Raw genomic sequence first — 110,268 nt, 5'->3', positions numbered from 1 at the left:
GCTTCCTGCCGGTCGCGGGCGGATTCCTCGGCGGGGCGCTCGTCTATACCGGCGCCAACTGGCTCCTAGCCCACCGCGGCGCGCGCCACCGCAAGCGGAGCGTGCCCGAGAAACGCGAGAAGCAGGCCGCGAACAATCCCGAAAACGGCGCGGCCCTCGCGCTCGGTGCGCTCCTCGACGGCATCCCCGAAAGCATCGTCATCGGGGTGAGCCTGCTCGCCGGGAAAGGCATCGGCCTCGTCGCGGTGATCGCGGTCTTCCTGTCGAACATCCCCGAAGGCCTGTCGAGCGCGGCGGGGATGAAGCATGAAGGCAAGAAAGCCGGCCATGTCTTTGGAATGTGGGCACTGATCGCGCTCGCCTCGGGCATCGCCGCGACCATCGGCTACCTCGCCTTCGACGGCGTTCCGCCCGCGGGCGTCGCCTCCGTCATGGCGGTGGCGGCGGGCGCGATCCTGGCGATGATCGTCGATACCATGGTCCCCGAAGCCTTCGAGGGGACGCATGATTTCGCCGGCCTGATCGCGGTCAGCGGCTTCCTTGCCGCCTTCGCGCTAAGCCGGCTGGCCTGATCCTCAGAACACCGCCCCGATCATCAGCACCGGGCTGTCGGCGGGCGAGAGCTGGAGCTTGCCGCCGGTCTGCTGGATGAGCGCATGCGCGAGCCAGGCGCCGGCCGCGCGCGGTTCGACCGTCCCGCCCGCCCCGCGCTCGAGCGTGGCGCGCAGATTGGGATCGAGCAGCAGCCGCGGCCCCTCGGCCCGGATCACGATCTCGGTGCCGTTCGCGCCCCGCTCGGCGCCGATGTCGAGCTGCCCGCCGCGCACCAGCGCGTCACCCGCGACCAGCGCGAGGTTCAGCAGCACCTTGATCGCGTCCTTGGGAAGCTTCTCGGCGCTCACCATCCAGCCGAGCGTGATCTTCTTCTCGCCGCCGAACAGCCCCTCGAGCGCGGCCTTGGCCTCGCGCGTGTCGATCTCGGCCCCGAACCCGCCGCCGGCGCCGAACGCCAGCCGGAAGAACTTCAGCTTGTTGGCGCTCGCCCGCGCGCTCTCGGCGAGGAGCTCGAGACAGCGTTCGCGCATCTCGGGATCCTGCTCGTCGGCCATCAGCTCGATGCCGTTGTTGAGCGCGCCGACGGGCGACAGGAGGTCGTGGCAGAGCCGCGAGCAAAGCAGACTGGCGAGATCGATCGCGTTCATGGCCGGTGAAGTGGCGGATAGGGCCGCCGGTTGCAAGGGACGCGGGTCGCCGCCGGGACTTGCCTAGTAGGATTTGGCATGATCCAAGCTGGTCGATGCAGCGGTCGATGGCCCCCATTCGCGATGTGCGAGCCTCGCGGCGAGGCAAGTTCACACTATGGGACCTTCGTCGTCGGGCAAGGATTGGCAGTCCTGCGCCACTGGCGGGCTTTTTCCGACGTCGTGATGACCCCCCGGACCCTTGGACCTTCGTGAACCTGCAGGTCTTGAAAAGCACCGGCGGCACCCCATCTGTTTCGGCCATGACCGGGGGGTCCGATATCATCGACATCGCGCTTGGCGCGGATCACGCGGGCTGGCGGCTCGACCGCGCGCTCGCGGACGCCGTCCCGACCATGTCGCGCGAACGACTGAAGACTCTGGTCAAGTCGGGGGCGCTCGAGCGCTCCGGCACCCTCGTCCGCGATCCCGCCATCAAGGTCGCGGGCAACGAGACCTTCCAGCTCACCGTCCCGCGCGCGGCGCCCGCCGAAGCCCAGGCGCAGGACATTCCGCTCGGCATCGTCTTCGAGGACGAGCATCTGCTGGTGGTCGACAAGCCTGCGGGCCTCGTCGTCCATCCGGCGGCGGGCAATCTCGACGGGACGATGGTGAACGCCCTCCTCCACCATTGCGCCGGGCGGCTGAGTGGCATCGGCGGGGTGGCGCGGCCGGGCATCGTCCACCGCATCGACAAGGACACGAGCGGTCTTCTCGTGGTCGCCAAGACCGACGTCGCCCACGAGGGGCTGGCAAGGCAGTTCGCCGCGCACAGCATCGACCGCCGCTACCAGGCGATGGTCAACGGCGTGCCGATGGCGCCCAAGGGGACGGTCGACGCCCCGCTCGCCCGTTCGAGCCACGACCGCAAGAAGATCGCGATCGTCGGCGAAGGCCGGGGAAAACGTGCCGTCACCCACTGGACCCGGCAGTCCGTCGGTCGCGACTCGGCGCTGGTCGAATGCCGGCTGGAGACGGGCCGCACGCATCAGGTACGCGTGCACATGGCGAGCCTTGGCCATAGTTTGGTCGGAGATCCCGTGTACGGGCGTAACAACAAGACGGTGGCAACCGCCTGCAAGGAACTGGGTTTCAAGCGTCAGGCGCTTCACGCGGCGACGCTTGGCTTCATTCATCCGGTTACGAAGCACCATCTGTCGTTTGACAGCCCTGTCCCAAAGGACATGCAGGAACTGTTCAAGGCACTTGGTGTATAAGATACTCATGGCAGCGCGCTCCTCGTTGGAGCAAGGCTGCCGGAAAAGGACGCGACACTTTCATGGCACAGGCGAAGGCAGTTTCCATTCCAGCGGGCGCCGGCGAAGTCGGACTCAACCGCTATCTGAGCGAGATCAAGAAATTTCCGATCCTCGCCCCGGAAGAGGAATATATGCTCGCCAAGGCATGGCGGGAGCATAACGACACGGACGCCGCCGCGCGCCTCGTGAACAGCCACCTGCGCCTCGTCGCCAAGATCGCCATGGGCTATCGCGGCTACGGCCTGCCCGTCTCCGAGCTCATCTCCGAGGGCAACATCGGGCTGATGCAGGGCGTCAAGAAGTTCGAGCCCGACCGGGGCTTCCGCCTGGCGACCTACGCCATGTGGTGGATCCGCGCCTCGATCCAGGAATTCATCCTGCGCTCGTGGAGCCTGGTGAAGATGGGCACCACCGCCGCGCAGAAGAAGCTGTTCTTCAACCTGCGCCGGATGAAGAACCAGATCGATGCCTTCGAGGAGGGCGATCTCAAGCCCGCCGACGTGACCAAGATCGCGACCGATCTCGGCGTCACCGAGGAGGAAGTCATCTCGATGAACCGCCGCATGGGCATGGGTGGCGACACCTCGCTCAACGCGCCGCTGAAGGGCGACGAGGGCGGCGAAAGCCAGTGGCAGGACTTTCTCGTCGACAACGGTCCGCTGCAGGACGAACTGGTCGCCGACGAGGAGGAGAAGCAGGTCCGCCATGCGCTCCTCAACGACGCGATGACGGCGCTCAACGACCGCGAGAAGCACATCCTCGTCGAGCGCCGCCTCGTCGACGAGCCCAAGACGCTCGAGGAGCTTTCGCAGGTCTATGGCGTCAGCCGCGAGCGGATCCGCCAGATCGAGGTGCGGGCGTTCGAAAAGCTCCAGGCCTCGCTGATGAAGAAGGCGACCGAGCAGCGCCTGCTGCCCGCCGCCTGATCGCCTAGCGCAGGGCGCGCTTCACGAGCGCGCCCGCCAGCACCAGCCCTGCACCCGCCCGAAGCAGGACCGTCAGCGATTTCGGCTTTGCTTGTGGTTCGGGAGTGATTTTCGCCGGGCGCACCGGCGCGGGGTCGGGCACCGCCCTCGGCTCGACCGGCGCCGCTCCGTTCGCCGCTTGCCGTTCGACCTCGCTGTTCACCTCGGCCCCGAAGATCAGGACATAGCTCGACAGGTAGAGCCAGGTCAGAAGCACGATCGGCGCCGACAGCGACCCGTAGGTCGCGCCGTAATTGCCGAAATTCCGGACATAGAAGCCGAAGCCCACGGTCAGCACCAGCCACACGCCCGCGAAGAACACCGACCCCGGAGTCAGCCACCGCCACCGCGCCTTCTTGCGGCTCGGCCCATAGCGATAGAGCGTCGCCGCCGCCGCCGCCGCAATGGCGGCGAGCAGGGCGTAGGTCAGCAGCCCGAAGCCCAGGCGCCCCACCCCGCCGAGGTTCGGGAGCAATTTCTCGATGCTCGACAGGAGGCCGGTCGCGCCGGCCACGAAGCCGGCCATCACCACCGCGCCGACCGTCATGGCGAGGCTCAGCAGCGTCGTCCTGAGAAAGCCGCGCGTCTCCCGCTCCTCATAAGCGATGTTGAGCGCCGTCACGATCGCGCCCGCAGCGTTGCGCGCGCCCCAGAAGGCCAGTAGGATCGCGAGGAGGAGGCCGAGGCCCTTCTTGCTTGCGCTCGTCTCGACCACCTGCGTCAGCTGGTCGCCGATCAGCTTGGCCGCCTCGCCCGGAAGCACGCTCGTCAGCCCCGCCGCCTGCCGCGCCACGGCCTCGGGCGAGACGAACAGCCCGTAGGTGAGCACCGTCGCACCCAGGAGCGGCACCAGCGCGAGGAAGAAATAGAAGGCGACGCCGGCGGCGACGATGCCGACATTGTCCTTCTGGCTCTCCTTCCAGGTGCGCTGAGCGATGTCCTTCCAGCCGGGCGCCGGAATGTCGCCGGGCCGCTGGGCGTATTGGCCGTGGTCGGTGGTGCTATTCGGGGACGCCTGACTGGTCATGGTGCGCCCAACCGATGCCGCCGCGCGGCCGTTCCCCTTGCCAACAGGCACCAGGAAGCAGAGCCTCCAAGTCCCAGGCGCAGGAGGCGCTCGGCAGCGACTCGAACGCGCCACTCGGCACGAAGGAGAGCTGCACCATGCACGACCTTGTCACCGGCACCAGAGCCATCGCGCTGGTCGGTCCCGCGGGCGCCGGCAAGACCTGCCTCGCGGAAGCCATGCTGTTCGCGAGCGGCGCGATCGACCGGCAGGGCGACACCGGCCACGGCACCAGCGTCGGCGACTCCAGTCCCGAAGCGCGCGCCCGCGGCGGCTCGACCGAACTCAACCTCCTGCACTTCGACTGGCTCGGCGAGCATTTCGCACTCCTCGATCTGCCCGGTGGGACCGGCTTCCAGGCCGACGGTGCCCGCGCGCTCGCGCTGGCCGACCTCGCCATCGTGGTGGTCGACCCCGATCCCGCCCGCGCGCCGCTTGCCGCGCCCATGCTCCGCCAGCTCGACGAGCTTGGCGTGCCCCACCTCATCTTCGTCAACCGGATCGATAATGCGCGAGGCTCGATCGGCGAGCTGCTCGGCGCCTTGCAGCCCTTGAGCGTCTCGCCGCTGATCGCCCGCCAGGTCCCGATCCTTGACGGCGAGCGGATCGACGGCTTCGTCGACGTCGCGCTCGAACGCGCCTTTCACTACCGCGCCGGCCAGCCGTCCGAGCGCATCGCCATGCCCGCCGAGCTCGACGCGATCGAGACGCAGGCCCGCACCCGCCTGCTCGAACAGCTCGCCGACCATGACGACGCGCTGCTCGAGCAACTCCTGATGGACGAAATCCCGCCTTCCGAGACCGTCCTTCATGACCTTGCACGCGAGACCGCCGAGGGACTTGGCGTGTCGGTGCTGTTCGGCTCGGCTGCCAATGGCTGGGGGGTACGGCGGTTGATGAAGGCGATCCGCCACGAGACGCCGGGGCCGAACTCGACCGCGCGACGGCTCGGCGTATCCGACCCGGTGCTGCATGCCTTCAAGGTCAGCCACGGCCACGCGCTCGGTCGGCTGGTGCTCGCCCGCGTGCTTGGCGGCGAGCTTCGCGAAGGCCAGGAGCTTCGCGGGACCGACCAGCGCAGCGTCAAGCCGGGCGCGATCTTCGCGCTGCAGGGCGACAAGAGCCAGCGGCTCGGCACCGCGCGCGATGGCGAGGTGGTGGCGCTCGCCAAGGCCGACCAGGTGAAGGCCGGCGACTGGTTCGGACGCGGCGCCCTGCCCCCGCCGCCCGACGTCTCCCTTCCCTCGCGTAACGTGCGGATCGCGATCCTGCCCTCCGACCGCAAGGATGACGTCAAGCTGTCGGGGGCGCTTCACAAGCTGGTCGAGGAAGACCCGAGCCTCGGCCTCGCCCACGACGAGGAGGACCATGCGCTGGTGCTCTCCGGCGTCAACGAGGAGCAGCTGTCGCTGGTGCTCGCCAAGCTGAAGCGGCGCCACAGCGTCTCCGTCGTCCAGCGCGCACCGCGGGTCGCTTACCGCGAGAGCATCCGCCGCCCCGTCACCCAGCGCGGGCGCCACAAGAAGCAGTCGGGCGGGCACGGCCAGTTCGGTGACGTGGTGATCGAGGTCAGCCCGCAGGAACGCGGGAGCGGCATCGCCTTTATCGAGCGGATCCATGGCGGCGCCATCCCGAGGCAGTATATTCCCGCGATAGAGCAGGGCGTGCGCGATGCCTGCCAGAAAGGCGCCTTGGGCTTCCCGGTGGTCGACGTCGCGGTGACGCTGATCGACGGCAGCTATCACAGTGTCGATTCGAGCGAGCTCGCCTTCCGCACGGCGGGACGGATCGCGATGCAGGAGGCGCTCGCCGCCGCGCAGCCGCACCTTCTCGAACCCGTCCACAAGGTGGTTGTCACCAGCCCTTCGATCGCCACCAGCAAGATTAGCTCCGCCCTTGCCGTCCGCCGCGGCCAAGTGCTCGGCCTCGCCCCGCGCGACGGCTGGGCCGGCTGGGACCGGGTGGAGGCGATGGTGCCCGAGGCCGAGCTTGCCGGGCTCGAGGGCGAACTGCGCTCGCTCAGCCAGGGACTGGCGACCTACGAAGCAAGCTTCGACCACCTCGCCGAACTCAACGGCCCGCTGGCGGACAAGGTAAGGGCGAACGAACCCGAGCACGCGTGAAGCAGGCGTCGTCCCGGCATGGGCCGCCGGGACGACGCTTGACATCCCGCCCCCGCCCCGCGACCCCGCTCCGCGAACATTGCGTGGAGTGAAATGTGGGCAAGCGCCTGACCTGGTACATTCTCCTGGCCCTGGTGCTCGGGCTGCTCGTCGGTTGGCTGGTCAATGCCAATGCCGCCACCCTCGCCCAGGGGGGCGACCCCGAGGCGTTCCTTAAGAACGTCGCTTACTATCTCGGCATCGTCACCACGCTCTTCCTGCGGCTGATCAAGATGATCATCGCGCCGCTCGTCTTCGCGACGCTGGTCGCGGGCGTGGCGCACATGGGCGACACCGCCGCGCTCGGCCGGGTGGGCTTGCGCACCATGGCCTGGTTCGTCACCGCGAGCCTCGTTAGCCTCACCCTCGGGCTGATCCTCGTCAATCTCCTCCAGCCGGGCGTCGGTCTCAACCTGCCCCTCCCCCCGACCACCGCCGCGAGCGGCGTCGACCGCGCCGCCTTCGACCTTGCCAAGTTCGTGACGCACGTCGTGCCCGCCTCGGGCATCCAGGCGATGGCCGACAACGAAATCCTCCAGATCGTCGTCTTCGCCCTCTTCATCGGTGTCGCGATTACGGCGGTGGGCGAAAAGGCCAAGCCGCTGGTGCGCGGGATCGAAGGGCTGGTCGAGGTGATGCTGGTCGTCACCGGTTACGTGATGCGCTTCGCCCCCTTCGCGGTGTTTGCGGCGGTGGCGGCGAGCATCGCCGAGAACGGCCCGGGCGTGATCCTGACCTTCGGGCGCTTCATCGGCACCTTCTACGTCGGCCTCGCCTTGCTCTGGATCTTCCTCCTCGGAATCGCCTTCCTCGCCGTCGGCAAGCGGGTGTCGCATCTCGCCCGCTACATCCGCGATCCGCTGGTGCTGGCCTTCTCGACCGCCTCGTCCGAGGCCGCCTATCCCCGCACGCTGGAAGCGCTCGACAAGTTCGGCGTGCCGCCGCGCATCGCGAGCTTCGTCCTTCCGCTGGGCTATTCGTTCAATCTCGACGGCTCGATGATGTACATGACCTTCGCGACGATCTTCATCGCGCAGGCTTATGGCATCGACCTCTCGATTGGGCAGGAGATCCTCCTCCTCCTGACGCTGATGATCACCAGCAAGGGCATCGCCGGCGTCCCGCGCGCGAGCCTGGTGGTGATCGCGGGCAGCCTCGCGATGTTCAACATCCCCGAGGCGGGCCTGCTGCTGATCCTCGCGGTCGACCATTTCCTCGACATGGGCCGCTCGGCGACCAACGTCGTCGGCAATGCGGTGGCGAGCGTGCTGGTCGCCAAGTGGGAGGGCCCGCTCGACGTCGAGGAAAGCCCAGTGATCGAGCATCCGCACGCGCCGAGCCACGTGCCCCCGCCCGGCCCCAACGTCTGACGTGGATCTCACGCGCCTGCCGGACCGCTACCGGCTGATCCTGTGCGACCTGTGGGGCTGCGTCCATGACGGGTGGCGGATCCTGCCGGGCGTCGCGGGCACGCTCGCAGCCTGGAAGGCGCAGCAGCGGGTGGTCCTGTTCCTGACCAACGCGCCGCGCACCACCGACGCCATCCTCCAGCAGCTCGAAAAGCTCGGTCTCGACGACGATCTCTACGACGGGATTGTCACCGCGGGCGAAGCGGGCGTGGCGGCGCTGGCTGGACGGCCGGTCGGCTTTTGCGGGACCGAGGAAGATCGGGCCGACCTGGAACGGCGCGGACTCGTCATCGTCGAGACGGACTTCGCCGAACTCGCCTGCGCGGGGCTGGCGCCGGGTGAGACGCTCGAGGACTATGCCGACCGCCTTGCCGCATGGCGCGACGCCGGCGTCGTCCTCCACTGTCTCAACCCCGACCGGATCGTCCATCACCAGGGCGAGGTCATGGTCTGCGCGGGTGCGCTTGCCGACGCCTACGAGGCGCTCGGCGGAACCGCGGTCTGGTACGGCAAGCCCTATCGGTCGGTCTACGATTATGCGCTCGAACTTGCCGGGGTCACCGACAAGGGCGCGGTGCTGGCGATCGGCGACGGGATGCAGACCGACATGGCGGGCGCGGCGGCCTATGGCATCGATGCCGTGTTCGTCAGCGGCGGCATCCACGCCGGCGAGATCCCGCGTTTCCCCGAGGGCTGGACGCCGGTCGGGATCGTTGCCGGCTTCGACGAGGCTCAGCCGAACGGCTGATCGATGCTTGGCGGCGGGGTGGTGAACCACCTGGGCCCGCCCGCCGTCATGTGGAAGCAATCCTCGAGCCGGATTCCGAACTTGCCCGGGAGATAGATGCCGGGCTCGTTCGAGAAGCACATGCCGGGCGCGAGCTTCGTCGTCTCGCCATGGACGAGATTGACCGGCTCATGGCCTTCCATCCCGATACCGTGACCGGTCCGGTGCGACAGGCCGGGGAGCGCATAGCCCGGGCCATAACCCCAGCTTTCGTAGGCCCGCCGCACCGCATCGTCGACGCTGCCCGCGGCCGCGCCGACCCTGGCGGCGGCAAGCGCGATCTGCTGGCCACGGTGCACCTGGTCCCAGACCTTGCGCTGCTCGGCGGTCGGGTCGGCGCCGAACACGAAGGTCCGGCTGATGTCCGACTGGTAGCCATGGACGCTGCACCCGCCGTCGAGCAGCACGACGTCGCCGCGCGCGAGAACATGCGGCTTTCGCGAACCATGCGGAAGCGCCGAGGCCTCGCCGATGAGCACCAGCGCGCCGTCACCGTTGCCGCCGAGCCTGGCGGTCGCGGCCGTGATCGCGGCCTCGATCTCGCGCCCGCTCATCCCAGCCTTCAGATTGGCATGGACCTGGCGGAAGGCCGCGATGGTGATGTCATTGGCCGCCTGCATGAGCGCGAGCTCGGTCGCCGACTTCACCATCCGCTGAGCGCGCACGACATTGTTGCCGCTGACGATCCGCGTGCCGGGAAGCTGGCGCGACAGCCGGTCGGACAGGAAGAAGCGGTTGGTTTCCTCGAACGCGGCCGGCAGTTTCGCCACCCCGCGCTCGCGCAGGAAGTCGGCGACGAGCTTCAAGGGCTCCTCATCTTCCTGCCAGGTGCGGATTTCGGCGGGCACCTCGAGCATCTCGGCGATGCTGGGCTTTTCGAAGAAGGGCGTGACGATGATCGGGTCGCCCTGCGCCGGGACCACGACCGCGGTCGGCCGTTCGCTCCGCCACCACTGGATGCCGGTATAATAATCGAGGCTGGCCCCGCTCTCGACCAGCAGCGCGCCGAGGCCCTGCTGCTGGAGCAACTGCTGCGCGCGGCGCAGGCGCGCGACCCGTTCGGCGCTGGTGATGGGCGGCGGCAGCGGGCGCGGGGTGAGTTGCTCGGCGGTCTGCGCGGCGAGCCCCGACAGCGGAAAAGCACTCGCCGCGGCGGTCATTCCGGCACCGCGAAGGAACCCGCGGCGGCCAAATGTCATTAGACCCATCGATCCCTCGTCCAGTCCTTTATCCTGCCCCTCTGTTGCACGGCGATGCGCGATGGGCCAGCAGGCGCAACTTCCATGTTCGAACATAGTCAATCCGGCAGGGCCGGCAGCCCGCGCCCCGGCACCCGTGAGACCATTGCCCTCCTCGCGGGGCTGATGGCGCTCAACGCCATCGCCATCGACGCGATGATCCCGGCGCTGCCCGACATCGGCGCGCACCTTGGCGTCACCGAGGAGAACCGCCGTCAGCTCGTGATTGTCGCCTACACCTTCGGCTTCGGGCTCGGGCAATTGCTGTGGGGCGCGCTCGCCGACCGGTTCGGCCGCAAGCCGATCCTGACCATCGGCATCGCGGCCTACGTGGTGTTCGCCTTCGCCTGCTCGCTCGCCCCGACTTTTGCGATCCTGGTCGGCGCGCGGATGCTGCAGGGCGCGTCGGCGGCGGTGACCCGCGTGCTGGTCGTCGCCATGGTCCGCGACTTGTTCGACGGCGAGGCGATGGCCCGCGTGATGAGCCTCGTCTTCATGACCTTCATGCTGATTCCCGTTCTGGCGCCCAGCATCGGTCAGCTGATTCTCCAGCTCGGGCCATGGCAGGCGATCTTCTGGTTCCTGTCGGGCTATGGCGTGCTGATGGGCATCTGGAGCTTCCTGCGCCTGCCCGAGACGCTGCACCCCGAATATCGCCGGACGCTGCACCTCGGCGAGCTCTTCGCCGCGGCCAAGAGCGTGCTCACCGAACGCCAGTCGCTCGGCTACACGCTGGCGCAGACCGCGATCTTTGCGGGACTGATCGCCTACATCAGCTCGGTCCAGCAGATCATCTTCGACTATTTCGAGCGGCCGCAATCGATCGGCCTCGTGTTCGGCGCGATCGCGGCGCCGATGGCGCTGGCGAGCTGGCTCAACAGCCGCTTCGTCGGGCGCTTCGGGCTTCGCCGGGTCGGGCATAGCGGCGCCGCGGCCTTCGCGATCCTGACGCTCGGCCACGCGCTCGTCGGGACCTTCGTCGGCGAGGACTTGCTGCTCTTCTCGATCCTGCAGGGCGCGGTGATGGCGAGCTTCGCCTTCTGCTCGGCGAACCTGAACACGCTGGCGATGGAGAAGATGGCGCCGATCGCGGGCATGGCCTCGTCGATCCAGGGCGTCATCGGCACCGTGCTCGCGGCGATCGGCGGCTTTGCCATCGGCCAGGCGTTCGACGGGACCCAGCGGCCGTTCGAATGGGGCCTGTCGCTGTGCGGCGCCCTCGGGCTCGCGCTGATCGTCGCGACCGATCCTAGGCGGATGTTCGAGCGGCTCCGGCGTGCGCCAGAAGGGCTTCCCCGAGCGCAGCCAGCCGAGTGAGGTCGCGTGGGCGGGTCAGGCGGTAGACCGGGACCAGTCCGGCGAGCGTCACCGCCGTCACCCAATGCGCCTGCGCGCTTCCTACGTCGGCGACATATTCGCCGCGGTAGGTGTGCTCGACAAAGGCCTGCACGGCGGCCGCGCCGCCAATCGGGTCGATCGCGATTTCCGGCCCGGTCTCGAGGACGTAGAGGCCGTGCAGCGGCAGGCCCTCGGTCGCCAGCGCGGCGTGCGGCACGGGCAGGTCGAACTTGTCATAGCCCTCTTCCATGTAGGACCGCTCGAGCCCGTTATTTCCGAGACCGAGCGCGCCGAGCGCCTCGTCCCACAGGCGAAGCCGCGGCACGCCGGGATAGGCAAGCGCCTGGCCAGCCTCGAGCCGCATCACGATGACGTCGTCGCCGACCAGCGGGCGCCCGCTCCGCTGAAGCCAGGCGGCGAGCGTCGACTTGCCCGCGCCCGATGGCCCGGCGACCGCGATCGCCCCCTCGCCTACCGCCACCGCATTGGCGTGGAGCGGCAGGAGCTGACGCTGGTGGAGGATCAGGCCGAAAGCGCTGCCGAGAAGAAAGAGCCGGATGTTGCGCTCGGGTGCACCGGGATAGGCGTCGATGACGATCTCGCGGCCGTCGCAAACCCGGAAACGGGCGGCATCGGGGATGTCGAGGTCGGGCTCGCCTTCGATCGGCCCGAGCCGGACCGTGACGTCAACCGGCGCCCTCTCCGATGCGGGGACAAGGCCGGGCAAGGGAAAGTCGCTCGCGATCGTCAGGCCGAACAGCCGGGCCCGGGTCACGGCCATCTCGCCACCTCGGTGTAGCGCGGCGCGGTCTGGCCGCCGTGGACGGTTCGTCCGTCGAGGCTGATCCAAACATGGGCGCTAAGTTCGCCCCTGGCGTCGACGCCATAATGAAGCACCGCCGGCACCCCGCGCCGCCGCAGCATTCGCTGGACGGTCAGCCCCTGCTCGAAGCAAAGCGCGCGAAACGGCATCCGCCGCGCGACCGAGGCAACGGTCTTCGAGACGAGTTCGACGTCGGTGTCGCTGTTGGGCCCAAGCGGCACCGCGCCGAAGCCGATTGCTTGCGGAAACGGCCGCCGCCCGATGGCGAGATGGGCGCGCGGCAGGAGCATCGCCGCCTCGGCCGCGAGGCGCCGGAAGCCGGGCTCGCGCAGGAAGCGCCCAAGGCCCCTCAGCACGGGCAATTCCCTTCGCCGCCGGCGCCGCTATGGACGGGAGCATGGAGCCAGCCCTCGCCCTCATCGTCGAATGCTGCCGGGCCGACCTCGGCGAGGCGGAACTGGACAGCCTTGCCGCCAAGCTGACGAAGGCGGACGGCAAGCGCATCGCGCAACTCGCCAAGCGCCACCGGGTCGAGGGCCTTGTCTGGCGGGTGATGCAGCGCTCGGGGCTGATCCCGCTGGGCGCCGGCACGCTCGCCGAACAGGCCCGCCGGATCGCGATGGACGGCCTGCTGATGGCGCGCGAAAGCGGGCGCGTGCACCGCAATTTCGCGGGCAATTCGCTGCCCCACCTGTTCCTCAAGGGTCAGACGCTGGGCGCGCTCGCCTGGGGCAATCCGATGCTCAAGCGCCAGCTCGACATCGACCTGCTCGTCCCCGCCGGCGCGATCGGCCGCGCCGCTGCGATCCTGTCGCACATGGGCTACGTCCAGGAAACGCCCGAGCCGTCGGTCGATCCCGCCGACTGGCACCGCCGCCACAAGGAGAGCCTGTGGCGGAGCGACGACGGCATCCTCCTCGACCTCCACAGCCGGCTGGCGGACAATCCGGCGGTTCTCTCCACCGTCACCGCGGCCAGTCCCGCGCGGCTGGTCGAGATCGCGGGCGGCGTTGCGCTGCCGACGCTCGGCGACCGGCTGCTGCTTCCCTATCTCGCGGTCCACGGCTGCTCGAGCGGCTGGTTCCGGCTGAAATGGATTGCCGACTTCGCTGCGCTTGCCCGACGCGTCGACGGCGCCGCAATCGCCGCCGCGATCGACATCGCTCCGCGGCTCCAGGCAGGGCGCGCGCTGGCGGCCGCCTTCGTGCTCGCCAATCGGCTGCTCGGCACGCCCATCCCCGAGGAGCTCGAATATGACGGCGGCGCCGCGCGGCTGGTGAAGATCGGCCTCAAGGCGATCGCCGACGAACGCGAGCCCACCGACCGTGCCCTCGGCACGCTGTCCATCCATCATTCGCAGATGCTGATGGCGCCCGGATCGCATTTCTTCGTCGGCGAGGCGATGCGCCAGCTGGGCGCGCTCCTTACGCGCTGACCAGGCCATCGTCGGTCATGACGAGGTGACGCGCGGCACGCGCCTCGCCCTTGCGACTGGCGGCCCGGGCCGACAGGCGGCGCGGCTCGGCCATGAACACGAGGCAGAGCGCGAACAGGGCCTGGATCGCGGGATCGCGCAGCGGATAGTCGACGAGGCTGTGCCCGAGGATCGCGGCCGAGCCGATCGTCCCGGCGAGCGCGAACAGGTTGCGCGGCTCCGCCCGCCACAGGCGAAGGCTCGTCATCGCCCACCAGCCAAGCAGCACCAACATGAGGAGGATGCCCGGAAGCCCGGTTTCGAGCGCCCATTCGAGCGGGTCGCTGTGCGCATGGTTGACGAAGAAGGCGTCGACCGCCGCCGGATCCTCGCGCAGCTGGTAGACCCGCTGGAAGGTGCCGAGGCCGGTGCCGACCGGGAGGTAGTCGACGATTGCCGGCACCGTCTGGTGATAGATGTCGCTCCGGCTGGTATAGGAGACGTTCCCGCCGCCGACCTGGGACATGGCCGCCATCGCCGCGACCGCGCCCAGGAGGAGCAGCATCGCGAACCCGCCGAGCCAGCGCGCGCTCCGGCGGGCCTGCGGCAGGGCGAGCCCGACGCTCGCCAGCGCGACCGGACCGGCGAGCCCCAGCGCGGCGAGCGAGCCGTTGAGCGCAAGGCCGAGCAGCACCACCGCGAGCGCGCCGAGCGCGATGACGATCCGGCTCAATCGCGCCGAGCCCTTGCTGCTGCGCGACGGCGATTGCGCGCGGCCGATCAGCGCGGCGAGGAAGGGAATGGCGATCAGCAGCAGGGTCGCCTGGTGGTTGGAGTTGGCGAACAGCCCCGCCGCCTGCCCGCCGTTGCTGATCGGGAAGAGATAGGGCCCGCCCTGCACCAGCTGCAGCGCGCCGAGCAGGACCGAGATGGCAGTGCCCGCGACGAGGGCGGCGACGCACCAGCGCCGGCGATAGGCGCCGAGCACGAGGATTCCGGCCATGACCCCGAGCGGCACGAGGATAAGCGGGAGGATGGCAGCGGTCGCGGCGGGGCTGAGCGACAACGGCAGCCACGGGAGCGGCGCACCGCGCAGCGTGAAACCCTCGGCGACCACGGCGCGGCCGGGCAGCGCGCTCCAGACCGCGGGCGGCAGCGGCACGAGCTGGATTAGCACCAGCGCCACCCACGCGCCGGCGAGCCAGAACAGGAAGCGGCCGTTCCGATCGACCCCCTCCCCGCTCGGACGGACAAGCGCCCAGATGACGAGCGCCGCGCCGAGGAGTTCGAGGATCAGCAGCCGCCACGACCCCTGCGTGCTTCCGCCGAGGAGGAGGCACAGGAAAAGATAGGCCGGGACGACGGCCTGCTGGACTTTGCGAAGGGTCACGAGGCGGCCTGCAAGGGGGAAAGGCGGATCCGGAGAAGGTCGATCGACACGGTTCGCTGGAAGTCGCCCATGACACCCCAGAGACTCAGCTTCTGCGCGTCGCAGCCCGGCGCGACGTTGAAGTCGGCGGCGCCATCCTTGGCCTCGATCGGATAGGAGGCGAGCGGCGCGGTGACGCCGGCGCAGGTCAGGCGCCACTGGAAGGTGCCCGCGGGCGGCGGGGCCGAGAAGGAATAAGCGAGGCGATAGCGGCCCGGCGGCAGGAGCAGGCGATGCTCGGCGACCGCGACTTCGGCCCGGCCATAATAGACGATCCGCATCGGCCCGTCGGCGGCGGGCTCGACCGCGGCCTCGGTTCCGGCGGGGAAGCGCCAGGTCAGCGGGCCGGTCGCGGCGTCACCCCAGGAGGCGAGCGCGCTGCCGCTGTCATCCGCCTGGGTGTGGGCGAGGAGGGCGCGGGCGGCGGGGATCTCGCCGGCATCGATCCGGACGTCGAGCGCCTGCGCCAGCCACGGTGCCGAGCGGTCGCTCGGCCGGGCGAGCGCGAGCAGTTGCGGGGTCGCCGATCGGTCGAAGGCGAGTGCCTTCAGCACCGCGGCGCGAAGTTTGGGATCACGGCCAAGCACCGGGGCGACCCTGGTGAGCGCGTCGGGCTGGCGGATATAGGTGGCGAGCGCGGTGGCGAAGCTCTCGGTCGCGCCGCCCATGCGCCGTCCGAGCGCGCCGACATGGACCAGCGCCTCGGCCAGTCGCTGCTGCCGGATCATGAGGTCGGCGAGCATGAAATGCGCCGCGGAGGAGCGCGGGTCGCGGTGAAGCGCGGCAGCGAGAAGCGTCTCGGCTTGGCGCGTGTCCCCTGCGGCGATGCGGTCCGTGGCCTCGACCAGCAGCGGCTCGGGCGCGAGCGGCTCGCGCGCCCCGGCTTCGGTCACCAGGGCGCGGGCGGCGGCGGACGGCCCCTGCCCCTTGCGAGCCGCCTCGCCGATGTCGGTGAAGGCAAGCGCGAAGCCCGGCCCCGGATGCGCCGGCCAGACGGCGTGCGCGAGCGCGGGGCGCGTCGCCGTCTCGGCATCGACCACCGCGGTCCGCACCGCCTGCCCTGCGACCAGCACGACGCCGGCCACCCCGAGCCAGCGAACCGCCGACCGTCCCGCTCCGCCCCCCGGCATCGTCCTCAGCTCTCCTGGTGGTACGGGATCAGCGCGATGCGCTCGCGCTTGTCGTCGAGATCGCCGTAACGGTAATTGTAATAGCTGTAGTGGCCGCTGGTCTCGGTCGCCTTGGTGAGGAGACCGCCCAGCAGGTGCGCGCCCGACGCCTCGAGCCCGTTGAGCGCCTCGGAGGCCTGGCGGGTCCGGGTGCGGCCGCTTTCGACGACGAACAGCACATTATGCGTGGCATGCGCGATTAGCGATGCGTCGGCGAGACCCATGACCGGGGGCGAATCAACGATCACCATCTGGAAGTGCATCAGCGCTTCCTCGAGCAGCGCGCCGAGGCGACCGGTCGAGAGCAGGTCCGCCGGGTTGGGCGGAATGGTCCCGCACGGTAGCAGCGAGAGGTTCTCGAACTGCGTCGGACTGATGTGGCCGAGGATCGTCTCGTCGTTGGTGAGGAGCTTGGTCAGGCCGACGTCCTCCGAGGGACCGCGGAAGGCGGGCTTGCGAAGGTCGGCGTCGATCAGCAGCACCGCGAGCCCGCGCCGCGCGAAATTCTGCGCGAGCGACAGGGCCGAGGAGCTCTTGCCCTCCGATGGCGAGGTCGAGGTCACCATCAACGTGCGCGGCGCGCCATGCTCGGTGGTGAAGCGCAACGCGGCCGCGGTCGAGCTGTAGGCCTCGGAGATGGGCGACCCCGGATCCTTCAATTCCTCCACGAACTCGCTCTTGCCAACGCGCTTCGGAATCTGGCCGAGGCAGGCGATGCCGAGCTTGTTGCGCATGTCGTCGCGGGTGCGGATCGTGTCGCGCAGGAGGTCGAGCCCGACCGCGCCGGCGAGGCCGAGGATGAGCCCGATGCCGAGCCCGGCGAGGAGGTTGATCGGAAGGTTGGGCTTGAACGGCCCGCCCGGAACGACCGCGCGGTCGACCACCGACACCGGTGAGGTGCCGACGCCGCCGGCGACGCCGATCTCCTTGTAGCGCCCGAGGAGCGCATCATAGAGGCTGCGGTTGGTGTCGACCTCGCGCTGGAGGATGGCGTAGCGGACGCTTCGGCCGCGCAGGTTGAGGACCTCGCCCTTCAGCCCCGAGACGCGGCTCTGGAGCGCACGCTCGGCGGCGGCGGCGGCGCGATATTCCTGCGCCAGCGTATTGCTGCGACCGCTGGTCACCTGCGCGCTTTCGCGGCTGATCTGCTGGCCCAGGGCGTCGATCCGCGAGCGCAGGCTGACCATCTCGGGATGGTCGGGCTGAAGCTCGGTGCGCTTCTCGCTATATTCGGCCTCGAGCGCGGCGCGCGCCTGGCGGAGCCCTTGCGTCGAGGTGTTGACGTCGCTGGTCGGACCCGAGGCGGCGGCGGCGCGATAGGCGCCTTCCGCGGCGACCCGGCGGGCGGTCGCGGTGGCCAGCGCCTCGTTCAGGGCCTGGAGGCTTTCCCCCTGGAGCGAGTTGCCCGCTTCGGGCGAACCGCCCCCGTTCGAGCTCCCGCTCTGCAGCGTGATGATGCCCTCGGCCTGGGCGTAGGCGGCGAGCTGCTTCTCGCTTTGTTCGAGGTCGGCGCGGGTCTTGCTGATCTGCCGCTGGAGGAACTGGCGGGCATAGGCCGAGCTCTCGTAGCGACGCTGGAGGCCCGAATTGATGAAGCTGTCGGCGATGCCGTTGGCAATGACGGCGGCGAGATTCGGGTCCGGACTCGTCACGCTGTAGTTGACGAGCGTGCCTTCCTTGGGCGTCGCGACGTCGAGGCTTCCCGCGACCACGCCGGTGGCGCGCTGGAGCCGCTCGTCGAGCGTGCCGGTGGTGCCGGCGACCGCCGGATTGGCGGCGAGATTGAGGTCCTGCGCGGCGCGCTCGGCGACCGCGCGGCTCTTGAGCAGGCCGATCTGGGTCGCAACGAAGTCCCAGCTCTGCTGGCCGCTGTCCTGCATGTCCTTGTTCTCGCCGACGACCTCGAAGCGCGGCGGATTGATCTCGAGCGTCGCGCTGGCGCGGTAGAGCGGGGTCGTCAGCATCGTCGCGATGATCCCCCCGGCAATGCCGAGCACCATCGCCGCGAGGATCAGCCAGCGCCATTCCTTGACGATCCGGAGCACGGTCGAGACGTCGAGCTGGCTGGTCTGCGGCGCCATCCGGCCCTGCCCGCGCGGCTGGGCGGCCCCGGCGCGAAGGTCGCCGGGCGCGGCCGGAAGTCGGCCGTCAGCCGGAAAAGCGAGATCACGGTTCACGGTAAGTCAGGTCCTTGGAAGGGTCGCGCAGGCCATGGCCTAGAAGGGGCGGAAGATCGAGAAGACAGGCAGGCTGTTGAGGATCTGCTTCTGCAGCTGCTTGGTCCGCGAGCCGTCGACCACCACGATGTCGCCCGGGTAGATCGCCGGATCGGCCGCCTGGCCGCGGCGGATGGCGACGAGGTCGAAGGCGGCGGCCTGGCGCTTGCCGTCGATGGTGCGGAAGATGGCGACGCGGCGCGGGTTGGCGTCCTCGGCGGTCCCGCCCGACAGCGCCACTGCCTGGAGCAGGCTGAGCGAGCCGTTGACCGGGAAGGAGCCGCTGTTCTTGACCGAGCCGTCGATGGTGACGCTGCGCTTGGTCGAGGATTTGACGCCGACCGCGATGTCGGGCCGGACGAGATATTTGGCTCCGTAGGCCGCGGTCAGCCGCTGGTCGAGTTCGGCGGTGGTGAGGTCGGCGGCCTCGACGCTGCCGATCAGCGGCATGGCGATGCGGCCCGTCAGGTCGACCTCGTAGTCGCCCGACAAATCCTTCTGGCGGAAGACGTTGACGGACAGCGTGTCGAGCGGGGCGATTCTATAATTCTGCTCGAGGCTCAGCGGCTTGGGCTGGTCGGGCGGCGCGAGCGAGACGTCATAGGGGATCGGTCCGCCGCGACTGTCGGAACAGCCGGCGAGCAGCGCGACGAACAGGGATCCGGCGACGATGGCGATAGGTGCGGTACGATGCATAACTGACCCACTAACATGCTCGCCCCCCAATGCATGATAGGGGAAGCGCCAAAAAAGTAACAGCTTGTTGCGTTCAGACCCTGGCCCGGTGCGCAAGGTACCAGGGCATGGCCGCTTCGAGCCCCGCGGCGATGTCGTGCGTCGGCGCATAACCGAGCAGCCGCCGCGCCTTGTCGATGTCGGCCTCGCTGTGGCGCACGTCGCCGGCGCGGAATTCCCCGTAGGCGGGTTCGGCCTCGACCGGCGCACCGCTCGCGGCGAGATTGTCGAGGAGGAGCTGGAACAGGCGGTTGAGGCTGGTCCGGTCGCCGACCGCGACGTTGAAGACCTCGCCCTGCGCCTCGTCGGGGGCGAGCGCGGCGAGGAGGTTCGCCTGCACCGCGTTCATGACGAAGCAGAAGTCGCGGCTGGTCTCGCCGTCGCCGTTGATGGTCACTTCCTTGCCCGTGATCAGTGCGTCGAGCCACTTGGGAATGACGGCGGCATAGGCGCCATGCGGGTCCTGGCGCGGGCCGAAGACATTGAAATAGCGCAGCCCCGTCGCCTTGAAGCCATAGCTGCGGGCATAGACCGCGGCGTAGAGCTCGTTGACGAGCTTGGTCACCGCATAGGGTGAGAGCGGGTTGCCGATCCGCTCCTCGCGCTTGGGAAGCGCAGGCTCGTCGCCGTAGGTGCTCGACGAGGCGGCATAGACGAACCGCCCCACCCCCGCCTGCCGCGCGGCGTCGAGCATTCGGACGAAGCCGGTGACATTGACGTCATGGCTGGTCAGCGGGTCGGCGAGCGAGCGCGGGACCGAGCCCAGCGCGGCCTGGTGGAGGACGACGTCGACGCCGTCGCAGGCCGCCGCGCAGGTCGCCGAATCGCGGATGTCGCCGGTGATCATGTGGAAGCGCGCGGCGCGCTCCGGCCCGACCGCGGCGAGCAGTTCATCGAGGTTGCGCTGATGGCCGGTCGCGAAATTGTCGAGCCCGACGACCTGCTGGTCGAGGCGCAACAGCGCTTCGACGAGGTTCGACCCAATGAACCCCGCGGCGCCCGTCACCAGCCACTTGCGCGGGGCGGCGCGAAGACCCTCCACATGCGGGGCGAGGCCCGGCGCTTCGAACAATTTCTCAAACACGGCTGGACTCCCGCTCGCGCATTCCATCGATCGTGTCGATGAGCCAGCGCCCCTTACCCTCGATCGCGAACGCCGTCAGGCGGCCGGTGGAATATGCCCCCGTATCGATCCCGATGCGCGAGCCCACCACCTCGACCGCCTCGCTGATCGTGTGGCCGTGGACCACCGCAACGCCATGGTCGCGCGTGTCCGAGAGGAAGGGTTCGCGGATCCAGCGCAGGTCGTGCAGCTTTTGCTGGTCGAGATCGACCCCCGGTCGGATCCCGGCATGGACGAGAAGATAGTCGCCGAAGCGCAGGCTGTCGGCCATGGTCGCATAGAAGTGGCGATGCGCCTCGGGAATGGCGGCGAGGATGCGCTCCTGCTGCTCGGCCTGCCCGAGGACACGGAGCTGGTCGGGGTCGAGACCGTAGCTCTGCAGCGTTTCGGCGCCACCGTAGCGCAGCCAACCGGCGATCTCGCCTGCCTCGCCGTCGAGGATCCGGCGCAGCACTTCCTCGTGATTGCCGGTGATGGCGACGGTCGAAAAGCCCGGCAACTTTAGGGTCCGAATCCGCTCGACCACGCCCGCCGAGGCCGGGCCGCGGTCGATGAGGTCGCCGAGGAAGACGATCAGCCCGCGCTTGACGGACCGGTTCGCGTGGTCGGCTTCGATCCGCGCGAGCAGGTCGTCGAGCAGGTCGAGACGGCCGTGGACGTCGCCCACGACATAGGCACGCCAGCCATCCTGGCCGCGCCGCTTGGCCGGCTTGGAAGTGAAGAATCGTCGCATTTATCGGCCGCTTAGAGCGATTTCCCTGTCAACGCGATGACTGCCTCGCGATAGGCGTCGACCACGATCCGTTCGTCATATTCGCGCTCGGCGATGGCCCGCGACGCCCTGCCCCAGCGCTGGCGCTCGATCGGCGGCGCGGCGACGAAGCGCTCGATCGCCTCGGCCAGTGCAGCGGCCGAGCGGACTTCGAACAGCAGGCCGTTCTCGCCCTTGCGGACGATCTCGCGGCAGCCGGGCACGTCGGCGGCTAGGAGCGGCCGGCCCATGGCGGCGGCCTCGAGCAGCGCCTTGGGCATGCCCTCGCGATAGGAGGGCAGGATCACGGCATCGGCGGCGGCGATGAACGGGCGGACGTCGTCGGTTCGTCCGGCATGGGTGACGAGCCCCTCGGCGACCCAGCCATCGAGTTCTCCGGCGGTGATCGCCGTGCGGTTGATCGCGCCGAGTTCGCCGAGCAGCGTCACCTTGAGCCCCGGGTGGCGCGGGCGCAGCAGGCGCATCGCCTCGGCCAGCTCGCGCACCCCCTTGTCGCCGAGCAGGCGGCCGATGAACAGAAGCTCGGTCTCGCCCTCCTTGCGCTTCGGCATCGGGGTCGCCTTGAACGCGCTGCAATCGACCCCCGAGCCGGGGATCAGCCGGACCTGCTGGCGGTGGACCAGCCCCATGCGCTCGAACAGGGCGGCATCGTCGCGATTCTGGAAGAAGATGGCCGACACGCCGCGAAACGCCTCGCGATACATGGCGGCCTGGATCTTGAGCAGCATGCCGCCCTTGATGAAGGCCGTGCCGAGCCCCGAGACATTGGGAATGAACGGGATCTTCGCGGCGCGCGCGGCGAGCCCGGCGTAGATATTGGCCTTGGGCGTGAAGCTCAGCACCGCGTCGGGCTTCACCCGCCGAAAGAGCTGAATCAGCGCGAGCAGGCTCTTCAACTCACGCAGCGGCGCGGTGCCGTCGGCGACGAGCGGAATTTCGTAGGTGGTGAGCCCAGGAACCGCGCCGTCGCCATCGGGCACCACGGCCTCGATCGTCGCGCCGCGCGCGCGCAGGCCGCGCACCAGCCCGGCGCGCTGATGCGCGATGTTCCAGCGGCTGTTGGCGACGAGGAGGAGCTTGGGGGACGACACGGGCGAGCGGCGCCTAACCGAGCGGCTTGCCCGTGGCCAGCCCTCAGCCGTGATCGGCGATGAACCGCTCGACCACGGGCGCGATCTTCTCGCGCCACTTGCGGCCGTTGAAGATGCCGTAATGGCCGACACCCTTGGCGAGGTGATATTTCTTCATCTCGGGGCTGAGCGCGGTGGCGACCTTGAGCGCCGCCCTGGTCTGGCCGACGCCCGAAATGTCATCGCGCTCGCCCTCGATGGCGAGCAGCGCGGTCTTGGTGATCGTCGCCGGATCGACCCGGCGCCCGCGGTGCATCAGCTCGCCCTTGGGAAGCAGATGGCGCTGGAACACCACATCGACCGTCTGAAGGTAGAATTCCGCCGTCATGTCGGCGACCGAGCGATATTCGTCGTAGAAAGCGCGGGTCGCGTCGGCACTCTCCTCGTCGCCGACCACCAGATGCTTGAACATCTCCCAGTGGCTGACGAGGTGGCTGCCAAGGTTCATGGTCATGAAGCCGGCGAGCTGGAGGAAACCCGGATAGACCTTGCGCCCGCCGCCCGGATAAAGGTTGGGCACGGTGCAGACGACATTCTGCTGGAACCAGGCATGCGGCCGCTCGGTCGCCAGCGTATTGACCGCGGTCGGCGCCTCGCGCGTGTCGATCGGCCCGCCCATCATGGTCAGGCTCTTCGGTGTCGCGGGATGGTCGTCGGCGTTCATCAGCGCGACGGCGGCATAGGCCGGCACGCTCGGCTGGCAGACCGCGAGCATGTGCGCGCCCGGCCCGATCATTCCAGTCCAGCGGATCAGATAGTCGATATAGTCGTCGAGGTCGAAATGCCCGTCCTTGAGCGAGACGTATTTGGCGTCGCGCCAGTCGGTGATGAACACCTCGTGCCCCGGCAGCAGCCGCTCGACCGTGCCGCGCAGCAGGGTCGCGAAATGGCCCGACATGGGCGCGACGATCAGGAGCTTGGGCTGACCCTCCAGACCGCCCTCCTTCACGAAACGCTTGAGTTGCCCGAACGGCAGCCGGTCGACGATCTCCTCGCGCACCTTGTAGGTGCGGCCCTCGAGCACGGTCTCGCCGATCCCGAACGCCGGCTTGCCACGCGGGGCGGCGGCATGGGCGAAGACGTCGAGGCTCGCCGCCACGATCCCGCTCATCCCGTTGTAGCTCAGCGGATTGGCCGTGCTGGTCAGCCAGTCGGAGGAGAGGTTGGCCCACTGGCTTGCCCCCGCAAGCCAGCTGCGCTGCACCTCGTAAGCGTCGTAAAGCATGCGCGAATAACTTCCTTTTGCCGTCAACCGGCATGGGACGGAAAGGGTCCGCTGGCAAGTGACGGGAGCGTCACGAAACGGGGCACCCCTCCCCTTTGTTCTCGTGCCCGCGCCTGCTAGTCCGCGTCCCGATGGCATCGACACCCGCACCCGAAGACAAGCCGCAAGGCCGCAGCATCGGCAACCTCACGCTCGTCTACAAGGCGGCCGCCCGCTATCCGGGCCGGATCGCCGCGGCGCTGTTCTTCCTCGCCTGCAGTTCGGCGGCGACGCTGGCGATCCCGCGCGGTTTCAAGGAAATCATCGACCGTGGCTTCTCGCGCGGGGCGGTCGACGCCCCGGCGGTCAGCGAGGCGTTCCACTACCTGCTGATGATCGTCATCGTGCTCGCCTTCGCGACGGGCCTGCGCTTCTATTTCGTGTCGTGGATCGGCGAGCGCACCGTGGCCGACCTGCGCCGCCAGGTGCAGCGCAACCTCCTCACGTTGCCGCCGCGTTTCTTCGAGGAGAACCGCCCGAGCGAGATCGCCTCGCGCCTCACCGCCGACACCGCCGTCCTCGAGCAGGTGGTCGGAAGCTCGGTCTCGATGGCGCTCCGCAACTTCGTCACCGGCGTCGGCGGGATCATCTATCTCTTCGTGCTCAGCCCCAAGCTCGCCGGGCTCCTGCTGATCGCCATCCCCCTGCTGTTCGGCCCGATCATCCTGTTCGGCCGCAAGGTCCGCACCCTCTCGCGCGCCAGCCAGGACCGGATCGCCGACGTCGGCTCCAACGTCAGCGAAGTGCTCGGCGCGATGAAGATCGTGCAAGCCTTCGGACAGGAGCGCCGCGAGGAGCAGCGCTTCGCCGACACGGTCGAGCGGGCCTTCGCCACCGCCAAGACCCGGATGCGGCTGCGCGCGGTGATGACCGTGCTCCTGATCGGCATGTTCACCTCGGCCATCGTGCTGGTGATCTGGGAAGGCGCGATCGACGTCGCGGCGGGCCGCATGACCGGCGGCGACATCGCGGCCTTCGTCTTCACCGGTCTCCTCGTCGGCGGGGCCTTCGGCGCCCTGTCCGAGATCTACGGCGACCTTCTGCGCGCCTCGGGCGCCGCAGGCCGCCTTTCAGAACTGATCGCCGCCCGGGCCGAGATTCGCGCGCCCGACGCGCCGGTCGCCCTTCCGCAGCCGCCCCGCGGTGCGATCGCCTTCGAGGGAGTCGAATTTCGCTATCCGACCCGTCCCGACCAGAAAGCGCTTCACGATCTCAGCCTCGCGGTCGCGCCGGGCGAGACCGTGGCGGTGGTCGGCCCGTCGGGCGCGGGCAAGTCGACGCTTTTCCAGCTCGCGCTGCGCTTTTACGATCCGCAGGCCGGGCGCGTGACCTTCGACGGGATCGACGTCCGCGACCTCGATCCGGGCGACCTGCGCAACCGCATCGCGCTGGTCCCGCAGGAGACGGTTATCTTCGCCGCCAGCGCACGCGACAACCTCCGCTACGGCCGCTGGGACGCGAGCGAGGCCGAGATCGAGGCGGCCGCCAGGGCTGCCAACGCGCACGACTTCATCGTCTCGCTCCCCGAAGGCTATGACACGTTCCTCGGCGAAAGCGGCGCGCGCCTGTCCGGCGGCCAGCGGCAGCGCATCGCCATCGCCCGCGCCCTGCTGCGCGACGCGCCATTGCTCCTGCTCGACGAAGCCACCAGCGCGCTCGACGCCGAGAGCGAGGCCTCGGTCCAGCAGGCGCTCGAACGCCTCATGGAAAGCCGGACCACCGTCGTCATCGCCCACCGTCTCGCGACCGTCCGCGCCGCCGACCGGATCATCGTCATGGAGGACGGCCGGATCGTCGAGGAAGGCAATCACGCGACGCTCACCGCGCGCGGCGGCCTCTACGCGCGTCTCGCCCGCCTCCAGTTCGACGTCGCCGCATGACCCTCTTCCAGCGCTCCCCGCAGGCCATGTCGGCCGAGGTCGGCGCGGACGTCGTCGCCCTTCATGCCGAGCGCGGCTTCGCCTTCGGGATGGAGGGGGTGACTGCCTCGGTCTGGCAATTGCTCGACCGCCCGCGTTCCCTCGCCGAGATCGTCGCCGGCCTCCGCCTAGAATATGACGTCGAGGAAGATCAGTGCCGCGACGAGGTCGGTGCGCTGCTCGCCGATCTGCGGGATGAGGGACTGATCGACGAGGTGACCGAATGAGCGAGCCCACCATCCTTCTCGCCGAAGAGGGCGGGATCGCGCGAATCACGCTCAACCGCCCGGACCGGTTGAACAGCTTCACCGCCGCGATGCACGGCGAGCTTCGCGCCGCGCTCGACCGCGTCGCCGACAGCGCGCGCGTGATCGTCCTGACCGGCGCCGGACGCGGATTCTGTGCGGGTCAGGACCTCAACGACCGCGCGGTGACCCCGGGCCAGGCGGTCGACCTCGGCGAGACGGTCGAGGCGAGCTGGAATCCGGTCATCCGCCGCCTGGCGAGCCTGCCGCAGCCGGTCATCGCCCGCGTCAACGGCGTCGCGGCAGGCGCCGGCGCCAACATCGCGCTCGCCTGCGACCTTGTCGTCGCGGGCCGCTCCGCCAAGTTCATCCAGAGCTTCGCCAATCTCGGGCTGATCCCCGACAGCGGCGGAAGCTGGCACCTGCCCCGCCTCGTCGGCCAGGCGCGTGCGCTTGGCCTCGCCATTACCGCCGAGCCGCTGCCGGCGGAGAAAGCCGCCGATTGGGGGCTCATCTGGAAATGCGTCGAAGACGAGGCGCTCGACACCGAGGTCGACGCGCTGGCGACCAAGCTCGCTTCATTGCCTCCGCTCGGGCTGGCGGCGATCAAGCAGATCATCCGCACCAGCGGCGAGCGCACGCTCGACCAGGAACTCGACCTTCAGCGCGATGAAATGCGCCGTCTCGGCTTCACCGAAGACTATCGCGAAGGTGTTGCTGCCTTCCTCGAGAAGCGCCCCGCGACCTACAAGGGCCGCTAGGGGACCGGCTTCCCGTCCTTGTTGCCGGGCGGCGAATAGCGGCAGATGAGATAGGTCCAGCCGCCGCCGTCATAGGTCGCGCAGCCGACGTGCGTCGTGCCCTTCCAGATCATCTGCGTGTAATGCGCGACGTCTTCCCAATTGGCGGTCCGGGTCACCGCCGGGAACAGGCCGGGGACGAACAGTTTCTTTTCCTCGACCCACATGCCCGTCATGCTCTCGGGTGTGCCGCGCCAGGTGAGGTCCATGGCGAGATTCTCGCGCTGGCCGGGACGCTCCTCTCGCGGGGAGTGGACCAGGCGACCGAGCGCGGCGAGGCGCGGTCCATAGGTCGCCGCGCTGCGCGCAAGGCTGTCGTCCCAGGCGAGCGGCGGTGCCCCGACCTCGGCCCGCGCGGCATTGTGCACCGCGAGCACCCGCTCGGCGAAGCGATCGACCTGTCGCGGCGGCAAGGTCGGCGTGACCGCGCTGGTCGCGGCGGCAAGGGCGAGCCCGAGGAACATGGCCGCGATGATGCGCCCTGCTCCTTACGACGGTCTTGCGAGCGATGGTTAACGCCACCGCCCCCGCTTCCCGCCGGCCAAGGCCTGTCCTAGAGCAGCCCCATGAAAACCACGCAGCTCCTCAACTACGCCCGCGGTGAGTGGACGCCCGGCGATGCCGCCAGCCTCGTCGAACTGCCGAGCGCGATCGACGGAAGCCCCGTCGCGACCACCGGCTCGGGCGGGCTCGACTTCGGCGCCATGGCCCGCTTCGCCCGCGACACCGGCGGTCCGGCCCTGCGCGCCATGACCTTCCACGAGCGCGCGCGGATGCTGAAGGCGCTCGGCCTCGCCATCATGGCGCGCAAGGAAGAGCTGTACGAACTCAACTATCTCACCGGCGCGACCCGCAAGGACGGCTGGATCGACATCGAGGGCGGTGCGGGCACCCTCCTCTCCTTCTCGTCCAAGGGCCGCCGCGAACTCCCCGACGCGCGCGTCCTCCTTGACGGACCGCTTGAGCCGCTCTCGAAGTCCGGCCTGTTCGTCGGCCAGCACATCTACACCCCGCTGCAGGGCGTCGCGGTCCACATCAACGCCTTCAACTTCCCCATCTGGGGCATGCTCGAGAAACTCGCCCCGACCCTGCTCGCCGGCGTGCCCGCAATCGTGAAACCCGCCAGCGCCACCGCCTGGCTGTGCGAGGCCGCCTTCCGGGTGATGATCGAGGCGAACATCCTGCCGCCCGGCGCGGTGCAACTGATCGTCGGCGGCATCGGCGACCTGTTCGACCACCTCGGCGGGCAGGATGTGGTGAGCTTCACCGGCTCGGCCGCGACCGCGCTGAAGCTCCGCTCGCACCCCAATATCGCGCGCGAAAGCGTCAAGTTCATCGCCGAGCAGGACAGCCTGAACGCCTCGCTCCTCGGCCCCGATGCCGCGCCCGGCACGCCAGAGTTCGACCTGTTCGTCGCCGAGGTCGTCAACGAGATGACCGTCAAGGCCGGGCAGAAGTGCACCGCCATCCGCCGTGCGATGGTTCCCGCGCCCTTCCTCGACGCCGTCGAACGGGCGATCGCGGACAAGCTCGCCGCTCTCACCGTCGGCGATCCCCGCGACAAGGGCACCGGCATGGGCGCGCTCGTCAGCCAGGCGCAGCGCACCAGCGTCCGCGAGGCCGTGGCCGCGATCACGGCGGGCGGCGCGCGCGTCGCGGCGGGCGATCCCGACGGCCGGACCGGCCCCGACGGCGGTGCCTTCATGGCCCCCGTGCTGCTCCGCGCCGACGATCCCTGGGCCTGCGCCGCCGCGCATGACGTCGAGCCGTTCGGCCCCATCGCTACCCTCATGCCCTATGCCGATCTCGCCGACGCGGTGAAGCTCGCCAACCGCGGCATGGGCAGCCTCGCCCTCTCGCTCTTCACCCATAAGGGCGAGGCGGCGCGCGACTTCATCGCGGGCGCGGGTGCCTATCACGGGCGGATGCTCGTCATCGACCGGACCAGCGGCAAGGATTCGACCGGCCACGGCTCCCCCCTTCCCGTCCTCGTCCACGGCGGCCCGGGCCGCGCCGGTGGCGGCGAAGAGATGGGCGGCGTCCGCGGCGTCGCCCATTACATGCAGCGCACCGCACTCCAGGGCTCGCCCGCAATGATCGCGGCGGTGACCGAGCAATATATCCCGGGCGCGCCCAAGCGCTTCGTCGAGGGCCATCCCTTCCGCAAGCGGATGAGCGAGCTCACCATCGGCGACACCCTCTGCACCGCCAGCCGCACGGTGACGATCGAGGACATCGAACATTTCGCCCACTTCACCGGCGACACCTTCTACGCCCACATGGACGAGGAAGCCGCCAAGGCCTCGCCGATCTTCGAGGGCCGGGTCGCCCACGGCTATCTCATCCTGAGCTTTGCCGCGGGGCTGTTCGTCGACCCCGCCCCCGGTCCCGTCCTCGCCAATACCGGCCTCGAGAATTTGCGCTTCCTCACCCCGCTCTATCCGGGCGATTCGATGCGGGTCGAGCTCACCGTCCGCTCGAAGAGCCTCAAGAGCGAGGACACGGGCGTCGTCCGCTGGGCGGTCGAGATCTTCAACCAGAAGGACGAACTGGTCGCGACCTACGACCTGCTGACTGAGAACGTTCCTTAAGCGGACCGCGGCGGTCAGCTGACCGTGATCACGCCCTTCATGCCAAAGGCTCCGTGCAGCGTGTGCGAGCATCGCAGCGGATAGCGGCCCGCGGTCGGCGTGAGCGCGATGCTCACCGTCGAATGGCCGGGAATCTCGACTTTCCCTTCGTGGACCAACGGCGCCGAAGAGGGATCAAGACGCGCCGCCGCGAAGAATGCGGGGGCCGCAAAGCTGTGTCCGCCGCCGCCGCTGTTCGTCAGCCGGAGCACGGTCGGAACACCCGCATGGAGTGCGATCTCCGACGGCGCGAAATTAAAGTTGCTGAGCGTGACGACCGTCTCGGCTGCGGGTGCCGCTGTGACGGCGACCGGCAAGAGAACGAGGCTCGCAAGCAAGAGGATATGGCGCATCGCACTCTCCCGAACTGCGACGTCGAAGCTGCGCCGACCCGGCTGAACGGCGGCTGACAGCGGGCTAGATCACGCCCGTATGCTCCAGCAGGATGATCGTCCCGATGGTCATCAGCACGAGACCACCGAACATCTCCACCCACCCGCCAAAGCGTCGTCCAAGCACGCCTCCGAGCAGCAGGCCGGCGGTGGTGAGCAGGAAAGTCGTCGCTCCGATCGCAAGCGCCACGAGGAGGATGTTGACCTCGAGGAAGGCAAGCGTGACGCCGACGGCGGCAGCATCGATGCTCGTTCCGATCGCGGTGAGGACGAGGGTTCGCGTACCTTGTCGACCGGGTGTCGCGACAGCCTCGTCATCGACCGCCGCTTCCCTTCGGCCGAGGCTCTTCAGGGCGCCTTCCCAGAGCATCTTGCCGCCGACGCCGCCGAGCAGGCCGAAGGCGATCCAGTGGTCGATCCCCGTGATGAACCCTGCCGCGACCGTACCGAGCACCCAACCGATCAACGGCGTGATGGCTTCGATCGCGCCAAATACCGCACCCGAGCGAATGGCCTGCTCGAACGTCGGCTTGCGCACGGCGCCCTGGCCGATGGCGGCGGCGCAGGCATCCGCGGACATGCTGAAGGAAAGTCCGGCAATGGCGAGAGGGGTCATTTCACTGAACTCCACCGAGCAAGGCACAGCCGGTCCTCGCCGCGCCTCGGTGAGCGACTGGACGGGCTGGTCTCGCAAGGCGGCATGGCCGCTCCTCCGCGCCACGCGCGAAAATGCGCGAGTGTGTTGACGCGGGGCCGGCCATTGGCGGCCGTTAGCTACTCCCCAACGCCGCCTCCCCTAGCGTCCGCCAGATGCACAGACAATGACCGACCGGCTCGATCGCCGAGGCGTTCACCGCGGAACGTTCGTGGCCAGGGCGAAACCCACGAAAAAGGCCGCCGGATCGCTCCAGCGGCCTGTTTCATGTCCCGAGAAAAGCGCTTAGCGGATGCCGGCGATCGCCTGGTCGATGAGCGCCTTGTCGGCACCGGCGTCATGCCTGTCCGCGATGATCCGGGCAGCGGCCTTGGCGGCAGCGTCGGCGGCGGTGGCGCGGAGGGCTTCGAGGGCGCTCCGCTCTTCGGCCGCGATCTTGTCCTCGGCCATGCGGGTGCGGCGCTCGACCAGCGCGGCGGCGTCGGTCTCGGCCTTGGCGCGGATCGCTTCGGCCTCGTGCGCGGCGCGGTCGAGCATGGCCTTCGCCTCACTCTCGGACGCCGCGATCTTGGCTTCATAGTCGGCCTTGATCTGCTCGGCCTCGGCGCGCAGCGCTGCGGCCTCGTCGAGCTGCGACTTGATCGCGGCGATCTTGCCGTCGAGCGCGCGGCCGATGGCGCCGGGCACCTTCTTCCACAGCATCAGCGCGACGACGATCGCCATCGCGAGACCGACCAGCATGGTCGCATCGAACCCGAGCGCGCTCGGGTCGACGTGATGTTCGGCGCCGGCCTCGACCTCGGTGTGGGTGGTTTCCTGGATGTTGTCAGCCACGGACGAGCTCCTGCTGGACGGCAGCGCGGGCAGTGCCCTCGTCGACATTGAGGCCAGCAACACGGCCGACCATCGCGATCGCCGCGTCGGCCGCGACGCTCTCGATTTCGGCCTGCGCCGAGGAACGAGCCTCGCCGATTCGGCGCATGGCTTCCTCGACCCTGGCCTGGGCCGCGGTGTCGGCGGCCTTGACCCGGACCTCGGTCGCTTGCGCGGCCGCAGCCTTGGCATCGACCGCGACCTTGGCGGCCTCGGCCCGGCTCTTCTCGAGCGCGGCCTTGTGATCCGCCTCCAGCTTGTCCGCGGTCTCGCGGGCGCTGGCGGCAGTTGCGAGGTCGGCCGCGATCCGCGCGTCGCGCGCATCGACCGTGCCCTGGATCTTCGGCACCATGCCGAGGCCCACGACGAGGAAGATGAACCCGAAGGTGATCGTCAGCCAGAACAGCTGCGATGCGAAGATCTCCGAGATTTGCGCGATTTGCGGCACTGGCCGACCTCAGTCTTTCAGGTGGTTAGGCGACGAACAGCAGGATCATCGCCACGACGAACGCCAGCAGGCCGAGAAGCTCGGCGGCGGCGAAGCCGATGAACAGGCGGCCCTGCTGGCTGTCGGCGGCAGCCGGGTTGCGAAGCGCGCTCTCGAGGAACGAGCCGAAGACGTTACCCACGCCGAGGGCGGCCATGCCGACGCCAATGGCGGCGAGACCGGCACCGAGCAGCTTTGCGGCTTCTGCGTCCATGTTCTTTACTCCCGTTTGTATCTTGTTGGTGAGGTTAGTGAAGGTTGATCGCGTCGTTGAGATAGAGGCTCGTCAACAGGGCGAAGACATAGGCCTGGATCGCGGCGACCAGCAGCTCGAGCGCGCTGATCCCGATCATCAGGACGAGGCTCGGCAGGCTGACCACCGGGGCGACCCACAGGGCCTCCGCGTTGAGGCCGTTGATCACGAAGCCGGCCAGCACCTTCAGGAGGATGTGGCCCGCGGTCATCGCCACGAACAGTCGCAGCGCGAGGCTGAACGGACGGACCATGAAGGAAACGAACTCGACCGGGATCAGGATCGGCATCATCCACCACGGCGCGCCGTGCGGCACGAACAGGCTGAAGAAGTGGAAGCCGTGCTTGGCAAAGCCGACGATCAGCACGATCGCGAACGAGACGATCGCCAGCACCGCCGTGACGGTCAGGTGGCTGGTGACGGTGAAGGGGTGAACGCCCGGGATCAGCCCGAGCGGCGCCATGCCGAGGAGGTTGGCGACGAGGATGAACATGAAGATCGAGAAGACGTAGGGCACGAACTTGCGGCCCTGCGGACCGATGTTCGTTTCCATCATGCTCGTGATGAAGTTGGTGACGCCCTCGACCGCGACCTGCCAGCGGCCCGGAACGAGCTCGCGGCGCATGCCGCCCAGCATGAAGAGCCAGATGACGGCGAGCGTGAACAGCATCCACAGGGAACTGTTGGTGAAGGCGATCGAATGGCCCGCGATTTGCCAGTCATGGCCGAACAGGGGTTCGACCTGGAACTGGTGCATCGGATCGATCTTGCCCGATTCGGCGGCCACTTAGCGGTCCTTCTTCGCGTTTGCGTTCGACATCTTGATGATGCTCCAGAAGCCACTGGCGGTGCCGAGCACCATCAGCGCAATGAAGAACATCGGCCACGTGCCCAGCAGGCGGTCGAGCGCCCAGCCGATCAGCGTGCCACCGAGCAGTCCGCCGATCAGGGTGGCGAGAACCCGGTTCCCGAGCTGCTCATTGGCATCCGCGGGCGGCTTCTGTCCTAACCTGATCGCCTCCTTCCGCTGCGCTTCCGCCACCCTCTTCTCGAGACTGTCGAACCGCGCGTCGGACGAAGGCTTTCCGTCCTGCCCCGGGCTGTCTTCGACCATGACCAACTCTCCATGTGCGTGGCCGGGCGGCGTGGACGTCGCTCGATCATCGCGTAAGGCAAGGGACATGGCGGCCGACTGCCCGCCAAGGCGCGGCCCCTTTAGCAGGGCGGGGCGCGAGGTCAACCGGGCGAGGCCGCATCTGTCGCGTTCAGGTGGCTTGGGTTACATTCCTGTCCATGATCATCGCTGCCCTACTCCTCGCCGCCGCGCCGCCTGCGGGCGCCGTCGCCATCACCTCCGACCGTGACGGCCTGTCCTTCGCTTATGGCTGGCCGCGCGAGGCCGAAGCGGTCCCCGCCCTTTCGCGCCGCTTCCGCGCCGACGCCGCTGCGCAGAAAAAGCGGATGATGGACCTGGTCGCGGGCGAAAAGGCGTTCCGTGCCGAGCAGAAGCTCGATTTCAACGGCCTCGATTTCTCGCGGCAGTATGAACTCTACGGCCAGAGCCGGCAGCTATTGTCGCTGGTCAACGCGACCGCCGCTTATACCGGCGGAGCGCATCCTAACAGCGGCACCAAGGCCCTGCTGTGGGAACGCCGCCTCGGCCGCGACATCACTTATGCGAACTTGCTGTCACCGAGGCAGAGCTGGGACGGCGCGATCCGCCAGCCGTTCTGCGTGCTGCTCGACCGCGAGCGCGCCAAGCGGCGGCAGGAACCGGTGAAACGCGCCGATTGGCCGGCGCAATGCCCGCAGCTCAAGGAACTGACCGTGGCGCTCGCCGACAAGGACAAGGACGGGCGCTTCGACCATGTCGACGTGCTCGCCGACCCTTACGTCGCCGGCCCCTATGCCGAGGGCGGTTATGAGATCAGCCTTCCGATCACCGCGACCATGATCGGTCGCCTGAAGCCGGGCTATCGCGCCGACTTCAAGGCTCAGCCGCCGGTGCAATAATCGGGCACGGGCGCCGGCTGGCCCGCCGCGCGGCGCCGCCACTGTCCGTCGCTCAGCAGATAGCTTTCGCCGACTGCCACGCGCGCAAGGAGCGTACAGCCCGCCGTGATGCCGACTTCCTGCGGGCTGACGCCGCGGCGCTGGGCAAGGTCCGAGTAAAGCGAGCGGCGGCGGATGTTGATCGCTTCGGTCTGGGCCCGCGCCTGCGGGCTCGGCTGCACCAGCGAATAGCCGAGATAACCGTCGAAGCGCTCGCCCACCTGCCCTGCACCCCGCGCACCGAAATAGGCGGTCTGCGCCGCGGCTGCCCCTGCCACCACAAGCGCCGCCGCGCCGATCCAGCGAAGCATCACTGGCCCGACGGCTTGGCCGGGGTCGCCGGCTGCTGCGGAAACGCCTGCGGATTGCTGTTGATCAGCGTGTCGACGTCGCGCTGCATCCGGACCAGCACCTCCTGGCGGATGACGACGTTGAGGTTGATCTCGATCGGCTTCTCCGGCGTCTTCAGATTGACGCAGCCGGCGAGCCCGGCGGCCAGCGGCGCGGCGATCAAGAGGGAGCGCTTGGGCATGGGTCTTACCTCGCTGGGGTGATCTGTTCGACGACGGGCGTCTGGGTTTGCGTGCTGTCTTCCTCGCGGCGCCGGACCTCGGTGACGATGCCGGGGCGGCCCTCGAGCGGACGGTCGAGCGTGCTGTCGATCAGCGTGCGCGGATCGCGCATCGACTTGGCGGTGGCGATCAAGGCGCGGAATGGGCCCTTGATCGAGACGTTGAACTTCAGCGGGATCTTGCCGACGAAGCGGCTGATCAGCTTCTGCGTCCCGTTGGTCCCGGCGAGCCCGACCCCGTCAATCACCAGGGTCGTGCCGAATTCGCCCGCGAGGTCGCCGTCGAGGCGGATGATCATCGAACGGAAGCGCAGGTCCCTCAGCGCATGGAAGGCGAGGTTGCCCGCGGTGCCGAGGTTCGCCTTGTTGACCACGCCGGTATAGGCGAGCCGCCCGCCCGGCGCCCGGCTGTCGAGCCGCCCGCCGACGATCCGCCCGCCATTCTCGTCGAAGATCATCGGCAGCACGCCGTCGAAGCGGCCCTCGGCGCTGATCTCGTTGAAGCCGAAGCTCTTCACGAACATGTTGGCGTCGAGGTCGTGGACCTCGAAGGTCAGCCGCTTGGCGCTCGGGCGGCCGAGATTGAGGACGGTCTCGCGAAGCACCAGCTCGCCGCCCATGAAGGGCCAGCGCCCGGCCTGGATCCGGACCAGCTGGCCCGGGAGCAATTGATAGGTGATGACCCCGTTCTCGACCAGGATGCCGGGGTTGATCGTGGCGACGTTGAGCGTCTGGCCGGGCGCGGTGGTGAGGCCGAGGAGATCGGTGAAGCGGATCGTGCCGTTGAGCCCCGTCACCGGGCCGAAGGCGGCCGCGAGGTCCATGCCGCTGGTCGAGAATTCGCCGGTCGAGGTGACCTCGCCGGTGCCGTTCCACGCGATCCGCCCCTGCCCCGTGACCGTGCCGTTGACGAGGGCGACGACACCTTCGGTCAGGCGCGTGATCATCTCGGGCTGAAGGCCGTTCTGGGTGAAGACGAGGCCCGGCACGTCGAGGTTGGCGGAGCCGTTGCCGCTGCCGAGATCGTGGCGGATGTCGACCTTGGTGACGAGCGCGCCGGTGCCGGGATGGCGCAGCGCCCCGCTCGCGCGGATGTCGTTGCCGGCGAGGCTGAACTGCATGTCGGTCGAGCGCAGCGGATAGAAGCGCGGCGGCTCGGCCCCGATGTCGTTGGCGGTGGCCGCGCCGTTCACGCTGAGCCGGTTCCGGTAATAGAGCCAACGGCCGTCGATGTCGGTCAGCTTGATCGGCACGCGGCCGATGGTGGCGTCGGCATTCTGGAAGCGACCGCTGATCCCGCTGCCCTGGAAGGTGCCCTGGAGCGCCCGCGCGTTGAGCAGGATCGGCGCCTCGGGATTGCCGAGGCGGGCGCGCACGCCAAGGAGGTCGAACCCGCGCGAGCCGGTCATCGCCGCGCGGTCGACCAGCAGGCCGAACGGCGATTTGCCGAGCCGCCCGTTGAGCGCGACGTTGCGGCTGTAGGCGCGGACCGCGACATCCCCGTCGGGCTGGCGGAAGACGATCGCCTGCCCCGTCGCGCAGACCGGGATCTGCGTCCGGCCGAGCTGCAGCGCGCCAAGCGTCAGCGATGTCGCCGACAGCGGTACGCAGCCGCGGCCGAAGGCAAGCGCGCCGCCCGGCCCCACAGTGCCGTTGACCGGGATCCGGAGCCCCGTCACCCGCCCGCCCGAAATGGGGCCGTCGAGCAGCGCCACCGTGTCGATCCGGGTCGCGCCATTGGCCAGCGCATTGAACTGGACCGGGGCGAGCGCCAGGCGGGCGCCGCCGGCGGCATAAGGCTGCATCACCAGGCGCCCGCTCATCGGCCCGCCGCCGCGCGGCATCCGGAGCGCGAGGTCGGCGTTCGGAAGGCCGCCGCCCGCAGTCCGGATCCGACCGTCGATCCGAAGCTTGTTGGTCGGCCAGTAATACGTAATCCCATCGCCGCCACCGACCGCGATCCGCGCGCCCGATGCGCTGCGGACGTTGGCCGATTCGACCCGCACCGCGCCGCCGCCGGCGAAATTGACCAGCCGGAGCGAGCCTTGCGCGTTCATGGCCCGGGTCGCGCGCTGTGCGGCCTGGCGGATCGCTTCGGTGATGGGTTCGAGCGGCGTGTCGTTGGCGCCGGCGAGCGCGCCGGTGATTCCGCTCGTCAGATTGTCAGCGAGGTCGACCCCCTCGGCCGCGTAATCGGCAACGAGGGTGAGATGGCCCTTGTTGGCGTTGAGCAGATAGCTGCCGTCGAGCCTGGTCCGGTCGGCGGTGAGCTGCGCCATGCTCGCCCCCGCCGCAGCGAGACGAATCTTGCCCAGCGCCCGCGTCGGGGTGCCGCCGAAGGTCAGCTCGGCATTGAAACGGTCGAGCCGGTTGACCCCGGCCCGGAGCGCCGCCGCGCTCATCCTTCCCTTGCCGACGAAGCGGTCGAAGCCTTCGGAGAACTGGCTGTCGATGTCGAAGCGCGGGCTTGCGATGGCGATGTTGCTGGTCGGACAGACGAAGCTCGCGGCGCTGAGCGGCCCGCTCACCTGGGGTCGCCTCGCCGCGACCGACACGCCGAGCGCCGCGCGCATCCCCGTCAGCGTGCAGCGACCGGCGTCGAGGCCCGGAGAGGCAGCCGCGAGCCGACCCCTGAACCCGCCGGTGAGGTTGCCCGCGCCCTCGATCGCCACCCCGATCGGCCCCATCGGGGTCGCGACCGCGATCGAGGTGTCGGCAAGGTCGACGCTGATGTCGGGGAGCGAGAACGGCTTCCCCGAGGGCGGCGGAAGTAGCTTGTCGACTTGCCCCCAGCTCACCCGGCGGCCGATCACCTTGCCCTTCAGCCGGACCCCGCGCGCGACGACCCGGTAGAATTCGACCTGCCCGTTCCACTTGATCCGCATCTGGATCTGCGCGAGCCGGGCGGTGAGGTCGGGATCCTTGGGATCGCCGATGACGAGGTTCGACACCTGCTGGGTGCGAAGCCCGATCCGGTCGAGCTTGAAGCTGGCCTGGACCCCGCGCCGGCTGAGCTCGCGCTCGAGGATGTTCGAGGCGATCGGGCGGCGCTGGCTCCACAGGACAATGGCCGCGACGACCAGCACGACGAGCAGCGTGATGATCGCAAGGCCGAGCAGGCGCGCGACCGAACGGCGCCGTCGAACCACAATGGCCTCGGAGTCGCTGGAACCTGCACTGGCGATCGTTTCGTCGGCCACTAACCCGTTCTAACCATTCGTCCCGCGCACCGTTCCGCAACCGACATGTTGCGCTTCGCGTGGGCACGGCATAGCCTCTCATTCATGGGCGACAAGCCGAATGGCGCCGATGGGCATCGCGCGCGCCTTCGGCATCGGCTGCTGGAGGGCGGCGGCGACGCATTGCTCGACCACGAACTGGTCGAATATCTGCTCGCCCTCGCCATCCCCCGCCGCGACACCAAGCCGCTCGCCAAGCAGTTGATCGCGCAGTTCGGCGGGCTCGGGCCTCTCCTAGAAGCGCCCGCCGAAGTGCTTCGCCGCGAGGGTCTCAGCGATGGAGTCATCGGCGCGCTCGCCATCGCCCGTGCGACCGCCCTGCGCCTCCTCGAAACGCGGATGGAAGGCCGACCCCTGCTCTCGAGCTGGGACGCGCTCGGCGACTATCTGCAAGCCGCGATGAGCCACTCGACCATCGAGGAAGTGCGGGTGCTCTTCCTCAACGCGAAAAACGTGCTGATCGCCAACGAGGCGATGTGGCGCGGCTCGGTCGACGAGGCTTCAGTCCATGTCCGCGAGGTCATCGCCCGTGCGATCGCGCTTGGCGCCACCGCGATCATCCTCGTCCACAATCACCCCAGCGGCGACCCCACCCCTTCCAAGCAGGACATCCGCCTGACCCGCGACATCGTCGAGGCCGGGCGCCACATGAAGATCACCGTCCACGACCATGTCATCGTCGGCGCCCAGGGGCGTTCGAGCCTTCGGGCGATGGGGCTGATGTAGCCTGCCTCGCTTTCGCCGCGCTTCGCGTGTAAGCGCGCGGCCATGCTGACCATCAACGGAATCACGGTGCGCCTTGGCGGGCGGACGATCCTCGACCGCGCCACCGCGACGATTCGCCCGAAGAGCCGCGTCGGGCTGATCGGCCGCAACGGCGCGGGCAAGTCGACGCTGATGAAGGTGATGATCGGCCAGCTCGAAGCCGACGAGGGCGAGATCGAGATGCCCAAGCGCACCCGCCTCGGCTATATCGCGCAGGAAGCCCCGAGCGGCGACGCGACCCCGTTCGAGACCGTGCTCGCCGCGGACACCGAGCGCGCCGAGCTGATGATCGCGGCCGAGGATTATAGCGACATGGACCGCCTCGGCGACGTCCACGAGCGGCTCCTCGCGATCGACGCCTATGGCGCGCCCTCGCGGGCCTCGAAGATTCTGCTCGGCCTCGGCTTCGACGAGGAGATGCAGGCCCGCCCGCTCGACAGCTATTCGGGCGGCTGGAAGATGCGCGTCGCGCTCGCCGCGTTGCTCTTCTCCGAGCCCGACATCCTGCTCCTCGACGAGCCGTCGAACCACCTCGACCTCGAAGCGACGCTGTGGCTCGAGAATTTCCTCAAGGATTATGCCGGCACGCTGGTCGTCATCAGCCACGAGCGCGACCTCCTCAACAACGTGGTCGATACCATCCTCCACGTCGAGGGCGGGCGGCTGGCGCAATATGCCGGCGGCTATGACGATTTCGAGCGCCAGCGGGCCGAGCGCGCGGCGCAGCTGGCCGCGGCCAAGGCCAGCCAGGACGCGCAGCGCGCCCGCCTGCAGGACTATATCGCCCGCAACTCGGCCCGCGCCTCGACCGCCAAGCAGGCCCAGAGCCGCGCCAAGATGCTGGCCAAGATGCAGCCGATCGCGGCGATGGCCGACGATCCTTCGCTCAGCTTCGCCTTCCCGTCGCCGACCGAACTCAAGCCCCCGCTGATCACGCTCGAGATGGCGGCGGTCGGCTACGGCGACACGCCCATCCTGCGGAAGCTCAACCTGCGCATCGATCCCGACGACCGGATCGCGCTGCTCGGTCGCAACGGCAACGGCAAGACCACGCTCGCCCGCCTGATCGCCGCGCAGCTGGCGCCGATGGAAGGGTCGATGGCCGCCACCGGCAAGATGCGGGTCGGCTATTTCACCCAGTATCAGGTGGAGGAACTGCACGGCGACGACACGCCGCTCCAGCACATGAGCCGCGCGATGGAAGGCCACAGCCCCGCCGCGGTCCGTGCGCAGCTCGGGCGATTCGGCTTCTCGGGCGACAAGGCGACCACCGTCACCTCCAAGCTTTCGGGCGGCGAGCGCGCGCGGCTGGCGCTGGCGCTCATCACCCGCGAGGCGCCGCATCTCCTCATCCTCGACGAGCCGACCAACCACCTCGACGTCGATGCCCGCGAGGCGCTGGTCCAGGCGCTGAACGACTATGACGGCGCGGTGATCCTGATCAGCCACGACCGCCACATGGTCGAGCTGACCGCCGACCGGCTGGTGCTGGTCGATGACGGCCGCGCGGTCGATTATGCCGGCAGCATCGAGGATTACATCGACTTCGTCCTTGGCCGGAACCAGCCCAAGGCCGAAGCCAAGCCCAAGGCCGCGAAGGGCGCCAAGGCCCGCGAGGACGCCAAGGCGCTGCGCAAGGCGGCGAGCGAGGCCGAGCAGGAGAGCCTGAGGCTCGCCGAGCAGCGCTCCGCCCTCGACCGCGCGATGTTCGACCCCAAGGCCGCCGAGCCTGCGCTCGCCAGGCTGTCGATGGGCGAATTGTCGCAGCGCCGGGCCAAGGTCGCGGCCGCGCTCGAAGCCGCCGAAGCGCGCTGGCTCGAGCTCAGCGAGCAGCTCGAACAGCAGCAGGCGGCCTAGGCCGATTCGCTTTGTCGCGGCGGCGGTGACATGACTGCCACGATGGATGGGGTCGCGACGTTCGAAACGGTGCTGTTGCTGCTCGCGGCGGTGGTCGCGTTGCACGCGCTCGCGCTGAAGCTTCGGCTTCCGCCCTCCGCCGCATTGCTGGTCGGCGGCGGCGGCCTCGCCTTCATTCCGGGGATCCCGCAGGTCAGCTTCGACCCCGAACTGGCCCTCGTCCTGTTCCTGCCCCCGCTCCTCTTCGAGGGCGCCTATTACACCGCCTTCGGGCGCTTTCGCCGGCACCTTCCCGGGATCATCGGCCTCGCGGTCGGTGCGGTGGTCTTCACCACGGTGATCGTCGCCGAAGTCGCACACATGCTGCTGCCCGAGCTTCCCTGGGCGGCCTGTTTCGCCCTAGGCGCGATCGTCTCGCCGCCCGACGCCGTCTCGGCCCGCGCCGTCCTCCAGCACGTCACCCTGCCCCGCAGATTGCAGGCCCTGCTCGAAGGCGAGAGCCTGCTCAACGACGCGACTGGCCTCACCCTGTTCCGCTTCGCCGTCGCGGCGGCGGTGAGCGGAACCTTCTCGGGGGGCGCCGCGGTCGGCAGCTTCGCCATGCTCGCGTTCGGCGGCGCGGCGGTCGGCTGGGTCGTCGGCCGCCTCGGTGTGTTCGCGGTCAAGCTGCTGCGCGACCAGACGCTGATCGTCACCACCACCCTGCTGCTCGCCTGGACCGCCTATCTCGCCGGCGAGGCGCTGCACGTCTCGGGCGTCATCGCGACCGTTGCGGCGGGCCTCGTCTTCGGCTGGCACCAGCATGTGGTCATGCCCGCCCGGGTGCGGATCCAGGGCTCGGCGGTGTGGCGAACCGCCGTCTTTGCCCTCGAAGCCCTCGTCTTCATCCTGATCGGCTTCCAGCTCCGCGCGATCGTCGACCGGGCCGGCGGGCTGCAGGAAGTGGTCTCGACGATGAGCGGACCGGTGCTGTGCGTCCTCGCCGCCATCCTTGTCGCCCGCTTCCTGTGGGTGTTCGGGAGCGAGGGCGTGCTGACGGCGCTGCGCAAGCTCGGTCTCAAGGTGGCCCGCCCGCTCGGGCCCGCCCAGGCGACCGTCATGGCCTGGACCGGCATGCGGGGGGTCGTCACCCTCGCCGCCGCGCTGACCCTCCCGGCGGCTTTCCCGGGCCGAGACTTCCTGCAGATCACTGCCTTTGCCGCGATCCTCGTCACCGTGATTCTCCAGGGCGGGACGCTGGGGCTGCTGATCCGGCTGGTGAAGCCGCGTGACACCGACCCCCCGCCCCAGGTCAGCCTGCCCGAAGCCGAGGCCGCCGTCGCCCACGCCAAGCTCGCCGCCGCCGAGGCCCGCGCCTATGACGCCGACGGCCAGCTCATCCATCCCCAGCTCCTCGATCAGCTCCGCGGCCGGGCCCGCGCCACCGACCGCTATGCCGCCGAGCCCGACGGCTTCATGGACGGCATCCAGTCGCACTTCGAGGTGCTGCTCGCCGCCATCGCAGCGGGCCGCGCCGAGCTCATCCGCCTGCACCGCGAGGGCCGGATCGAGGACGAGGTGCTCCACGACCTCGAGCGCGACCTCGACCTCGAGGAAGTCGGGATCCTGTTCCAGCGCGGAGCGCAGGTCGACCTCCGCTAGAATTGCGCTCGGGCGGCGCCCCTGCTAGCCGCCCGCGCCATGGTCCCCCGCTATTCCCGCCCCGCCATGACCGCCATCTGGGCGGCCGAAAACCGCTTCAAGATCTGGTGGGACATCGAAGTCTTTGCCGCCGAGGCGATGGGCGAGATCGGCATGATCCCCGCCGACGACGCCCAAAAGATCCTCGCCGCGCGCGAGGCGATCGAGCCGGTCGACGTGCCCGCGATCGACGCGATCGAGGCGGTCACCAAGCATGACGTCATCGCCTTCCTGACCTGGGCCGGCGAAAAGCTCGGGCCCGAGCGGCGCTGGCTCCATCAGGGCATGACCAGCAGCGACGTCCTCGACACCGCGCTGAACGTCCAGCTCGCCCAGGCCGCCGACATCCTGCTCGCCGACCTCGACGAACTGCTCGCCGTGCTCGAGCGCCGCGCCTTCGAGCACAAGCTCACCCCGACGATCGGCCGGAGCCACGGCATCCACGCCGAGCCGGTCACCTTCGGCCTCAAGCTCGCGCAGGCGCATGCCGAGTTCGCGCGCAACCGGAAGCGGCTCGCGGCGGCCCGCGAAGAGATCGCGACCTGCGCCATCTCGGGGGCGGTCGGGACCTTCGCCAACATCGACCCCCGGGTCGAGGAGCATGTGGCCAAGCGCCTCGGCCTCACCCCCGAACCGACCTCGACCCAGGTCATCCCGCGCGACCGCCACGCGATGTTCTTCGCGACGCTGGGCGTCATCGCGAGCAGCATCGAGCGGCTGGCGACCGAAGTGCGCCACCTCCAGCGGACCGAGGTCCTGGAGGCGGAGGAATATTTCTCGCCCGGCCAGAAGGGTTCGAGCGCGATGCCGCACAAGCGCAATCCCGTGCTGACCGAGAACCTCACCGGCCTCGCCCGGCTGGTCCGCTCGGCGGTCGTGCCCGCGCTGGAGAATGTCGCGCTGTGGCACGAGCGGGACATCAGCCATTCGAGCGTCGAGCGCTTCATCGGCCCCGACGCGACCATCACCCTCGACTTCGCGCTGGCGCGGCTGACGGGCGTCATGGACAAGCTGCTCGTCTATCCGGAGCGGATGCAGAAGAACCTCGACCGGATGGGCGGGCTGGTCCACTCGCAGCGGGTGCTGCTGGCGCTGACGCAGGCCGGGCTTTCCCGCGAGGACGCCTATGCCAAGGTCCAGCGCAACGCGATGAAGGTATGGGAGAGCGATGGCGCGCTGTCGCTCCTCGACCTCCTCAAGGCCGATCCCGAGGTGACCGCGGTGCTGAGCCCGGTAAAGCTCGAGGAGAGCTTCGACCTCGGCTATCACTTCCGGCAGGTCGACACGATCTTCCAGCGGGTGTTCGGCCGCTCGGCCTGAGCGCGAAAGCCGTTTTGCTTCAACGGAACGGCATTCGCAGAACCTGTTCCTGGCTGTTCACGAGGATCTGCGTCCGGTCCTGGCGCCATCGCTCCACCACGACCCGGTCCTCGCTCGACTGACACCGCGCCGTCGAAATCACAAAGCCTGACGACCGCATGGCACTAGAGAAGCGCTGCTCGATTGCTACCCGGTTCTCTCGGCTGACGACGACATCGGAAATTAGCCATCCCCGCCCGTCTGTCCGAACGAAGCAGAACCAGTTGCGATTGGTGTCGGTCATCTGCGGCACTTGGCTGACCACCTTCTCGCGCGGGCAATAAGCCGGGAGAGCCGCGCCCATCATGACGTTGGTCGATCGGCATGCGCGGAACTGCTCGTCCGTGAGCGGCTGCGCGGCCTGCGCCAGGAACATCAGGACCAGCATATTTCCGCCCTCTTCGCCCGTCGAAGCTGTGCATCTTGCTAGGCACGGGTCTGCGACGCAAGGGTCAGGCGAAGGCCGCCGCCAGCCCGATCGCTAGGCCCGCTTGCACCAGCGCGATCAGCCGTAGCCGCGTGGAAAACGGCTCTTTCCGCGTCTTGTGGCGGAAGAGGTGGCGGGCGAGGAAGGCGGCGGGGGTGCCGCCGAGGAGGGCGAGGCCGAGGAGGTCGCGCTCGGGGATCCGGCGCTCGCCCGAACGCGCGCGCTGCTTGTCGCTCCAGAACCGCCACAGCGTCCATAGGTTGACGCCCGCGAGCCATGCCGCGGCGAGGGGAAGCGCGTTCGTCATCGCCGCCGTGCCTAGCGGCCGAGCACCCGGTGGAGGAAGGCCGCGCTGTCGGCCAGCGCCGGGGTGGTGCCGCGGAACGGGCGCGAGAGCGACTTGGCGAGATCGACGTGGCTCTTGCCCGGATAGACCTTGAGTTCGACCGGCACGCCCGCGGCGGCAAGCCTGGCGGCGAGCGCGCGGCTGTTGCGCGGGTTGACGATGTCGTCGGCGCTGCCGGTCGCCAGCAGCATCGGCGGGGCGGCGCGGGTGACGAAATTGATCGGCTGGGTCTCGGCCGGGCGCGGCCAGGCGCCGAGCGCATCGCGGCCGCGCGCTTCCGTGAAGGGATAGAAGTCGTAGGGGCCCGAAAGCAGAGCGGCGGCCTTGATCGTGCCCGAAGGCACGCCGGCGTCGCGCAAGTAGTGGGGATCGAGCGCCAGCATCGCGCCATTGTAGGCGCCCGCGCTATGGCCCGCGATCGCGATCCGGTCCGGGTCGCCGCCGTAGCGCGCGATGTTCTCGCGGGTCCATTTCACCGCCTGCGCGCCGTCCTCGAGGAAGGCGGGAAAGCGGACGGAGGGGACGAGGCGATAGTCGGGGACGACGGTGACGAACCCCTGCCCCGCATAGCCCGAACCGGCGAAGGCATAGCCGCCGCGCGATCCCGCGACCCAGCCGCCGCCGTAGAGGAAGATGACGACGGGCTTCTTCGCCGCCGAGGCGCGCGGGGCCCAGACGTCGAGCTTGAGACCTTGAGCGGGCGCGAAGGTGATGCCCTCGGCCACGCGGCGCGCCCCATTGTCGCCCGGGACGAGCCGGTTGACCGAACTCAGGAGGTTGGGCGGGGCGCAGGCGGCGAGCGCGAGGGTGGCGAGCGCGAGGACGGTCTTCTTCATGGGCATAGTAACGTGGGCAGGGCGCCCGCGGATGCATGTGCGCTTGTCAGGCGAGCGGAAGAAGCTGCTCGACCAAGGCGGTGAGCGTGTCCTGGTTCATGTCGCTGTTGTTGAGGACGAGGACGGCGCGGTCCTCGCCGACGACATGCGCCAGATGCGTGCGATAGGCCTGCACCTTGCCCGTTTCCCACGCGACGCGGTGGCCGGCGATGGTGCGGACCCGCCCGCCGAGCGCGTAGTTCTCGGACGGGACGCGGACCCGGAGGAGGTCGGCGCGCGTCGCCGGGCGGAGCAGGCGGCCGGTCTCGAACACGCCGTGCGCGGCGCGGACGAGGTCGGCAGCGCTCGCGTGGATGTTGCCGCTCGCCCCGCCGAACGGGGGCACGCGGACGATCTTGGGATGGCCGTCGCTGCCATAAGCCGAGGCAAGGCCGGGGATCTCGCCGTCGCGGGTGTCGACGAAACCGGCGCGGGCAAGACCGAGCGGGCGGAACACCTCGTCCCGCAGCACCTGCTCGAAGGGCTTGCCCGTGACCCGCTCGAGCGCGGCGTGGACCAGCACCCAGTTGAAGAAGGCATAGTCGAACTTCGCGCCGGGCTGGAAGGCGAGTGGGCCGTCGCCGAAGCGCGCGACCATCGCCGCCGATCCTTCGCGCGAGGTGCGGAGCGCGGGTTCCTTGCCGATCGCCTGCGTGACCCGGTCGGGAATGCCGCTGTCGTTGGCGAGGATGTGCTCGAGCGGCACCGCGGCATAAGCGGCCCCGAGCGTCGGGAGATAGCTGCCGATCGGCGCGGCGAGGCGCATCTGCCCGCGCTCGACGAGGCGCAGGACCGCGAGTGCGGTGAACCACTTCGACACCGAGCCGATGCGGAAGGTGGTCGCGGGCGTGACGGCGAGGCGACGCTCGCGGTCCGCGAGGCCGAACAGGCGCTGGTGCGTGATCCGGCCCCGGCGGGCGAGGCTGACCGAACCGCTGAACCCATGCTCGCGCGCGAAGGCGTCGATCAGCGGGTCGGCGGGCGACGGGCGCGCGGCGCGGGCGGTGCCGGCAAGCAACGTTGCGGCAGTGACGCCGCCAAGGAAAAGACGGCGATCGATCGACATGAACTGGCCCCGCTACGCTACTTGAAGGCGAGGCCTAGCCCAGCGCGTCCTTGATGCGCGAGAAGAAACTCTTGGTGGCGGGGCATTCCTCGCCGGTTTCGGTCTCGCGGAACTGGGCGAGGAGTTCCTTCTGCTTGGCCGAAAGCCTGGTCGGGGTCTCGACCAGCACGCGAGTGACCATGTCGCCGCGTCCGCGGCCGTTCAGGACCGCCATGCCGCGCCCACGCAGGCGCAGCGTCTCGCCGGACTGGATGCCGGCGGGGATCTTCACCTCGATCGCCTCGCCGTCGATGCCGGGGACGGTGATCGTGCCGCCTAGGGCAGCGGTGGTGAAGCTGACCGGACATTCGGCGACGAGGGTGGTGCCCTCGCGCTCGTAGATGGCGTGGCGCTTGAGGTGCACGAACAGGTAGAGGTCGCCCGCCGGGGCGCCGCGGACACCCGCCTCGCCCTCGCCGGTGACGCGGATGCGGGTGCCCTCGTCGACGCCCGCCGGGACCTGGATCGTCAGCTTCCGGCGCTTGAGGCTGCGGCCCTCGCCCTGGCAGACCGGGCACGGGTCGGCGATGGTGACGCCGTGGCCGTAGCAGGTCGGGCAGGCGCGCTCGACGACGAAGAAGCCCTGCTGCGCGCGGACCTTGCCGGCGCCGCCACAGGTCGGGCAGCGTTCGGGGACCGAGGTGCCGCGCGCGCCGTCGCCCTCGCAAGGCTCGCACGGCGCCATCGTCTCGATGTCGATGGTGGCGGACTTGCCGAGGAAGCTTTCCTCGAGCGTCAGTTCGAGGTCGTAGCGCAGGTCCGCGCCGCGCGCCGCGCTCTGCCGAGCGCCGCCGCGGTCCATGAATTCGCCGAAGATCGACGAGAAGATGTCGGAGAAGTCGGCCCCCGCCGCGCCGCCACCGGCATTGCCGAAGCCGCCGTTCTGGAAGGCGGCATGGCCGAAGCGGTCATAGGCGGCGCGCTTCTGCGGGTCCTTGAGGCAGTCATAGGCCTCGTTCAACTGCTTGAACTTGGCTTCCTGCTCGGCGCAGCCGCCGTGGCGGTCGGGATGGCATTCCATCGCGAGGCGGCGGAACGCGGCCTTGATGGTGCGCTCATCGGCCCCGCGCTGGACGCCGAGGAGCTCGTAATAATCGGTGTGAACGGTCATGGACGCTTCCCAACAACCGTCGTCCCGGCGCTGGCCGGGACCTCAGCGAACGAGCGCTTGGCCCACTCCCTCAAGGTCCCGACCATCGCCGGGACGACGCCGGTCATCTAGTTACGCCTTCTTTTCGTCGTCGACTTCGGAGAATTCCGCGTCGACCACTTCCTCGTCATTCTGTTGCGGCTGGGCCTCAGCCTCGGCGCTGCCGCCGGCCTGCTGGCCCTGGCCCTGCTGCGCCTCGTAGATCGCCTGGCCGAGCTTCATCGCGACCTGCGCGAGGGCGTTCGACTTGGCGGTCATGGCGTCGGGATCATTGCCCTCGATCGCGGTCTTGGTTTCCGCGAGCGCGGTCTCGATCTCGCTCTTCACGTCGGCCGAGACCTTGTCGCCATGCTCGGCGAGCTGCTTCTCGGTCGAGTGGACGAGGCTTTCGGCCTGGTTCTTGGCCTCGGCCGAAGCGCGGCGCTTCTTGTCTTCCTCGGCGAACTGCTCGGCCTGCTTGACCATGTTCTCGATGTCCGAGTCCGACAGGCCGCCCGAGGCCTGGATGCGGATCTGCTGCTCCTTGCCGGTGCCCTTGTCCTTGGCCGAGACGTTGACGATGCCGTTGGCGTCGATGTCGAAGGTGACCTCGACCTGCGGCACGCCGCGCGGCGCCGGCGGAATGCCGACGAGATCGAATTGGCCGAGCATCTTGTTGTCGGCCGCCATCTCGCGCTCACCCTGGAAGACCCGGATGGTGACGGCGTTCTGGTTGTCGTCGGCGGTCGAGAAGACCTGGCTCTTCTTGGTCGGAATGGTCGTGTTGCGGTCGATCATCCGGGTGAAGACGCCGCCAAGCGTCTCGATGCCCAGCGACAGCGGGGTCACGTCGAGGAGCAGGACGTCCTTGACGTCGCCCTGGAGCACGCCGGCCTGGATCGCGGCGCCGATGGCGACGACCTCGTCCGGGTTGACGCCGGTGTGCGGCTCCTTGCCGAAGAATTCCTTCACGACCTCACGCACGCGCGGCATGCGGGTCATGCCGCCGACGAGCACGACCTCGTCGATCTGCTTGGCCTCGAGGCCGGCGTCCTTGAGCGCCTTGCGGCACGGCTCGAGGGTGCGGTTGATGAGGTCCTCGACCAGCTTCTCGAGGTCCGAGCGGCTGATGGTCTCGACGAGGTGCAACGGGGTGGTCGCCCCGCCTTCCATGCGCGCGGTGATGAAGGGCTGGTTGATCTCGGTGGTCTGGGCCGAGGACAGCTCGATCTTCGCCTTTTCGGCGGCTTCCTTGAGGCGCTGGAGGGCGAGACGGTCCTTGCGGAGGTCGATGCCTTCCTTGGCCTGGAACTTGGACGCGAGATGCTCGACGATCTTGGCGTCGAAGTCCTCGCCGCCGAGGAAGGTGTCGCCGTTGGTCGACTTCACCTCGAACACGCCGTCGCCGATCTCGAGGACCGAGACGTCGAAGGTGCCGCCGCCAAGGTCATAGACCGCGATGGTCTTGCCGTCGTTCTTGTCGAGGCCATAGGCGAGCGCGGCCGCGGTCGGCTCGTTGATGATGCGCAGCACTTCGAGGCCCGCGATCTGGCCGGCGTCCTTGGTCGCCTGGCGCTGCGCGTCGTTGAAGTAGGCCGGAACGGTGATCACGGCCTGCGTGACGGTTTCGCCGAGATAGGCTTCGGCCGCTTCCTTCATCTTCTGGAGGATGAAGGCCGAGACCTGCGACGGGCTGTAGTCCTGGCCGCCGGCATTGACCCAGGCGTCGCCATTCTGGCCCTTGACGATCTTGTAGGGGACGAGCTCGGTGTCCTTCTTGGTCACCGGGTCGTCGAAGCGGCGGCCGATCAGGCGCTTCACCGCGAAGATGGTGTTGTCGGGATTGGTGACCGCCTGGCGCTTGGCCGGCTGGCCGATCAGGCGCTCGCCATCCTTGGTGAAGGCCACCACCGACGGCGTGGTGCGTGCGCCTTCGGCGTTCTCGATGACCTTGGGCTTGCCGCCCTCCATCACCGCAACGCAGCTGTTGGTCGTGCCGAGATCGATCCCGATCACTTTCGCCATAGTTTTCTCTACCCTCTTACTGGCCCCCGGACGCCCTTCGAAAAGGCGCGTCCGTGTTGTGTTTCTGGCGGCGATATAGGGAGGGTGAAAGCGGCGACAAGGAGTCGGTGTTGCAGCGATGCAATACGGCCGTGCGAAGATGCCGGCGCCCGGGAACCATCCGGGCGCGAGCGCTCAGATCATCGCCATGCCGCCGTTGACGTGCAGGGTCTGGCCGGTGACGTAGCCGGCCTCGCGGCTGGCGAGGAAGACGATGGCCGCCGCGACATCCTCGCCGGTGCCCATCGCGCCCGACGGGATCTTGGCGAGGATGGCGGCGCGCTGCTGGTCGTTGAGCGCATCGGTCATCGCCGAGGTCATGAAGCCGGGCGCCACGCAATTGACGGTGATCCCGCGGGTCGCGAGTTCCTGCGCGACGGCCTTCGACATGCCGACCAGCCCGGCCTTCGAGGCAACGTAGTTCGCCTGGCCCGGATTGCCGGTCTGGCCGACCACGCTGGTGACCGAGACGATGCGGCCGTAGCGCGCCTTCATCATCGGCTTGGCGGCGGCACGCATCAGGCGGAAGGCGGCCTCGAGGTTGATCGAAATGACACTTTCGAACTCGTCGTCCTTCATCCGCATGAGAAGGTTGTCGCGGGTGACGCCGGCATTGTTGACGAGGATGTCGAGCTTGCCGCCCAGCGCCTCGACCGCCGAGGGGACGAGCGCGTCGACCGCGGCGCCGTCGGAGAGGTTGCAGGGAAGCGCGACATGGTCACCGCCAAGGCCGTCGCGGAAGGCATTCAGCTTGTCGGCATTCGAGCCGCTGACCGCGAGACGGGCGCCCTGCGCCGCCAGCGCCTTGGCGATCGCGCTGCCGAGGCCGCCGCTGGCGCCGGTCACGAGAGCGGTCATTCCGGTCAAATCGAACATCATGCAATCTCCTTCGCGAGCGCTTCGATATCGTCCATCGAGATGACGCTCGTCACCTTGGCGTCGGGGGCAATGCGCTTGACCATCGGGCCCAGGACCTTGCCGCCGAACTCGACGAATTCGGTCACGCCGGCCTGCGTCATCTCGAGGACGCTCTCGCGCCAGCGGACCATGCCGGTGACCTGCTCGACGAGAAGCTCGCGGATCCGGGCGGGGTCCGAGACGGGCGCGGCAATGACGTTGGCGAAGACGGGCACCGCCGGCGTCTTGATGTCGGTGCTTGCCAGCGCCTCGGCCATGACGTCGGCGGCGGGCTGCATCAGCGGGCAGTGGAAGGGCGCCGAGACGGGCAGCAGCACCGCGCGCTTGGCGCCATGGTCCTTGGCGATGGCGATGGCGCGCTCGATCGCGGTACGGTGACCCGAGATGACGACCTGGCTGGGATCATTGTCGTTGGCGATCGCGCAGACGTCGCCTTGTGCCGCCGCGTCGGCGATGGCCTGCGCCTTGTCGAGGTCGGCGCCCAAGAGCGCAGCCATCGCGCCGACGCCGACGGGCACCGCCGCCTGCATCGCCTGCCCGCGCTGCTTCAACAGCCGCGCGGTGGTGGCGAGGTCGAAGCTGCCCGCGGCGCAGAGCGCGCTATATTCGCCGAGGCTGTGGCCGGCGACGAAGTCGGCCTTGGTCACGGCAAGCCCGAGCGTGCGGAACACGGCGATGGCATGCGCCATGATCGCGGGCTGGGCGTTTTCAGTGAGGGTCAGATCGGCCTCGGGCCCCTCGCGCATCAGCTTGAAGAGGTGCTGGCCGAGCGCCTCGTCGACTTCGGCGAAGACGTCGCGCGCGGCGCCGCTCGCTTCGGCCAACTCGGCCCCCATGCCGACCGACTGGCTGCCCTGACCCGGAAAGATGAATGCGCGCATGAAACCCTCTTGAAGTGCGGCGCGCGGGTTAGGCCGGGCGGCGCCGATTGCCAAGTCGGGTCGGCAATGCGACGGGGCGGACATGAACGAGATCGCCGAGACGCTTCCGCCCCCGCCGCCCCCGCCCCCGCCCTCGCGCCGGCTGGGACCGTTGATGAGCCTCGCGATGGTGGTCGGCACCGTGATCGGCTCGGGCATCTATGTCCTCCCCGCAACGCTTGCGCCATTCGGGGCGAACATCATCCCCGCCTTCGGGATCGCGATCCTCGGCACCTGCTGCCTCGCGATCGCGCTGGCGCGGCTGGCCCGCGCACTGCCGGGCGGGCCTTACGCCTATATCGCGGCCGCGTTCGGCGACCGGGCGGCGTTCGTCACCTTGTGGAGCTATGTCGTGTCGCAATGGACCGCGGTCGCGGCGGTGGCGATTGCGGCGATGGGCGCCCTAGGCTTCGTCTTTCCCGCCATCGGCTCGGGCTGGCCGCTCGCTCTGTGCGCCTGCGGGGCGATCGCCGGCATGGTGCTGGTCAACCTGTCGGGCGCGCGTTCGGCCGGCGTGGTGCAGATCGTCGCGACGGTGATCAAGGTCGTGCCGCTGCTGCTGGTCGCGGTGCTGGTGGTGGTGCGCCTGGGCTCCGGCACGCCGCTCGAACCGCTGGCACCCGCCCCGATCACGGCGCAGGCGATCGTCTCGGCCTGCGCGCTGATGCTGTTCGCCTTCACCGGTTTCGAGGCCGCCGCGGTCACCGCCAACGTCACCGAGGATGCGGGCGACGTGGTGCCGGGCGCGACGATCCGCGGCACGGCGCTGGTGGCGCTGCTCTATCTCTGCTCGACCGTGGCGGTGCTGTGGCTGCTGCCGAGCGCGGGCGCCAGCATGTCGCAGGCACCCTTCGCCGATGCGATCGCCCCGACGCTGGGCAATATCGCGGGCGCCTTCGTCGCGATCGTGGCCGCGATCAGCGCGCTGGGCGCGGGCAATGCGATCATCCTGCTGGCGGTCGAGATCTCGCGCGCCATGGCCAATGCGGGTGACCTGCCCCCCTTCTTCGCGCGGACCAACAAGGCGGGCGTCGCCTCGGGCTCGCTGCTGGTCGCGGCGGGAGTCGCGATGCTGCTGGTGCTGGCGAGCATTTCCGACAGCTTCGTCGCGGTGTTCACCTTCGTGAGCCTCGTCTCGGCGGTGTCGGCGCTGGTGCTCTATCTCATCTGCGCCTGCGCGGCGCTCAAGCTCCGGCTCGAGAAGCCCGCACTGGCGGTGATCGCGATCCTCTACGCGATCGCGATGTTCGTCGGCGCAGGGCTCGAGGCGACCCTGTGGGGCGTGGTGCTGGCGCTGGCCGGCCTACCGCTGCGCTGGCTCAGCCGGCGGCGGAACGGCCTCGCCTAGCCCTTCCCCATCAGGGCGAGCACTTCCTTGCGGCTGCGCTCGTCCTGACGGAAGGTGCCCATCATCCGGCTGGTGGTCATGAGGACACCGGGCGTGTTGACGCCGCGCGCGGTCATGCAGGCATGGGTCGCCTCGATCACCACCGCGACGCCCTTGGGCTGAAGATGCTCCCAGATGCAGTCGGCGACCTCGGCGGTGAGGCGCTCCTGCACCTGCAGGCGGCGGGCGAAGCCGTGGAGCACGCGGGCGAGCTTGGAGATGCCGACGACGCGCGTGCCCGGCAGATAGGCGATGTGCGCCTTGCCGATGATCGGCGCCATGTGGTGCTCGCAATGCGACTGGAACGGGATGTCGCGCAGCAGCACGATCTCGTCATAGCCGCCGACTTCCTTGAAGGTGCGGTAAAGGTGCGCGGCAGGGTCCTCGGCATAGCCGCGGGCATATTCCTTCCACGCGCGGGCGACGCGCTGGGGGGTGTCGAGGAGGCCCTCGCGGGTGGGATCGTCGCCGGCCCAGCGGATGAGCGTGCGGACCGCCTCGGCGACCTCGTCGGGGACGGGCAGCTTGGGGGCGGGCGCGACGAGGTCGCCGTCGTCGGGCGTGTCAGCCATGGGGTTCGAGGTCCTTTGCGATCGAGCCGGCGACGCGCTCGGCCTGGTGGCGAATATCGGGGACGGCGACCATCTCCCAATACATGCCCTTGGTCAGGGGGCCGACGGCGAACAGGCCCGGCGCGACGCGGTCCTCGGAATCGGCCTGGAGGCCGAGCTGGAGCGGGTCGGGCGCGGCGAGGCCGTCGGCGAGGATCTGGCGCAAGAGCGGATTGGCCGAGCGGCGGACGTTGCTGTGCGGCCCGGTGCAGTTGATTGCGGCCGGGTGGGCAAGCTCGCGCGTGCCGCCGCGGCGGTTGGCGATGACGGGGCCTTGCGCCCCCTCCCCGCGCATCCGCCCGGCCATGATCGTCAGCCTGTCGTCGGCGACGAGCTGGCGGAGGCGCTCGGCGATCTCGGGCGCGATGCGGTGGCGATGCGCGTCCCACCACGGGCGGGCGTGACGCAGGAATCGGCGCTGGTCGGTGTCGGACCAGCTTTGCCACAGCGCGGCGGTGTGCGGGCGAAGGCTGTCGACCGCAGCGCGCCAGCCGACCGCGGCGCTGCGCTTCCGAAGCCAGCGCCACGCCGCCATCAGGCTTCCGAAGGGCAGTTCCTCGGCGGTGACGGGCGCGGGCTCGTAGGGGCCGTGCGCGCGGGGCATCATGCCGCGCCGGCTGACCGCGACGATCCCGCCGTCGAGGGCCAGGTCCTCGACCAGCATGACGACGTCGATCATGGTGAGGCCGGTGCCGACGAGGAGCAGGGGATCGCCCTCCTCGCCCGCACGGCGCGCCTCGGCCATGGCGGCGGCGCTCCACGGATTGAGCTGGAGGTCGAGGCCGTCCCAGCCGCCGGGGCGCGCGGGCGCTTCGTTCCCGAGCGCGAGGACGACGACTGAGGCGTGCGCCTGTCCGCCGTCGGCGAAGCGCAGGCGCCAGCCCTCGCCGTCACGCTCGATGGCCGTGACCGTTCGGGTCTCGAGCGTCACGCGCGGGTGCGCGGCGCGAATGTCCTCGAGGTAGCGGCCATAGTCGCGGCGCGGAACGAAGGTGCCGGCGTCAACCCCCGCCCAGGCGCGGAAATGGTCGGGATCGTGCGGGAAGGCGCTCATCTTGCCCGCCGGGACATTGAGCAGGTGGCGCGGGTCGGTGGTCCCGTAGGCGGTGCCGCGGCCGGGATTGGGGCCGCCATCGTAGACCGTCGTGGCGATTCCGAGCCGCGCGAGCTGAACCGCGGTCATCACGCCCGAGAAGCCGCCACCGACCACCGCCACCGGGGCGGCGGGGTCAGATTTCATAATCGGGCCAGGCGTTGGGATCGGGGGCCGCGGCGCGACGCTTGATCATGTGGTTGTGGAGCGAGGCGACGGTGCGGCCGGCAGTCTCGGTGAAGGCGCCGGGGATGACGGCATGGACCAGGCAGGCGGCGCCCGCTCCGATCATCCTGAGGCCGATCGCGACCGCGCCGATGCCGTGCCCCGCCCAGCTCATCCCGAGCGATTTGGGGTGCTCCACGAACAGCCGCTTCATCATGCCCGGACCCTCCCTCGGTCCCTTGCGCCGCAAAACTGGTGACCCCGACTGGATTCGAACCAGTGGCCTACAGATTAGGAATCTGGCGCTCTATCCTGCTGAGCTACGGGGCCGTCGGCGCAGCCCTACACGGTGGGCGCCTGCCAAATCAATCGACGAGCGTCGGCGCGGGGATCGGGCGGCGGTGGGACAGCGCGGGCACGCGGCCGCGGACCTCGGCGATGCGGGAAAGATCGAGGTCGGCGAAGGCGAGGCCCGGCGCGCCGTCCATCTGCAGCAGGAGCTCGCCCCAGGGGTCGGCGACGAGGCTGTGGCCAAAGGTCTCGCGGCCGTCCTCATGCTGGCCGGCCTGGGCGGCGGCGACCACGAACAGCCCGGCCTCGATCGCTCGGGCACGGAGCAGGACTTCCCAATGTGCCTTGCCGGTCGGAACGGTGAAGGCGGCGGGCACGGCGATGGTCTCGGCGCCCGCCTCGGCCAGCGCCGAAAAGAGCGCGGGGAAGCGGATGTCGTAGCAGATGGCGAGGCCGAGCTTGCCGACGGGTGTGCCGGCGACAACCACGGTCTGCCCGCCGCCGGTATAGCTCGCCGACTCCCGCCAGCTTTCGCCGGTCGGAAGATCGACGTCGAACAGGTGGATCTTGTCGTAGGTCGCGCGGATCGCGCCGGCGGGGTCGATCACGAAGGCGCGATTGGCGAGCTTGCCGTCAGCGCGGCGGATGGCGAGGCTGCCGAGGTGGACCCAGAGGCCCGCGCGCGCCGCTTCCTCGCGGACGGCGGCGAGGACCGGGTCCTCGTCCTGCGTCCGGAGATTGCCGGCGGCGCGCTCGCGGTCGCGGTCGAGGAGGCCGCTCATCTCGGGCGTGAAGAGCATGGCCGCGCCGCCTTCCCTCGCCGCCCGAACCGCGTCGACCAGCGCGGCGGCGTTGCGCGCCGGGTCGATCCCGGTCTGCGCCTGGAGGAGCGCGATCCGGCTCATGCGGCGAGCATGGCGTCCAGCTTGCCCGCGCGCTCGAGGGCGAACAGGTCGTCGCAGCCGCCGACATGCTGGCCGTCGATGAAGATCTGCGGGACGGTCATGCGGCCCGATCGCTGGATCATTTCCTCGCGCTTGGGGCCGCCGGCGTCGATATTGTAGATGGTCGGCTCGACCCCCTTGCCGCGCAGCAGGTCGTTGGCGCGGAAGCAGTAGGGGCAAGTCGTCTTCGAATACATTTCAATGGTGGCCACGCGGGGAAACTCCTTTGTCTGGGCCGCAAGATAGGGCTGCGGGCGCGAAGTGCCAGTGGCCGGCGTGGTCAGCGAAGCACGCGGGCGAAGGTCAGGAGCTCGACGCGCGCTGCGCCGGCCTTGCGCAGCGCCTTGGCGCAGGCCTCGGCGGTGGCGGCGGTGGTGAGCACGTCGTCGACCAAGATGATTTCGCGGCCCTTGAGCGACACACCGGGCCGGACCGCGAAGGCGCCGGCGACGGTCTTGCGCCGCTCGGCCGGGTTCATGCCCTTGAGCTTGGGCGTTGCGCGCGTCCGGCGGAGCAGGTCGACGTCGAGCGGGCGGCCGAGCGCGCGGGCGATCAGCGCGGCCTGGTTGAAGCCCCTCCCCCACAAGCGCCAGCGGTGGAGCGGGACGGGGACCAGCAAGGCATCGGGCGACAGGTCTGCGAGCGGGCGCTTCATCACCCCCGCCATGGTTCGCGCAAGCGCGATCTTGCGGCCGTATTTGAGGCGCATCGCGATGCTGCGCGGAATGTCGCCATAAGCGAGCGCCGACCGGATGCGGTCGAGCGGCCTCGGGGCGGAGCGGCAGGCGGTGCAGCAATCCTCCTCGCCCGGCAGCAGCGCAAGGCCGCAGCGGTCGCAGCCGCCCGAAAGGAAATCGAGGCTGGGCCAGCAGCCGGTGCAGAAGAGGTCCACTTCCGCCGTGATCTCGCCGCAGCCGGGGCAGCGCGGCGGAAGCGCGAAGTCGAGCAGCTGGCGGCCCGACCACCGGCCCGCCGCCCTCACCTGCCCGAACAATGCCAGACCCGCCCCCATGCCCCCTTGTCCGCCCTTCGGCGGCACACCACAAGAGGGCGATGCCCGAAGCCCTGTTCGACGACCGCGCCCGCGCGCAGCGCCGCGCCCGCGCGCTGACCCGCGAGCCCCGCCCCTTCCTCGCCGCCCGGATCGTCGAGGACTGGCGCGAGCGGCTGGCGGTGCTGGCGCGGCGACCCGCACGGGCGCTGGTGACCGGGGTTCCGCCCGCGCTCGAGGGCGAGCTTGCGGGGGTCGCCGACGCCATCGTCTTCGCGCCCTCGTTCGATGCGATCGCGGGGGTCGAGGAGGAAAGCCTCGACCTGCTGCTGGTGCTGGGCGAACTCGAGGCGCGCGACGACCTTCCGCTGCTGCTGCGGATCGCGCGGACCCGGCTCGCACCGGGCGGCCACCTCCTCGGCACGGTGGGGGGCGGACAGAGCCTGCCGGCGCTGCGCGAATCGCTCCATGCGGCGGACAGCGACAGCGGCGCCTTTGCCGCGCGGACCCATCCACGAATCGAGGCCGGGGCGTTCGCGCATCTCCTCGCGGCGGCGGGCTTCGCCGACCCGATCTGCGACATCGACCGGGTGCGGCTGCGCTATCGCTCGTTCGAGCGGCTGATCGGCGACCTTCGCGATCATGGCGCGACCAACGTGCTCAGCGCCCGCCCGCGGCGCGGCCTGAGCCGCCGACAATTAGGCAAGGCGCGCGACGCCTTCGCCGCGCTGGCGCGGGACGGGGCGACCGAGGAAATGGTGGAATTGATCCATTACTCGGCCTGGGCGGCCACGGAAAACATTCGTCCTTAACGGCTTTGCAAGCCTTTCGCGGGTACGAGTTGTTAACCCTGCGTAACTAGCGTGGCACCGTGGACGTGGACCAGAGGAGGGTGGCTTGGACGCTATCCGAACGATGTTGCGCAAGCTGCGCTGCCATGACGGCGGGGCAACTGCGATCGAATATGGGCTTATCGCGGCACTGATCGCGGTGGCTGCCATCAGCGGCATGAGCACGCTTGGCGGCGGCAGCAACGGCATGTGGGGCAAGATCGGCAATCACGTCGATACCGCCATGAACAAGTAAGGGCCGGCGCCAGAGGCACCGACCCTTCTTGCCTGTCCGCTGGCGCTGGCCGTCAGCGACGGGCGCCGAGCACCACCAGTTTGACCCGCTGACCCGGGACCAGCCGCGCATTGGCGGCGAGGCCGTTGAGCGACAGGAAGCGCTCGACCTGGAAGTTGCGGTAGGCCATGCGGCCCGCCAGCGACTGCACCGTGTCGCCCGCTCGCACCGTATAGACGTCGATCACCCGCGGCCGGATCGAGGCCGCTTCCTGCGCGCTGATCCGGCGCAGGCTGTTGACCATCGACTGGAACGCCCCGATCCCCTGCCCGCCACGAGTCAGCATGGTGAAGGCGTAGGCGCTGTTCTGGTCAAAGGCGTAGGCGAAGACGCTGACGTCGACGATCCCGCTTGAGGTCTGCGCGCGGCCGATGACATATTCGACCGGGATTCCGTTCACCTGCGTGCGGTTCTGGTCGACCAGCTGGATCTGGGTCTGGCCGCCGGTCAGCTCCTGCAGGCGCTGGCTGATGAAGGTCTGGAGCGAGCCGTTGTAGCGGCCGCCGGTGAACTGCGCCTGCCCCGCCGAGCCCTGGATGGAGACGGCGTCGGTGCCGTTCTGCATCAGGTAGCCGACCGGAACGGTAAAGCTCAGCCGAAGGTCGGGATGGATGAAGGTGCGCCCTTCGATCACGCCCTGCGCGGGATCGTCGTCGACGAACACGCCATCGACCTGATTGAGGAAGGCGTCGCGGTTGCGCAGGCCCGTGCCGACGCGGCCCGTCTGGCGGGCCATCTGCGAGGCTTGCGCGACGCGGGTCTCGGTCAGCGGGTGGGTGCTTGCCCATTCGGGCGTCGACCGGGTGTCCTGGCCCTGCACGCGCGCCTCGAGCGCGGTTGCCCGGCCGAGCGCCTGCAGCATGGTCACCGAGGCGCCCGGATCATAGCCGGCGCGCATGATGTAGCCGATCCCGAGGCGGTCGGCGTCGGTCTCCTGCGCGCGACTGAAGCGCAAGGTGTTGAGCTGCGACCCCTGCTGCGCGAGCTGGCCGATGACGTTGCCGATGCCGCCGCCGATGACCGAGCCGACGATCGCGCCGAGGATCCCGCCGATGCTGTTGCGCTGGGTCGCCTGCTGGCGGGCCTGCGCGTGATTGGCGGCGACGTGGCCGGTCTCGTGGCCGAGCACGAAAGCGAGTTCGGCCTCGTCGTTCATCAGCCCCATGAGCTGGCGGGTGATGTAGATGTAGCCGCCGGGCACCGCGAAGGCGTTCTCGACCGCGGAGTTGAGCGTGGTGTAGCGAAGCTGGTTCGGGTTGACCCCCGATTGCACGCCGACGCGGCGACCGATCTGTTCGACATAAGCGCCGCGCGCCCCCGTCTCGGCGCCGCCGAATTCCTGGATCACCGCGGCATTCTGCTGCTGCGCTTCCTGGATGTAGCGGGGCGAGAGGTTGCGGTAACCCGACTGGGCGGAGAGCGCCACGGGGGTCGTGGCGACCGCGGCGGCACTGAGGAGAAGAAGTGTCTTACGCATGGAGGCACCCGTATCGTTGATCCCTTATCGGGCCCATGAACGGAACGGGTGCGAAAGAAGTTCCAGCGCCTAGAGGCGTCCGTGCTGGTCCTCGGTCTGGAACATCCGATCGACTTCGGCGACCAGGTCCTTGAGGTGAAACGGCTTGCTCAGCATCTTGGCTTCGGGGGCGGTCCGGCCGCTCTGCAGCGCGACGGCGGCGAAGCCGGTGATGAACATGACCCGGATCGAGGGATCGATCACGCCGGCCTTCTGGGCGAGCTCGATCCCGTCCATCTCGGGCATCACGATGTCGGTGAGGAGAAGGTCGAACTGCTCCGATTCGAGCAGCGGCATCGCTTCGGTCCCACAGCCAACGGCCTTCACGGCATAACCGACGCGCTCCAGCGCCCGCGCGAGATATTCGCGCATCGAGCTATCGTCTTCGGCGAGGAGGATCTTGATCATGAGAATGGTCTCTTATGCCCGCAAGCTTTAACATTTTCTAGGCGGAAGGCGGATTGTCTGCTTCAGCTTGCCGCGTTTTCCCGAGACGGGCCGTTGGAACAGCACGCATGGCTTTCGCTTCCGCCTCCCCTGCAACGCTCAGTCCGCCGCGGCTGATCCCCGGCACGGGGCGGTGGCCGGTGCTCCTGTCGGTGCCGCATGCCGGGCGGATCTATCCCGACTGGCTGGTGCGGCTGAGCCGGCGTGGGAAAGACAGTCTGTTCCCGCTCGAGGATCCGCTGGTCGACCGGCTGGTGTGGCGGGCGCAGGCCTTGGGCATCGCCTGCGTCGTCGCCGACGCGCCGCGCGCGGGAATCGACTGCAACCGCGCCGAGGACGAGCTCGACCCCGCGGTGGTCAGCCTGCCGCCGGGCATGGGGCACGATGGCTGGCGGGTGCGCGCGGGGCTTGGCCTCATTCCCGGGCGCTTGGGGCAAGCAGGCGAATTGTGGCGGCGGCGGATCGGACCGGCGGAGCTCGAGGCCCGGCTCGACAGCGCCTGGCGCCCCTATCATCGCCTCATCGCCGAACAGCTCGCCACGCTCCAGCGCGCGCATGCCGAGGTGCTGCTCCTCGATTGCCATTCGATGCCGTGGCGCGCGGGACAGGCCGAGCTGGTCCTCGGCGACCGGCACGGGGCAAGCGCGGGCGCGTTCGTCAGCGAGCTTGCGCGGCGCGAGGCCGAGGCGGCGGGCTTCCGGACGGCCGCCAACGATCCCTACGCCGGTGGTCACATCGTTGCCTCGCACGGCAAGCCGGCGGCGGGCGTTCATGCGCTGCAGCTCGAGTTCGACCGACGCTGCTATCTCGACTCCGCGGGCAAGGCGCCGGGCCCCGGCTTCGACCGGAGCGCGCGCCTGATTGCCGACATCGCCCGGGCGATCGGCGAAGCGTTGCTCGACCGCCACGCCACGCCGCTCGCCGCCGAATAAAAAAACGCCCCCGGCCGTGAGGCCAGGGGCGAGTTAGTCTGGGGAACGCATCCGGCCGACAGAGCGGCCGACGCATTCCATCAGATGGGAAGCGTCAGGCGGTGCGGCAAGCGGGGAAAACCACGCTTCGCCGCAACCCCGTCACGCCTCGACCGACTGCGGCGCCGCGCCGGTCGGAAGCTGCGGACCCTTGCCCTGGCGGACCTGGCGCGCGAAAATGTCGCGGGCCTGGCCGAGACTGAAGAGGTGCGCGTAGATGAGCGGCAGGAGCCCGCTCTGGTTCATCTTGCGAAGCTCGTCGCCGCGCAGCTCGCGCAGCTTCTCTTCGTCGATCATCTGGAAGCCGCGATAGACGAACGGCTGGTCCGAACCCTCGGGCTGGATGGCGACTTCGCCGTCCATCAGGAGCCCGCGCTCCTTGATTTCCTGCATGAACATCGCGGTGCGCTGGCCGGCTTCCTCGAACTGCTCACAGAAGTTGAGGATCGCCTTGGTCGCTTCGCTCGGCTGCCCGTCCTCGAACAGGGGCTGGCCGTCCTCGAAGTCGCCGATCGCATTGGCGGTCGGGTCGACGCACAGCGACAGCTCGTCGCTCTGCTGGTTGAGGCGCGCGAGGAGGAACGGGTAGCGGCGCAGATAGGCCGGCATGTAGACGTTCTCGTCGGTCGGCTTGCCGTCCTCGTCGACGAAGGTGTTCACGCCCTCGTTGAGGCCCATGAGGGCGAGCGGAACGGGGTCGTCGCCGACCGCGAAGATGATCGGGAAGTGACGCTGGGCGAGCGCGAACTCGTCCACGGTCACGGGAATCGCATGGTTCCGAGCGAGCGCCGGAAGCGCCTCGATCCCCTTCACCTTCATCGCGCCATGCTGCTGGCTGCTGACCGGTTCAAGGCTGTTGTAGAGCAGCGGAAGACCGCTGTTCGGCGCCGCGGAAGCCATTGTTACTCTCTCCTGGTGGATGAAGGCGGCCCCGCCGGCCGACCATCGGATATAGGGCGCGGCGTCTAGGCAAGCTTAGCGCGCCATGCAAGTGTGGCACCCACGCGTTGCACCGCTGCATCAGGAGTTCAGCTGGAGTTCAAGCCGACCGCCGCATTGACCGCTCGACGCGCCCTTCCCAGCGATCCGAAAGCCCGCCCGACCTTCATGCTTCCTGCCCTCCCCTTGATGAGCTGGCTCGCCGCCTTCGTGGGCCTGCAGGGCATGGGACCGGTCACGGTGACCCGCCTGGTCGTACAGCAGGAAGTGATCCTGCGCATTCCGGTGGTGCGCCCGCGCCAGCCGCGGATCCTCCGCTTCGAGGAAAAGAAGGGTCCCAAGTGCATCGGCTCCGACGACATCGTCGCGGCGGCGCTTGGGAACGAGCAGTCGGTCGACTTCCTGCTTCGCGACCGGACGCGGATCCGGGCGATCATGGACGACGATTGCCCGACGCTCGACTTCTACGGCAATTTCTACGTCACCCCGCGCGACGACAAGATCTGCGCCAAGCGCGACGAGATCCGCAGCCGGATCGGCGGTTCGTGCCGGATCGAGAAGTTCCGCCGGGTGGTCCCGAAATTCGCCCGCGAATAGCCTTTTCTTGACTTGAGGCCGGTCCTGGCGCACGGCGCGAAGCGCCTGGCGGGCCTTGCGGCTCTGCCGGCCCTTTCTCTTATCCGGATGACTTGATGCCTTTTGCCGATCTCGGCCTTTCCGACGAACTGCTGCGCGCCATCGGCGACAGCGGATACACCGAACCGACCCCGATCCAGGCCGGCGCGATCCCGCCCGTGCTCATGGGCAAGGACCTGATCGGCATCGCCCAGACGGGCACCGGCAAGACCGCCGCCTTCGTGCTGCCGATGATCGACATCCTGGGCGAAGGCCGCAGCCGCGCGCGGATGCCGCGCAGCCTGATCCTCGAGCCGACCCGCGAGCTCGCCGCGCAGGTCGCGGAGAATTTCGAGAAATACGGCAAGAACCACAAGCTCTCGATGGCGCTGCTCATCGGCGGCGTTCAGATGGGCGACCAGATCAAGGCGCTCGAAAAGGGCGTCGACGTGCTGATTGCGACTCCAGGCCGGCTGATGGACCTGTTCGGCCGCGGCAAGATCCTGCTGACCGGCTGCGACATGCTCGTGATCGACGAGGCGGACCGGATGCTCGACATGGGCTTCATCCCCGACATCGAGGAAATCTGCACCAAGCTGCCCAAGCAGCGGCAGACCCTGCTGTTCTCGGCGACCATGCCGCCGGTGATTCAGAAGCTGGCGGCGAAGTTCCTGACCGATCCGCGCCGGATCGAGGTGTCGCGTCCGGCCTCGTCGAACCTCAACATCGATGCGCGGCTGGTCGAGACCCGCTCGGACAAGAAGCGCGACGTGCTTCGCGACCTGCTCCGCGCCGAGGACGTCACCACCGCGATCATCTTCTGCAACCGCAAGACGACGGTGCGCGAGCTGACCACCAGCCTCAAGCGCTCGGGCTTCGCGGTCGGCCAGATCCATGGCGACATGGAGCAGGCGGCGCGCATCGCCGAGCTGGACCGCTTCAAGGGCGGCGACATCAACATCCTCGTCGCCTCCGACGTCGCCGCGCGCGGGCTCGACATCAAGGGCGTGTCCCACGTCTTCAACTTCGACGTGCCGTGGCAGCCCGACGATTACGTCCACCGGATCGGCCGCACGGGCCGCGCGGGCGCCAAGGGCAAGGCCTTCACGCTCGCCACCCGCGAGGACAATGAGGCGGTCGCGCAGATCGAGAAGCTGACCGGCGGCAAGATCCCGCGGGTCGACGGCGTCAAGGCCGAAGAGCCCGCCCTCAAGGACGAACCCGCCGCCGAGAAGCCGCGCCGCGAGCGTGCGCCGCGCAAGGCCGAGCCGCGCCGTGAAGAGCGTGCTGAGCGTCCGGCTCGCGAAGACCGGCCCGAGCGCGAGGAGCGCCCGGCTCGTGACGAACGTCCTGCTCGCGAGGAGCGCCCGGTGCGCGAAGAGCGTGCGGTACGGCCCGAGCCGGCGCCGCGCCCTGCCCCCGCCCCGCGCCGCGAGCCCGAGGCGGCCGAGGACGATGGCTGGAACGGCCCGCTCCCCGACTTCCTGTCGGTGTCGCTCGGCGGGTGACCGTCACGCTCCTGTAACGAACATCCGCCTAGGTCGCGTCATGGACGTCACGATCTTTCATAATCCCGCCTGCGGCACCTCGCGCAACGTGCTCGGCTTCCTGCGCGAGCGCGGGATCGATCCGCGGGTGGTCGAATATTTGAAGACTCCACCGAGCCGCGACGAGGTCCGCGAGCTGGCGCGCCAGAGCGGTGGCCCGTTGCGCGATCTTCTGCGCGAAAAGGGCACCCCGTTCGCGGAGCTCGGGCTGGGCGATGAAAGCCTGACCGACGCGCAGTTGCTCGACGCGGTTCAGGCCCACCCGATCCTCCTCAATCGCCCGATCGTGGTGATCGGCGACAAGGCGAAGCTCTGCCGTCCGAGCGAGACGGTTCTCGCCTTCCTCGACGACGCCGGGGCCTAAGTGCCCGCCTTGTCGCGGCGCCTGTTCGCCGAGGCGCTCGGTTCCTTCTTCCTGTTCGGCTGCGTGGTCGGCTCGGGAATCATGGGCGAGCGGCTCGCCGGCGGCAGTGAAGCGGTCGCGCTGCTCGCCAACAGCATCGCCACCGGCGCCATCCTGTTCGTGCTGATCGGCTGGCTTGGGCCCATCAGCGGCGCGCACATGAACCCGGCGGTCAGCCTGGTCGCGGCGCTGCGCGGCGAGCTGCCCAAGGTCGACGTCCTTCCTTACACACTGGCCCAACTGGGCGGCGGGATTGCGGGGGTGATCGCCGCCAACCTGATGTTCGACCTGCCGGCGGTGGTGTGGTCCACCCATGTGCGGGGCGGCGCGGGGCCATGGCTCGGCGAGGGTATCGCGACCTTCGGGCTGGTGCTGACGATCCTCGGCACCGTCCGTCATCGGCCCGAGCACGTGCCGTCCGCCGTCGCGCTCTACATCGTCGCGGCTTACTGGTTCACGTCCTCGACCAGTTTCGCCAATCCCGCGATCACCGTCGCGCGCGCGTTCAGCGACAGCTTCGCCGGCATCGCGCCGGCCTCGATCGCAGGGTTCGTGATCGCGCAACTGGCCGGCGCGCTGCTGGCGGCGATGGTGGCGAAGCGGCTGATCGACTGACGCGCTTTGCCTTTGCCCGCATCCGTGCGAGGCTTGCGGCCGTGAGCACCCCCGTCATCATCGCCGCCGGCACCGCCATCGTCCTCGGCATCGTCGGCGGGCTGCTGACCGAGATCGGGCCCTGGTACCGGAACCTCAAGCGCCCGAAGCTCAATCCGCCCGACTGGCTGTTCGGGCCGGCCTGGACGATCATCCTCGGCCTTGCCGCCTGGTCGGCGGTGACCGCGTGGAATGCCGCGTCCAATTCGGGTGAGCGGACGCTCGTCGTCGGGCTGTTCGCCGCCAATGCGCTGTTCCACCTTCTGTGGAGCCCGCTCTTCTTCAAGCTGAAGCGCCCCGACTGGGCGCTGGTCGAGGTCGCCTTCCTGTGGGGAAGCCTGGTCGCGATGGCGCTGCTCCTGCCCGGCATTTCGGTCGCCGCGGCGTGGATGATTGCGCCCTATCTGGCGTGGGTCACCTTCGCCGCCTGGCTCAACTGGCAGATCGTCCGGCTTAACCCGCGGCCGCGTTAACGCCCGCAATCGACGCGGCGGGGCGGCCCTGCGCCGGACCGAACTTCTCTCGCCCGCGCAAAGGCTTATTCTCCTGTCCTTAGGAGAATTCGATGCCCTGGAAGATTGCCCGTTCCGAAGCCCTCGCCGACCCGGACGCGGCCCGCCACAAGATCCTCGAGAAACTGCAGCGCCTGCCCGAACTCGACAATGCCGAGGAGGAAGTCATCCGGGTCCTCCTCGACGCGATCCTGATGGTCGAGGCCTATCGCGGCGCGCGCCACCAGATCACCTTCCTGCCCGAGATGACGCAGGGCGTGGACCATCTCCTGCGCGAACTCGAGATCCTCGACCGCGCCGATGCGCTGGCGGCGGTCTGACGGCTAGCGACCGAGCAGCGCGCCCAGCAGGCCGATGTTGAAGACCGGGATCATGCCGACGAACGCGCCGAGCAGCATGGCGCCCGCCAGCAGAAGCGATTTGCCGATCCCCCCGGCCCAGCTCTGCCACCACAGCCCGCGCCCCATGCGCAGGAAGGCGACGATCAGCGCGCCCCACATGGCAAGGTTGCCGATGATCTCGAAGCCCTTGATCATCGGCAGTGGCCCCAGGGGAACGATCGGCACGGTCCAGGCGCACATCAGGGCGAAGGTCGCGCGGATGCTGCGCCGCCAGTCGAGCCTGCTCCACCATTTGATGAGGGGCGCGGCGGCGGCGGCGTAGAACAGGGACAGGATCGGCACGGCGACGAGACTCATCCAGCCGTCGGCATCGCCGATGAACCCCTCGCGGCTCTTGCCCGAGCGGGCGATCCAGCCATTCAGCGTCTCGGCGGGCTGCTGCTCGATCATGCCCTTCATGCCGCCGAGCAGGAACATGTAGAACATCAGGATGCCGCACAGGGCCACGTAGAAGCCGAACGGCCGTGCATAGCGTCGCCCGCCGGTGGGTCCGTAGGCCAGATAGGCGTCGAGCACGGTCCGCGGGCAGAGCAGGAGGTCGCGGGCGGTGCGGAATTCGGTGGCGCCGAAGCCGATCGTCTCCTCGGCATAGTCGGCAAGCCCCGAGCGCTCGGGCGCGACGGTCGACGCGGGTTCCGGGACGGCGGTCACTCGCCCTCGTTCGCCTTGCGATCGCGCTGCGCGACAATGCCGACGGCGATGAACCCGAAGATCAGCCCGAGCGCGAGATTGTCGAACACCAGCCAGAAGAAGCCGAGGACCAGCAGAAAGGCCAGCAGTCCCTTGTTCTGACTGTCGTTCACCGTCGTCGTCCCCCTTTGCCCGGCGCCATGTTGAGCGCGGGCGCCGCGCGGGGTCAAGCTCCTGCGGTCGAACGGCTAGGCCCGGGCCCTGCCCGCGCGGTAGCGGTCGAGGAAGGCGCGGGCGTGGGACGCGAGGCGGCCTTCGCCGATGGCGTCACGAAGCCCTCCCATCATCCGCTGGTAGAACCAGAGATTATGCTCGGTCATCAGCATGGCGCCAAGGATCTCGCCCGAGCGAACGAGATGGTGGAGATAGGCGCGGCTGTAGGTCGAGCAGGCCGGGCACGGGCAGCCGGGCTCGAGCGGTTCCTGGTCCTCGGCGTGGCGGGCGTTGCGGATGTTGAGCGGCCCGTCGGCGGTGAAGGCCTGACCGGTGCGGCCCGAACGGGTGGGCAGCACGCAGTCGAACATGTCGATCCCGCGCACCACCGCCTCGACGATATCGTCGGGCTTGCCGACGCCCATCAGGTAGCGCGGCTTCTCGGTAGGCAACTGGCCCGGCGCGAAGTCGAGGCAGCCGAGCATCGCCTCCTGCCCCTCGCCCACCGCGAGGCCGCCCACAGCATAGCCGTCGAAGCCGATGTCGATCAGCGCGTCGGCGCTTGTCCGGCGCAGCTTTTCGTCGAGCACGCCCTGCTGGATCCCGAAGATGGCGTTCGCCTCGGCATGGGCGTCGCCGCGGTCGAATTCGTCGCGGCTGCGGCGGGCCCAGCGGATCGAGCGGTCCATCGCCTCGCGCTGCTTGGCGGGCGTCACGTCGGGGCGGACGAGCTCGTCGAACTGCATCACGATCGAGGAGCCCAGCAGCCGCTGGACCTCGATCGAGCGCTCGGGGCTCAGGAGATGGCGCGAGCCGTCGAGGTGACTCTTGAAGGTCACCCCTTCCTCGGTAACCTTGTTGAGGTCGCTCAGGGACATGACCTGGTAGCCGCCGCTGTCGGTGAGGATCGGCCGGTCCCATCCCATGAACTTGTGCAGCCCGCCGAGCCGCGCGACCCGCTCGGCGCCGGGGCGGAGCATCAGGTGATAGGTGTTGCCAAGGATGATGTCGGCGCCCGCCGCGCGCACCCCCTCGGGCTTTACCGCCTTGACGGTGGCGGCGGTGCCGACGGGCATGAAGGCGGGCGTCCGGATCTCGCCGCGGCGCATGGCGATGGTGCCGAGGCGCGCACGGCCGTCGGTCGCGTGGATGGTGAAGGAGAAACGGGGAGCAGTCATTGCAGGAGCCCCCTACCCGCTTGCTTCAAGCGAAGTCGAGAACCCGCCCCTCGACTTCGTTCAGGACTAACGGATAGGGCTGGCTCGTGATCGAACCCTGGCTCTACCCCACCCTCACCGCCGTCGCCGTGCTGACCGGCTTCATCGACGCGATCGCGGGCGGAGGCGGGCTGATCATGATGCCGGCGCTGCTCGTCAGCGGGGTGCCGCCGATCATGGCGCTCGGGACCAACAAGCTCCAGTCGATGTGCGGGACCTTCGTCGCGATGGGGAATTACGGGCGTAAGGGCCTGATCGACTGGCGGCCGAGCCTCCCGACCGCGGCCCTCGTCTTCGTCGGGGCCGGCGCGGGCGCGCTGCTGGTGCAGTCGATCGACGCCAAATGGCTCGCGCTCGTCATCCCGCTGCTGCTGCTCGCCAATGCGGTCTACGTGCTGGTGTCCCCACGGATGACCGACGAGGACGCGCACCAGCGGCTGACCAGCCGCGGCTATGCGCCGGTGGGCGGGGCGATCGGCTTTTACGACGGCTTCTTCGGGCCGGGCACGGGGAGCTTCTTCACCTCGACCCTCGTCGCCCTGCGCGGGCTCGGGCTCACCCGCGCCACGGCGCTGACCAAGTTCCTCAACTGGACCAGCAACGTCGCCTCGGTGCTGCTGTTCGCGCTCGGCGGCAAGATCCTCTGGCTGCTCGGCCTGAGCATGGCCGCGGGCGCGATGCTCGGCGGCTGGCTCGGCAGCCACACCGCGATGAAGTTCGGTGCGCGGTTGATCCGGCCCTTGCTGGTGGTCGCCAGCGTCGGGCTGACCGCGCGCCTCCTCTGGGGCTGGCTCGCAAGCTGAACGGCGGACAACGACGCGTTCAGTTAGCGCAAAATGAACGCTGACTAATCCCGTCGTTACGCAACGCGAACGACAAGGGGAACAGGTCGTGATCAATTTCAGGTTGCTGGCGCTCGCCGGCACGATGGCGCTCAGCCTTGCGGGCTGCGGCGACAACCGCATCGCCATGCCGGCGGACCTTGCCGCCAGCACCGAGGCGCTGCGCATCAGCGGCATGGGGATCGGCCGGCGCGGCGACTTCGACTTTGCGGGCGGGCGCGGTACCTTCACCCGGGGTGCCGACCGGATCTCGGCGTTCAGCGACTTCCTCGACCGCTATTCGGGCGCGGGGACGTTCCGGTTCACCGGCGCCGACGGGGTGATCGAGGGCGCCTGCCGCTACCGCGCCGAGGATGTGAACCAGGGCATATTCTCGGTCCGCACCCGCCCCTTCATCTATCAGTGCCGGCTCGGTCACAACGGCAGAGACGCGGGCGAACTGGTGATCGAGGAGGAGCAAGGCATGCGCGCCGCCGCGCTCGGGCGCGACGGGCGGCACGGCTTCATCGTCTATCGCGGGACCCGGCTCGACATCCACTCGATCCACCAGATGGCGACGCCGACGCTGCCGACCCCGCAGCCGCTCGGATACCGATTCCTCGCTGACGGGCGGGCGGTGGGCGCGGTCGACCTGAATGGCGCCAAGACGGTCTACGCCCCGCCCTCGGGCCAGGCGCGCGAGGCGGTCTATGCCGGGAGCCTCGCGCTGTCGGTGTTGTGGGACCCCGCGAGCCTCTAAGGGCGCGCCTGGAGACTGTCGCGGATCTCGCGGAGCAGGAGGACTTCCTCGCTCGGCCCGGCGGCCTCGGCTTCCTTGATCACCCGGGCGGCGGCGCGGACGATCAGGAAGACGATGAAGGCGAGGATGAGGAAGCTGACGACCGTGGTCAGGAACTGGCCCCAGCCGATCAGCGGCACACCCGCCTTCTTCAGGGCTGCATAATCGGTCGGCGAGCCGGCATAGCTGGCGGGGATCTCGCCCAGCCGGATGAAGTGGCTCGAAAAGTCGATTCCCCCGGTCACCGCGCCGACGACCGGCATGATGATGTCGTCGGTGAGGCTGGTGACGATGCTTCCGAAGGCGGCGCCGATGATGACGCCGACCGCGAGGCCGAGCACATTGCCCTTGGCGATGAAGGCCCGAAAGTCGCTGATCATGGTGCGTTATCCTCCCTGTTTGCGCCTAGTCTGGCGCGGGGCGGGCCTACAGTCCAGCATGGCGGAAGCGGCGGCGCCCGCCTATATCGCTGCCATGCAGAGCGACAGGCAGCGCCGGCGACAGACGCTTGTGGGTCTCGGCCTCGCCGCGCTGATCGTGGTCGCCTTCGTCGCGCTCCACGTGACGACGGTCTTCTTCCTGCCGCTCGAGGGCGCGTGGCTGCTCGCCGCGCCCTTCCTGGTGGCGGTGCTGACGTGGCTCAGCGTCGGGCTGTTCATCGTCGCGCACGACGCGATGCATGGGAGCCTCGCGCCCGGGCGGCCGGGGGTGAACCGGCTGTGGGGGCGGCTGACGCTGCTGATCTACGCGGGCTTCTGGATGGACCGGCTCCTCCCGAAGCATTTCGACCATCACAAGCATGTCGGGACCGAGGGCGATCCCGATTTCTCGGCCGATCACCCGACACGCTTCTGGCCCTGGTACCTGTCCTTCATGAAGCGCTATTTCGGGCTGCGCGAATTCCTGATCATGAGCGCGATCGTGTGGACCTATGTGCTGGTCCTGAAGGCGCCGCTGCCCAACCTCCTGCTCTACTGGGCGCTGCCGGCGATCCTGTCCTCGGTGCAGCTCTTCTATTTCGGGACCTTCCTGCCGCACCGGCACGAGGAAGCGGCGTTCGCCGACGAACATAATGCGCGGAGCAACAATTATCCGGCGTGGCTGTCGCTCCTGACCTGCTTCCACTTCGGCTATCACCGCGAGCATCACCTCAGCCCCGGCACGCCCTGGTGGGCGCTGCCGCGCCGCCGCCGCGAACTGCAACTCTAGAACCCGGCCTTGGCCCGCATCGCCTTCATCTGCCCGCCCTATGCGGCGCATGTCGCGAGCTTTCGCGCGCTCGGCGAGGAACTGGCGCGGCGCGGGCACGAGCCCTTCTTCCTGCTGAACGCCGGGGCGACCGCCTCGACCGGTGCGATCCCCGTCCATCATGTGCCAAGGCGGCCCGGCGATCCGCCGGTGGCCGAGGTGCTGCATCGCGGCGAGCGGCCGGGCGGAATCCTCTCGACCCTGCGGATCGTCGCCGACAGCGCGGCGATGACTGACCAGCTTTGCGCAGGAGGCGTGGAGCAGCTGCGTTTGCTCGGTGCCGAGGCGGTGATCGGCGACCAGATGGAGCCGGCGGGCTATTTGCTGGCCCGGGCGCTCGGCCTCCCCTTCTGCGGGCTGGCCTGCGCGGTGCCGATCGACGAGGCGCCGGGCGTGCCCCTGCCCTTCCTCGACTGGCCGTGGCAGCCTGGGGAAGAAGCCAAGCTTCGCCGGACCGCGCAGATCGGTGACCTGCTGAGCGCGAAGCAGGGCAAGGTGATCGCGGCATGGGCGGCGCGCTTCGGCCTGCCGCCGCATCGCCGGCTTCAGGATTGCCTCGGCCAAGTGCAGGTCGCGCAGATGATCCCCGCGCTCGACTTTCCCCGGCCCGAACCCCTGCCCTTCGTTCCAGTCGGCCCGCTGCGGCGACCGGAAGAGCTCGAGGACAGGCCCCTGCCCTTTGCCGTGCCGGCGGACCGACCGCTGGTGTTCGCGACCATGGGGACGATGCTCGGCGGGGACCTGCGGGTGTGGCGGAGCCTCGCCAGCGCGTGCGGCAAGGCGGGTGCGGCGCTGGTGATCGCGCATGGCGGACGGCTGACCGAGGCGCAGGCCGCCAGCCTCGACGTCCACCACGCCGCGGCCTTTCTTCCCTATCGCGCGGTGATGCGCCGCGCGGCGCTGGTCATCACGCATGGGGGCAGCAACACCAGCCTCGACGCGCTCGCCTGCGGGGTGCCGCTGCTGGTGCGACCGGTGGGCTTCGACCAGCCGGGCAATTATGCGCGGATCCGGCATCACTATCTAGGGCTGAAGCTCGAGAAACTGAGCCGCCCGCGCGCCATCGCCGCGCAGATCCGGCGCGTGCTCGGCGACGAGGGCATGTGGGCGCGCTGCCAGGCGGTCGCGCGGGCGCTCGCCGGAAGCGGCGGCACGGCCCAAGCGGCGGACGTGGTCGAGACGTTGCTCTAGCGCTTCGGCAAGAGCAGGCTCGAATCGCCGTAGCTGTAAAAGCGATAGCCGTTCTCAATCGCGTGGGCGTAGGCGGCGCGCATCGTCTCGAGCCCCATCAGCGCGCTGACCAGCATGAACAGCGTCGACTTGGGCAGGTGGAAATTAGTCATCAGCCCGTCGACCGCCTTCACGCGCGTGCCGGGCGTGATGAAGATCGCCGTGTCGCCCTCGAACGGCTGGATCATTCCTTCCGCGTCGGCGGCGCTTTCGAGGAGCCGAAGCACCGTCGTCCCGACCGCGATGATCCGCCCGCCCGCCGCCCGCGCGGCGTTGAGACGCGCGGCGGTGGCGGCGTCGATCCGGCCCCATTCGGCGTGCATCCGGTGATCGGCCGTATCCTCGGCCTTGACCGGAAGGAAGGTGCCGGCGCCGACATGCAGTGTCAGTGTTTCGCGTTGTATTCCAGCAGCATCGATCGCTTCGATGAGACGCGGCGTGAAGTGTAGCGAGGCGGTCGGCGCGGCCACCGCTCCCTCTTTCTCCGCGAACATCGTCTGATAGTCTTCGGCGTCGGCCTCATCGATCCCGCGCTTGGACGCGATGTAGGGCGGGAGCGGCATGGTCCCGGCGCGGGTCAGCAGCAGCTCGACCGGCTCGTCCCCGAGGAAGCGCAGCAGTAGCGAGCCGTCCTCGGCCTTCTCGTCGCACTTGGCCTCGACCCCGCCGCCGAAGGTCACGGTATCGCCGATCTTCACGCGCTTCGCGTTGCGGACGAAGGCCCACCAGGCGCGCAGGTCGTGACGCTTGTGGAGCGTGGCGCCAATCTTAGCCTCGCGCGCCCGGCCTTCGAGCTGGGCGGGGATGACGCGCGTGTCGTTGAAGACGAGCACGTCCCCGGCCCTGAGCAGAGCCGGCAGGTCGCGCACGCCGCGGTCCTCGAGCCGGTCGCCGTCGACGAACAGCATCCGCGCCGAATCGCGCGGCCGCGCGGGGCGCAGCGCGATATTGGCCTCGGGCAGGTCGAAATCGAACAGGTCTACACGCATGGCGGTGCGCCTATCCCGCTCCGTCCCGCCAGGGAAGGGTCAGCCCCCCAGGGTCGCCCGAACGATCTTGGTCGGCGCTTCGGGCGGCTCGCCCGGCGCGATCTTGTCGACGTTGGGCATGCCGCTGATCACGCGGCCGAAGACGGTGTACTTGTTGTCGAGGCTCACGCGCGGCGCGAACATGATGTAGAACTGGCTGTTGGCGCTGTTGGGATCGGTTGCGCGGGCGGCCGCGACGCTCCCACGCAGGTGCGGCAGGCTGTTGAACTCGGCCGGCACGTCGGCCAGTGGCGAGCCGCCGGTGCCGTCGCCCTTGGGATCGCCGCCCTGCGCCATGAAGCCCGGGATCACGCGGTGAAAGGCGAGCCCGTTGTAGAAGCCCTGGCGGGTCAGCGTCTTGATCCGCTCGACCATCTTGGGGGCGGCATCGGGGCGCATTTGGATGACGACCTGGCCGCCGCTCGACAGGTCGAGGATCAGCTGGTTCGACTTGTCGGCGACCACCGCGGCGGGCGCGTTGATCGGCAGGTCGGCGGTCGCGGGCGGGCCGACCGGCTGCTTCTTGGCGGCGAGGACCGGGGCCGGCGCGGCCAGCAGGGCCAGGATCGGCAGGGCGAACTTGAGCTTCATAACTTCCCCTCATGCCCCAGGCGCGCCGCAACGTCGGCGGCGACCGCAGGGGTGACGAATTTGTCGATGGCGCCGCCGTAGCGGGCGATTTCTTTCACCAGCCTTGACGCGATCGGCTGGAGGCAGACGTCGGCCATCAGGAAGACCGTCTCGATCCGGTCATTGAGCTGCTGGTTCATGCCCGCCATCTGATATTCGTATTCGAAGTCGGCGACCGCGCGCAGGCCGCGCAGGATCATCGAGGCGCCCTGGCTTTCGGCAAAGTCCATCAGCAGCGCGTCGAAGCCGACCACCTCGATGTTGGCGATGTCGGCGGTCTCGCGCCGGACCGCTGCGATCCGCTCCTCAGTCGAGAAGAGCGGCGTCTTGGAGGGGTTGGTGGTGACCCCGATCACCAGCCGGTCGGCGAGCCGGCTCCCGCGCCGGATGATGTCGAGGTGCCCGAGCGTGATCGGGTCGAAGGTGCCGGGATAGACGGCGGTGCGGGCGGTCACCGGTCGCGCTCCACGGCGTAGCGGGCGATGGCGCGGAGGAGGTCGGCTTCTTCCCCGTGGGCGTGGAGGTGCTCGATCGCCTGGTCGACCAGCATCTGCGCCTGCTGGCGCGCGCGATCGGCGCCGAGGAGCGAGACGAAGGTCGCCTTGCCCATCTCCGCGTCCTTCTGGAGCTTCTTGCCGGCGGCTTCCTCGTCGCCCTCATGGTCGAGCAGGTCGTCGGCGATCTGGAAGGCGAGGCCGACGTTGCGGGCGTAGCCGCGATAGGGCGCGCGGCCTTCGGGAGCGACACGGCCCATGATGACTGCCGCTTCGACCGCATATTCGATCAGCGCGCCCGTCTTCAATTGCTGCAGGCGGGTGATGGCGCCGAGATCGAGCGTTTCGCCCTCGGCCGCGAGGTCCATCGCCTGGCCGCCGCCCATGCCGTCGATCCCGCTCGCCCTGGCGAGTTCGAGGACGAGCTCGGAGCGGACGAACGGATCCTCGTGGGTGCGCTCGTCGGCGAGCAGTTCGAAGGCGAGCGCATGATAGCAGTCGCCGGCGAGCACTGCGGTCGCCTCGTCGAAAGCCTTGTGGACCGTCGGCTTGCCCCGCCTGAGGTCATCGTCGTCCATGCACGGCAGGTCGTCGTGGATGAGGCTGTAGACGTGGATCGCCTCGATCGCCGCGCCGGCGCGAAGGGCGCGCTCCTCGTCGAGCGCGAACAGGCGCGCGGCGGCGACGGTGATCAGCGGACGCAGCCGCTTGCCGCCGCCGATTCCCGCATGACGCATCGCGGCGCACAGGCGGTCGCGGCCGTCGCAGCGGTCGGCGAGCGCACCCTCGAACAGGCGGTCGACGCCAGCGGCGATGCGCCTGGCTTCGCCGAGAAGGTCGACGGGGTCGGCGAGGGTCGCCATCAGTCGGCGTCGAACGGCCGGATGCCGGCGGGTTTGCCGTCGGGACCGAGGGCGATGGCGTCGATCCGCGCCTGCGCCGACTTCAGCCGTTCTTCGCACAGGCGCTTCAGGCGATCGCCTTCCTGATAGAGGTCGATCGACTGGTCGAGCGGCGCTTCACCGCGTTCGAGCTGGCGGACGATTTCCTCGAGCCGGGCAAGCGCGGCTTCGAAGGAGAGGGTTTCGGGGGCGGAGGCCATGGCTAGGGATTAGCTCGGCTTGGAGGAGAAGCAAGCGCGAGCGTCCTTCGACTTCGCTCAGGACGAACGAACAAACCATCGTTCGTCCTGAGCGGAGCGCCGAAGGCGCGCAGTCGAAGGGCGTTATTCCGAGACCTTGCGGAACGGGTCCTGGACGCCGGGCATGATCTCGCCGGGTGCAAGGCCATGCTCGTCGCGCTGGGCGTCGATGGCGGCGGCTTCAGCGTCGCGGGCATGCTGCTCGCGCTCGGCGCGGAGCTGCTCGATCAGGCTGGCACGATCGGTGTCGAGGCGGCCGTCGTCGACCTGCTCGATCCCCGCTGCCTTCTGCGCCTTGGCGACCGCGGCATCGAGCTCGCGCTGGCTGGTGAGCCCGAGCGTGACCGGATCCTTGGGCTGGATGTTGGCGATGTTCCAGTGGCTGCGATCGCGGATCGCGGCGATCGTCGTGCGGGTCGTGCCGATCAGCTTTCCGATCGCGCCGTCAGACACTTCCGGGTGATTCTTGATGATCCACGCGATGCCGTCGGGCTTGTCCTGCCGCTTCGAGACCGGGGTGTAGCGCGGGCCCTTGGTGCGGGTGACCTGCTCGGGCGCCTTGAACATCTTGAGCGTGTAATTGGGATCGGCCTGGCCGCGCTCGATCTCCTCGTGGGTGAGCTCGCCCGAGCGGAGCGGGTCGCGGCCGGTCAGCTTGGTCGCCGCGGTGTCGTCGGCGATCGCCTGCACCTCGAGGATGTGAAGGCCGCAGAATTCGGCGATCTGCTCGAAGGTCAGGCCGGTGTTGTCGACCAGCCATGCGGCGGTCGCATGGGGCATGAGCGGGGTCGCCTGCGGCTGAACTTGGGCCATGGTCTGTCGTCTCCGGACACAAAAAGGGCCGCCCCTTTACGGAGCGGCCGAGCATTGCACCGAGATAACCGCGAGGGCGGCGAAGCGCAACCGCCCTCGTCGGGTCAGACCGTCAGGACGATCTTGCCGACATGGTCGCCGCCTTCCATCCGGGCGTGGGCGGCGCTCGCCTCGCGCAGCGGAAAGGTCCGGTCCATGACGGGGCGGAGCTGGCCGCTCTCGACAAACGGCCAGACGGTCGCGCGCAATTCCTCGGCGACGAGCGTCTTGAAGGCGAGCGTGCGCGGCCGGAGCGTCGAGCCGGTGAGCGTCAGCCGCCGCCGCATGATGTCGAGGAAGCTCACTTCCGCCGTCACGCCGCGCTGGGTCGCGATCGAGACGTGGCGGCCGTCGTCGGCGAGGACCGCGAGGTTGCGGGCGATGTAATCTCCGCCGACCATGTCGAGGACAACATTCACGCCCGCGCCGCCGGTCAGTTGCCTGACCTCGTTGACGAAGTCGCGGGTCTTGTAGTTGATCGCCGCGGCCGCGCCGAGCTTGAGGGCGGCGGCGCATTTGTCGTCGCCGCCGCAGGTGACGACCGCCTTCACCCCGAACAATTTGCACAGGCTGATCGCCATGGTGCCGATGCCGCTGGTGCCGCCGTGGATCAGTGCCCACTCGCCCTCGGTCGCGAAGCCGCGTTCGAACAGGTTGATCCAGACGGTGAAGAGCGTCTCGGGAAGCGCCGCCGCCTCGGCCATCGACAGGCCTTCGGGCACGGGGAGCGACGTCCCCGCGGGCGCAATCGCATATTCGGCGTAGCCCCCGCCCGCGACCAGCGCGCAGACGTTGGTGCCGATGAGGTGGGTCGCCCCCTGCCCCGCCGCCACGACCTCGCCCGCGACCTCGAGACCGGGGAGGTCCGAGGCGCCCGGCGGGGGCGGATAGGCGCCGCGGCGCTGGAGGACGTCGGGACGGTTGACGCCCGCCGCCGCCACCTTGACCAGAAGTTCGCCCGGGCCCGGCTGCGGCACCGGTCTCTTGCCCGGAACGAGAACGTCGGGACCGCCCGGCGTACTGATCTCGATTGCCGTCATGACGTCAGGCACTTGCATCCGTATCCGTCTCCGCGAGCTACTTCTCGCCCATGCCTTAACCGCTCCGCAGGCACGGCAAAGCGAAAAGTTGGGGATGATGGCCCCGAGGCCCGTTGACTTGTTGGATGGGCGAGCCGACCTTTGCCGCATGGACGACGAATTCTTCTCGTCACGCCCCGAGGACCCGCTGGTCCTGCTGGCCCGGCAGGACCTCGATCCGCTGAGCGCGCATGAACTCGAGGAGCGGATCGCCGCGCTCGAGGCCGAGATCGCCCGGGTCCGGGCGCACGCCCTTGCGGTCGCCAAGCACCGCTCCGCCGCCGATGCCCTCTTCAAGCGATAGATTTCGCCCTCTGCTTTTGGCCGCCCTTGTGAAGGCCGCAACGCCGCACGAGATAAGAAGTTAAGAACGCCGGGTGCGTGTCGCTCCCGGATCAGGAGTCCCCGAATGCCCAGTTTCGCCCGCGAGCTCGAACAAACCCTCCACAATGCCCTGGGAGAGGCGAGCCGCCGCCGTCACGAATATGCGACGCTCGAGCACCTGCTCATGGCGCTGATCGACGATGGCCATGCCTCGAAGGTGATGACCGCCTGCGGCGTCAACCGCGATGAATTGAAGGCCACCGTCAAGCAGTATCTCGACGGCGAGCTCGGCGCGCTCGTCGCCGACAGCGGTACCGATCCGACGCCCACCAGCGGCTTCCAGCGCGTCGTCCAGCGCGCGATCCTCCACGTCCAGTCCTCGGGTCGCGACGAGGTGACGGGCGCGAACGTGCTCGTCGCCCTCTTCTCCGAGCGCGAGAGCTACGCGGTCTATTTCCTGCAGCAGCAGGACATGAGCCGGCTGGATGCGGTCACATACATCAGCCACGGCGTCGGCAAGGGCGAAAGCGGCGAAGGCGCGACCCCGCCTACGGGCACGGGCGCGGAGGAGACCAAGTCCGACAAGTCCAGCGCCGACAAGAAGGAAAGCGCGCTCAAGCAGTTCACCGTCGACCTCAACGAGAAGGCCAAGATCGGCAAGGTCGATCCGCTGATCGGGCGCATGGCCGAGGTCGACCGGACGGTGCAGATCCTCTGCCGCCGCTCGAAGAACAACCCGCTCTATGTAGGCGATCCGGGCGTCGGCAAGACCGCCATCGCCGAAGGGCTCGCGCGCAAGATCGTCGAGGGCGACGTGCCCGACGTGCTCAAGCCCGCGGTGATCTACTCGCTCGACATGGGCGCGCTGCTCGCCGGCACCCGTTATCGCGGCGACTTCGAGGAGCGCCTGAAGTCGGTCGTATCCGAGCTCGAGAAGCTCCCCGACGCGATCCTCTTCATCGACGAGATCCACACGGTGATCGGCGCCGGCGCGACCAGCGGCGGGGCGATGGATGCGTCCAACCTCCTCAAGCCCGCGCTGTCGAGCGGCGCGATCCGCTGCATCGGCTCGACCACCTACAAGGAATTCCGCAACCACTTCGAGAAGGACCGGGCGCTGCTCCGGCGCTTCCAGAAGATCGACGTCAACGAGCCGACGGTCGAGGACACGGTCAAGATCATCGCCGGCCTGCGCTCCTCCTTCGAGGAGCATCACAAGGTCCGCTACACCCCCGACGCCATCAAGTCGGCGGTGGAGCTGTCGGCGCGCTACATCCATGACCGCAAGCTGCCCGACAAGGCGATCGACGTGATCGACGAGGTGGGCGCGATGCAGATGCTCGTGCCGCCGTCCAAGCGGAAGAAGGTGATCACGCCCAAGGAGGTCGAGCAGGTCGTCGCGACCATGGCGCGGATCCCGCCGAAGAGCGTGTCGACCGACGACAAGAAGACGCTTCAGCATCTCGAGGCGGACCTAAAGCGGGTCGTGTTCGGGCAGGACCTCGCGGTCGAGCGGCTGGCCTCGGCCATCAAGCTCAGCCGGGCGGGTCTGCGCGATCCCGACAAGCCGATCGGCAACTATCTCTTCTCGGGGCCCACCGGCGTCGGCAAGACTGAGGTCGCGCGCCAGCTCGCCTCGATCCTCGGCATCCCGCTCCAGCGTTTCGACATGAGCGAATATATGGAGCGCCACTCGGTCAGCCGCCTGATCGGCGCGCCCCCGGGCTATGTCGGCTATGACCAGGGCGGTCTCCTGACCGACGCGGTCGACCAGCAGCCGCACAGCGTGCTCCTCCTCGACGAGATCGAGAAGGCGCACCCGGACCTGTTCAACATCCTCCTGCAGGTGATGGACAACGGCAAGCTCACCGACCACCACGGCAAGACCGTCGACTTCCGCAACACCATCCTCATCATGACCACCAATGCCGGTGCGTCGGACATGGCGCGGGAGAGCATCGGCTTCGGGGCGATGAGCCGCGAGGACGTGCAGGAAGACGCGATCCGCAAGATGTTCACGCCCGAGTTCCGCAACCGCCTCGATGCGGTGGTGCCGTTCGGCTACCTGCCGCCCGCGGTGGTGGCCCGGGTGGTGGACAAGTTCATCCTCCAGCTCGAGCTTCAGCTGGCGGACCGCGGCGTCCACATCGAGCTCGACGACGAGGCGCGCGAGTGGCTCACCGCCAAGGGCTATGACAAGCTCTACGGTGCCCGCCCGATGGGTCGACTCGTGCAGGAGAAGATCAAGCAGCCGCTCGCGGAAGAACTGCTTTTCGGCAAGCTGGTGCACGGCGGCGAGGTCAAGGTTCGGCTGAAGGACAACCAGCCGGTGTTCGAGATCACGCCCGCCGCGCCGTCCAAGGCGGTCAAGCCCAAGGGGGCAAGGCCCCGCAAGGCCAAGCCGACCGAGGACAAGCCGAGCGAGGCCCCGGAGGCACCGACGGCCGAGTAAGGCCGGCCTTCATCAACGAACCGAGCAGGGCGCGGAAGGGACCTTCCGCGCCCTGTTTCGTTTGTCTGCCGATGAACAATGCGCGTTGCCGGTGTCCGGCCATCGATCCTTGGCCGAACTGACCCACCTCCTGACCCCGCAGGTGATCACGCTCGCCGTGCTGGTCGCGGTGGTCGTCGCGCTGATCCTCGACAAGGGCCGCTCCGACGTCATCGCGCTATCGGGGGCGGCGGTACTCCTGATGACCGGCGTCGTCCGCCCGATCCAGGTCCAGAGCGCGTTCGCGAGCCCGGCGGTCATCACCCTCGCCTCGCTGTTCGTCATCGCCTACGCGATGGAGCGCGCGGGCCTCCTCGACGCCGGGATCCGCGCGCTCGTTGCGCTGTGCCAGCGGATCGGCAAGGCCGGCCTGTGGCTCCTGATCGCGGTTGGCGGCGCGGCGTCCTCGATCCTCAACAACACGCCGATCGTCGTGCTGCTCGCGCCGGTCATCAAGGACACTGCCGAGCGGATGGGGATCTCGGCCAAACCGTTCCTCATTCCCCTGTCCTACGCGACCATCCTTGGCGGGGGCTGCACGCTGATCGGCACCTCGACCAACCTCCTCGTCAATGACGTCGCGGGCGCGGCGGGGCAGGTGAAATTCTCGATCTTCGAGATCACGCCGGTGGGCGTCGCGGTGGCGCTGGTCGGCGGGCTCTACCTCTTCCTGTTCAGCGGCCGGCTGATCGACAAGAGCGAAGCGGCCGTGGTGCCGGCCCCGCCCACGATCGGCGCGACCAATGCCGCGGGCGGCCTCCCCGGCGACGCTTCCGCCTTTGCCGAGGAGCGGCCGTTGCAGCCGGTCCGGGCCTTGGTCTCGCTCGCGGTATTCGCCGGGGTGATCGCCGCCGCGGCCATCGGGGTCGCGCCCATCGCCGCCTGCGCCTTTGCCGGGGCGATCCTCCTTATCCTGCTGCGCGTGCTGACCGCCGACGAGGCCTATTCGGGCCTTCGCCCCGACGTCCTCATGCTGATCGCGGGAATGCTCGTGCTGGGCATCGCGCTGCGCACCTCGGGCGTCGCCGAGACCATCGCGACCGCGCTGATCGGCAGCGTCGATGGCCTGCCCCCGCTCGCGGCGCTGGCGTTGCTCTACGTCGCGGTGCTGTTCCTGACCGAGATCCTGTCGAACGCCACGGTCGCGGTGCTGTTCACGCCGATCGCCGTGTCGATGGGCGAGGCGCTGTCGGTCAGCCCCCGCCCCTTCCTCGTCGCGACCATGCTCGCCGCCAGCGCCGCCTTCGCGACCCCGTTCGGCTACCAGACCAACGCTTTGGTCTACCAGCTCGGCCGCTACCGCTATCTCGACTTCGTGAAGCTCGGGATGCCGCTCAACCTCGTCACCGCGGCAACGGCCTGCGCGGTCATCCCGTTCTTCTTTCCGTTCTAGTTCCTGGCCTTGTCCTGAAGGACGATGCTGCCCTTCGTGCCGCTCCCCTGCGGGACGAAGGCCATGGCGAAGGTGTCCCCGTCCTTGCTCGTGCCCTCGAGCCCCTGCGCGGTGGCGCGGGCATCGACGCCCTTGGCCTTGAACTGCTCGAGGAAATAGCCCCGCACCGCGTCGGGCGTGGCCGGCGCGTTGAAGGCGAAATTGACCTTGGCGTCCTTGCCCGTGCCGGCGTCGATGCTGAAGCCGTCGATCTTCGCGTCGGGGTACATCTTGACCCCGTCGATGTCGAAATTGGCGTCCTTCATCATGCCTTCGGGAAGCTTGATGTTGCCCTTGGCGAAGGGGAGGTCGAACTTGACCTGCCCGTCGCCCTTGCCCTCGATCGCGACCTTCTCGGACTTGCTCGCATTGTCGGTGTCGAAATCGACGTCGCACGCCGACAGACCGAGCGTCGCGACGATCAACAAAGCCTGCTTCACTTGCCTCACTCCCACTGTGTTGCAACAGCAATACAGCCGGGAATGGCAGTGGGTCAAGCGGCGAGGATGACCGACCGGAGCGGCTCGAGCGCGACCGCCGCCGCCCAGAGGGCGCCCATGGCGGCGTTGAGGCCCGGCGGCTCGACGGGCTCGAGGCCGCTCCCCGGATAGAAGGTCATTTCGCCGAAGCGGGCGCTGCCGGCGATCTCGTAGAAGTCGGCGCGAACGAAACTGAAGTCCTCGCCCAGCGTCTCGGCCGCAGCCAGCATGGCGGGGAGCGAGGCCGGCCGCGCCGGATCGGGATCGGCGGTGGCCGGCGACACCCGGCGCCACTGGCGATCGAACACGATCCAGCGATGGTTGCCGCCGCGGCCGAGGTGGACCTGGACGAACCGCGCTTCGCCGCCGAAGACGAAGACCTTGTAGTCGATCGGCAAAAGCTCGCCCTCACCGATATAAGGTTCGACCAGCAGCCCCGGCTCGATCTGTCCGTAGAGCCATTCGTCGAGCCACTCGCCATAGCTCGTCCCGAGCCACCCGTCGGCGAGACCCAGCACCCGGCGATAATCATCGGCCGTGCGCACCACGACCGTCTGGTTGCAGCCGTGGCGCGCCTTGACGACGAACGGCATCGGCCAGACAGGCTCGGCGGGAAGTTTCCGCCCCTGCCACAGGGTCGGCGTCACCCATTCGGTCCCGAGCATTTGCGCGACCCACGGCTTCACCCGGAGCTTGTCGGCGAGGATCGGGAGGCGCGGATCGCGGTCGTTGAGCTTGCGGTGCTGGATCCACTCGGTCAGCAGCCTGGGATCGGTCAGCCGGGCGAGCCGGCGGTGTCGCCACCAGTAAGTGAGCTGGATCCGCAGCGGGCTGGTGCCCGCGGGGGTGGGCGGGCGACGGAGAAACGCGAACATCCCCCGTGCAAGCAACGAACCCCGCGCTTCGTTCCGCTACCGGACCAAAGGCCTAGATGGTGATTTGGCTGCCGAGCTCGACCACGCGGTTGGGCGGCAGCTTGAAGAAGTCCATCGCGGTCGCCGAATTGCGGACCATCCAGGCGAACAGCCGCTCGCGCCACCGCGCCATGCCGGGCTTGCTGCCGGCGATGACGGTCTGACGAGAAAGGAAGTAGCTGGTGGTCATGGCATCGCACACGCCGACCTCGTCGCGCGCTGCGGCGAGCGCGGCGGGGATGTCCGGGTCTTCCGAAAATCCGTAGCGGATGACCACCCGGTTCAATCCACCGCCGAGCGCCTCGACGCTGACCCGGTCCTCGTCGCGGACATAGGGGACGTTCAGTACCTTGACCGTGGTCAGCAGCACGCGCTCGTGGAGCACCTGGTTGTGCTTGAGGTTGTGGAGCAAGGCCGGCGGAATGCCGACCGCTGCGCTGGTCAGGTAGACCGCGGTGCCGCGGATCCGGTGGACGCCCTGGCTGACCGACTTGACGAACACCTCGATCGGCATCGCCCCGCCCTTCAATTCGACATGGACGAGCTCGCGGCCCTTGGCCCAGGTGGTGAGCAGGGTGAAGCTGATCAGCGCGATCACGACCGGGAACCAGCCCCCGTCGAAGAACTTGGTCAGGTTCGATGCGAAATAGGTGAGGTCGACGAGGCCAAGCAGCGCGATCAGCGGCCACGACAGCCACCGCGGCCAGTTCCAATATTGGGTGACCAGCACCGCGAGCATCAGCGTGGTGATCGCCATCGTGCCGGTCACCGCGATGCCATAGGCGCTGGCGAGGTTCGAGCTGTTGCCGAAGACGACGACCAGCACGACCACCGACACGCACAGCAGCCAGTTGATCAGCGGCACGTAGATCTGCCCCTCGGCGATCCGGCTGGTGTGGCGGATGGTGAGCCGCGGCACGAGGCCAAGTTGCACTGCCTGACGCACTACGCTGAAGGCGCCGGTGATGACTGCCTGGCTGGCGATGATCGTGGCGACGACCGCGAGCACGATGAGCGGCAGGCGCCACGCCTCGCTGGCGAGGAGGTAGAAGGGATTGGCGATGGCGTTCGGCTGCTCGAGCAGCAGCGCGCCCTGGCCGAGATAATTGATCATCAGCGCCGGGAAGGCGAACAGCAGCCAGGCGAAGCGGATCGGCTTGGCGCCATAATGGCCAAGGTCGGCGTAAAGCGCCTCGGCGCCGGTGACCGACAGGACGATCGAGCCTAGAGCAAGGAACGCGAGGTGCGGATCGTCGAGGACGAAGCGCAGCGCCCAGACCGGCGACAGGGCGCGGATGACGTCGGGCCGGTCCGCGACCGCCATCGCCCCGAGGCCGGCGAGGATGACGAAATAGCCGAGCATGATCGGCCCGAAGACCGCGCCGACGCGGGCGGTGCCGAAGCGTTGCACCGCGAACAGCCCGACGATGATCACAAGGGCAACGGGCATTGCGTAGGGCGTGAAGTCGGCGTTGATCGTGCCGACACCCTCGACCGCCGACAGCACCGAAATGGCCGGGGTGATGATCGCGTCGCCGAAGAACAAGGCGGTCGCGAACACGCCGAGCATGGTCAGCCCCGCGGTCAAGCGCTTGCGGTCGCCATGCCGCGACAGCAGCGCGAGCAGCGCCAGGCTCCCGCCCTCGCCCTTGTTGTCGGCGCGCAGCATGACGACGACATATTTGAGCGTCACCACGATCATGAACGTCCAGAAGATGACGCTCAGAACGCCGAGCACGCGGAGTTCGGTGACCGGCATCGGGTGGTGCCCGATGAAGCTCTCCTTGAGCGCGTAGAGCGGCGAGGTGCCGATGTCGCCGAACACGACGCCGAGCGCGCCCAACGTCAGCAAGGGGGTCGAGCCGCGCGGCGCGTGGGCGTCGGCGGAATGGCCGGTCGTGCCGGCGTCGGTCATGTCGTTCATGGGGACTGCTTGCGAACCTGTGCCTGGTGAAAGCTCTCGAACAGGGTCGTCGTCGGATGGCGGCGGCCGCGAGTCGGCTTGTCCAACCTATAGCAGACCAATTTCGTTGCACTAGCGAACGGACGCCCGGCTTTCCGGCGATGCGCGACAAAGCCCTTTTCACCCGCCCCCATGCGCTGCATGAACCGCGGGCTTGAGAATCTCCTCCACCCCATATTTGGAGTGCGCTTGTGATCCGACCCTCGCTGTTTCTCGCCGCCACCGCCCTCGCCGCCGGCCCGCTCGCCGCACAGAGCTTCTCTACGCAGCGCGTGGCGCAGGACATCCAGACGTTGTCGAGCGATGCTTATGAGGGGCGCGGTCCCGCCACCCCGGGCGAAACCAAGACGGTCGCCTATCTCGTTCAGCAGCTGACCACCGCGGGCGTCCAGCCGGGCGGCGAGATCATCGACGGGAAGCGGCAATACACCCAGCGCGTGCCGCTGCTGCAGTCGAGCTGGTCGGCCGATCCGGTCGTCACGCTCCAGACCGCCGCCGGTGGCGCCCGCCTCGCGCAGGGCACCGACATTGCGGTCCGCGCGCCCTTGAACGGGGCGAGCCAGCTCCGCCTCGACAACGCCCCGCTGGTCTTCGCGGGCTATGGCGTCCAGGCGCCCGAGCGGCAGTGGGACGACTTCAAGGGCGTCGACGTGCGCGGCAAGATCCTCGTCGTCTTCATCAACGACCCCGATTTCTACGGGGCGATCGGCGATGGCGGCCCCGACTTCGGCGGCAAGGCGATGACCTATTACGGCCGCTGGACCTACAAATATGAGCAGGCCGCCAAGCTCGGCGCCGCCGGCGTCATCATCGTCCACGAGGACGCGCCCGCCTCCTACGGCTGGAACACGGTCAAGAATTCGAACACCAACACCATGTTCGACGTCGTCCGCCAGAACCCGGGTGGATCGCACCCGGCGATGGAAAGCTGGGTGTCGAGCGCCACCGCCGCGAAGATTTTCGCGAGCGCCGGCATGACCCTCGAGCAGGCCAAGGCCGCCGCCCGCCGCCGCGACTTCAAGCCGGTCGAGCTTCCTGTCCGCCTCAGCGCCACCGGCAATGCCGCCGCGCAGACCATCACCAGCTACAATGTCGTGGGCCTGCTCCCCGGCACCCGGCGGCCCGACGAGACGGTCATCTATTCGGCGCACTGGGACCATCTCGGGATCGGCCTGCCCGACGCCAATGGCGACAAAATCTACAATGGCGCCCTCGACAATGCGACGGGCACCGCCCACGTGCTCGAGCAGGCGCGCTGGTTCGCCAAGCAGCCGCGGACCCAGCGCAGCCTCGTCTTCCTGTTCGTGACGGCCGAGGAAAAGGGCCTGCTGGGGAGCGAGTATTACGTCTCGAACCCGCTTTATCCGCTCTCCAAGACGGCGGGCGTCCTCAACACCGACGGCGGCGCCATCTACGGGCCGGCGCGCGACTTCTCGATGTCGGGCTCGGCCAAGCTCGGCCTGCTCGACATGCTCGTCGCCGAGGGCGCCAAGCAGAAGCGCACCTATTCGCCCGACGAAAAGGTCGAGGCGGGCTATTTCTTCCGCTCGGATCACTTCCCGTTCGCCAAGCGCGGCGTGCCCGCGATCAGCTGGCGCGGCGGAGCGGACCTGGTGAACGGCGGCAAGGCCCGCGGCCTCGCGCTGAACGAGGATTATACGGTCAAGCGCTACCACCAGCCCGACGACGAATATTCGCCGAGCTGGGATCTGTCCGGCCTCGCGCAGGACGCGGCGCTGCTTCACAATGTCGGGCGCGACCTCGCCAATTCGAGCGCCTGGCCGAACTGGAGCCAGGACAGCGAATTCCGCGCCGCGCGTGACGCGAGCGGTGGCGACCGGGGCGCGAGCGCTGCGCCCGCCGGGAAGCCGGGCGAGCGGGGTTGAGCAGCACGGCCGGCCGGGGCCCGCGCTCCGGCCGGGTCCTGCTGATCGTCCTCCTTGTCGCCGGCTTGGTCGCCGCGCTGGCCTGGTGGTGGCACGGGCGGGCCAAGGAGGACGTGCTCAGCGAATGGACCGCCGACACCGGTCATCCGCTGACCGCCGAGCAGCGATCGGTCCGCTTCGCCGCTGCCGACCTCGCCTTCGATGTCGACCCGGCGAAGAAGGCGCTGGGCGGGATCGCGACCTTGCGGTTCGACGTGCTGAAGCCGATCGACAAGCTCCAGCTCGACCTCGATCCGCGCTTCGCTATTTCCTCGCTCACCGCCGACGGCAAGGACGCCAGGTTCGACAATCCGGAAGGGCGGCTCACCGTCACCCTCCCGCGCTCCTATGCCGCCGGCGAGAAGCTGGCGTTGCGCATCGCCTACGCCGGCCAGCCGCATGTCGCGAAAAAGGCGCCGTGGGACGGCGGTTTCGTCTGGTCGAAGACCCCCGCCGGGGCGCCATGGGTGGCGACTGCAGTCGAAGGCGAGGGCTGCGACCTCTTCTGGCCGTGCATCGACAACAGCCTGGTCGAGGTCGGCACGGTCGACCTCCACATCACCGTGCCCAAGGGCCTCGTCGCCCCCTCGAACGGACGCTTCACCGGCCTGACCCGCGCTGCGGACGGCCGCCCGACCTGGAACTGGCGCACGAGCAATCCGAACAACTACGCGATCGCGCTCAACATCGCGCCCTACAAGGTGCTTCGCGAGGAGCATCGCAGCCGCTTCGGCAACGTCATCCCCGTCTTCTATTTCTACCTGCCGGGCGAAGACGCCAAGGCGAAGGCGCTGTTCGCCGAATTCGGACCGACGCTCGACTGGTACGAGCGGACGATCGGCCCCTACCCCTTCGGCAGCGAAAAGGTCGCGGCGGTCGAGACCCCGCACCTCGGCATGGAGCACCAGACGATCAACGCTTATGGCAATGGCTACAAGCCGGCGGCCGAAGGCTTCGACTGGCTGTTCCACCACGAATTCGCGCACGAATGGTTCGGCAACCAGCTGACCAATGCCGACTGGGACGACATGTGGCTGCACGAAGGCTTCGGCACCTACATGCAGGCGCTCAGCATTCGCGACCGCCTTGGTGACCTGCCCTACGACGCCTGGCTGTGGAAGCAGCGGGCGTTGATCCAGAACAAGTTCCCGATCGCCACCGGCCACCACATGCTCGAGAAGCAGGTCTATGACAGCAAGGTCGGGCCGGGCACCGACATCTACTACAAGGGCGCCTACGCGCTCCACACGTTGCGCAACCTGATCGGCGACGAGCCTTTCTTCCGCGCGACCCGGCGGCTGGTCTACGGCCGCCCCGATCCCCGCCCCGGCAACTTCACCACACGCTTCGGGACGACCGAGGAATATGTCCGTCTCGTCAACGAGGAGACGGGCCGCGACCTGCGGTGGTTCTTCGACGTCTACATCCGCTCGGCCAGGCTCCCGCGGCTGGTGACGACACAGGCAGGCAACCGGGTGCAGCTGCAGTGGCGCACGCAAGGGGGCAGGCCCTTCCCGATGCCGGTCGAGGTGCGCGTCGGCGACCGGGTCGAGACTGTCCCGATGACCGGCGGGCGCGGGACGCTGACGCTTCCGGCGGTTGACACGCCCTTCACCATCGACCCGGCGGGCAAGCTCCTGATGCAGTCCGACGCGGTCGATCGCTTCCGCGACTGGACCGCCGAGGAGGCCAGGAAGAAGGCTGCCTGATCGGCCCCAACCCCCGCTTGCGAATGCCGCTCACGAAGCGTAGTTCTCTTTTTGTTCACTCGTGCAGGGGAAGCGCCGATGTCCGACCTCGTCTTTTACACCAACCCGCAGTCGCGCGGGCAGATCGTCCGATGGATGCTGGAGGAGGTGGGCGCGCCCTACCGGACCGAAATCCTCGATTACGCGACCACGCTGAAGGGCGACGCCTATCGCGCGATCAATCCGATGATGAAGATCCCGGCGATCGTCCACGACGGCAAGGTCGTGACCGAGGTCGCGGCCATCTGCGCCTATCTCGCCGACGCCTTTCCGGACGCGGGCCTCGCCCCCGCCCTCACCGACCGCGCGGACTATTATCGCTATCTCTTCTTCGCCGCCGGCCCGCTCGAGATGACCTTCAGCCTGAAGGCGATCCAGTATGAGCCGCCCGCCGACAAGCAGCGGATGTTCGGCCACGGCAACGAGGCGCTGGTGTTCGAGGCGCTCGATCGGATGCTCGGCGACCGCGACTATGTCACCGGCACCTTCTCGGCGGCCGACCTCTATCTGGCGAGCGAGCTCGGCTTCATGATGCGCTTCGGGATGATCACCGGCTCGCCGACATTGCAGGCCTATGTCGCGCGCTGCACCGACCGCGACGCCTATCGCCGCGGCCAGCAGCTCGACACCGAGGCGGCCGAGGCGATGAAGGCCGCCGTTCCCGCCTAGGCGAGCCGCGCGCGGTAGAGCGAGGAGAGCCGAGTCCAGGCCTTTTCGGCCGCCGCCTCGTTATAGGCCTGGCTTCCGGGGACGCACCAGCCGTGGTCGGCGGGATAGACCTCGATCTCGGCCCGGCGCCTGGCCTTGGCGAAGGCGGCGCGGAGCTGGCCTTTTGCGTCGGGCTGCTTCTTGTCGTCGTTCTGCGCGATCGCGACGAGGAAGTCGGCGTTGGTCGAAGGCACGAGGAGGTGCGGGCTGTTCGGCTTGTCGGTGACGAGCCCGCCCCCGTGGAAGCTCGCCGCCGCCCGGATCCGACCCGGCACCGCCGCGGCCGTCCGGAAGGTGAAGGGCCCGCCCATGCAATAGCCCTGGACACCCGCGCCCTTGCGGCGGTTGGTCACCTTCTGCGCGTCGAGGAAGGCGAGATAGGCCCTGGCGTCCGCATCGATCCGCTCGTCGGTCAGCTGGGCGCGATATTCCATCACCGGCTTCATCGCCTCGCGGTCGGAGAAATCGACCGAGCCCGAGACGACCGGCGCCTTCTTCGCGCGGTAATAGGGATTGGGGACGAGCACGACATAGCCCTGCGCGGCGAGGCGCCGGCCCATCTCGCGGAACACGGGACGCAAGCCCAGGATGTCGGTCCAAATGAGGACGGCCGGCCAGCTGCCCTTGCCCGCCGGATGGAACAGCGCCGCATCGGCCTGTCCGTCGGGGGTCGGCACGACGACGTCGCTTTCCGTGACATTGGCGGCGAGCGCGAGGCCCGGCAGCCCGGTCGCGGCGGCGACGCTGGTCAGCCCGATCATCAGCCCGCGCCGGGTCATGTCGGTGTCGACGATGAAACGCCCCTTGTCGGTCTCGCACATGCTGGCTCTCCTCCGGTCCTAGTCTGTTACCGCATCAATGACGGCTCGCGGCGGATCGGTCCACGCTGTTCGCTTGGCCGTATCGCTTACGGGCGAGCGCCGTCGGGCTCGTCGTCGAGGCGGTGGCCGAGGCCGAGCCCCATGCCGCCCATGCTCATCCCCATGCCGGCCGCCATTCCGCCCATTGCTCCACCGCCACCGCCACCGCCACCACCACCGCCGCCACGGCCTTGCCCACCGTCGCCGCCGCGGTCCCTACCACCCCCACCCGACGATGGCCGGGTCGGGCCCTGACGCGGGATGACGACGTCGCTGGGAATGGCGGCGAGGCCGAGCGCGGCGCGGATGAAATCGCGGAGCGAGACCACCAGTTCGGCGGTATGGACCGGCCGGCCCTCGGCAAGCTCGGCCGCGGCGCGGGCCGCGAGCCGAACCTGGTCGTCGGTCCCGAGCAGAATGATGTCGGACAATGCCGCCTCGACCGCGTCGCGCATCCGCCGGGCCCGGTCGGAGCCGCCGCGCGGGCTCGCGCCTTCCGCCTCGCCGGCGCCGCTTCGAAGGAGGTCGCGCAGGTGCGTCGGATCGACCGCGAGGTCGCCGGTGAAGGAGCCGCCGAGCGCGCGATAGGCCGCGATCAGCGTCCGCAGCCGCTCGTTGATCTGGCGGTTCTCGCGCTCGCGCCGCTGCTGCAGCGTCATCATCAGGAGAAGCCGGATGCCGACGCCCAGGAGCGTGATCAGCACGAGGCCGAGGACGGTCGAGAGCAGGCCCTGCCAGCTGCTGACGTCGATCGCGCGCATCACATCGTGTCTCCTCTCCGCGCGCTCCAACCGCGCGGGCACGAAAAAGGGCCCGGCGGTCGCCCGCCGAGCCCTTTTTCTTTCAGCGCTGATGCAGCTTAGCGGCGGTCGCCGAGGAACTGCAGCAGGAAGGTGAACATGTTCACGAAGTCGAGATACAGGTTCAGCGCCCCCATGATCACGACTTTGCCCATCATGTCGGTGCCGGCGACATAGGCGTACATGCTCTTGATCTTCTGCGTGTCATAGGCGGTGAGGCCCGCGAAGATCAGGACGCCGATCACGCTGATCGCCATCTGCAGCGCGGTCGACTGCACGAACAGGTTGATCAGCATGGCGACGAACAGGCCGACCACGCCCATGATCAGGAAGGTGCCGAAGCCCGACAGGTCCTTCTTGGTGGTGTAGCCGTAGAGGCTGAGGCCGGCGAAGGCCGCGGCGACGGCGAAGAAGGTCGTTGCGATGCTGGTGCCGGTGTAGACCAGGAAGATCGAGCTGAGCGACAGGCCCATCGCGACCGTGAAGGCCCAGAACAGCAGTTGCAGCGTCGAGGTCTTCATCCGGTTGAGGCCGAAGCTCATCGCCATGACGAAGCCGAGCGGCGCGAGCATGATCACCCAGCGCAGCGGGGTCGCCAGCACCTGCTGGGCCAGACCGCTCGAGGCGAACAGCAGCGCGACGATGCCCGTCAGCAGCACGCCGCTGGCCATGTAGTTGTAGACGCTCAGCATGTAGGACCGCAGGCCCGCATCGCGGGCCGCGCGCGGCACGCCGACCGAGGCGGCCGGCTCGTAAGCGGTCGTCGTTCGCGGGTCAGACCAGTTCTGCATTTGATATGCTCCGTTGTCGGCGGGCCGATATGGCCCGTCCACGTGACCATATATCGTTGAGGGGTCGCCCGGTTTCAAGAATTATCGGCCGGCGTGCCGCCGTTCGTCGAGGGGATGAAGCCGTCTGCGGTTCGGCTAGGGTATGGCAATGCATCGCCTGTTCGTTGCCCTGCCCGTCCCGCCGTCCGTCTCGGAGCGGTTGCTCGACTGCATGGACGGCCCCGACGCGCTGCGCTGGACCGAGGCCGAGCAGTTGCACCTCACCCTGCGCTTCATCGGCAATGTCGACGGCGACCTCGCCGAAGACGTGGCCCATGCGCTCGCCTCGCTCCACGCTTACGCCTTCACGCTCAGGTTGAACGGGGTCGGCCAGTTTCATCACAAGGGCTCGGGCGCGCTCTGGGCAGGGGTCGAACCGCGCGAACCCGTGGCGGCGCTCGCCCGCAAGATCAAGCGCGCGGTCCAGTCGGCCGGCGCCCCGCCCGAGACCCGCGCTTTCGTGCCGCACATCACGCTCGCGCGCTGGAGCGGCCCGGCGCCGGACCTCGGCCCTTGGCTCCGTGCCCACGGCGATCTGGGCGGCGAGCCCTGGCCCGTCACCCGCTTCACCCTGTTCGAAAGCCACCTCACCCGCCACGGCCCGCACTACGAGCCGGTACTCGTCCGTGACCTTGCTGCCGCACCCGGCGGCTGAACGGCACCACCCCCTTGCGGGCCCGGAACGGGTTTGACAGAATTCCGGCGAACGCTCGGGGTATTTCGCGTTTCAGGGGGACTTAATCATGCGTAGTTTGCGTAACCTGCCGCTCGTCGGCCTCGTCGTCATGCTCTCGGCGTGCGGCGGCGGTGGCGGCGGTGTTGGAAGCACCCCGACGCCCCCGGTGACGCCCACGCCGACGCCGACACCCACGCCCACACCGACACCAACTCCGACACCGACGCCGACGCCAACACCCACGCCGACGCCCACTCCGACACCCACACCGACGCCGACGCCCACGCCCACGCCGAGCAACGTGAACCTGCTCGGGCCGCTCGTCAGCGAAACCTTCTTCAACCGCAACGCCGAGATCGCGCTGACGGCGGACGTCATCACCGAGGCGGGCACGTCGACGGTGGCGCAGAAGACGCTGACCATCGCCTATGACGCCGCCACCGCGGGCTATACGCTGACGGTCAACGGTCGCACGCTGACCTTCCTCCCGAGCGACATCGACAGCACCCAGAGCAATGCGGTGCTGACGGTCTATGTGAAGAAGAACGGGACCACCGCCACCGACACGCTCACCCTCCTCAAGCCGGGGACGAGCGGCCGCTTCACCTACAAATATGTCGGCGGCGCCTTCTGGGAGCGGAGTGTTCTCTCGGGCACTACGCTGAACGCCTCGGCCCAATCGACGGTCTATGGCGTCCCCACCCCCGCCGCGGCCGTCCCGAGGACCGGCACCGCTTCCTACGGGCTCGATGTCGTCGGCTACATTGTCCAGCAGGCCAATGTGGTGGGCATCACCGGCGCTGGCCGGATGGATGTCGATTTCGGCAAGGGGATTCTCGTTGCCAGCGGCACCATCACCAAGGGGCCGGATCCGGTCACCGGCAACTTCCGCTCCGATGCCAGAATCTCGTCGACCGGCAACGGCTTCTCGGGCAATTTCTTCCTGAACGAGTTCGGCACCAACATGTCGGGCACCGTCGAGGGCGCCTTCTTCGGTCCCGCCGCCGACGAGGTGGGCGCGTCCTGGACCGCCCAGCAAAGCGCCACCTATGCCGCCAGCGGCGTGCTCCTAGGGCGCCGCGACGGCACCTACGGGAACACCAGCTTCACGACGGTGTCCAAGAACGACCTGTATTCGGTCGGCAGCGCGCGGCTCGACTATCGCCAGACCGCCACCGCGCCGCAGAACGGGACCGCGTCCGATGCGCCGCTGATCATCAGCTACAGCGCGGCGACCGGGACCTACACCGTGATCGCCCCCGACCGGTCCGTGCAATTCACCGGGCTCGGCCCCAATGCCGTCAGCGGCGAAGTCTATGCGATCGGAAGCACGGCGGACGACCGCCTGACGATCAATGACGTCGGCACCAGCTATGTCCGGTCCGGCGTCTGGAGCAGTTCGGCCGGGGTGACCGGCGGGACCGACATCCGGCTCCAGCATTTCATCATCGGCATGCCGACGACCAGCGCTGGCGTCCCGCGCACGGGCGACGGCGCCTACAAGATCGCGATCCGCGGCCAGGCCGCCGACGCCGACTTCGCCAACCGCATGAACTTCCTCGGCAACGGGCTGATGCGGATCAACTTCGGTACCGGCGCGCTGACGCTCGATTCGGGCGTCAACTACACCGAGAATTACGTCCAGTCGGGCCGTCCCGCCGCCACCGCCAACGGCCAGCTGACCGGTTCGGGCACGCTGTCGAGCAGCGCCAACGCATTCAACGGCTCGCTGACCCTCACCGGGGTCGGAACCTATAACGGCTCCTTCGCGGGCCAGTTCTTCGGTCCGGTCGGGCAGGAAGTGGGCGCCAACTTCAAGGCGACCGACGGCGCGGGCGGCGCGGCCGCCGGAAGCTTCACCGGCCTTCGCGACGACAGCATCCTCGCCGCCGACAAGGGGCTTGCGCAGCTCACCCAGGCGACGACCTTCAAGGTCGATGCGGTGAAGCTCGGCCAGACGACCCCGGCCGGGATCGACCTCACCTATGATCCGGTCGCGGGCACCTATCGCTTCAACAGCAAGCCCTATGATTTCACCAGCACCGGCTTCGACACCACGCTGACCCCCGCCGACAAGGTGGCGGCGAAGTCGACCGCGGCGCGGACCTATTACGACAAGGCCGGCAGCGACATCGGCTACACCGGCTACCTGTCCGTCCCCGGCAGCGCCAATCCCGAGCTCGCGCTGACCTATTCGAGCTGGGGCGAGCTGCGCCCGAACTACAATATCCCGGGCTATAGCGGCGCCGACCGCTATCTCTTCACCTATGGGGTCGCGACCAATCCCTCGACACTCCCGGCCTCGGGCACGGCCAGCTATTCGGGTCTGGCGTTGGGCGGCGGCCGCTTCGACCCCATCTTCGCCACGGTCGACGTCACGGGCACGAGCGCCTTCCAGATCAATTTCGGCACCATGAGCTGGACGGGCAGCGTCTCGCTGCTCGGCGCGCAGGTAAACAGCGGCAATACCCCGACCACGATCGGGACCTTCGGCTTCGGCGGTCAGGTCGCGAGCAACGGCTTCTTCGGCAATGGCACCAGCAGCACGATCAGCGGCGCCTATGGCAACATGTCCGGCCGCTTCTACGGTCCGGGCGCGGCCGAGGTCGGGGCGACCTGGATGATCGCCGGCCCCGACGGCGCGGGCGGGCAGATGCAGCTGTCGGGCATCGCCGCCGCCAAGAAGAACTGAGCCGGCGCGATGCTCATCCTCATGGGCGCGGCGGCGGTGGTCGCCGCGCCGGCACCGCAGGCCGTCCAGCTTTCCCCGGTCCAGCTGTTCGGGCTCGCCGCCCGGCTTGAGGCGGAGGGGCGCAGCGCGGAGGTGGAGGCCGCCTACGAGGCGCTCGAGAACGATCCCGACCTCGAAATCCGCACCGAAGCCCGCTTCCGCCACGCCATGCTGCTGGTCCGGCTGAAGCGGCTCGAGCCCGCGGCGGTGCTGCTGCGGCGGATCCTCGACGATAAGCCCGATGCGCAGCGCGTCCGGCTCGAGCTCGCCGCGGTGCTGGCGCAGATGGGCAACCTCGACGCCGCCCGCGCCCAGCTTCGCGCTGCGAGCGCCGGCCCGCTTCCGCCAGAGGTCCGGCTGCTGGTCGAGCGCTCGGCGCTGGCGCTGCGATCGGTCAAGCCGTTCGGCGGATCGCTGAGCCTCGGCCTCGCGGGCGACAGCAACATCAACCGCGCGACCAGCAGCGACACGCTCGGCACGATCATCGGCGACTTCACCCTGTCCCCCGACGCGCGCGAGACGAGCGGCACGGGGCTTCGCGCCGAGGGCCAGGCCTATGTCCGGGCACCGCTTGGGCGTCACAGCGTCACCGCGTCGATCGGCGGCTCGGCCAATCTCTACCGCCGCTCCGAATTCAATGACGTCAACCTCAGCGCCCGCGCCGGGCCGGAGCTGACGCTCGGCAAGCGCCGCCTCAGCCTCGCCGCCAATGCCGGACGGCGCTGGTTCGGCGGCGACCGGCTGAACGACAGCGCCGGGGTCAGCGCCGACCTCCTCCAGCCGCTGGGCGCGCGCACGCAAGGCCGTGTCGGCCTCGCCTCGACCCGCCTGTTCCACCATCGCAACCGCCTCGAGGAAGGCTGGATCCACGGCGCGACGCTGTCGCTCGACCAGGCGATCGGTCCGCGCGGCGCGGTCGGCGGGAGCGCGAGCCTGTCACGCTACGACGCGCGCGACCCGGGCTTCGCCAACTGGACGCGCGGCCTTGCGCTCTACGGTTATCGGGAGGTCGGCCGGGCAAGCCTGACGCTGGCGCTATCGGGCAGTCGCCTCACCGCCGACGAGCGGCTGTTCCTCTACCCCGAGAAGCGCCGTGACACCCTGCTGCGGGCGCAACTGGGCGCGACCTTCCGCCAATTGGAGACCCGTGGCTTCGCGCCGCAGGTGAAGCTCGTCGCCGAGCGCAACAAGAGCAGCATCGGGATCTACGACTACCGCCGCCAGGCAGTGGAATTCGGGGTGGTGCGGGCGTTCTAGGCTCGCACCACCCCGCCGATCAGAAAGCGTCGACCGCCAGCGCCATCAGCGTGTCGCCGCCGGCTTCAATCTGGCCGCGATAGGCGCTCGCCTTGGGCAGCTCGCGCGCCGCGTAGAAGCGGGCGGTGGCGAGCTTGGTCTGGTGGAAAGCGGCGTCCTCGCCCGCCTCGTTCTCGAGCCGGGCCGAGACGTCGGCCATCTTGAGCCACATCCAGCCCAGCGTCACGAGACCCATCAGGTGCATGTAGGGCACCGCGCCCGCGCCGGCGTGGTTCGGGTCCTGCATCCCGTGCTGGGCGAGCCACATGGTCGAGGCCTGCAGATGGCCGAGCGCCTTCTCGAGCGGGCCGGCGACACCCGCCGGATCGCCGTTCTTGCGGGCGTCGGCGATGTCGGCGGCGATGGTCGAGAACAGCAGCTGGATCGCGCGGCCGCCGTTGGCGCCGAGCTTGCGGCCGACGAGGTCCATCGCCTGGACGCCGTTGGTGCCCTCGTAGATCTGGGCGATGCGGGCGTCGCGGACGAACTGCTCCATGCCCCACTCGCGGATGTAGCCGTGACCGCCGAACACCTGCTGCATGTTCACCGTGGCCTCGAAGCCCTTGTCGGTGAGATAGCCCTTGATGACCGGGGTGAGGAGCGAGATGAGGTCGTCGGCGCGCTGCCGCTCTTCCTCGGTCGCGCCCTTGCGGGAAAGGTCGACCTGCAGGCTCCCCCACAGGATCAGCGCGCGCGCCGCCTCGTTGAAGGCCTTGGCTTCGAGCAGCATGCGGCGGACGTCGGGGTGGACGAAGAGGTTGTCGGCCTTGGCCCCTTCTTCGCGCTGGTCGGGACGCAGCGCGCGGCCCTGGCGGCGGTCCTTCGCGTAGGCGACCGCGTTCTGATAGGCGATCTCGCCCTGCGCGAGGCCCTGGAGGCCGACGCCGAGGCGCGCGGCATTCATCATGATGAACATCGCGGCCAGGCCCTTTTCGGGCTCGCCGACCAGCCAGCCGGTCGCGCCGTCATAGTTCATGACGCAGGTCGAGTTGCCGTGGATGCCCATCTTGTGCTCGATCGAGCCGCACTGGAGGCTGTTGCGCTCGCCCGGGCTGCCGTCCTCGTTGACGATGAACTTGGGCACCACGAACAGCGAAATGCCCTTCACATTGTCCGGCGCGCCGACGATTTTGGCGAGCACCAAGTGGATGATGTTGTCGGACATGTCGTGTTCGCCCGACGAGATGAAGATCTTGGTGCCCGAGATCTTGTAGCTGCCGTCGGCCTGCGGCTCGGCCTTGGTCTTGATGAGGCCGAGGTCGGTCCCGCAATGCGGCTCGGTCAGGTTCATCGTGCCGGTCCACTCGCCCGAGACCATCTTGGGCACATAGGTCTGCTGCTGCTCGGGCGTGCCCTTGACCAGCAGCGAGGCGATCGCGCCCGCGGTCAGGCCATGATACATTTCGAAGCTCTGGTTGGCCGAGAGAACGTATTCGCTGAGCGCGGTCGCGAGCACGTGCGGCAGGCCCTGCCCGCCGAATTCCTGCGGTGCGGCGAGGCTGGTGAAGCCCAGCTCGCAGAACTGCTTGTAGGCGTCCTTGAAGCCTTTGGGGGTCGTGACCGAGCCGTCGGCGTGGCGGGTGCAGCCTTCCTCGTCGCCGGTGCGATTGAGCGGGACCAGCACTTCCTGCGTGAAGCGCGCGCCCTCGTTGAGGATCGCCTCGATCAGGTCGGGGGTCGCATCGGCGAAGCCCGGCAGATTGCCGAAATTCTGCATCTGAACGATGTGATCGAGGACATAGCGCGTGTCGCGGACGGGAGCGTTGTAGACGGGCATCGTGAAACAGCCTCTCCTAAGGGGTCGGGTCGAACTCTAGGTGGGCAAGCGCCCGTTTATCAACAAGAATGTCAGCAGAGCGGATCGCCGCCGAGGTCGGTCACTTGGTCGGGTTTGTCCATGCGGACGAAGGTCTTGCCTTCGAGGCTGGCGCCGGGCCCGCAATAATAAGCGCAGGCGTTGTTGCCGGTGAGCAGGGTCACCGTGTCGCCTTGGCGGTTGTAGAGGATCGCGCATTTGACGTCGCCGTCGGGACGGATCGCCTGCGGACCGGTATCCGAACCGCGGATCGAGCAATTGGCGTCACCCGACTTGGCGAAGGTGATCAGTCCGACCCGTTTCCCCTCCTCCTTGAGACACAGGCGATCGCGCCCAGCGCCGGCGAAAACCGTGATGGCGCCGGCTTCACCACCAACCGACTGCCGTGGCGAATCCGGTCCCCCTGCGTCGTCCGACTTCCCGCATCCGGCGGTGAGGACCAGCAATGGGATAAGCAGGGTGCGCATGCCCTCACCCTGCCCGCCGGCCGCCCGCCCTTCAACCCCGGTTCACTTGGGCGGCGACAAAGGCGCGGGCCTCCCCTATAGGCGCGACACCTTTTCGAAAGCGGGCAGATTCCCATGCTGACGACGAACCCCTTCGACGACGACAAGCTTCGCGAGGAGTGCGGCATCTTCGGTGCCTGGAACGCTGACAGCGCCGCCAGCTTCGTCGCGCTCGGCCTCCACGCCCTCCAGCATCGCGGGCAGGAAGCCGCCGGCATCTCGTCGATGGACCAGGCCGGCTTCCACTCGCACCGCGCGCAGGGCCACGTCGCGGGCAACTTCGACCGCGACGAGATCATCCGCGCGCTTCCGGGCCGCACCGCCATCGGCCACGTCCGCTATTCGACCACCGGCTCCTCCGCGATGCGCAACGTCCAGCCGCTCTTCGCCGAGCTGGCCGAGGGCGGCTTCGCGGTCGCGCACAACGGCAATATCTCGAACGCGATGAAGCTCCGCCGGACCTTGAACCGCCGCGGCTCGATCTTCCAGTCGACGAGCGATACCGAGGTGATCATCCACCTTGTCGCGACCTCGACGCACACCGCCATGCTCGACAAGATCGTCGACGCGCTGGGCCAGGTCGAAGGCGCCTACTCGCTCCTGATGCTGACCGAGCAGGGCCTGATCGCCTGCCGCGATCCGCTCGGCATCCGCCCGCTGGTCATGGGCCGGATCGGCGACACCGTCATCTTCGCGTCCGAGACCGTCGCCCTCGACGTGATCGGCGCCCGCTACGAGCGCGAGGTCGGCCCGGGTGAGATGATCATCGTCAACGCCGACGGCATCCGCAGCTTCCGCCCCTTCGCCGCCGTCTCCCCGCGCCCGTGCATCTTCGAGCACGTCTATTTCTCGCGCCCCGACAGCGTGGTCGACGGGACCAGCGTCTACGAAAGCCGCAAGAACATCGGCGCCGAGCTCGCCCGCGAATCGGGCATCGACGCCGACATCGTGGTCCCCGTCCCCGACAGCGGCGTGCCGGCGGCGATCGGCTATGCGCAGGAAAGCGGAATCCCGTTCGAACTCGGGATCATCCGCTCGCACTATGTCGGCCGGACCTTCATCCAGCCGAGCGCCGAAGTCCGCCACCTCGGCGTCAAGCTCAAGCACAATGCCAACAGCGCGCTGATCAAGGGCAAGCGGATCATCCTGATCGACGATTCGATCGTCCGCGGCACGACGTCCGTGAAGATCGTCCAGATGATGCGCGACGCGGGCGCGCGCGAAGTCCACATGCGGATCGCCTCGCCGCCCACGCGCCACAGCTGCTTCTACGGGGTCGACACGCCCGAGCGCGCCAAGCTGCTGGCCGCGCAAATGGATGTCGCGGCCATGGCCAAATACATCAACGCCGACAGCCTCGCCTTCATCTCGATCGACGGTCTTTACCGCGCGCTCGGCGACCAGCGGAACCCGGCGACGCCGCAGCGCTGTGACGCCTGCTTCACCGGCGACTATCCGACGCGGCTGACCGACCTCACCGAGAAGAAGGCCGAGGAAAGCGGCCTCAAGCTCGCGGCGGTGGGCTGATCTGAACCCTCGTTCGCTCTGAGCGCAGTCGAAGGGCGCTGCGCCAAGGTCCTTCGACTGGGCTCAGGACCAACGACGTCAGAGGCGGCCCTCAGGCCGCGATCACGCCTTCCTTGCGGCCCTTCGCCAGCTTCTTGAGCAGCATGTCGCGCTTGAGGCGGGTGAGGTGGTCGATGAACAGCACGCCGTTGAGATGGTCGATCTCGTGCTGGAGGCAGACCGCGAGCAGCCCGTCGATCTCGCCCTCGTGCCAGCCGCCGTCGGCATCCTGCCACTTCGCCTTGATCCGGTCGGGGCGCATCACCTCGGCATATTGCTCGGGGATCGACAGGCAGCCCTCCTTGTAGGGGACGAAGCTGTCGCTTTCCTCGAGGATCTCGGGATTGATGAAGACGCGCGGATCCTTGACCGGCTTGCCCTCCTCGTCCTCTTCTTCCTGAAGGTCGATCACGAGCAGCCGCTTGGGCACGCCCACCTGCACGGCCGCGAGCCCGATGCCGGGCGCGTCGTACATCGTCTCGAACATGTCGGCGATTAGGGTCTTCAAGTCCGCGTCGAAGGTGTCGACCGGAGTCGAGATCTCGCGCAGGATGGGATCGGGAATGCAGACAATGGGAAGGATGGCCATGGCGGCCATTTAGTAACTTCTGCTTTCTTCGTCACCCCGCCCTTCGACTTCGCTCAGGGCGAACGATGAAAAGGAAATCTCCCACGCATCGTTCGTGCCGAGCGCAGTCGAAGCACGGCTCCGCTCAGCCCTTGTACGTCACCTTCTTGACCGCCGCGACGACGTCCGCCGCCTTGATCAGCGCCTGCTTCTCGAGGTTCGCGGCATAAGGCAGCGGCACGTCGGCGTTGCACACGCGCATGACGGGCGCGTCGAGGTCGTCGAAGCCTTCCTCCATGCAGATGGCGATGATCTCGCTCGCGATCGAGCAGGTCGGCCAGCCCTCCTCGACGACGACCAGCCGGTTGGTCTTCTTGAGGCTTTCCAGCACCGTGGCCTTGTCCAGCGGACGAAGCGTGCGAAGGTCGATCACCTCCGCATCGATCCCCTCGCCCGCCAGCGTTTCGGCCGCCTCGAGCGCGAGCCCGACGCCGATCGAATAGCTGACGATGGTGACGTCCTTGCCCTCGCGCATCGTCCGGGCCTTGCCGATCGGCAGCACCCAGTCGTCGACCTGCGGCAGTTCGAACGTGTGCCCGTAGAGCAGCTCGTTCTCGAGGAACACGACCGGATCTTCCGAGCGGATCGCGGCCTTGAGCAGTCCCTTCGCGTCGGCCGCGTCATAGGGCGCGATGACGATCAGGCCGGGCACGCTGGCGTACCAGGGCCCGTAATTCTGGCTGTGCTGCGCGGCGACTCGGCTGGCCGCGCCATTGGGGCCGCGGAACACGATCGGGCAGCGCATCTGGCCGCCCGACATGTAGTTGGTCTTGGCCGCCGAATTGATGATGTGGTCAATCGCCTGCATGGCGAAGTTGAAGGTCATGAACTCGATGATGGGCCTGAGGCCGCCCATCGCCGCGCCGGTGCCGAGACCCGCGAAGCCATATTCGGTGATCGGCGTGTCGACCACGCGCTTGGGGCCGAACTCGTCGAGGAGGCCCTGGGTGACCTTGTAGGCGCCCTGATATTGCGCGACTTCCTCGCCCATCACGAAGACGCGCTCGTCCTTGCGCATCTCTTCGGCCATGGCGTCGCGCAAAGCCTCGCGCAGCGTCAGCTTCTGCATCGGCGTGCCTTCGGGCACCTGCGGGTCGGCGGGGCGAACCTTGGCGACGAGCTGGGTCGTGCCGGTGTCGGCCTTCTGCGCCGGCGCGCTGGTCTCGGTCTTCTGGTCGCTCGGAGTCGGGGCCGGGGCCGGAGTCGCTTCAGCCGGCGCGGCCTCGGCCGTATCCGACGCGTCGCCGCCCATCAGCGCGATGGCGGTGCCGACCTTCACCCCGTCGGTGCCCTCGGGCACGAGGATCTTCGAGATGACGCCCTCGTCGACCGCCTCGAATTCCATGGTCGCCTTGTCGGTCTCGATCTCGGCGAGGATGTCGCCGCTCGACACGGTGTCGCCTTCCTTGACCAGCCACTTGGCGAGCGTGCCCTCCTCCATCGTCGGGGACAGCGCCGGCATCTTCAGTTCCACGCCCATCAGTAATTCTCCACCAGGACGTCGGTGAAGAGCTCGGCCGCATCGGGCTCCGGAGCCTCTTCAGCGAACTTCGCGGCTTCCACCACGATGTCCTTGATTTCCTTGTCGATTGCCTTGAGCTCTTCCTCGGGCACCCCCATTGCGACCAGCTCCTTCTCGGCGCGCGCAATCGGGTCCTGGTTCTCGCGGTAGCTCTGCACTTCCTCGCGGGTCCGGTACTTCGCCGGATCGCTCATCGAGTGGCCGCGATAGCGATAGGTCTTGAGCTCGAGGATGATCGGGCCCTTGCCCGAGCGGGTCCATTCGAGCGCGACCTCGGCCGCGCCGCGCACCGCCTGCACGTCCATGCCGTCGACCTGGATGCCGGGAATGCGGAAGCTTTCGCCGCGCTTGTAGAATTCGGGTTCGGACGCCGAGCGCTCGACGCTGGTGCCCATGGCGTAATGGTTGTTCTCGATCGCGTAGATGACCGGCAGCTTCCACAGCTCGGCCATGTTGAAGCTCTCGTAGACCTGGCCCTGGTTGGCCGCGCCGTCGCCGAAGTAGCTCAGGCAAACCCCGCCGTCGGCGCTATACTGGTGCTTGAAGGCGAGACCGGTGCCCAAGGACACCTGCGCGCCGACGATCCCGTGGCCGCCGTAGAAGCCGTGGTCGACGCTGAACATGTGCATCGAGCCGCCCTTGCCCTTCGAGATGCCCGCCGCGCGGCCGGTCAGCTCGGCCATGATGACCTTGGGGTCGATCCCGTAGGCGAGCATGTGGCCATGGTCGCGATAGCCGGTGATGACGCTGTCCTTGCCAACTTCCATCGCGCTCTGGAGCCCGACCGCGACCGCCTCCTGCCCGATGTAGAGGTGGCAGAAGCCGCCGATCAGGCCGAGGCCGTAGAGCTGGCCGGCGCGTTCCTCGAAGCGGCGGATCATCAGCATCTGCTTGTAGAAGCCGAGCAGCTCTTCCTTGCTCGCCTCGTAGCGCTTCGGCTGCGGCGGGCGTTCGCGATTGGGTGTCAGGGGAACGGCCTCGGCGGCCTGCTTGGGCGAACGCGCCACGTGTCTACCTCATCGAAATGGATTGGCGGTCCTATAGGAGCGGCGACGCGCGAGGTGCAACCTCACGCATACGTCTGCATCAATCCTCGAGCGGAACGATGACTTCGTCGGGGCGGACCAGCCCCAGGTCCTTGCGAACCAGTTCGTCAGCCATGTCGGGATCGGCCTTGCGCGGGTCGAGCAGCGCCGAGCGATGCTTGAGCTGGTTGCGCTGCTCCTCGAGCGTCGCCAGTTCGACCTTCTTGGCGGCGAGATCGCGGTGATAGCCGCCCCAGGCGAGCAGGCCGTTGGGACCCGCGACCGCATGGCCGGCGAAGGTCCCGATGATGAGCAGCGACACCGCGGGCCACATCGCCCTGCGGATCAGGCCTCGTGCCTGGCTGACTGCCCCTCTTCCCATAAAAAGACAGAATCAGTTTTGAGTCATGGGCGCAAGGGGTTTGGGACGGCACTGCAACAAAAAAGTGACGCGCCGCCCAAGACGGCGCGCCACTGATGCCGATCAGCCAGCATAAGCCTTGATCGCGGCCCGTCCCGGATAGCGCGCGACGTCGCCCAGCTCTTCCTCGATCCGGAGGAGCTGGTTGTACTTGGCGGTGCGGTCCGAGCGCGCCAGGCTGCCGGTCTTGATCTGGCCGCAGCCAAGCGCGACCGCGAGGTCGGCGATGGTCGAATCCTCGGTCTCGCCCGAGCGGTGGCTCATCACCGCGGTGTAGCCGCTGGTCTGCGCGAGGCGGACGGCGTCGATGGTTTCGGTCAGCGTCCCGATCTGGTTGACCTTGACCAGGATCGAATTGGCGAGCCCGCCCTCGATCCCGTCGCGCAGCCGGTCCTCGTTGGTCACGAACAGGTCGTCGCCGACCAACTGGACGCGGTGGCCGACGAGGTCGGTCAGCGCCTTCCAGCCCACCATGTCGTCCTCGCTCATCCCGTCCTCGATCGAGGCGATCGGATAATCATTGACGAGGCCCTCGAGGAACCGCGCCATCTCTTCCGAACCGAGCTCCTGGCCCTCGCCGGTCATCGCATAGCGGCCGCCTTTGAAGAATTCGGTCGCGGCGCAGTCGAGCCCGATCAGCACGTCGTCGCCGAGGCGGTAGCCCGCCGAATTCACCGCCTCGCCGATGAAGTCGAGGGCCGCGCGGGCGCTGGCGATGTTGGGCGCGAAACCGCCTTCGTCGCCGACCGCGGTCGACAGGCCCGCCGCATGAAGCTTGCCCTTGAGCGCATGGAAGATCTCCGACCCGCAGCGCAGCGCCTCGGCGAAGGCCTCGGCGCCGACGGGCAGGATCATGAACTCCTGGAAGTCGATCGGGTTGTCGGCATGCGCGCCGCCATTGAGGATGTTCATCATTGGCACCGGCAGCGTGTCCGCCGCGACCCCACCGACATAGCGGTAGAGCGCCAGCCCGCGCGCATCGGCCGCCGCCTTGGCCGCCGCGAGGCTGACCCCGAGGATGGCGTTGGCGCCCAGCCGGCTCTTGTTCTCGGTCCCGTCGATTCCGATCATCTCGGCGTCGATCTCGGCCTGGTCCTCGGCATCGAAGCCGAGCAGCGCCTCGGCCAGCTCGCCGTTGACCGCCGCCACGGCCTTTTCGACGCCCTTGCCGCCCCACCGGCTCTTGTCGCCGTCGCGCAGTTCGACCGCCTCATGCGCACCGGTCGAGGCGCCCGAGGGCACCGCCGCACGGCCGAAGCTCCCGTCCTCGAGCGTCACGTCGACCTCGACCGTCGGATTGCCGCGGCTGTCGAGGATCTGGCGGGCGTGAATGTCGAGGATGGCGGTCATGGGGCATGCACTCCGGAGCAAAATTCGTTACGGTGGCCAAAGGACTTGAAGGTCACGAGCCGGGTTCCGATCTGCCAATAAAGGCCGGAACGGCGCCCGCTGGTGGCTCGTTAGGAGGCCGCAAGAAAGTTTTCCAGCGTTTCAAGGAAGGAGTGGCTGCCATGGCCGACACGACCAACAAGCTGCCCGAGGGCACCGACACCACCATCGAACCGGCCGCGACCGGCACGACCCGTGCCACCGGCGGCGCGACCAGCCTCACTGCGACCGATCGCTCGACCGACGCGCTCGTCACCACCGACGAGGACACCGGCTCGACTTCTGGCGGCGGCATTCGCGGCATGATCAGCAACGTCTCGACCAAGGCCCGTGACGAGGCCGCCGGCCGCGCCCGCGGGTTCGTCGGCGACACGCTCAAGAGCGGCTCGACCACGCTCGGCAACATCTCGAGCCTGATCGGCGACACCGTCGCGCAGATCGAGGAAAAGCTCGGGCCGCAATATGCCGGCTACGCCCGCACCGCGAGCGACACCGTCCAGCGCTATGCGACCACGCTCGAGAACAAGAATCCCGACGAACTGGTCGACGACGCCCGCGACCTCGTCCGCAAGAGCCCGGCCGTCGCGCTTGCCGGCGCGGCGATCCTCGGGTTCGGCCTCGTGCGCCTGCTCAAGGCCGGCATGCCTGAAGAGGGCACGCGCCGCGACGGGACCAAGAACTGAGCCCGATGCTCAAGCAGACCGACAAGGTGGCGGGCGTTTCGGAGGGGGTCGGTGACCTTCTCCAGCGCCTCGTCGCGGACGGCAAGAGCTACGCCCAGGCCGAGGTGGCTTATTACAAGACCCTCGGCTCGGAGAAGGTCGGTGCCCTCAAGGCCCCGCTCGTCTTCGGGGTCGTTGCCCTGCTGTTCGCCCATGCGGCATTTCTCGCCGGCTGCGCGCTCGTCTGGGTCGCGCTGGCGCAGGTAATGAATGCGGCGCTGGCCGGTCTGCTGACCGTCGTGATCCTCGGAGGGCTGGCCGGGATCTTCGGCTACCTCGCTTATTCCCGCCTGCCCCTCCCGAAGGAGCCGGCGAAATGAGCGACGCGCACGAGATCCGGATCGCCCGCGCCCGGGGCGAGGCCGATGCGGCCAAGGCCCGTCTGATGGCGACGCTCGACGAGGTGAAGCTCCGGCTTGCGCCCGGCAAGCTCGCCTCCGACGCGGTCCAGAATGCCAAGAACAAGGGCCTCGTCGTCGCCGACGAGACGGTCACCGCGGTCAAGGACCGTCCGCTGATGGCGGCGGGAATTGCGGCGGCGGCCGCGGCCTTCATCGCCAGGAAGCCGCTCGTCGCGGCGGTCGGGCGGTGGATCGGCGGCGACGACGAGGACGACCAACCAGTGACACGACGCGCCCATGCCGGCGCGGACAAGGAGTAGAGTGATGGCCAAGACCGACGCTTATGCGAACAGCAACCTCGACACCGCGGGCCAGAGCGGCCTGTCGGACCGCTTCGCCGACCTCGGCGAAACCGCCTCGAACCAGATCGACAACAGCCCGCTGATCGCGCTCGGCGCGGGTCTCGCGCTCGGCGCCGTGCTCGGCGCGGTGCTTCCGGCGAGCGCCAAGGAGCGCGAACTCCTCAAGCCGCTGGGCGCGAAGATCACCGAGGCCGGCACCGGCGCGATCGACCGCGGCCGCGGCATGGCCAAGCAGAAATTCGACGAAATGGCGGGCGACAAGCTCCGCGACTTCCTCGGCGCCAGCTCGAGCGGTTCGGCCAACGCCTGACCTGACGAAAACGTCCTTCGACGACGCGCGTCGCGCTCCGCTCGGGATCAACGGATAAATGTTCGTTCGTCCCGAGCGACGTCGAAGGACGCCTTCACCGCCGAACCTGCCCATGCTACCGGCCCCCGCATGAGCAAGCTCCACCTCGTGTTCGGCGGCAAGGTGAAGGACCCGCAGGGCCTCGACTTTTCCGATCTCCCCAACCTCCACATCGTCGGCATGTACGACAATTACGCCGACGCCGAGGAAGCCTGGCGCGCGCAGGCCCAGCGCACGGTCGACGACGCCGAGATGAAATATGTGGTGGTGCACCTCCACCGCCTGCTCGAACCCGAAGTCTGAGCGGTCGTCCGCCGCGATGCGCGGTGACCCCTGGTTCATCTACAAGCTGAGCGCAGGCCGGTTCCGGGCGGCGCCGGCGTCCTGGCAGGGCTGGGTCGTGCTGATCGGCGGGATCCTCCTCACCATGGTCGCCGTGACCGCGGCCATCGCCGTGACGGAGGGTGAGCCGCTGGGCGCGCGGATCGGACTGGTGGCCTTCGCCAATCTCGCCGGGATCGGCGCGATCCTCCTGACCGCCTATCGGACCGGTCGGCCTTCCCGCTAGGCCTTCCGGTAGCGCCACAGGAGCAGCGGGCGCTGGAGCAGCAGCCCCGCCACGAACCCGCCGACATGCGCCGGGGTTGCGAGCATCATCCCGCCCTGCCCGGCCGACCAGCCGATGATCACCTGCAGTATGGCCCAGGCGAGCGCCAGCCAGACGATGTTGATCCAGCGGTTGAGGCGCAAATTGTCGGTGATTCTCTTGGCTCGCCCGAAGCTCAGCGCGTAGGCGCCGACGACTCCGCTGATGGCCCCGCTCGCCCCGATCACCGGCCCGGTGCTCATCGGATCGACCGCATATTGCGCCGCCATCGAGGCATAGGCGCTGACCACATAGAGCAGGACGAGCGCCCAGCGCCCGAGCACCCGCTCGACCGCCAGCCCGCAATAGACCAGCATCAGCAGGTTGAAGCCGAGATGCGCGAAGCCACCGTGAACGAGGGTCGCGCTGAGCGGTGTCAGGATCGCGGGCACCGCCTCGAACGGAAACGCCACGCCGGCGATCCGCGCGGGGACGAAGGCGAAGGCGAGCACGGCGTGCGGCCCGAACAGGCTGCTCATGACCGCGAGGCTCACCGCCGCCGTGACGACGGCGATCCAGAAGGTCGCGGTGCGAAGGACGCCGGACACCCGCGCGGCGCCTAGACGAACTCGATCCCGGCGATCTCGTAATAGCGGTCGCCCGACGGGGTGGTGACTTCCACCTCGTCCCCGACCTGACGGCCGATCAGCGCGCGGCCGAGCGGCGAATTGTAGCTGATCCGGCCGTTCTTGGCATTGGCTTCCTGCTGGCCGACCAGCTGGTAGCGGATCGGCTTGTCGTCCTCGTCGACCAGATTGACCGTCGCGCCGAACACGACCTTGTCGCCCGACAAGGTGGTGGGGTCGATCACGAGGGCCCGCGCGAGGCGGTCCTCGATGTCGGCGATCTGCGCCTCGACCTGGCCCTGCCGCTCCTTGGCGGCATGATATTCGGCGTTTTCGCTGAGGTCGCCATGGGCGCGCGCTTCCTCGATCGCGTCGACGATCTCGGGGCGCTCCTGCCGAAGGCGCTTCAGTTCTTCCTCGAGCAGCCGATAGCCTTCGGCCAGCATCGGCACCTTTTCACTCGCCATTGACGCCCCTGTCCTTCTTCAAAAGTCTGGCTCCCCCGCGGGATGCGGGCCGATGTGGTCCGTTGCTGGGAGGGATTTATACGCGGGCGGAATAATAGGACTGCAAGGACCGGACTTCAAGCGAGCGGCCCCGCGCCGCCCGGATCGCCCGCGCCATCGCCTGTGCCGCCGCCACCGTGGTGACGTAGGGCACCTTGCGATTGAGCGCGGTGGCGCGGATCGACTGGCTGTCCTTGAGGCTCTGCCAGCCCTCGGTCGTGTTGAAGACGAGGCTCACCCCGCCATCGACGATCCGGTCGACGATGTGCGGCCGCCCCTGCGCCACCTTGTTGACCTTGGTGACCTTCAGGCCGCGCGCGGCGAGATGGTCGTGCGTGCCGCCGGTCGCGACCACCTCGAAGCCGAGGTCGAGCATCGCCTCGACCGCGGGCACGATCGCGTCCTTGTCGCTGTCCTTGACCGAGACGAACAGGGTCCCTTCCTGCGGCATCGTGGTGCCGGCGCCGATCTGGCTCTTGGCGAAGGCCATTTCGAAATCGGCCGCGATTCCCATGACTTCGCCGGTCGACTTCATTTCCGGTCCGAGGACCGGGTCGGTGCCGGGGAAGCGCGCGAAGGGGAAGACGCTCTCCTTGACCGCGACATGGGCGATCGCCCGGTCGATCGTCGGCAGGTCGCCCAGTAACGCGCCCGCCATCACCCGCGCCGCGATCTTCGCGACCGGGGTGCCGATCGCCTTGGCGGTGAAGGGCACGGTCCGGCTCGCCCGCGGATTGACCTCGATGAGATACAGTTCGCCGTCCTTCACCGCATATTGGACGTTCATCAGCCCCTTGACCTTGAGCGCCAGCGCGAGCGCCTCGGTCTGCCGCTCGATCTCGGCGATGATCGCCTGGCCGAGGCTGTGCGGCGGGATCGAGCAGGCGCTATCGCCCGAATGGACGCCGGCTTCCTCGATATGCTCGAGCACGCCCGCGAGCACGACCGTCTCGCCGTCGCAGATCGCGTCGACATCGACCTCGGTCGCGTCGCGCAGGTACCGGTCGACCAGCACCGGGCTCTCGCCCGACACCTGGACCGCGGTGGCGATATAATGTTCGAGCTGCGCCGGGCCGTCGACGATTTCCATCGCCCGCCCGCCGAGCACGTAGCTCGGCCGCAGCAGCACCGGATAACCGATCCGCTCGGCGACCTTGAGCGCTTCCTCGCGGCTGCGCGCGATTCCGTTCTCGGGCTGCTTGAGGCCGAGGCGATTGACCAGCGCCGCGAACCGCTCGCGGTCTTCGGCGAGGTCGATCGAGTCCGGGCTCGTCCCGAGGATCGGGATTCCCGCTTTCTGCAGGCCCGCGGCGAGCTTCAGGGGCGTCTGCCCGCCCAGCTGCACGATCACCCCGACAAGTTCGCCCTTCTCCGCTTCGCGCGTGACGATCTCGAGGACGTCCTCCTGCGTCAGCGGCTCGAAATAGAGCCGGTCTGACGTGTCGGGATCGGTCGAGACGGTCTCGGGGTTGCAGTTGACCATGATCGTCTCGAAGCCCGCATCACGCAGCGCGAAGGCCGCGTGGCAGCAGCAATAATCGAATTCGATCCCTTGCCCGATCCGGTTGGGACCGCCGCCGAGGATCACGATCTTACGCTTGTCCGAAATCTCCGCCTCGTCCTCGGGCTCG

115 protein-coding genes and 1 tRNA gene (2 of these 116 running past the window's edge) are annotated in these 110,268 nt (G+C 68.6%); 47 read left to right on the top strand and 69 right to left on the bottom strand.

The features are described 5' to 3' along the window. A protein-coding gene (locus tag ABD693_RS11005) for a ZIP family metal transporter (protein ID WP_344697115.1) crosses the window boundary here: on the top strand, positions 1 to 572 show its 3' portion. Its footprint begins 187 nt before the window's first position; only the last 572 of its 759 coding nucleotides appear in the window; its start codon lies beyond the left edge, outside the window; its stop codon occupies positions 570 to 572. Positions 573 to 575: 3 nt separating this feature from the next. Here ABD693_RS11005 and ABD693_RS11000 read toward each other — a convergent pair whose 3' ends face one another. Then, on the bottom strand, positions 576 to 1,202 hold the full coding sequence (locus ABD693_RS11000) for a histidine phosphotransferase family protein (protein WP_344697114.1): 627 nt from the start codon (positions 1,200 to 1,202) through the stop codon (positions 576 to 578). 302 nt (positions 1,203 to 1,504) lie between these two features. Between ABD693_RS11000 and ABD693_RS10995 the strand changes: the two genes are divergently transcribed. Beyond that, positions 1,505 to 2,458 carry an RluA family pseudouridine synthase gene (locus ABD693_RS10995; protein WP_344697113.1) on the top strand — a complete coding sequence of 318 codons (954 nt, stop codon included), beginning with the start codon at positions 1,505 to 1,507 and terminating at the stop codon, positions 2,456 to 2,458. A gap of 62 nt (positions 2,459 to 2,520) precedes the next feature. Further along, entirely contained in the window at positions 2,521 to 3,426 is a 906-nt protein-coding gene (gene rpoH, locus ABD693_RS10990; protein WP_344697112.1) for an RNA polymerase sigma factor RpoH, read from the top strand. Between the two features lie 4 nt (positions 3,427 to 3,430). Here rpoH and ABD693_RS10985 read toward each other — a convergent pair whose 3' ends face one another. Then, entirely contained in the window at positions 3,431 to 4,492 is a 1,062-nt protein-coding gene (locus ABD693_RS10985; RefSeq protein WP_344697111.1) for a YihY/virulence factor BrkB family protein, read from the bottom strand. A gap of 137 nt (positions 4,493 to 4,629) precedes the next feature. Here ABD693_RS10985 and ABD693_RS10980 point away from each other — a divergent pair, with 137 nt between their 5' ends. The 3 genes from ABD693_RS10980 (at position 4,630) to ABD693_RS10970 (ending at position 8,850) form a co-directional block, all read left to right on the top strand. Then, on the top strand, positions 4,630 to 6,654 hold the full coding sequence (locus tag ABD693_RS10980) for an elongation factor G (protein ID WP_344697109.1): 2,025 nt from the start codon (positions 4,630 to 4,632) through the stop codon (positions 6,652 to 6,654). 95 nt (positions 6,655 to 6,749) lie between these two features. Further along, positions 6,750 to 8,063, top strand: a complete 1,314-nt coding sequence (locus ABD693_RS10975) for a dicarboxylate/amino acid:cation symporter (protein WP_344697108.1) — start codon at positions 6,750 to 6,752, stop codon at positions 8,061 to 8,063. Between the two features lies 1 nt (position 8,064). Then, positions 8,065 to 8,850, top strand: coding sequence for an HAD-IIA family hydrolase (locus ABD693_RS10970; protein ID WP_344697106.1), 786 nt, complete (start codon positions 8,065 to 8,067; stop codon positions 8,848 to 8,850). On the opposite strand, the gene ABD693_RS10965 is transcribed toward ABD693_RS10970, so the two are convergent. After that, the gene (locus ABD693_RS10965; RefSeq protein WP_344697105.1) at positions 8,835 to 10,088 is read right to left on the bottom strand and encodes a M24 family metallopeptidase; all 1,254 of its coding nucleotides are present in this window, start codon (positions 10,086 to 10,088) and stop codon (positions 8,835 to 8,837) included. The genes ABD693_RS10970 and ABD693_RS10965 overlap by 16 nt on opposite strands. An 84-nt stretch (positions 10,089 to 10,172) precedes the next feature. Between ABD693_RS10965 and ABD693_RS10960 the strand changes: the two genes are divergently transcribed. After that, on the top strand, positions 10,173 to 11,444 hold the full coding sequence (locus tag ABD693_RS10960) for a multidrug effflux MFS transporter (RefSeq protein WP_344697104.1): 1,272 nt from the start codon (positions 10,173 to 10,175) through the stop codon (positions 11,442 to 11,444). Here the strand turns inward: ABD693_RS10960 and ABD693_RS10955 are convergent. Continuing rightward, the gene (locus ABD693_RS10955; protein ID WP_344697103.1) at positions 11,377 to 12,246 is read right to left on the bottom strand and encodes a hypothetical protein; all 870 of its coding nucleotides are present in this window, start codon (positions 12,244 to 12,246) and stop codon (positions 11,377 to 11,379) included. The two genes, ABD693_RS10960 and ABD693_RS10955, sit on opposite strands and share 68 nt — an antisense overlap. Continuing rightward, the gene (locus ABD693_RS10950; RefSeq protein ID WP_344697102.1) at positions 12,237 to 12,644 is read right to left on the bottom strand and encodes a lasso peptide biosynthesis B2 protein; all 408 of its coding nucleotides are present in this window, start codon (positions 12,642 to 12,644) and stop codon (positions 12,237 to 12,239) included. Before ABD693_RS10950 ends, ABD693_RS10955 begins: the two co-directional genes overlap by 10 nt. Before the next feature lie 41 nt (positions 12,645 to 12,685). Here ABD693_RS10950 and ABD693_RS10945 point away from each other — a divergent pair, with 41 nt between their 5' ends. Beyond that, complete coding sequence (locus ABD693_RS10945) at positions 12,686 to 13,723, top strand: nucleotidyltransferase family protein (protein ID WP_344697100.1); 1,038 nt, start codon at positions 12,686 to 12,688, stop codon at positions 13,721 to 13,723. On the opposite strand, the gene ABD693_RS10940 is transcribed toward ABD693_RS10945, so the two are convergent. The 8 genes from ABD693_RS10940 to ABD693_RS10905 form a co-directional block, all read right to left on the bottom strand. Next, positions 13,713 to 15,092 (bottom strand): O-antigen ligase family protein, encoded by a 1,380-nt coding sequence (locus ABD693_RS10940; RefSeq protein ID WP_344697099.1) that lies wholly within the window; start codon positions 15,090 to 15,092, stop codon positions 13,713 to 13,715. The genes ABD693_RS10945 and ABD693_RS10940 overlap by 11 nt on opposite strands. Next, the gene (locus tag ABD693_RS10935; protein ID WP_344697098.1) at positions 15,089 to 16,261 is read right to left on the bottom strand and encodes a tetratricopeptide repeat protein; all 1,173 of its coding nucleotides are present in this window, start codon (positions 16,259 to 16,261) and stop codon (positions 15,089 to 15,091) included. The genes ABD693_RS10940 and ABD693_RS10935 overlap by 4 nt, the downstream gene beginning before the upstream one ends. A 5-nt stretch (positions 16,262 to 16,266) precedes the next feature. Further along, entirely contained in the window at positions 16,267 to 18,477 is a 2,211-nt protein-coding gene (locus ABD693_RS10930) for a GumC family protein (RefSeq protein ID WP_344697097.1), read from the bottom strand. 39 nt (positions 18,478 to 18,516) lie between these two features. Then, complete coding sequence (locus ABD693_RS10925) at positions 18,517 to 19,212, bottom strand: polysaccharide biosynthesis/export family protein (protein WP_344697096.1); 696 nt, start codon at positions 19,210 to 19,212, stop codon at positions 18,517 to 18,519. A gap of 73 nt (positions 19,213 to 19,285) precedes the next feature. After that, positions 19,286 to 20,335: an SDR family oxidoreductase gene (locus ABD693_RS10920; protein WP_344697095.1), complete on the bottom strand. Its 1,050-nt coding sequence runs from the start codon at positions 20,333 to 20,335 to the stop codon at positions 19,286 to 19,288. Continuing rightward, on the bottom strand, positions 20,328 to 21,107 hold the full coding sequence (locus ABD693_RS10915) for a metallophosphoesterase (RefSeq protein WP_344697094.1): 780 nt from the start codon (positions 21,105 to 21,107) through the stop codon (positions 20,328 to 20,330). The genes ABD693_RS10920 and ABD693_RS10915 overlap by 8 nt, the downstream gene beginning before the upstream one ends. Before the next feature lie 11 nt (positions 21,108 to 21,118). Next, complete coding sequence (locus ABD693_RS10910) at positions 21,119 to 22,237, bottom strand: glycosyltransferase family 4 protein (protein WP_344697093.1); 1,119 nt, start codon at positions 22,235 to 22,237, stop codon at positions 21,119 to 21,121. A gap of 43 nt (positions 22,238 to 22,280) precedes the next feature. Next, complete coding sequence (locus tag ABD693_RS10905; RefSeq protein WP_344697092.1) at positions 22,281 to 23,501, bottom strand: polyhydroxyalkanoate depolymerase; 1,221 nt, start codon at positions 23,499 to 23,501, stop codon at positions 22,281 to 22,283. Between the two features lie 131 nt (positions 23,502 to 23,632). Here ABD693_RS10905 and ABD693_RS10900 point away from each other — a divergent pair, with 131 nt between their 5' ends. The 3 genes from ABD693_RS10900 to paaG are packed head-to-tail and all read left to right on the top strand — an operon-like array spanning position 23,633 to position 26,465. Then, entirely contained in the window at positions 23,633 to 25,420 is a 1,788-nt protein-coding gene (locus ABD693_RS10900; protein ID WP_344697091.1) for an ABC transporter transmembrane domain-containing protein, read from the top strand. Then, positions 25,417 to 25,686 (top strand): PqqD family protein, encoded by a 270-nt coding sequence (locus tag ABD693_RS10895; RefSeq protein ID WP_344697090.1) that lies wholly within the window; start codon positions 25,417 to 25,419, stop codon positions 25,684 to 25,686. The genes ABD693_RS10900 and ABD693_RS10895 overlap by 4 nt, the downstream gene beginning before the upstream one ends. Next, positions 25,683 to 26,465, top strand: a complete 783-nt coding sequence (paaG, locus tag ABD693_RS10890) for a 2-(1,2-epoxy-1,2-dihydrophenyl)acetyl-CoA isomerase PaaG (RefSeq protein ID WP_344697089.1) — start codon at positions 25,683 to 25,685, stop codon at positions 26,463 to 26,465. Before ABD693_RS10895 ends, paaG begins: the two co-directional genes overlap by 4 nt. On the opposite strand, the gene ABD693_RS10885 is transcribed toward paaG, so the two are convergent. Then, positions 26,462 to 26,968 carry a CAP domain-containing protein gene (locus tag ABD693_RS10885; protein WP_344697088.1) on the bottom strand — a complete coding sequence of 169 codons (507 nt, stop codon included), beginning with the start codon at positions 26,966 to 26,968 and terminating at the stop codon, positions 26,462 to 26,464. The genes paaG and ABD693_RS10885 overlap by 4 nt on opposite strands. A 102-nt stretch (positions 26,969 to 27,070) precedes the next feature. Between ABD693_RS10885 and paaZ the strand changes: the two genes are divergently transcribed. Beyond that, a complete protein-coding gene (paaZ, locus tag ABD693_RS10880) occupies positions 27,071 to 29,095 on the top strand; it encodes a phenylacetic acid degradation bifunctional protein PaaZ (RefSeq protein WP_344697087.1) in 2,025 nt (674 codons plus the stop codon). A gap of 14 nt (positions 29,096 to 29,109) precedes the next feature. Here paaZ and ABD693_RS10875 read toward each other — a convergent pair whose 3' ends face one another. From ABD693_RS10875 to ABD693_RS10845, 7 genes are all read right to left on the bottom strand, one after another. Then, entirely contained in the window at positions 29,110 to 29,487 is a 378-nt protein-coding gene (locus tag ABD693_RS10875) for a cupredoxin domain-containing protein (protein ID WP_344697086.1), read from the bottom strand. 64 nt (positions 29,488 to 29,551) lie between these two features. Continuing rightward, the gene (locus tag ABD693_RS10870; RefSeq protein ID WP_344697085.1) at positions 29,552 to 30,142 is read right to left on the bottom strand and encodes a manganese efflux pump MntP; all 591 of its coding nucleotides are present in this window, start codon (positions 30,140 to 30,142) and stop codon (positions 29,552 to 29,554) included. A gap of 324 nt (positions 30,143 to 30,466) precedes the next feature. Beyond that, complete coding sequence (locus ABD693_RS10865; RefSeq protein ID WP_425567297.1) at positions 30,467 to 31,039, bottom strand: F0F1 ATP synthase subunit B family protein; 573 nt, start codon at positions 31,037 to 31,039, stop codon at positions 30,467 to 30,469. After that, positions 31,008 to 31,502 carry a F0F1 ATP synthase subunit B family protein gene (locus tag ABD693_RS10860; RefSeq protein WP_344697083.1) on the bottom strand — a complete coding sequence of 165 codons (495 nt, stop codon included), beginning with the start codon at positions 31,500 to 31,502 and terminating at the stop codon, positions 31,008 to 31,010. Before ABD693_RS10860 ends, ABD693_RS10865 begins: the two co-directional genes overlap by 32 nt. 25 nt (positions 31,503 to 31,527) lie before the next feature. Next, the gene (locus ABD693_RS10855) at positions 31,528 to 31,755 is read right to left on the bottom strand and encodes a F0F1 ATP synthase subunit C (protein ID WP_129383163.1); all 228 of its coding nucleotides are present in this window, start codon (positions 31,753 to 31,755) and stop codon (positions 31,528 to 31,530) included. A 34-nt stretch (positions 31,756 to 31,789) separates the two neighbouring features. Next, complete coding sequence (locus ABD693_RS10850; protein ID WP_344697082.1) at positions 31,790 to 32,581, bottom strand: F0F1 ATP synthase subunit A; 792 nt, start codon at positions 32,579 to 32,581, stop codon at positions 31,790 to 31,792. Further along, on the bottom strand, positions 32,582 to 32,908 hold the full coding sequence (locus ABD693_RS10845; RefSeq protein ID WP_344697081.1) for an AtpZ/AtpI family protein: 327 nt from the start codon (positions 32,906 to 32,908) through the stop codon (positions 32,582 to 32,584). Positions 32,909 to 33,087: 179 nt separating this feature from the next. Between ABD693_RS10845 and ABD693_RS10840 the strand changes: the two genes are divergently transcribed. Continuing rightward, complete coding sequence (locus tag ABD693_RS10840) at positions 33,088 to 33,807, top strand: polysaccharide deacetylase family protein (protein WP_344697080.1); 720 nt, start codon at positions 33,088 to 33,090, stop codon at positions 33,805 to 33,807. Here the strand turns inward: ABD693_RS10840 and ABD693_RS10835 are convergent. From ABD693_RS10835 to ABD693_RS10825, 3 genes are read right to left on the bottom strand one after another with little or no spacing between them, the layout of a single operon-like run. After that, complete coding sequence (locus ABD693_RS10835; RefSeq protein WP_344697079.1) at positions 33,789 to 34,157, bottom strand: YdbL family probable chaperone protein; 369 nt, start codon at positions 34,155 to 34,157, stop codon at positions 33,789 to 33,791. The genes ABD693_RS10840 and ABD693_RS10835 overlap by 19 nt on opposite strands. Beyond that, positions 34,157 to 34,378: a YnbE family lipoprotein gene (locus ABD693_RS10830; RefSeq protein ID WP_344697077.1), complete on the bottom strand. Its 222-nt coding sequence runs from the start codon at positions 34,376 to 34,378 to the stop codon at positions 34,157 to 34,159. Before ABD693_RS10830 ends, ABD693_RS10835 begins: the two co-directional genes overlap by 1 nt. A gap of 5 nt (positions 34,379 to 34,383) precedes the next feature. After that, entirely contained in the window at positions 34,384 to 37,566 is a 3,183-nt protein-coding gene (locus ABD693_RS10825) for an intermembrane phospholipid transport protein YdbH family protein (protein ID WP_344697076.1), read from the bottom strand. Between the two features lie 135 nt (positions 37,567 to 37,701). On the opposite strand from ABD693_RS10825, the gene radC reads away from it, so the two are divergent. The 4 genes from radC to purB are packed head-to-tail and all read left to right on the top strand — an operon-like array spanning position 37,702 to position 43,278. Continuing rightward, the gene (radC, locus tag ABD693_RS10820) at positions 37,702 to 38,382 is read left to right on the top strand and encodes a RadC family protein (RefSeq protein ID WP_344697075.1); all 681 of its coding nucleotides are present in this window, start codon (positions 37,702 to 37,704) and stop codon (positions 38,380 to 38,382) included. 42 nt (positions 38,383 to 38,424) lie between these two features. Then, entirely contained in the window at positions 38,425 to 40,278 is a 1,854-nt protein-coding gene (locus ABD693_RS10815) for an ABC-F family ATP-binding cassette domain-containing protein (RefSeq protein WP_344697074.1), read from the top strand. A 30-nt stretch (positions 40,279 to 40,308) separates the two neighbouring features. Beyond that, positions 40,309 to 41,919 (top strand): Na+/H+ antiporter, encoded by a 1,611-nt coding sequence (locus ABD693_RS10810; RefSeq protein WP_344697073.1) that lies wholly within the window; start codon positions 40,309 to 40,311, stop codon positions 41,917 to 41,919. A 39-nt stretch (positions 41,920 to 41,958) separates the two neighbouring features. Beyond that, complete coding sequence (purB, locus tag ABD693_RS10805; RefSeq protein WP_344697072.1) at positions 41,959 to 43,278, top strand: adenylosuccinate lyase; 1,320 nt, start codon at positions 41,959 to 41,961, stop codon at positions 43,276 to 43,278. A 19-nt stretch (positions 43,279 to 43,297) separates the two neighbouring features. On the opposite strand, the gene ABD693_RS10800 is transcribed toward purB, so the two are convergent. The 8 genes from ABD693_RS10800 to fabD form a co-directional block, all read right to left on the bottom strand. Further along, on the bottom strand, positions 43,298 to 43,705 hold the full coding sequence (locus ABD693_RS10800; protein ID WP_344697071.1) for a hypothetical protein: 408 nt from the start codon (positions 43,703 to 43,705) through the stop codon (positions 43,298 to 43,300). A 64-nt stretch (positions 43,706 to 43,769) separates the two neighbouring features. Next, positions 43,770 to 44,051, bottom strand: a complete 282-nt coding sequence (locus ABD693_RS10795) for a DUF1294 domain-containing protein (RefSeq protein ID WP_344697070.1) — start codon at positions 44,049 to 44,051, stop codon at positions 43,770 to 43,772. 11 nt (positions 44,052 to 44,062) lie between these two features. After that, a complete protein-coding gene (locus ABD693_RS10790) occupies positions 44,063 to 44,926 on the bottom strand; it encodes an alpha/beta hydrolase (RefSeq protein ID WP_344697069.1) in 864 nt (287 codons plus the stop codon). 46 nt (positions 44,927 to 44,972) lie between these two features. Continuing rightward, positions 44,973 to 46,031, bottom strand: coding sequence for a serine hydrolase domain-containing protein (locus ABD693_RS10785; RefSeq protein ID WP_344697068.1), 1,059 nt, complete (start codon positions 46,029 to 46,031; stop codon positions 44,973 to 44,975). Between the two features lie 34 nt (positions 46,032 to 46,065). Continuing rightward, on the bottom strand, positions 46,066 to 47,181 hold the full coding sequence (gene dnaJ / locus ABD693_RS10780) for a molecular chaperone DnaJ (protein WP_344697067.1): 1,116 nt from the start codon (positions 47,179 to 47,181) through the stop codon (positions 46,066 to 46,068). A gap of 111 nt (positions 47,182 to 47,292) precedes the next feature. Next, complete coding sequence (gene dnaK, locus ABD693_RS10775; RefSeq protein ID WP_344697066.1) at positions 47,293 to 49,224, bottom strand: molecular chaperone DnaK; 1,932 nt, start codon at positions 49,222 to 49,224, stop codon at positions 47,293 to 47,295. 174 nt (positions 49,225 to 49,398) lie between these two features. Next, the gene (gene fabG, locus ABD693_RS10770; RefSeq protein ID WP_344697621.1) at positions 49,399 to 50,139 is read right to left on the bottom strand and encodes a 3-oxoacyl-[acyl-carrier-protein] reductase; all 741 of its coding nucleotides are present in this window, start codon (positions 50,137 to 50,139) and stop codon (positions 49,399 to 49,401) included. Continuing rightward, on the bottom strand, positions 50,139 to 51,062 hold the full coding sequence (gene fabD, locus ABD693_RS10765) for an ACP S-malonyltransferase (protein ID WP_344697065.1): 924 nt from the start codon (positions 51,060 to 51,062) through the stop codon (positions 50,139 to 50,141). Before fabD ends, fabG begins: the two co-directional genes overlap by 1 nt. A gap of 82 nt (positions 51,063 to 51,144) precedes the next feature. On the opposite strand from fabD, the gene ABD693_RS10760 reads away from it, so the two are divergent. After that, complete coding sequence (locus ABD693_RS10760; protein WP_344697064.1) at positions 51,145 to 52,449, top strand: APC family permease; 1,305 nt, start codon at positions 51,145 to 51,147, stop codon at positions 52,447 to 52,449. Here the strand turns inward: ABD693_RS10760 and folE are convergent. The 7 genes from folE to ABD693_RS10725 all read right to left on the bottom strand — a co-directional run bounded on the left by folE (position 52,446) and on the right by ABD693_RS10725 (position 56,604). Then, on the bottom strand, positions 52,446 to 53,060 hold the full coding sequence (gene folE / locus ABD693_RS10755) for a GTP cyclohydrolase I FolE (RefSeq protein WP_344697063.1): 615 nt from the start codon (positions 53,058 to 53,060) through the stop codon (positions 52,446 to 52,448). The genes ABD693_RS10760 and folE overlap by 4 nt on opposite strands. Continuing rightward, positions 53,053 to 54,339: an FAD/NAD(P)-binding protein gene (locus ABD693_RS10750; RefSeq protein ID WP_344697062.1), complete on the bottom strand. Its 1,287-nt coding sequence runs from the start codon at positions 54,337 to 54,339 to the stop codon at positions 53,053 to 53,055. Before ABD693_RS10750 ends, folE begins: the two co-directional genes overlap by 8 nt. Continuing rightward, a complete protein-coding gene (locus ABD693_RS10745) occupies positions 54,329 to 54,574 on the bottom strand; it encodes a DUF6356 family protein (protein WP_344697061.1) in 246 nt (81 codons plus the stop codon). Before ABD693_RS10745 ends, ABD693_RS10750 begins: the two co-directional genes overlap by 11 nt. A gap of 36 nt (positions 54,575 to 54,610) precedes the next feature. Beyond that, a tRNA-Arg gene (locus tag ABD693_RS10740) sits at positions 54,611 to 54,687 on the bottom strand. Between the two features lie 35 nt (positions 54,688 to 54,722). Further along, positions 54,723 to 55,553, bottom strand: a complete 831-nt coding sequence (locus ABD693_RS10735) for a carbon-nitrogen hydrolase family protein (protein WP_344697060.1) — start codon at positions 55,551 to 55,553, stop codon at positions 54,723 to 54,725. Then, complete coding sequence (gene grxC / locus ABD693_RS10730; RefSeq protein WP_344697059.1) at positions 55,550 to 55,804, bottom strand: glutaredoxin 3; 255 nt, start codon at positions 55,802 to 55,804, stop codon at positions 55,550 to 55,552. Before grxC ends, ABD693_RS10735 begins: the two co-directional genes overlap by 4 nt. A gap of 68 nt (positions 55,805 to 55,872) precedes the next feature. After that, positions 55,873 to 56,604, bottom strand: a complete 732-nt coding sequence (locus ABD693_RS10725) for a ComF family protein (RefSeq protein WP_344697058.1) — start codon at positions 56,602 to 56,604, stop codon at positions 55,873 to 55,875. Between the two features lie 41 nt (positions 56,605 to 56,645). Here ABD693_RS10725 and ABD693_RS10720 point away from each other — a divergent pair, with 41 nt between their 5' ends. Both ABD693_RS10720 and ABD693_RS10715 read left to right on the top strand, forming a co-directional pair. After that, a complete protein-coding gene (locus ABD693_RS10720; RefSeq protein ID WP_344697057.1) occupies positions 56,646 to 57,395 on the top strand; it encodes a hypothetical protein in 750 nt (249 codons plus the stop codon). An 85-nt stretch (positions 57,396 to 57,480) separates the two neighbouring features. Continuing rightward, positions 57,481 to 57,669, top strand: coding sequence for a Flp family type IVb pilin (locus tag ABD693_RS10715; protein WP_425567277.1), 189 nt, complete (start codon positions 57,481 to 57,483; stop codon positions 57,667 to 57,669). Positions 57,670 to 57,721: 52 nt separating this feature from the next. On the opposite strand, the gene ABD693_RS10710 is transcribed toward ABD693_RS10715, so the two are convergent. Beyond that, positions 57,722 to 59,185: a M48 family metalloprotease gene (locus ABD693_RS10710; RefSeq protein WP_344697056.1), complete on the bottom strand. Its 1,464-nt coding sequence runs from the start codon at positions 59,183 to 59,185 to the stop codon at positions 57,722 to 57,724. Positions 59,186 to 59,254: 69 nt separating this feature from the next. Continuing rightward, positions 59,255 to 59,632: a cell cycle two-component system response regulator CpdR gene (gene cpdR / locus ABD693_RS10705; protein WP_344697055.1), complete on the bottom strand. Its 378-nt coding sequence runs from the start codon at positions 59,630 to 59,632 to the stop codon at positions 59,255 to 59,257. A gap of 107 nt (positions 59,633 to 59,739) precedes the next feature. Between cpdR and ABD693_RS10700 the strand changes: the two genes are divergently transcribed. Continuing rightward, the gene (locus ABD693_RS10700) at positions 59,740 to 60,603 is read left to right on the top strand and encodes an N-formylglutamate amidohydrolase (protein WP_344697054.1); all 864 of its coding nucleotides are present in this window, start codon (positions 59,740 to 59,742) and stop codon (positions 60,601 to 60,603) included. 141 nt (positions 60,604 to 60,744) lie between these two features. On the opposite strand, the gene ABD693_RS10695 is transcribed toward ABD693_RS10700, so the two are convergent. Further along, entirely contained in the window at positions 60,745 to 61,542 is a 798-nt protein-coding gene (locus ABD693_RS10695) for a SapC family protein (protein WP_344697053.1), read from the bottom strand. Positions 61,543 to 61,749: 207 nt separating this feature from the next. Here ABD693_RS10695 and ABD693_RS10690 point away from each other — a divergent pair, with 207 nt between their 5' ends. The 6 genes from ABD693_RS10690 to ABD693_RS10665 all read left to right on the top strand — a co-directional run bounded on the left by ABD693_RS10690 (position 61,750) and on the right by ABD693_RS10665 (position 65,632). Then, positions 61,750 to 62,178 (top strand): hypothetical protein, encoded by a 429-nt coding sequence (locus tag ABD693_RS10690; RefSeq protein ID WP_344697052.1) that lies wholly within the window; start codon positions 61,750 to 61,752, stop codon positions 62,176 to 62,178. A 95-nt stretch (positions 62,179 to 62,273) separates the two neighbouring features. Next, complete coding sequence (locus tag ABD693_RS10685) at positions 62,274 to 63,704, top strand: DEAD/DEAH box helicase (RefSeq protein ID WP_344697051.1); 1,431 nt, start codon at positions 62,274 to 62,276, stop codon at positions 63,702 to 63,704. Between the two features lie 40 nt (positions 63,705 to 63,744). Beyond that, a complete protein-coding gene (gene arsC / locus ABD693_RS10680) occupies positions 63,745 to 64,107 on the top strand; it encodes an arsenate reductase (glutaredoxin) (protein ID WP_344697050.1) in 363 nt (120 codons plus the stop codon). A gap of 9 nt (positions 64,108 to 64,116) precedes the next feature. Next, on the top strand, positions 64,117 to 64,761 hold the full coding sequence (locus tag ABD693_RS10675) for an aquaporin (RefSeq protein ID WP_344697619.1): 645 nt from the start codon (positions 64,117 to 64,119) through the stop codon (positions 64,759 to 64,761). Positions 64,762 to 64,802: 41 nt separating this feature from the next. Continuing rightward, entirely contained in the window at positions 64,803 to 65,273 is a 471-nt protein-coding gene (locus tag ABD693_RS10670; RefSeq protein WP_344697049.1) for a TspO/MBR family protein, read from the top strand. Positions 65,274 to 65,365: 92 nt separating this feature from the next. Beyond that, the gene (locus ABD693_RS10665) at positions 65,366 to 65,632 is read left to right on the top strand and encodes a hypothetical protein (protein WP_344697048.1); all 267 of its coding nucleotides are present in this window, start codon (positions 65,366 to 65,368) and stop codon (positions 65,630 to 65,632) included. A 3-nt stretch (positions 65,633 to 65,635) separates the two neighbouring features. Here ABD693_RS10665 and ABD693_RS10660 read toward each other — a convergent pair whose 3' ends face one another. The 3 genes from ABD693_RS10660 to tgt all read right to left on the bottom strand — a co-directional run bounded on the left by ABD693_RS10660 (position 65,636) and on the right by tgt (position 67,734). Next, the gene (locus ABD693_RS10660; protein WP_344697047.1) at positions 65,636 to 66,364 is read right to left on the bottom strand and encodes a hypothetical protein; all 729 of its coding nucleotides are present in this window, start codon (positions 66,362 to 66,364) and stop codon (positions 65,636 to 65,638) included. Continuing rightward, positions 66,361 to 66,516: a hypothetical protein gene (locus tag ABD693_RS10655; RefSeq protein ID WP_344697046.1), complete on the bottom strand. Its 156-nt coding sequence runs from the start codon at positions 66,514 to 66,516 to the stop codon at positions 66,361 to 66,363. The genes ABD693_RS10660 and ABD693_RS10655 overlap by 4 nt, the downstream gene beginning before the upstream one ends. A 75-nt stretch (positions 66,517 to 66,591) precedes the next feature. Next, the gene (gene tgt / locus ABD693_RS10650) at positions 66,592 to 67,734 is read right to left on the bottom strand and encodes a tRNA guanosine(34) transglycosylase Tgt (RefSeq protein ID WP_344697045.1); all 1,143 of its coding nucleotides are present in this window, start codon (positions 67,732 to 67,734) and stop codon (positions 66,592 to 66,594) included. 86 nt (positions 67,735 to 67,820) lie between these two features. On the opposite strand from tgt, the gene ABD693_RS10645 reads away from it, so the two are divergent. Together ABD693_RS10645 and ABD693_RS10640 are read left to right on the top strand one after the other, a co-directional pair. Beyond that, positions 67,821 to 68,576 (top strand): TSUP family transporter, encoded by a 756-nt coding sequence (locus tag ABD693_RS10645; RefSeq protein WP_344697044.1) that lies wholly within the window; start codon positions 67,821 to 67,823, stop codon positions 68,574 to 68,576. 88 nt (positions 68,577 to 68,664) lie between these two features. Continuing rightward, positions 68,665 to 69,354 (top strand): VV20781 family protein, encoded by a 690-nt coding sequence (locus tag ABD693_RS10640; protein ID WP_344697042.1) that lies wholly within the window; start codon positions 68,665 to 68,667, stop codon positions 69,352 to 69,354. On the opposite strand, the gene mscL is transcribed toward ABD693_RS10640, so the two are convergent. Beyond that, complete coding sequence (gene mscL, locus ABD693_RS10635) at positions 69,351 to 69,773, bottom strand: large conductance mechanosensitive channel protein MscL (RefSeq protein WP_344697041.1); 423 nt, start codon at positions 69,771 to 69,773, stop codon at positions 69,351 to 69,353. The genes ABD693_RS10640 and mscL overlap by 4 nt on opposite strands. A gap of 94 nt (positions 69,774 to 69,867) precedes the next feature. Between mscL and ABD693_RS10630 the strand changes: the two genes are divergently transcribed. Together ABD693_RS10630 and ABD693_RS10625 are read left to right on the top strand one after the other, a co-directional pair. Continuing rightward, positions 69,868 to 70,602 (top strand): fatty acid desaturase, encoded by a 735-nt coding sequence (locus ABD693_RS10630; RefSeq protein WP_344697040.1) that lies wholly within the window; start codon positions 69,868 to 69,870, stop codon positions 70,600 to 70,602. Between the two features lie 9 nt (positions 70,603 to 70,611). Beyond that, on the top strand, positions 70,612 to 71,832 hold the full coding sequence (locus ABD693_RS10625) for a glycosyltransferase (protein WP_344697038.1): 1,221 nt from the start codon (positions 70,612 to 70,614) through the stop codon (positions 71,830 to 71,832). Here the strand turns inward: ABD693_RS10625 and queA are convergent. From queA to ABD693_RS10590, 7 genes are all read right to left on the bottom strand, one after another. After that, on the bottom strand, positions 71,829 to 72,860 hold the full coding sequence (gene queA, locus ABD693_RS10620) for a tRNA preQ1(34) S-adenosylmethionine ribosyltransferase-isomerase QueA (RefSeq protein WP_344697036.1): 1,032 nt from the start codon (positions 72,858 to 72,860) through the stop codon (positions 71,829 to 71,831). The genes ABD693_RS10625 and queA overlap by 4 nt on opposite strands. A 39-nt stretch (positions 72,861 to 72,899) precedes the next feature. Continuing rightward, positions 72,900 to 73,490 (bottom strand): peptidylprolyl isomerase, encoded by a 591-nt coding sequence (locus ABD693_RS10615; RefSeq protein ID WP_344697035.1) that lies wholly within the window; start codon positions 73,488 to 73,490, stop codon positions 72,900 to 72,902. Then, positions 73,487 to 73,984: a pantetheine-phosphate adenylyltransferase gene (gene coaD / locus ABD693_RS10610; protein WP_344697034.1), complete on the bottom strand. Its 498-nt coding sequence runs from the start codon at positions 73,982 to 73,984 to the stop codon at positions 73,487 to 73,489. The genes ABD693_RS10615 and coaD overlap by 4 nt, the downstream gene beginning before the upstream one ends. Then, positions 73,981 to 74,886, bottom strand: coding sequence for a polyprenyl synthetase family protein (locus ABD693_RS10605; protein WP_344697033.1), 906 nt, complete (start codon positions 74,884 to 74,886; stop codon positions 73,981 to 73,983). The genes coaD and ABD693_RS10605 overlap by 4 nt, the downstream gene beginning before the upstream one ends. Further along, positions 74,886 to 75,125: an exodeoxyribonuclease VII small subunit gene (locus ABD693_RS10600; protein WP_344697032.1), complete on the bottom strand. Its 240-nt coding sequence runs from the start codon at positions 75,123 to 75,125 to the stop codon at positions 74,886 to 74,888. The genes ABD693_RS10605 and ABD693_RS10600 overlap by 1 nt, the downstream gene beginning before the upstream one ends. Before the next feature lie 123 nt (positions 75,126 to 75,248). Further along, entirely contained in the window at positions 75,249 to 75,944 is a 696-nt protein-coding gene (locus ABD693_RS10595; protein WP_344697618.1) for a cell cycle transcriptional regulator TrcR, read from the bottom strand. A gap of 137 nt (positions 75,945 to 76,081) precedes the next feature. Continuing rightward, positions 76,082 to 77,056 (bottom strand): NAD(P)H-quinone oxidoreductase, encoded by a 975-nt coding sequence (locus ABD693_RS10590; RefSeq protein WP_344697031.1) that lies wholly within the window; start codon positions 77,054 to 77,056, stop codon positions 76,082 to 76,084. A 148-nt stretch (positions 77,057 to 77,204) separates the two neighbouring features. Here ABD693_RS10590 and ABD693_RS10585 point away from each other — a divergent pair, with 148 nt between their 5' ends. The 3 genes from ABD693_RS10585 to ABD693_RS10575 all read left to right on the top strand — a co-directional run bounded on the left by ABD693_RS10585 (position 77,205) and on the right by ABD693_RS10575 (position 81,303). After that, on the top strand, positions 77,205 to 77,399 hold the full coding sequence (locus ABD693_RS10585) for a DUF1192 domain-containing protein (RefSeq protein WP_344697030.1): 195 nt from the start codon (positions 77,205 to 77,207) through the stop codon (positions 77,397 to 77,399). A 105-nt stretch (positions 77,400 to 77,504) separates the two neighbouring features. Beyond that, positions 77,505 to 79,871 carry an ATP-dependent Clp protease ATP-binding subunit ClpA gene (gene clpA, locus ABD693_RS10580; protein ID WP_344697029.1) on the top strand — a complete coding sequence of 789 codons (2,367 nt, stop codon included), beginning with the start codon at positions 77,505 to 77,507 and terminating at the stop codon, positions 79,869 to 79,871. 109 nt (positions 79,872 to 79,980) lie between these two features. Next, on the top strand, positions 79,981 to 81,303 hold the full coding sequence (locus ABD693_RS10575) for an SLC13 family permease (protein WP_344697028.1): 1,323 nt from the start codon (positions 79,981 to 79,983) through the stop codon (positions 81,301 to 81,303). Here the strand turns inward: ABD693_RS10575 and ABD693_RS10570 are convergent. From ABD693_RS10570 to ABD693_RS10560, 3 genes are read right to left on the bottom strand one after another with little or no spacing between them, the layout of a single operon-like run. Then, entirely contained in the window at positions 81,300 to 81,782 is a 483-nt protein-coding gene (locus ABD693_RS10570; protein WP_344697027.1) for a hypothetical protein, read from the bottom strand. The genes ABD693_RS10575 and ABD693_RS10570 overlap by 4 nt on opposite strands. 53 nt (positions 81,783 to 81,835) lie before the next feature. Continuing rightward, a complete protein-coding gene (locus ABD693_RS10565; protein ID WP_344697025.1) occupies positions 81,836 to 82,696 on the bottom strand; it encodes an ATP-grasp fold amidoligase family protein in 861 nt (286 codons plus the stop codon). Positions 82,697 to 82,748: 52 nt separating this feature from the next. Next, on the bottom strand, positions 82,749 to 84,650 hold the full coding sequence (locus ABD693_RS10560) for a potassium transporter Kup (RefSeq protein WP_425567296.1): 1,902 nt from the start codon (positions 84,648 to 84,650) through the stop codon (positions 82,749 to 82,751). Between the two features lie 239 nt (positions 84,651 to 84,889). On the opposite strand from ABD693_RS10560, the gene ABD693_RS10555 reads away from it, so the two are divergent. The 3 genes from ABD693_RS10555 (at position 84,890) to ABD693_RS10545 (ending at position 89,040) form a co-directional block, all read left to right on the top strand. Further along, a complete protein-coding gene (locus ABD693_RS10555; RefSeq protein ID WP_344697023.1) occupies positions 84,890 to 86,584 on the top strand; it encodes a M28 family metallopeptidase in 1,695 nt (564 codons plus the stop codon). Next, complete coding sequence (locus ABD693_RS10550) at positions 86,581 to 88,332, top strand: M1 family metallopeptidase (protein ID WP_344697022.1); 1,752 nt, start codon at positions 86,581 to 86,583, stop codon at positions 88,330 to 88,332. The genes ABD693_RS10555 and ABD693_RS10550 overlap by 4 nt, the downstream gene beginning before the upstream one ends. 78 nt (positions 88,333 to 88,410) lie before the next feature. Next, on the top strand, positions 88,411 to 89,040 hold the full coding sequence (locus ABD693_RS10545; protein ID WP_344697021.1) for a glutathione S-transferase family protein: 630 nt from the start codon (positions 88,411 to 88,413) through the stop codon (positions 89,038 to 89,040). On the opposite strand, the gene ABD693_RS10540 is transcribed toward ABD693_RS10545, so the two are convergent. The 3 genes from ABD693_RS10540 to ABD693_RS10530 all read right to left on the bottom strand — a co-directional run bounded on the left by ABD693_RS10540 (position 89,037) and on the right by ABD693_RS10530 (position 91,530). Further along, positions 89,037 to 89,900, bottom strand: coding sequence for a dienelactone hydrolase family protein (locus ABD693_RS10540; protein WP_344697020.1), 864 nt, complete (start codon positions 89,898 to 89,900; stop codon positions 89,037 to 89,039). The two genes, ABD693_RS10545 and ABD693_RS10540, sit on opposite strands and share 4 nt — an antisense overlap. 86 nt (positions 89,901 to 89,986) lie before the next feature. Continuing rightward, a complete protein-coding gene (locus ABD693_RS10535) occupies positions 89,987 to 90,700 on the bottom strand; it encodes a hypothetical protein (protein WP_344697019.1) in 714 nt (237 codons plus the stop codon). Positions 90,701 to 90,798: 98 nt separating this feature from the next. Then, positions 90,799 to 91,530 (bottom strand): Bax inhibitor-1/YccA family protein, encoded by a 732-nt coding sequence (locus tag ABD693_RS10530; protein WP_344697018.1) that lies wholly within the window; start codon positions 91,528 to 91,530, stop codon positions 90,799 to 90,801. A 148-nt stretch (positions 91,531 to 91,678) separates the two neighbouring features. Here ABD693_RS10530 and thpR point away from each other — a divergent pair, with 148 nt between their 5' ends. From thpR to ABD693_RS10515, 3 genes are all read left to right on the top strand, one after another. Next, a complete protein-coding gene (gene thpR, locus ABD693_RS10525) occupies positions 91,679 to 92,224 on the top strand; it encodes an RNA 2',3'-cyclic phosphodiesterase (RefSeq protein ID WP_344697017.1) in 546 nt (181 codons plus the stop codon). 88 nt (positions 92,225 to 92,312) lie between these two features. After that, a complete protein-coding gene (locus ABD693_RS10520) occupies positions 92,313 to 94,937 on the top strand; it encodes a transferrin-binding protein-like solute binding protein (RefSeq protein WP_344697016.1) in 2,625 nt (874 codons plus the stop codon). Positions 94,938 to 94,946: 9 nt separating this feature from the next. Then, positions 94,947 to 96,233, top strand: a complete 1,287-nt coding sequence (locus ABD693_RS10515) for a surface lipoprotein assembly modifier (RefSeq protein ID WP_344697015.1) — start codon at positions 94,947 to 94,949, stop codon at positions 96,231 to 96,233. A 19-nt stretch (positions 96,234 to 96,252) separates the two neighbouring features. On the opposite strand, the gene ABD693_RS10510 is transcribed toward ABD693_RS10515, so the two are convergent. After that, entirely contained in the window at positions 96,253 to 98,049 is a 1,797-nt protein-coding gene (locus tag ABD693_RS10510; RefSeq protein ID WP_344697014.1) for an acyl-CoA dehydrogenase C-terminal domain-containing protein, read from the bottom strand. A gap of 71 nt (positions 98,050 to 98,120) precedes the next feature. Next, positions 98,121 to 98,555 (bottom strand): hypothetical protein, encoded by a 435-nt coding sequence (locus ABD693_RS10505; protein ID WP_344697013.1) that lies wholly within the window; start codon positions 98,553 to 98,555, stop codon positions 98,121 to 98,123. A gap of 114 nt (positions 98,556 to 98,669) precedes the next feature. On the opposite strand from ABD693_RS10505, the gene purF reads away from it, so the two are divergent. Further along, positions 98,670 to 100,121, top strand: coding sequence for an amidophosphoribosyltransferase (gene purF, locus ABD693_RS10500; RefSeq protein WP_344697012.1), 1,452 nt, complete (start codon positions 98,670 to 98,672; stop codon positions 100,119 to 100,121). Positions 100,122 to 100,212: 91 nt separating this feature from the next. Here the strand turns inward: purF and def are convergent, their stop codons facing one another. The 5 genes from def to eno form a co-directional block, all read right to left on the bottom strand. After that, positions 100,213 to 100,749 carry a peptide deformylase gene (def, locus tag ABD693_RS10495; RefSeq protein ID WP_344697011.1) on the bottom strand — a complete coding sequence of 179 codons (537 nt, stop codon included), beginning with the start codon at positions 100,747 to 100,749 and terminating at the stop codon, positions 100,213 to 100,215. 124 nt (positions 100,750 to 100,873) lie between these two features. Further along, positions 100,874 to 102,268 carry a pyruvate dehydrogenase complex E1 component subunit beta gene (locus ABD693_RS10490; protein WP_344697010.1) on the bottom strand — a complete coding sequence of 465 codons (1,395 nt, stop codon included), beginning with the start codon at positions 102,266 to 102,268 and terminating at the stop codon, positions 100,874 to 100,876. Continuing rightward, a complete protein-coding gene (gene pdhA / locus ABD693_RS10485) occupies positions 102,268 to 103,317 on the bottom strand; it encodes a pyruvate dehydrogenase (acetyl-transferring) E1 component subunit alpha (RefSeq protein WP_425567276.1) in 1,050 nt (349 codons plus the stop codon). The genes ABD693_RS10490 and pdhA overlap by 1 nt, the downstream gene beginning before the upstream one ends. Before the next feature lie 79 nt (positions 103,318 to 103,396). Further along, the gene (locus ABD693_RS10480) at positions 103,397 to 103,717 is read right to left on the bottom strand and encodes an FtsB family cell division protein (protein WP_344697009.1); all 321 of its coding nucleotides are present in this window, start codon (positions 103,715 to 103,717) and stop codon (positions 103,397 to 103,399) included. Positions 103,718 to 103,819: 102 nt separating this feature from the next. After that, on the bottom strand, positions 103,820 to 105,106 hold the full coding sequence (gene eno, locus ABD693_RS10475; protein ID WP_344697008.1) for a phosphopyruvate hydratase: 1,287 nt from the start codon (positions 105,104 to 105,106) through the stop codon (positions 103,820 to 103,822). 161 nt (positions 105,107 to 105,267) lie between these two features. Between eno and ABD693_RS10470 the strand changes: the two genes are divergently transcribed. From ABD693_RS10470 to ABD693_RS10445, 6 genes are all read left to right on the top strand, one after another. Then, positions 105,268 to 105,828 carry a hypothetical protein gene (locus ABD693_RS10470; protein ID WP_344697007.1) on the top strand — a complete coding sequence of 187 codons (561 nt, stop codon included), beginning with the start codon at positions 105,268 to 105,270 and terminating at the stop codon, positions 105,826 to 105,828. A 5-nt stretch (positions 105,829 to 105,833) separates the two neighbouring features. Next, complete coding sequence (locus ABD693_RS10465; RefSeq protein WP_344697006.1) at positions 105,834 to 106,187, top strand: phage holin family protein; 354 nt, start codon at positions 105,834 to 105,836, stop codon at positions 106,185 to 106,187. After that, complete coding sequence (locus ABD693_RS10460; protein ID WP_344697005.1) at positions 106,184 to 106,528, top strand: hypothetical protein; 345 nt, start codon at positions 106,184 to 106,186, stop codon at positions 106,526 to 106,528. The genes ABD693_RS10465 and ABD693_RS10460 overlap by 4 nt, the downstream gene beginning before the upstream one ends. Positions 106,529 to 106,532: 4 nt before the next feature. Continuing rightward, a complete protein-coding gene (locus tag ABD693_RS10455; RefSeq protein WP_344697004.1) occupies positions 106,533 to 106,880 on the top strand; it encodes a hypothetical protein in 348 nt (115 codons plus the stop codon). Between the two features lie 129 nt (positions 106,881 to 107,009). Then, the gene (locus ABD693_RS10450; RefSeq protein ID WP_344697003.1) at positions 107,010 to 107,222 is read left to right on the top strand and encodes a DUF4170 domain-containing protein; all 213 of its coding nucleotides are present in this window, start codon (positions 107,010 to 107,012) and stop codon (positions 107,220 to 107,222) included. A 16-nt stretch (positions 107,223 to 107,238) separates the two neighbouring features. Beyond that, a complete protein-coding gene (locus tag ABD693_RS10445; RefSeq protein ID WP_344697002.1) occupies positions 107,239 to 107,487 on the top strand; it encodes a hypothetical protein in 249 nt (82 codons plus the stop codon). Here ABD693_RS10445 and ABD693_RS10440 read toward each other — a convergent pair. The 3 genes from ABD693_RS10440 to carB all read right to left on the bottom strand — a co-directional run. Beyond that, complete coding sequence (locus ABD693_RS10440; RefSeq protein ID WP_344697001.1) at positions 107,484 to 108,113, bottom strand: rhomboid family intramembrane serine protease; 630 nt, start codon at positions 108,111 to 108,113, stop codon at positions 107,484 to 107,486. The two genes, ABD693_RS10445 and ABD693_RS10440, sit on opposite strands and share 4 nt — an antisense overlap. Positions 108,114 to 108,124: 11 nt before the next feature. Further along, the gene (gene greA, locus ABD693_RS10435) at positions 108,125 to 108,598 is read right to left on the bottom strand and encodes a transcription elongation factor GreA (RefSeq protein WP_344697000.1); all 474 of its coding nucleotides are present in this window, start codon (positions 108,596 to 108,598) and stop codon (positions 108,125 to 108,127) included. A gap of 76 nt (positions 108,599 to 108,674) precedes the next feature. Continuing rightward, positions 108,675 to 110,268: the 3' portion of a carbamoyl-phosphate synthase large subunit gene (gene carB / locus ABD693_RS10430; RefSeq protein WP_344696999.1), read on the bottom strand. 1,742 nt of this gene lie beyond the right edge of the window; only the last 1,594 of its 3,336 coding nucleotides appear in the window; its start codon lies beyond the right edge, outside the window; its stop codon occupies positions 108,675 to 108,677.

The sequence above is a fragment of the Sphingomonas rosea genome, from assembly GCF_039538065.1.
In the GTDB taxonomy this organism is placed as follows: Bacteria; Pseudomonadota; Alphaproteobacteria; order Sphingomonadales; family Sphingomonadaceae; genus Sphingomicrobium; species Sphingomicrobium rosea.
Note: the sequence above shows the minus strand (reverse complement) of the source record. Positions and strands in the feature narration are given on the sequence as shown.

Bases quoted from the DNA above. Each gene is read 5' to 3' on its own strand.
- ABD693_RS10665 (WP_344697048.1), top strand. From the start codon at position 65,366: ATGCCCTGGAAGATTGCCCGTTCCGAAGCCCTCGCCGACCCGGACGCG.
- ABD693_RS10460 (WP_344697005.1), top strand. From the start codon at position 106,184: ATGAGCGACGCGCACGAGATCCGGATCGCCCGCGCCCGGGGCGAGGCC.
- ABD693_RS10855 (WP_129383163.1), bottom strand. From the start codon at position 31,755: ATGGACGCAGAAGCCGCAAAGCTGCTCGGTGCCGGTCTCGCCGCCATT.
- purB (WP_344697072.1), top strand. From the start codon at position 41,959: ATGGTCCCCCGCTATTCCCGCCCCGCCATGACCGCCATCTGGGCGGCC.
- ABD693_RS10925 (WP_344697096.1), bottom strand. From the start codon at position 19,212: ATGCATCGTACCGCACCTATCGCCATCGTCGCCGGATCCCTGTTCGTC.
- ABD693_RS10960 (WP_344697104.1), top strand. From the start codon at position 10,173: ATGTTCGAACATAGTCAATCCGGCAGGGCCGGCAGCCCGCGCCCCGGC.
- ABD693_RS10955 (WP_344697103.1), bottom strand. From the start codon at position 12,246: ATGGCCGTGACCCGGGCCCGGCTGTTCGGCCTGACGATCGCGAGCGAC.
- ABD693_RS10995 (WP_344697113.1), top strand. From the start codon at position 1,505: ATGACCGGGGGGTCCGATATCATCGACATCGCGCTTGGCGCGGATCAC.
- ABD693_RS10935 (WP_344697098.1), bottom strand. From the start codon at position 16,261: ATGCCGGGGGGCGGAGCGGGACGGTCGGCGGTTCGCTGGCTCGGGGTG.
- ABD693_RS10520 (WP_344697016.1), top strand. From the start codon at position 92,313: ATGCGTAGTTTGCGTAACCTGCCGCTCGTCGGCCTCGTCGTCATGCTC.
- ABD693_RS10515 (WP_344697015.1), top strand. From the start codon at position 94,947: ATGCTCATCCTCATGGGCGCGGCGGCGGTGGTCGCCGCGCCGGCACCG.
- queA (WP_344697036.1), bottom strand. From the start codon at position 72,860: ATGCGTGTAGACCTGTTCGATTTCGACCTGCCCGAGGCCAATATCGCG.
- ABD693_RS10630 (WP_344697040.1), top strand. From the start codon at position 69,868: ATGCAGAGCGACAGGCAGCGCCGGCGACAGACGCTTGTGGGTCTCGGC.
- rpoH (WP_344697112.1), top strand. From the start codon at position 2,521: ATGGCACAGGCGAAGGCAGTTTCCATTCCAGCGGGCGCCGGCGAAGTC.
- ABD693_RS10600 (WP_344697032.1), bottom strand. From the start codon at position 75,125: ATGGCCTCCGCCCCCGAAACCCTCTCCTTCGAAGCCGCGCTTGCCCGG.
- ABD693_RS10545 (WP_344697021.1), top strand. From the start codon at position 88,411: ATGTCCGACCTCGTCTTTTACACCAACCCGCAGTCGCGCGGGCAGATC.
- greA (WP_344697000.1), bottom strand. From the start codon at position 108,598: ATGGCGAGTGAAAAGGTGCCGATGCTGGCCGAAGGCTATCGGCTGCTC.
- ABD693_RS10790 (WP_344697069.1), bottom strand. From the start codon at position 44,926: ATGAAGAAGACCGTCCTCGCGCTCGCCACCCTCGCGCTCGCCGCCTGC.
- ABD693_RS10915 (WP_344697094.1), bottom strand. From the start codon at position 21,107: ATGCGACGATTCTTCACTTCCAAGCCGGCCAAGCGGCGCGGCCAGGAT.
- ABD693_RS10885 (WP_344697088.1), bottom strand. From the start codon at position 26,968: ATGTTCCTCGGGCTCGCCCTTGCCGCCGCGACCAGCGCGGTCACGCCG.
- ABD693_RS10505 (WP_344697013.1), bottom strand. From the start codon at position 98,555: ATGCGCACCCTGCTTATCCCATTGCTGGTCCTCACCGCCGGATGCGGG.
- ABD693_RS10455 (WP_344697004.1), top strand. From the start codon at position 106,533: ATGGCCAAGACCGACGCTTATGCGAACAGCAACCTCGACACCGCGGGC.
- tgt (WP_344697045.1), bottom strand. From the start codon at position 67,734: ATGACTGCTCCCCGTTTCTCCTTCACCATCCACGCGACCGACGGCCGT.
- ABD693_RS10585 (WP_344697030.1), top strand. From the start codon at position 77,205: ATGGACGACGAATTCTTCTCGTCACGCCCCGAGGACCCGCTGGTCCTG.
- ABD693_RS10710 (WP_344697056.1), bottom strand. From the start codon at position 59,185: ATGCGTAAGACACTTCTTCTCCTCAGTGCCGCCGCGGTCGCCACGACC.
- ABD693_RS10615 (WP_344697035.1), bottom strand. From the start codon at position 73,490: ATGAAGCTCAAGTTCGCCCTGCCGATCCTGGCCCTGCTGGCCGCGCCG.
- ABD693_RS10540 (WP_344697020.1), bottom strand. From the start codon at position 89,900: ATGTGCGAGACCGACAAGGGGCGTTTCATCGTCGACACCGACATGACC.
- ABD693_RS10595 (WP_344697618.1), bottom strand. From the start codon at position 75,944: ATGCCCCATGCGACCGCCGCATGGCTGGTCGACAACACCGGCCTGACC.
- ABD693_RS10510 (WP_344697014.1), bottom strand. From the start codon at position 98,049: ATGCCCGTCTACAACGCTCCCGTCCGCGACACGCGCTATGTCCTCGAT.
- cpdR (WP_344697055.1), bottom strand. From the start codon at position 59,632: ATGATCAAGATCCTCCTCGCCGAAGACGATAGCTCGATGCGCGAATAT.
- ABD693_RS10965 (WP_344697105.1), bottom strand. From the start codon at position 10,088: ATGACATTTGGCCGCCGCGGGTTCCTTCGCGGTGCCGGAATGACCGCC.
- ABD693_RS10700 (WP_344697054.1), top strand. From the start codon at position 59,740: ATGGCTTTCGCTTCCGCCTCCCCTGCAACGCTCAGTCCGCCGCGGCTG.
- ABD693_RS10560 (WP_425567296.1), bottom strand. From the start codon at position 84,650: ATGACCGACGCCGGCACGACCGGCCATTCCGCCGACGCCCACGCGCCG.
- ABD693_RS10480 (WP_344697009.1), bottom strand. From the start codon at position 103,717: ATGGGAAGAGGGGCAGTCAGCCAGGCACGAGGCCTGATCCGCAGGGCG.
- ABD693_RS10830 (WP_344697077.1), bottom strand. From the start codon at position 34,378: ATGCCCAAGCGCTCCCTCTTGATCGCCGCGCCGCTGGCCGCCGGGCTC.
- ABD693_RS10905 (WP_344697092.1), bottom strand. From the start codon at position 23,501: ATGCTTTACGACGCTTACGAGGTGCAGCGCAGCTGGCTTGCGGGGGCA.
- folE (WP_344697063.1), bottom strand. From the start codon at position 53,060: ATGGCTGACACGCCCGACGACGGCGACCTCGTCGCGCCCGCCCCCAAG.
- ABD693_RS10945 (WP_344697100.1), top strand. From the start codon at position 12,686: ATGGAGCCAGCCCTCGCCCTCATCGTCGAATGCTGCCGGGCCGACCTC.
- eno (WP_344697008.1), bottom strand. From the start codon at position 105,106: ATGACCGCCATCCTCGACATTCACGCCCGCCAGATCCTCGACAGCCGC.
- def (WP_344697011.1), bottom strand. From the start codon at position 100,749: ATGGCCATCCTTCCCATTGTCTGCATTCCCGATCCCATCCTGCGCGAG.
- paaG (WP_344697089.1), top strand. From the start codon at position 25,683: ATGAGCGAGCCCACCATCCTTCTCGCCGAAGAGGGCGGGATCGCGCGA.
- clpA (WP_344697029.1), top strand. From the start codon at position 77,505: ATGCCCAGTTTCGCCCGCGAGCTCGAACAAACCCTCCACAATGCCCTG.
- ABD693_RS10815 (WP_344697074.1), top strand. From the start codon at position 38,425: ATGCTGACCATCAACGGAATCACGGTGCGCCTTGGCGGGCGGACGATC.
- ABD693_RS10785 (WP_344697068.1), bottom strand. From the start codon at position 46,031: ATGTCGATCGATCGCCGTCTTTTCCTTGGCGGCGTCACTGCCGCAACG.
- ABD693_RS10795 (WP_344697070.1), bottom strand. From the start codon at position 44,051: ATGACGAACGCGCTTCCCCTCGCCGCGGCATGGCTCGCGGGCGTCAAC.
- ABD693_RS10720 (WP_344697057.1), top strand. From the start codon at position 56,646: ATGCCCGAAGCCCTGTTCGACGACCGCGCCCGCGCGCAGCGCCGCGCC.
- ABD693_RS10980 (WP_344697109.1), top strand. From the start codon at position 4,630: ATGCACGACCTTGTCACCGGCACCAGAGCCATCGCGCTGGTCGGTCCC.
- ABD693_RS10810 (WP_344697073.1), top strand. From the start codon at position 40,309: ATGACTGCCACGATGGATGGGGTCGCGACGTTCGAAACGGTGCTGTTG.
- ABD693_RS10685 (WP_344697051.1), top strand. From the start codon at position 62,274: ATGCCTTTTGCCGATCTCGGCCTTTCCGACGAACTGCTGCGCGCCATC.
- ABD693_RS10445 (WP_344697002.1), top strand. From the start codon at position 107,239: ATGCGCGGTGACCCCTGGTTCATCTACAAGCTGAGCGCAGGCCGGTTC.
- ABD693_RS10535 (WP_344697019.1), bottom strand. From the start codon at position 90,700: ATGCGCGCGATCGACGTCAGCAGCTGGCAGGGCCTGCTCTCGACCGTC.
- mscL (WP_344697041.1), bottom strand. From the start codon at position 69,773: ATGATCAGCGACTTTCGGGCCTTCATCGCCAAGGGCAATGTGCTCGGC.
- fabD (WP_344697065.1), bottom strand. From the start codon at position 51,062: ATGCGCGCATTCATCTTTCCGGGTCAGGGCAGCCAGTCGGTCGGCATG.
- ABD693_RS10745 (WP_344697061.1), bottom strand. From the start codon at position 54,574: ATGATGAAGCGGCTGTTCGTGGAGCACCCCAAATCGCTCGGGATGAGC.
- ABD693_RS10690 (WP_344697052.1), top strand. From the start codon at position 61,750: ATGCTTCCTGCCCTCCCCTTGATGAGCTGGCTCGCCGCCTTCGTGGGC.
- ABD693_RS11000 (WP_344697114.1), bottom strand. From the start codon at position 1,202: ATGAACGCGATCGATCTCGCCAGTCTGCTTTGCTCGCGGCTCTGCCAC.
- ABD693_RS10725 (WP_344697058.1), bottom strand. From the start codon at position 56,604: ATGGGGGCGGGTCTGGCATTGTTCGGGCAGGTGAGGGCGGCGGGCCGG.
- fabG (WP_344697621.1), bottom strand. From the start codon at position 50,139: ATGTTCGATTTGACCGGAATGACCGCTCTCGTGACCGGCGCCAGCGGC.
- ABD693_RS10875 (WP_344697086.1), bottom strand. From the start codon at position 29,487: ATGCGCCATATCCTCTTGCTTGCGAGCCTCGTTCTCTTGCCGGTCGCC.
- ABD693_RS10835 (WP_344697079.1), bottom strand. From the start codon at position 34,157: ATGCTTCGCTGGATCGGCGCGGCGGCGCTTGTGGTGGCAGGGGCAGCC.
- ABD693_RS10840 (WP_344697080.1), top strand. From the start codon at position 33,088: ATGATCATCGCTGCCCTACTCCTCGCCGCCGCGCCGCCTGCGGGCGCC.
- thpR (WP_344697017.1), top strand. From the start codon at position 91,679: ATGCATCGCCTGTTCGTTGCCCTGCCCGTCCCGCCGTCCGTCTCGGAG.
- ABD693_RS10895 (WP_344697090.1), top strand. From the start codon at position 25,417: ATGACCCTCTTCCAGCGCTCCCCGCAGGCCATGTCGGCCGAGGTCGGC.
- ABD693_RS10870 (WP_344697085.1), bottom strand. From the start codon at position 30,142: ATGACCCCTCTCGCCATTGCCGGACTTTCCTTCAGCATGTCCGCGGAT.
- ABD693_RS10845 (WP_344697081.1), bottom strand. From the start codon at position 32,908: ATGGTCGAAGACAGCCCGGGGCAGGACGGAAAGCCTTCGTCCGACGCG.
- dnaJ (WP_344697067.1), bottom strand. From the start codon at position 47,181: ATGACCGTTCACACCGATTATTACGAGCTCCTCGGCGTCCAGCGCGGG.
- ABD693_RS10985 (WP_344697111.1), bottom strand. From the start codon at position 4,492: ATGACCAGTCAGGCGTCCCCGAATAGCACCACCGACCACGGCCAATAC.
- ABD693_RS10900 (WP_344697091.1), top strand. From the start codon at position 23,633: ATGGCATCGACACCCGCACCCGAAGACAAGCCGCAAGGCCGCAGCATC.
- ABD693_RS10590 (WP_344697031.1), bottom strand. From the start codon at position 77,056: ATGACGGCAATCGAGATCAGTACGCCGGGCGGTCCCGACGTTCTCGTT.
- ABD693_RS10450 (WP_344697003.1), top strand. From the start codon at position 107,010: ATGAGCAAGCTCCACCTCGTGTTCGGCGGCAAGGTGAAGGACCCGCAG.
- ABD693_RS10695 (WP_344697053.1), bottom strand. From the start codon at position 61,542: ATGGCTTCCGCGGCGCCGAACAGCGGTCTTCCGCTGCTCTACAACAGC.
- ABD693_RS10565 (WP_344697025.1), bottom strand. From the start codon at position 82,696: ATGTTCGCGTTTCTCCGTCGCCCGCCCACCCCCGCGGGCACCAGCCCG.
- ABD693_RS10735 (WP_344697060.1), bottom strand. From the start codon at position 55,553: ATGAGCCGGATCGCGCTCCTCCAGGCGCAGACCGGGATCGACCCGGCG.
- arsC (WP_344697050.1), top strand. From the start codon at position 63,745: ATGGACGTCACGATCTTTCATAATCCCGCCTGCGGCACCTCGCGCAAC.
- ABD693_RS10760 (WP_344697064.1), top strand. From the start codon at position 51,145: ATGAACGAGATCGCCGAGACGCTTCCGCCCCCGCCGCCCCCGCCCCCG.
- paaZ (WP_344697087.1), top strand. From the start codon at position 27,071: ATGAAAACCACGCAGCTCCTCAACTACGCCCGCGGTGAGTGGACGCCC.
- ABD693_RS10800 (WP_344697071.1), bottom strand. From the start codon at position 43,705: ATGCTGGTCCTGATGTTCCTGGCGCAGGCCGCGCAGCCGCTCACGGAC.
- dnaK (WP_344697066.1), bottom strand. From the start codon at position 49,224: ATGGCGAAAGTGATCGGGATCGATCTCGGCACGACCAACAGCTGCGTT.
- ABD693_RS10465 (WP_344697006.1), top strand. From the start codon at position 105,834: ATGCTCAAGCAGACCGACAAGGTGGCGGGCGTTTCGGAGGGGGTCGGT.
- ABD693_RS10605 (WP_344697033.1), bottom strand. From the start codon at position 74,886: ATGGCGACCCTCGCCGACCCCGTCGACCTTCTCGGCGAAGCCAGGCGC.
- purF (WP_344697012.1), top strand. From the start codon at position 98,670: ATGCTGACGACGAACCCCTTCGACGACGACAAGCTTCGCGAGGAGTGC.
- ABD693_RS10470 (WP_344697007.1), top strand. From the start codon at position 105,268: ATGGCCGACACGACCAACAAGCTGCCCGAGGGCACCGACACCACCATC.
- ABD693_RS10750 (WP_344697062.1), bottom strand. From the start codon at position 54,339: ATGAAATCTGACCCCGCCGCCCCGGTGGCGGTGGTCGGTGGCGGCTTC.
- radC (WP_344697075.1), top strand. From the start codon at position 37,702: ATGGGCGACAAGCCGAATGGCGCCGATGGGCATCGCGCGCGCCTTCGG.
- ABD693_RS10530 (WP_344697018.1), bottom strand. From the start codon at position 91,530: ATGCAGAACTGGTCTGACCCGCGAACGACGACCGCTTACGAGCCGGCC.
- ABD693_RS10490 (WP_344697010.1), bottom strand. From the start codon at position 102,268: ATGGGCGTGGAACTGAAGATGCCGGCGCTGTCCCCGACGATGGAGGAG.